This window comes from Martinezella lusitana, from assembly GCF_016901135.1.
Lineage (GTDB): Bacteria > Pseudomonadota > Alphaproteobacteria > Rhizobiales > Rhizobiaceae > Rhizobium > Rhizobium lusitanum_D.
Window position 1 is genome coordinate 57672 of the sequence record NZ_JAFEVL010000062.1, and the last position, 114582, is coordinate 172253.

The 114582-nt window shown below is 61.6% G+C and carries 103 protein-coding genes (2 of these 103 running past the window's edge); 48 read left to right on the forward strand and 55 right to left on the reverse strand.

Annotation, left to right across the window (positions count from 1 at the left end; translation table 11 throughout):
- From JTP94_RS26715 to JTP94_RS26735, 5 genes are all read right to left on the reverse strand, one after another.
- A protein-coding gene (locus tag JTP94_RS26715) for a Gfo/Idh/MocA family protein (protein WP_204853432.1) crosses the window boundary here: on the reverse strand, nt 1-436 show its start. Its footprint begins 635 nt before the window's first position; 436 of the gene's 1071 nt are visible here — the first part of the coding sequence; the start codon lies at nt 434-436; its stop codon lies beyond the left edge, outside the window.
- A gap of 7 nt (nt 437-443) precedes the next feature.
- A complete protein-coding gene (locus tag JTP94_RS26720; RefSeq protein ID WP_204853433.1) occupies nt 444-1469 on the reverse strand; it encodes a Gfo/Idh/MocA family protein in 1026 nt (341 codons plus the stop codon).
- A gap of 73 nt (nt 1470-1542) precedes the next feature.
- The gene (locus JTP94_RS26725; protein WP_409456636.1) at nt 1543-2427 is read right to left on the reverse strand and encodes a carbohydrate ABC transporter permease; all 885 of its coding nucleotides are present in this window, start codon (nt 2425-2427) and stop codon (nt 1543-1545) included.
- Nucleotides 2420-3331 (reverse strand): carbohydrate ABC transporter permease, encoded by a 912-nt coding sequence (locus tag JTP94_RS26730; RefSeq protein ID WP_210384295.1) that lies wholly within the window; start codon nt 3329-3331, stop codon nt 2420-2422. The genes JTP94_RS26725 and JTP94_RS26730 overlap by 8 nt, the downstream gene beginning before the upstream one ends.
- Nucleotides 3332-3392: 61 nt before the next feature.
- The gene (locus JTP94_RS26735; protein WP_204853435.1) at nt 3393-4676 is read right to left on the reverse strand and encodes an ABC transporter substrate-binding protein; all 1284 of its coding nucleotides are present in this window, start codon (nt 4674-4676) and stop codon (nt 3393-3395) included.
- Between the two features lie 181 nt (nt 4677-4857).
- Between JTP94_RS26735 and JTP94_RS26740 the strand changes: the two genes are divergently transcribed.
- The 4 genes from JTP94_RS26740 (at nt 4858) to JTP94_RS26755 (ending at nt 8849) form a co-directional block, all read left to right on the forward strand.
- The gene (locus JTP94_RS26740) at nt 4858-5553 is read left to right on the forward strand and encodes a TetR/AcrR family transcriptional regulator (RefSeq protein ID WP_204853436.1); all 696 of its coding nucleotides are present in this window, start codon (nt 4858-4860) and stop codon (nt 5551-5553) included.
- Nucleotides 5554-5719: 166 nt separating this feature from the next.
- Nucleotides 5720-5911, forward strand: coding sequence for a hypothetical protein (locus tag JTP94_RS26745; protein ID WP_204853437.1), 192 nt, complete (start codon nt 5720-5722; stop codon nt 5909-5911).
- Nucleotides 5908-7329, forward strand: a complete 1422-nt coding sequence (locus tag JTP94_RS26750; protein WP_204853438.1) for a mandelate racemase — start codon at nt 5908-5910, stop codon at nt 7327-7329. The genes JTP94_RS26745 and JTP94_RS26750 overlap by 4 nt, the downstream gene beginning before the upstream one ends.
- 257 nt (nt 7330-7586) lie before the next feature.
- Entirely contained in the window at nt 7587-8849 is a 1263-nt protein-coding gene (locus JTP94_RS26755; RefSeq protein ID WP_246755365.1) for a Gfo/Idh/MocA family protein, read from the forward strand.
- 79 nt (nt 8850-8928) lie between these two features.
- Here the strand turns inward: JTP94_RS26755 and JTP94_RS26760 are convergent, their stop codons facing one another.
- The 4 genes from JTP94_RS26760 to JTP94_RS26775 form a co-directional block, all read right to left on the reverse strand.
- Entirely contained in the window at nt 8929-9516 is a 588-nt protein-coding gene (locus JTP94_RS26760) for a transglycosylase SLT domain-containing protein (RefSeq protein WP_204853439.1), read from the reverse strand.
- 114 nt (nt 9517-9630) lie between these two features.
- Nucleotides 9631-10656 carry a hydroxyacid dehydrogenase gene (locus JTP94_RS26765; RefSeq protein WP_204853440.1) on the reverse strand — a complete coding sequence of 342 codons (1026 nt, stop codon included), beginning with the start codon at nt 10654-10656 and terminating at the stop codon, nt 9631-9633.
- Complete coding sequence (locus tag JTP94_RS26770; protein WP_204853441.1) at nt 10653-12509, reverse strand: DUF2264 domain-containing protein; 1857 nt, start codon at nt 12507-12509, stop codon at nt 10653-10655. Before JTP94_RS26770 ends, JTP94_RS26765 begins: the two co-directional genes overlap by 4 nt.
- Nucleotides 12510-12548: 39 nt before the next feature.
- On the reverse strand, nt 12549-13571 hold the full coding sequence (locus JTP94_RS26775) for a LacI family DNA-binding transcriptional regulator (protein WP_204853442.1): 1023 nt from the start codon (nt 13569-13571) through the stop codon (nt 12549-12551).
- A 150-nt stretch (nt 13572-13721) separates the two neighbouring features.
- On the opposite strand from JTP94_RS26775, the gene JTP94_RS26780 reads away from it, so the two are divergent.
- Nucleotides 13722-15017 (forward strand): ABC transporter substrate-binding protein, encoded by a 1296-nt coding sequence (locus JTP94_RS26780; RefSeq protein WP_204853443.1) that lies wholly within the window; start codon nt 13722-13724, stop codon nt 15015-15017.
- Nucleotides 15018-15356: 339 nt separating this feature from the next.
- Here the strand turns inward: JTP94_RS26780 and JTP94_RS26785 are convergent, their stop codons facing one another.
- On the reverse strand, nt 15357-15767 hold the full coding sequence (locus tag JTP94_RS26785) for a MerR family transcriptional regulator (protein ID WP_204853444.1): 411 nt from the start codon (nt 15765-15767) through the stop codon (nt 15357-15359).
- Between the two features lie 83 nt (nt 15768-15850).
- On the opposite strand from JTP94_RS26785, the gene JTP94_RS26790 reads away from it, so the two are divergent.
- Entirely contained in the window at nt 15851-17176 is a 1326-nt protein-coding gene (locus JTP94_RS26790) for an NADH:flavin oxidoreductase/NADH oxidase family protein (protein WP_204853445.1), read from the forward strand.
- A gap of 3 nt (nt 17177-17179) precedes the next feature.
- Here JTP94_RS26790 and JTP94_RS26795 read toward each other — a convergent pair whose 3' ends face one another.
- The 11 genes from JTP94_RS26795 to JTP94_RS26845 all read right to left on the reverse strand — a co-directional run bounded on the left by JTP94_RS26795 (nt 17180) and on the right by JTP94_RS26845 (nt 29429).
- A complete protein-coding gene (locus JTP94_RS26795) occupies nt 17180-18034 on the reverse strand; it encodes a 5'-nucleotidase, lipoprotein e(P4) family (RefSeq protein WP_204853446.1) in 855 nt (284 codons plus the stop codon).
- 298 nt (nt 18035-18332) lie between these two features.
- On the reverse strand, nt 18333-20063 hold the full coding sequence (locus JTP94_RS26800; protein WP_204853447.1) for an ABC transporter substrate-binding protein: 1731 nt from the start codon (nt 20061-20063) through the stop codon (nt 18333-18335).
- A gap of 69 nt (nt 20064-20132) precedes the next feature.
- Nucleotides 20133-20420 carry a DUF2160 domain-containing protein gene (locus JTP94_RS26805; protein WP_204853448.1) on the reverse strand — a complete coding sequence of 96 codons (288 nt, stop codon included), beginning with the start codon at nt 20418-20420 and terminating at the stop codon, nt 20133-20135.
- A gap of 12 nt (nt 20421-20432) precedes the next feature.
- Complete coding sequence (locus tag JTP94_RS26810; RefSeq protein ID WP_246755389.1) at nt 20433-21305, reverse strand: carbohydrate ABC transporter permease; 873 nt, start codon at nt 21303-21305, stop codon at nt 20433-20435.
- 47 nt (nt 21306-21352) lie between these two features.
- Nucleotides 21353-22225 (reverse strand): carbohydrate ABC transporter permease, encoded by an 873-nt coding sequence (locus JTP94_RS26815; protein ID WP_204853449.1) that lies wholly within the window; start codon nt 22223-22225, stop codon nt 21353-21355.
- 2 nt (nt 22226-22227) lie between these two features.
- On the reverse strand, nt 22228-23298 hold the full coding sequence (locus tag JTP94_RS26820) for an ABC transporter ATP-binding protein (RefSeq protein ID WP_204853450.1): 1071 nt from the start codon (nt 23296-23298) through the stop codon (nt 22228-22230).
- Nucleotides 23299-23313: 15 nt separating this feature from the next.
- Complete coding sequence (locus JTP94_RS26825; RefSeq protein ID WP_204853451.1) at nt 23314-24396, reverse strand: ABC transporter ATP-binding protein; 1083 nt, start codon at nt 24394-24396, stop codon at nt 23314-23316.
- A gap of 600 nt (nt 24397-24996) precedes the next feature.
- The gene (locus JTP94_RS26830) at nt 24997-26040 is read right to left on the reverse strand and encodes a zinc transporter ZntB (RefSeq protein WP_204853452.1); all 1044 of its coding nucleotides are present in this window, start codon (nt 26038-26040) and stop codon (nt 24997-24999) included.
- Nucleotides 26041-26419: 379 nt separating this feature from the next.
- Nucleotides 26420-27061, reverse strand: a complete 642-nt coding sequence (locus tag JTP94_RS26835) for a ThuA domain-containing protein (RefSeq protein ID WP_204853453.1) — start codon at nt 27059-27061, stop codon at nt 26420-26422.
- Nucleotides 27062-27085: 24 nt separating this feature from the next.
- Nucleotides 27086-28186, reverse strand: a complete 1101-nt coding sequence (locus JTP94_RS26840) for a Gfo/Idh/MocA family protein (protein WP_204853454.1) — start codon at nt 28184-28186, stop codon at nt 27086-27088.
- 40 nt (nt 28187-28226) lie between these two features.
- Entirely contained in the window at nt 28227-29429 is a 1203-nt protein-coding gene (locus tag JTP94_RS26845) for an ROK family transcriptional regulator (RefSeq protein ID WP_204853455.1), read from the reverse strand.
- Nucleotides 29430-29649: 220 nt separating this feature from the next.
- Between JTP94_RS26845 and JTP94_RS26850 the strand changes: the two genes are divergently transcribed.
- From JTP94_RS26850 to JTP94_RS26865, 4 genes are all read left to right on the forward strand, one after another.
- Entirely contained in the window at nt 29650-30951 is a 1302-nt protein-coding gene (locus tag JTP94_RS26850; RefSeq protein WP_204853456.1) for an ABC transporter substrate-binding protein, read from the forward strand.
- Between the two features lie 72 nt (nt 30952-31023).
- Nucleotides 31024-31962, forward strand: coding sequence for a carbohydrate ABC transporter permease (locus tag JTP94_RS26855; RefSeq protein ID WP_204853457.1), 939 nt, complete (start codon nt 31024-31026; stop codon nt 31960-31962).
- Complete coding sequence (locus JTP94_RS26860; protein ID WP_068390004.1) at nt 31955-32803, forward strand: carbohydrate ABC transporter permease; 849 nt, start codon at nt 31955-31957, stop codon at nt 32801-32803. Before JTP94_RS26855 ends, JTP94_RS26860 begins: the two co-directional genes overlap by 8 nt.
- A gap of 20 nt (nt 32804-32823) precedes the next feature.
- Nucleotides 32824-33894 carry an ABC transporter ATP-binding protein gene (locus JTP94_RS26865; protein WP_204853458.1) on the forward strand — a complete coding sequence of 357 codons (1071 nt, stop codon included), beginning with the start codon at nt 32824-32826 and terminating at the stop codon, nt 33892-33894.
- Here JTP94_RS26865 and JTP94_RS26870 read toward each other — a convergent pair.
- From JTP94_RS26870 to JTP94_RS26885, 4 genes are all read right to left on the reverse strand, one after another.
- Nucleotides 33891-34268 (reverse strand): DUF427 domain-containing protein, encoded by a 378-nt coding sequence (locus JTP94_RS26870; protein ID WP_204853459.1) that lies wholly within the window; start codon nt 34266-34268, stop codon nt 33891-33893. The two genes, JTP94_RS26865 and JTP94_RS26870, sit on opposite strands and share 4 nt — an antisense overlap.
- A 350-nt stretch (nt 34269-34618) precedes the next feature.
- Entirely contained in the window at nt 34619-36409 is a 1791-nt protein-coding gene (locus JTP94_RS26875) for a M23 family metallopeptidase (protein ID WP_246755371.1), read from the reverse strand.
- Between the two features lie 177 nt (nt 36410-36586).
- On the reverse strand, nt 36587-37945 hold the full coding sequence (locus tag JTP94_RS26880; RefSeq protein WP_204853461.1) for an Nramp family divalent metal transporter: 1359 nt from the start codon (nt 37943-37945) through the stop codon (nt 36587-36589).
- A gap of 351 nt (nt 37946-38296) precedes the next feature.
- Nucleotides 38297-39046, reverse strand: coding sequence for a tryptophan 2,3-dioxygenase family protein (locus tag JTP94_RS26885; protein ID WP_204853462.1), 750 nt, complete (start codon nt 39044-39046; stop codon nt 38297-38299).
- Nucleotides 39047-39196: 150 nt separating this feature from the next.
- On the opposite strand from JTP94_RS26885, the gene JTP94_RS26890 reads away from it, so the two are divergent.
- On the forward strand, nt 39197-39667 hold the full coding sequence (locus tag JTP94_RS26890; protein ID WP_034509262.1) for an Lrp/AsnC family transcriptional regulator: 471 nt from the start codon (nt 39197-39199) through the stop codon (nt 39665-39667).
- 9 nt (nt 39668-39676) lie between these two features.
- On the opposite strand, the gene JTP94_RS26895 is transcribed toward JTP94_RS26890, so the two are convergent.
- Nucleotides 39677-40291: a TetR family transcriptional regulator gene (locus tag JTP94_RS26895; RefSeq protein ID WP_204853463.1), complete on the reverse strand. Its 615-nt coding sequence runs from the start codon at nt 40289-40291 to the stop codon at nt 39677-39679.
- Nucleotides 40292-40493: 202 nt separating this feature from the next.
- Here JTP94_RS26895 and JTP94_RS26900 point away from each other — a divergent pair, with 202 nt between their 5' ends.
- Both JTP94_RS26900 and JTP94_RS26905 read left to right on the forward strand, forming a co-directional pair.
- Nucleotides 40494-41663: an efflux RND transporter periplasmic adaptor subunit gene (locus JTP94_RS26900; RefSeq protein ID WP_204853464.1), complete on the forward strand. Its 1170-nt coding sequence runs from the start codon at nt 40494-40496 to the stop codon at nt 41661-41663.
- Nucleotides 41663-44821: an efflux RND transporter permease subunit gene (locus JTP94_RS26905; RefSeq protein ID WP_204853465.1), complete on the forward strand. Its 3159-nt coding sequence runs from the start codon at nt 41663-41665 to the stop codon at nt 44819-44821. The genes JTP94_RS26900 and JTP94_RS26905 overlap by 1 nt, the downstream gene beginning before the upstream one ends.
- Before the next feature lie 17 nt (nt 44822-44838).
- Here JTP94_RS26905 and JTP94_RS26910 read toward each other — a convergent pair whose 3' ends face one another.
- The 3 genes from JTP94_RS26910 to JTP94_RS26920 form a co-directional block, all read right to left on the reverse strand.
- On the reverse strand, nt 44839-45246 hold the full coding sequence (locus tag JTP94_RS26910) for a type II toxin-antitoxin system VapC family toxin (protein ID WP_204853466.1): 408 nt from the start codon (nt 45244-45246) through the stop codon (nt 44839-44841).
- 1 nt (nt 45247) lies between these two features.
- On the reverse strand, nt 45248-45481 hold the full coding sequence (locus JTP94_RS26915; RefSeq protein ID WP_204853467.1) for an AbrB/MazE/SpoVT family DNA-binding domain-containing protein: 234 nt from the start codon (nt 45479-45481) through the stop codon (nt 45248-45250).
- 91 nt (nt 45482-45572) lie between these two features.
- On the reverse strand, nt 45573-46187 hold the full coding sequence (locus tag JTP94_RS26920) for a hypothetical protein (protein WP_204853468.1): 615 nt from the start codon (nt 46185-46187) through the stop codon (nt 45573-45575).
- A 315-nt stretch (nt 46188-46502) separates the two neighbouring features.
- Between JTP94_RS26920 and JTP94_RS26925 the strand changes: the two genes are divergently transcribed.
- Nucleotides 46503-46658 carry a hypothetical protein gene (locus JTP94_RS26925; RefSeq protein WP_167669529.1) on the forward strand — a complete coding sequence of 52 codons (156 nt, stop codon included), beginning with the start codon at nt 46503-46505 and terminating at the stop codon, nt 46656-46658.
- A 13-nt stretch (nt 46659-46671) separates the two neighbouring features.
- Here JTP94_RS26925 and hutC read toward each other — a convergent pair whose 3' ends face one another.
- Both hutC and JTP94_RS26935 read right to left on the reverse strand, forming a co-directional pair.
- Complete coding sequence (gene hutC / locus JTP94_RS26930) at nt 46672-47391, reverse strand: histidine utilization repressor (protein ID WP_037196184.1); 720 nt, start codon at nt 47389-47391, stop codon at nt 46672-46674.
- An 80-nt stretch (nt 47392-47471) separates the two neighbouring features.
- Entirely contained in the window at nt 47472-48815 is a 1344-nt protein-coding gene (locus tag JTP94_RS26935; protein WP_204853469.1) for a formimidoylglutamate deiminase, read from the reverse strand.
- Between the two features lie 101 nt (nt 48816-48916).
- On the opposite strand from JTP94_RS26935, the gene hutI reads away from it, so the two are divergent.
- The 7 genes from hutI to JTP94_RS26970 all read left to right on the forward strand — a co-directional run bounded on the left by hutI (nt 48917) and on the right by JTP94_RS26970 (nt 56753).
- A complete protein-coding gene (gene hutI / locus JTP94_RS26940) occupies nt 48917-50173 on the forward strand; it encodes an imidazolonepropionase (protein WP_204853470.1) in 1257 nt (418 codons plus the stop codon).
- Nucleotides 50170-51705, forward strand: coding sequence for a histidine ammonia-lyase (hutH, locus tag JTP94_RS26945; protein WP_204853471.1), 1536 nt, complete (start codon nt 50170-50172; stop codon nt 51703-51705). The genes hutI and hutH overlap by 4 nt, the downstream gene beginning before the upstream one ends.
- Nucleotide 51706: 1 nt before the next feature.
- Entirely contained in the window at nt 51707-53392 is a 1686-nt protein-coding gene (hutU, locus tag JTP94_RS26950; RefSeq protein WP_204853472.1) for a urocanate hydratase, read from the forward strand.
- A gap of 1 nt (nt 53393) precedes the next feature.
- On the forward strand, nt 53394-53957 hold the full coding sequence (locus JTP94_RS26955; protein ID WP_204853473.1) for a HutD family protein: 564 nt from the start codon (nt 53394-53396) through the stop codon (nt 53955-53957).
- A gap of 77 nt (nt 53958-54034) precedes the next feature.
- Nucleotides 54035-54697 carry a sulfite oxidase-like oxidoreductase gene (locus JTP94_RS26960; protein ID WP_204853474.1) on the forward strand — a complete coding sequence of 221 codons (663 nt, stop codon included), beginning with the start codon at nt 54035-54037 and terminating at the stop codon, nt 54695-54697.
- A gap of 207 nt (nt 54698-54904) precedes the next feature.
- Nucleotides 54905-56365, forward strand: a complete 1461-nt coding sequence (locus JTP94_RS26965; RefSeq protein WP_204853475.1) for an MFS transporter — start codon at nt 54905-54907, stop codon at nt 56363-56365.
- 82 nt (nt 56366-56447) lie between these two features.
- A complete protein-coding gene (locus tag JTP94_RS26970; protein WP_204853476.1) occupies nt 56448-56753 on the forward strand; it encodes a hypothetical protein in 306 nt (101 codons plus the stop codon).
- 22 nt (nt 56754-56775) lie between these two features.
- On the opposite strand, the gene JTP94_RS26975 is transcribed toward JTP94_RS26970, so the two are convergent.
- Nucleotides 56776-57171, reverse strand: coding sequence for a type II toxin-antitoxin system VapC family toxin (locus tag JTP94_RS26975; RefSeq protein ID WP_204853477.1), 396 nt, complete (start codon nt 57169-57171; stop codon nt 56776-56778).
- Nucleotides 57171-57398, reverse strand: a complete 228-nt coding sequence (locus tag JTP94_RS26980) for a type II toxin-antitoxin system VapB family antitoxin (RefSeq protein WP_204853478.1) — start codon at nt 57396-57398, stop codon at nt 57171-57173. Before JTP94_RS26980 ends, JTP94_RS26975 begins: the two co-directional genes overlap by 1 nt.
- Nucleotides 57399-57587: 189 nt before the next feature.
- Between JTP94_RS26980 and JTP94_RS26985 the strand changes: the two genes are divergently transcribed.
- Nucleotides 57588-58778 (forward strand): acetyl-CoA C-acyltransferase, encoded by a 1191-nt coding sequence (locus tag JTP94_RS26985; protein ID WP_204853479.1) that lies wholly within the window; start codon nt 57588-57590, stop codon nt 58776-58778.
- Nucleotides 58779-59002: 224 nt separating this feature from the next.
- Here JTP94_RS26985 and cueR read toward each other — a convergent pair whose 3' ends face one another.
- Nucleotides 59003-59389 carry a Cu(I)-responsive transcriptional regulator gene (gene cueR, locus JTP94_RS26990; protein ID WP_204853480.1) on the reverse strand — a complete coding sequence of 129 codons (387 nt, stop codon included), beginning with the start codon at nt 59387-59389 and terminating at the stop codon, nt 59003-59005.
- An 11-nt stretch (nt 59390-59400) separates the two neighbouring features.
- Nucleotides 59401-61905: a heavy metal translocating P-type ATPase gene (locus JTP94_RS26995; RefSeq protein WP_204853481.1), complete on the reverse strand. Its 2505-nt coding sequence runs from the start codon at nt 61903-61905 to the stop codon at nt 59401-59403.
- 172 nt (nt 61906-62077) lie between these two features.
- On the opposite strand from JTP94_RS26995, the gene JTP94_RS27000 reads away from it, so the two are divergent.
- The 4 genes from JTP94_RS27000 (at nt 62078) to JTP94_RS27015 (ending at nt 71081) form a co-directional block, all read left to right on the forward strand.
- Nucleotides 62078-63178, forward strand: coding sequence for an RHE_PE00001 family protein (locus JTP94_RS27000; protein WP_204853482.1), 1101 nt, complete (start codon nt 62078-62080; stop codon nt 63176-63178).
- 216 nt (nt 63179-63394) lie between these two features.
- The gene (locus JTP94_RS27005) at nt 63395-64861 is read left to right on the forward strand and encodes an efflux RND transporter periplasmic adaptor subunit (RefSeq protein ID WP_204853483.1); all 1467 of its coding nucleotides are present in this window, start codon (nt 63395-63397) and stop codon (nt 64859-64861) included.
- A complete protein-coding gene (locus JTP94_RS27010) occupies nt 64858-67977 on the forward strand; it encodes an efflux RND transporter permease subunit (RefSeq protein ID WP_204853484.1) in 3120 nt (1039 codons plus the stop codon). The genes JTP94_RS27005 and JTP94_RS27010 overlap by 4 nt, the downstream gene beginning before the upstream one ends.
- Nucleotides 67974-71081, forward strand: a complete 3108-nt coding sequence (locus tag JTP94_RS27015; RefSeq protein WP_204853485.1) for an efflux RND transporter permease subunit — start codon at nt 67974-67976, stop codon at nt 71079-71081. The genes JTP94_RS27010 and JTP94_RS27015 overlap by 4 nt, the downstream gene beginning before the upstream one ends.
- Nucleotides 71082-71102: 21 nt before the next feature.
- On the opposite strand, the gene JTP94_RS27020 is transcribed toward JTP94_RS27015, so the two are convergent.
- From JTP94_RS27020 to JTP94_RS27035, 4 genes are all read right to left on the reverse strand, one after another.
- Complete coding sequence (locus tag JTP94_RS27020; RefSeq protein WP_204853486.1) at nt 71103-71528, reverse strand: type II toxin-antitoxin system VapC family toxin; 426 nt, start codon at nt 71526-71528, stop codon at nt 71103-71105.
- Complete coding sequence (locus tag JTP94_RS27025) at nt 71525-71770, reverse strand: FitA-like ribbon-helix-helix domain-containing protein (RefSeq protein WP_015341549.1); 246 nt, start codon at nt 71768-71770, stop codon at nt 71525-71527. Before JTP94_RS27025 ends, JTP94_RS27020 begins: the two co-directional genes overlap by 4 nt.
- A gap of 132 nt (nt 71771-71902) precedes the next feature.
- Complete coding sequence (locus tag JTP94_RS27030) at nt 71903-75046, reverse strand: efflux RND transporter permease subunit (RefSeq protein ID WP_204853487.1); 3144 nt, start codon at nt 75044-75046, stop codon at nt 71903-71905.
- A gap of 9 nt (nt 75047-75055) precedes the next feature.
- Complete coding sequence (locus JTP94_RS27035) at nt 75056-76282, reverse strand: efflux RND transporter periplasmic adaptor subunit (RefSeq protein ID WP_204853680.1); 1227 nt, start codon at nt 76280-76282, stop codon at nt 75056-75058.
- A gap of 174 nt (nt 76283-76456) precedes the next feature.
- On the opposite strand from JTP94_RS27035, the gene JTP94_RS27040 reads away from it, so the two are divergent.
- On the forward strand, nt 76457-77140 hold the full coding sequence (locus tag JTP94_RS27040) for a TetR/AcrR family transcriptional regulator (RefSeq protein WP_204853488.1): 684 nt from the start codon (nt 76457-76459) through the stop codon (nt 77138-77140).
- 100 nt (nt 77141-77240) lie between these two features.
- Here JTP94_RS27040 and JTP94_RS27045 read toward each other — a convergent pair whose 3' ends face one another.
- The 4 genes from JTP94_RS27045 to JTP94_RS27060 all read right to left on the reverse strand — a co-directional run bounded on the left by JTP94_RS27045 (nt 77241) and on the right by JTP94_RS27060 (nt 80097).
- Nucleotides 77241-77483, reverse strand: a complete 243-nt coding sequence (locus tag JTP94_RS27045; RefSeq protein ID WP_034509204.1) for a hypothetical protein — start codon at nt 77481-77483, stop codon at nt 77241-77243.
- A 230-nt stretch (nt 77484-77713) separates the two neighbouring features.
- The gene (locus tag JTP94_RS27050) at nt 77714-78967 is read right to left on the reverse strand and encodes a YcaO-like family protein (RefSeq protein ID WP_204853489.1); all 1254 of its coding nucleotides are present in this window, start codon (nt 78965-78967) and stop codon (nt 77714-77716) included.
- 174 nt (nt 78968-79141) lie between these two features.
- Nucleotides 79142-79600, reverse strand: a complete 459-nt coding sequence (locus JTP94_RS27055; protein WP_204853490.1) for a helix-turn-helix transcriptional regulator — start codon at nt 79598-79600, stop codon at nt 79142-79144.
- Nucleotides 79601-79788: 188 nt separating this feature from the next.
- Nucleotides 79789-80097 (reverse strand): hypothetical protein, encoded by a 309-nt coding sequence (locus JTP94_RS27060; protein WP_204853491.1) that lies wholly within the window; start codon nt 80095-80097, stop codon nt 79789-79791.
- Nucleotides 80098-80372: 275 nt separating this feature from the next.
- Here JTP94_RS27060 and JTP94_RS27065 point away from each other — a divergent pair, with 275 nt between their 5' ends.
- The 4 genes from JTP94_RS27065 to JTP94_RS27080 all read left to right on the forward strand — a co-directional run bounded on the left by JTP94_RS27065 (nt 80373) and on the right by JTP94_RS27080 (nt 84435).
- Complete coding sequence (locus JTP94_RS27065) at nt 80373-81386, forward strand: ABC transporter substrate-binding protein (protein WP_204853492.1); 1014 nt, start codon at nt 80373-80375, stop codon at nt 81384-81386.
- Between the two features lie 229 nt (nt 81387-81615).
- Complete coding sequence (locus JTP94_RS27070; RefSeq protein ID WP_204853493.1) at nt 81616-82629, forward strand: ABC transporter substrate-binding protein; 1014 nt, start codon at nt 81616-81618, stop codon at nt 82627-82629.
- 91 nt (nt 82630-82720) lie between these two features.
- Entirely contained in the window at nt 82721-83539 is an 819-nt protein-coding gene (locus tag JTP94_RS27075; protein WP_034509194.1) for an ABC transporter ATP-binding protein, read from the forward strand.
- A 14-nt stretch (nt 83540-83553) separates the two neighbouring features.
- Nucleotides 83554-84435 carry an ABC transporter permease gene (locus JTP94_RS27080; protein ID WP_034509192.1) on the forward strand — a complete coding sequence of 294 codons (882 nt, stop codon included), beginning with the start codon at nt 83554-83556 and terminating at the stop codon, nt 84433-84435.
- A 317-nt stretch (nt 84436-84752) separates the two neighbouring features.
- Here JTP94_RS27080 and JTP94_RS27085 read toward each other — a convergent pair whose 3' ends face one another.
- The 4 genes from JTP94_RS27085 to JTP94_RS27100 form a co-directional block, all read right to left on the reverse strand.
- On the reverse strand, nt 84753-86168 hold the full coding sequence (locus tag JTP94_RS27085; protein WP_204853494.1) for a sensor histidine kinase: 1416 nt from the start codon (nt 86166-86168) through the stop codon (nt 84753-84755).
- On the reverse strand, nt 86158-86826 hold the full coding sequence (locus JTP94_RS27090; protein ID WP_204853495.1) for a response regulator: 669 nt from the start codon (nt 86824-86826) through the stop codon (nt 86158-86160). The genes JTP94_RS27085 and JTP94_RS27090 overlap by 11 nt, the downstream gene beginning before the upstream one ends.
- Before the next feature lie 63 nt (nt 86827-86889).
- Nucleotides 86890-88680, reverse strand: coding sequence for an alpha/beta fold hydrolase (locus JTP94_RS27095; RefSeq protein ID WP_204853496.1), 1791 nt, complete (start codon nt 88678-88680; stop codon nt 86890-86892).
- A gap of 10 nt (nt 88681-88690) precedes the next feature.
- Nucleotides 88691-90205: a lipopolysaccharide biosynthesis protein gene (locus tag JTP94_RS27100; protein ID WP_204853497.1), complete on the reverse strand. Its 1515-nt coding sequence runs from the start codon at nt 90203-90205 to the stop codon at nt 88691-88693.
- A 185-nt stretch (nt 90206-90390) separates the two neighbouring features.
- Here JTP94_RS27100 and JTP94_RS27105 point away from each other — a divergent pair, with 185 nt between their 5' ends.
- Entirely contained in the window at nt 90391-91245 is an 855-nt protein-coding gene (locus JTP94_RS27105; protein WP_204853498.1) for a glycosyltransferase family 2 protein, read from the forward strand.
- Here the strand turns inward: JTP94_RS27105 and JTP94_RS27110 are convergent.
- Both JTP94_RS27110 and JTP94_RS27115 read right to left on the reverse strand, forming a co-directional pair.
- A complete protein-coding gene (locus JTP94_RS27110; RefSeq protein ID WP_204853499.1) occupies nt 91212-92414 on the reverse strand; it encodes a glycosyltransferase family 4 protein in 1203 nt (400 codons plus the stop codon). The two genes, JTP94_RS27105 and JTP94_RS27110, sit on opposite strands and share 34 nt — an antisense overlap.
- Before the next feature lie 414 nt (nt 92415-92828).
- Nucleotides 92829-93065, reverse strand: a complete 237-nt coding sequence (locus tag JTP94_RS27115; RefSeq protein ID WP_204853500.1) for an Lrp/AsnC ligand binding domain-containing protein — start codon at nt 93063-93065, stop codon at nt 92829-92831.
- A 207-nt stretch (nt 93066-93272) separates the two neighbouring features.
- On the opposite strand from JTP94_RS27115, the gene JTP94_RS27120 reads away from it, so the two are divergent.
- From JTP94_RS27120 to JTP94_RS27130, 3 genes are all read left to right on the forward strand, one after another.
- Complete coding sequence (locus JTP94_RS27120; RefSeq protein ID WP_204853501.1) at nt 93273-94556, forward strand: FAD-binding oxidoreductase; 1284 nt, start codon at nt 93273-93275, stop codon at nt 94554-94556.
- Nucleotides 94557-94658: 102 nt separating this feature from the next.
- A complete protein-coding gene (locus tag JTP94_RS27125) occupies nt 94659-96194 on the forward strand; it encodes an aldehyde dehydrogenase family protein (protein WP_204853502.1) in 1536 nt (511 codons plus the stop codon).
- 82 nt (nt 96195-96276) lie between these two features.
- Entirely contained in the window at nt 96277-97266 is a 990-nt protein-coding gene (locus JTP94_RS27130) for an Ldh family oxidoreductase (protein WP_204853503.1), read from the forward strand.
- A gap of 159 nt (nt 97267-97425) precedes the next feature.
- Here JTP94_RS27130 and JTP94_RS27135 read toward each other — a convergent pair whose 3' ends face one another.
- From JTP94_RS27135 to JTP94_RS27150, 4 genes are all read right to left on the reverse strand, one after another.
- On the reverse strand, nt 97426-98751 hold the full coding sequence (locus JTP94_RS27135; protein ID WP_204853504.1) for a glucoamylase family protein: 1326 nt from the start codon (nt 98749-98751) through the stop codon (nt 97426-97428).
- A 223-nt stretch (nt 98752-98974) separates the two neighbouring features.
- Nucleotides 98975-99565, reverse strand: a complete 591-nt coding sequence (locus JTP94_RS27140) for a TetR/AcrR family transcriptional regulator (RefSeq protein ID WP_204853505.1) — start codon at nt 99563-99565, stop codon at nt 98975-98977.
- A gap of 1 nt (nt 99566) precedes the next feature.
- A complete protein-coding gene (locus JTP94_RS27145; protein WP_204853506.1) occupies nt 99567-100031 on the reverse strand; it encodes a nuclear transport factor 2 family protein in 465 nt (154 codons plus the stop codon).
- Nucleotides 100032-100118: 87 nt separating this feature from the next.
- Nucleotides 100119-100982: a DMT family transporter gene (locus tag JTP94_RS27150; RefSeq protein ID WP_204853507.1), complete on the reverse strand. Its 864-nt coding sequence runs from the start codon at nt 100980-100982 to the stop codon at nt 100119-100121.
- Between the two features lie 108 nt (nt 100983-101090).
- On the opposite strand from JTP94_RS27150, the gene JTP94_RS27155 reads away from it, so the two are divergent.
- On the forward strand, nt 101091-102563 hold the full coding sequence (locus JTP94_RS27155) for a PLP-dependent aminotransferase family protein (RefSeq protein WP_204853508.1): 1473 nt from the start codon (nt 101091-101093) through the stop codon (nt 102561-102563).
- A 45-nt stretch (nt 102564-102608) separates the two neighbouring features.
- Here the strand turns inward: JTP94_RS27155 and JTP94_RS27160 are convergent, their stop codons facing one another.
- Nucleotides 102609-103037 (reverse strand): VOC family protein, encoded by a 429-nt coding sequence (locus JTP94_RS27160; RefSeq protein WP_037196204.1) that lies wholly within the window; start codon nt 103035-103037, stop codon nt 102609-102611.
- Nucleotides 103038-103142: 105 nt separating this feature from the next.
- Between JTP94_RS27160 and JTP94_RS27165 the strand changes: the two genes are divergently transcribed.
- From JTP94_RS27165 to JTP94_RS27220, 12 genes are all read left to right on the forward strand, one after another.
- Nucleotides 103143-104000: a LysR family transcriptional regulator gene (locus JTP94_RS27165; RefSeq protein ID WP_204853509.1), complete on the forward strand. Its 858-nt coding sequence runs from the start codon at nt 103143-103145 to the stop codon at nt 103998-104000.
- 176 nt (nt 104001-104176) lie between these two features.
- Nucleotides 104177-104833 (forward strand): response regulator transcription factor, encoded by a 657-nt coding sequence (locus JTP94_RS27170; RefSeq protein WP_204853510.1) that lies wholly within the window; start codon nt 104177-104179, stop codon nt 104831-104833.
- Nucleotides 104830-106206, forward strand: coding sequence for a HAMP domain-containing sensor histidine kinase (locus JTP94_RS27175; RefSeq protein ID WP_204853511.1), 1377 nt, complete (start codon nt 104830-104832; stop codon nt 106204-106206). Before JTP94_RS27170 ends, JTP94_RS27175 begins: the two co-directional genes overlap by 4 nt.
- A 103-nt stretch (nt 106207-106309) precedes the next feature.
- On the forward strand, nt 106310-106993 hold the full coding sequence (locus JTP94_RS27180; RefSeq protein ID WP_204853512.1) for an MtnX-like HAD-IB family phosphatase: 684 nt from the start codon (nt 106310-106312) through the stop codon (nt 106991-106993).
- A gap of 20 nt (nt 106994-107013) precedes the next feature.
- A complete protein-coding gene (locus JTP94_RS27185; protein ID WP_204853513.1) occupies nt 107014-108435 on the forward strand; it encodes an aspartate aminotransferase family protein in 1422 nt (473 codons plus the stop codon).
- Between the two features lie 4 nt (nt 108436-108439).
- Complete coding sequence (locus JTP94_RS27190; protein ID WP_204853514.1) at nt 108440-109393, forward strand: arginase family protein; 954 nt, start codon at nt 108440-108442, stop codon at nt 109391-109393.
- Entirely contained in the window at nt 109390-109743 is a 354-nt protein-coding gene (locus tag JTP94_RS27195; RefSeq protein WP_204853515.1) for an EamA family transporter, read from the forward strand. The genes JTP94_RS27190 and JTP94_RS27195 overlap by 4 nt, the downstream gene beginning before the upstream one ends.
- Entirely contained in the window at nt 109740-110612 is an 873-nt protein-coding gene (locus JTP94_RS27200) for a fatty acid desaturase (protein WP_204853516.1), read from the forward strand. Before JTP94_RS27195 ends, JTP94_RS27200 begins: the two co-directional genes overlap by 4 nt.
- A complete protein-coding gene (locus JTP94_RS27205; RefSeq protein ID WP_204853517.1) occupies nt 110602-111417 on the forward strand; it encodes a carboxylesterase in 816 nt (271 codons plus the stop codon). The genes JTP94_RS27200 and JTP94_RS27205 overlap by 11 nt, the downstream gene beginning before the upstream one ends.
- Nucleotides 111398-112546 carry a GNAT family N-acetyltransferase gene (locus tag JTP94_RS27210; RefSeq protein WP_204853518.1) on the forward strand — a complete coding sequence of 383 codons (1149 nt, stop codon included), beginning with the start codon at nt 111398-111400 and terminating at the stop codon, nt 112544-112546. Before JTP94_RS27205 ends, JTP94_RS27210 begins: the two co-directional genes overlap by 20 nt.
- Entirely contained in the window at nt 112546-112971 is a 426-nt protein-coding gene (locus tag JTP94_RS27215; RefSeq protein ID WP_204853519.1) for an EamA family transporter, read from the forward strand. The genes JTP94_RS27210 and JTP94_RS27215 overlap by 1 nt, the downstream gene beginning before the upstream one ends.
- The gene (locus JTP94_RS27220) at nt 112971-114311 is read left to right on the forward strand and encodes a cyclopropane-fatty-acyl-phospholipid synthase family protein (protein ID WP_204853520.1); all 1341 of its coding nucleotides are present in this window, start codon (nt 112971-112973) and stop codon (nt 114309-114311) included. Before JTP94_RS27215 ends, JTP94_RS27220 begins: the two co-directional genes overlap by 1 nt.
- Here JTP94_RS27220 and JTP94_RS27225 read toward each other — a convergent pair.
- A protein-coding gene (locus tag JTP94_RS27225; RefSeq protein ID WP_246755373.1) for a MipA/OmpV family protein crosses the window boundary here: on the reverse strand, nt 114252-114582 show its 3' portion. The gene runs 467 nt beyond the window's last position; the window shows 331 of its 798 coding nt (coding positions 468-798); its start codon lies off the right edge, out of view; its stop codon occupies nt 114252-114254. The two genes, JTP94_RS27220 and JTP94_RS27225, sit on opposite strands and share 60 nt — an antisense overlap.

Below are 114582 nucleotides of genomic sequence, written 5' to 3' on the forward strand. Positions count from 1 at the left end.
CGGCAATGCCGGCGTCGACAACGCGCTTGGCCTTCTGGATGCCATCGCCGTAGCGATACTGGAAGATCGGCATCAGCTTGCCCCTGGCCGTCTTCTCTGCAGCAATGACGGCATCGACATCGGCGAGCGATCCCACAAGCGGCTTCTCGCAGACCACATGCTTTCCGGCCGCAAGCGCCTGCATGATGAGCTCGAAATGCGAGCCGGGCGGGGTGCAGATATCGATGATGTCGATATCGGGCATGTTCAAGACTTCGGAGAAATCCTTGACGCGCTTCTCGATGCCGAATTCGTCGCCGACGGCATTTAGGCGCTCCTCGTTGAGATCGCAGAGGATGGCAACTTCGAAGCGGTCGGAATGGGGCAGATAGCCTTCGACGATGTGGGAGCGGCCGATACCGAGACCGATGATCGCGACTTTCTTTACGTCGGACATATGCGGATTACCTTTGAATGCTGTTGAGCGATGTTGCCTCGGCAAGCGCCTGCGCCTTCAGCGCCAGCTCCATAGCCTTGAAGCAATGTTCCTGGCCCATCGCCGTTTCGGTGCGGTCACTTATGTCGGCGGCCAGTTGCCGGCCATAGGGCAGGTCGAGGCCGGTGCAGTCGATATGCTGCATGCCCTTTCGGTCGGTGAGGAAGAGATGATCGGCGCCGGGGCGGCCGGCGACATCGATATATTTGCGCAGCTCGATCGTGCCCTCAGTGCCGACGATGAAGAGGCGGCCGTCGCCCCAGGTGGAGAGACCGTCCGGCGTGAACCAGTCGACGCGGACATAGCCCGTTACGTCAGGCGTGCGCAGGTGGAAGTCGCCATAGTCCTGCAGCCCGGGCGTCTCGGGATTGGCGCGGTTGGACACGGTTGCCGATAGCACCTCTGCTTCGAGCGAGCCGGCGAAGAACAGGAACTGCTCGCATTGATGCGAGGCGATGTCGGTGATGATGCCGCCGTAGCGCTTGCGGTCGAAGAACCATTCCGGCCGGGTCGGTTTGCGCAGCCGGTGCGGGCCGAGGCCGGTCGTGTGGATGACCTTGCCGATGGCGCCGGCCTTGACCAATTCGCCGGCCTTGACGGTCGATGCCGTCTCGAAATGCTCGGAATAGAGAATGGAGACGATGCGCCTGGTCTCGGCCTGTACCTTACGCACGTCGGCGAGCTGATCCAGCGTCACCATGCCCGGCTTGTCGAGCATCACGTCCTTGCCGTGGCGCATGGTCTCGATGGCAAGGCCCGCCCGTTCGCTGGAGATGGCCGCGCTGACGATCAGCGCGATGGAGCGGTCCTCGAGGATTTCCCTTTTGTCGACAACGCGTTTCGCCTGCGGAAAGCGCTCAGTGAAGACGGCCGCAAGGTCGTCCTCTATGGCATGGAACGCGACCAGTTCCGCGCCGGCCCGCAGCATGACGTTGACCTGGCCGTAGATGTGATCGTGATTGAGGCCGATGGCGGCAAAGCGCAGCGCGCTCATACGACATTTCCTTTCAATGGGTTTCTCAGGATGCGGTCCCAAATCTTGGGTTTTCGGGACCGTACGGTTCGTATCAGCGTTTGAGGCCTGCCGTGGCAATGCCGTCGATCAGCAGCCTCTGGAAGAAGAGGAAGATCAGGAAGACCGGGATCAGCGACAGGCTCGACATGGCGAACAGGCTGCTCCAGTCGGAACTTCCCGTGGAATCCACGAAGGAGCGCAGGCCGAGCTGCACGGTGTAGGTATTGATATCGGAGAGATAGATCAGCGGTCCGAAGAAATCGTCCCAGGTCCAGATGAAGGAGAAGATGGCGGCGGTGGCGAGCACCGGCAGCGACAGTGGCAGCATGATGCGCCAATAGATGCGCCAGGGGCTGCAGCCGTCCATCATGGCAGCCTCGTCCAACTCGCGAGGGATGCCGCGGAAGAACTGCACCATCAGGAAGATGAAGAAGGCGTCGACCGCCAGGAACTTCGGCACGACCAGCGGCAGCATGGTCTTCACCCAGCCGAGCTTGAGGAAGAGGATATATTGCGGGATGAGCGTGACGTGATAGGGCAGCATCAGCGTGCCCAGCATCAGCGCGAACCAGAAATTCTTGCCCCAGAAATCCAGCCGCGCGAAGGCATAGGCCGCCAGCGAGCAGGAGATGACGTTGCCCATGACCGAAAGCACGGCGATAACAACCGAATTCCAGACGAAGGTGCCGAAGGTGACCTGACCGCCGAACCAGCCGCGGGCATAGGAGCTGAAGTCGAATTGCGACGGGATCAGCGACGCCGTGCCGAAGATCTCGTTCTGGTCCTTGATCGAGCCGGAGAGCATCCACAGCAGCGGATAGAGCATCACGATCGATGCGGCGATGAGAGCGGTGTGGACGAGGACGGAGACGAACCAGGGACGCTCGCGCGGCGCGTTCATATCCTCGGCAAAATGGGTGAGTTTCGCGTCAGTCATCGTAGTGAACCCAATAACGAGCGGAGAGGAAGGAGAAGGTGGTGAAGATCGCGATGATGATCACCAGGACCCAGGCGAGTGCGGCAGCATAGCCCATGCGGAAGTAGCCGAAGGCTTCCTGATAGAGGTAGAGCGTGTAGAACAGCGTCGAATCGATCGGGCCGCCGGTGCCGGAGGAAATCACATAGGCCGGCGTGAAGGCCTTGAAGGCGTCGATGGTCTGAACCACCGCATTGAAGAAGATCACAGGCGTCAGCAGCGGCAGGGTGATCTTGAAGAAGATCCGCCTCTTGGACGCGCCATCGAGGCTGGCGGCTTCATAGAGATCGGTCGGGATCTGTCTGAGGCCCGCCAGGAAGATGATCATCGGCGAGCCGAACTGCCAGATGGCCAAGATGACCAGGGTATAAAGCGAATAGTCCGGATTGGAGATCCAGCTCGGGCCGTTGATGCCGAAGACATACCAGAGCAGGGTATTGATGATGCCATCGGCATCGAAGATCTGCCGCCACAGCACGGCAATGGCGACGCTGGAGCCGAGCAGCGACGGCAGGTAGAAAATGGCGCGATAGACGGGAAGGCCGCGAATGCCGCGGTTGAGAAGCAGCGCCACCGAGAGTGCGAAGGCAAGCTTCAGCGGCACGGAACAGACCACATAGAACAGCGTCACCTTCATCGACGACAGGAATTTGTCGTCCGCCGTGGCGATGCGCACGTAATTGTCCCATCCGACCAGGTTCGGCGACTGGAGCAGATTGTAATCTGTGAAAGACAGGTAGAGCGACGCGATCGCCGGTCCGAGGGTCAGCCCGAAGAAGCCGATGAACCACGGCAGGAGAAAGAGATAGCCCGGCGCGTTGCGCGAGAACGCGCTCGGCGCCTTGTAGGTGGTCTCCACGCGCATTGGCGCGCGCGTACCGACGGCCAAGCCGCCGGCAACGCTCTTGCTGTTTGTACCCACGGTATCAGCCTCGCGTAACGTTTGCTGCTGCCTGTTCAGTGAACTTCGCCCCGGCGTCCTGCGCGCTGGTCTTGCCGAAGGCCACTTCCTCGGCGATCTTTTTCAGCAGGAATGCATTCTCGCCGGCGCCGTTCGGCGGAGACGGCGGCAGTGCTCCGACATGCGGCGTCAATCGGCCGATATAGTCGACGACCTGCTTGCTCGTCGCATCGAGATCCGGGGTCAGGAGATCGCGGATCTTCGGCGAAGGAGGAACGCCGCGCTCGACGCCGAGCGTCTTGGCGCCCTCCGGATCCTCCACCAGGTAATTGACGAAAGCGACGGCAGCGTCCTTGTTGGCAGAGGTCGCCGAAACCGACATCAGCATCGAGGGTTTCAGATATTGGCCGGGCTTGCTGTCGGCGCCGACCGGATAGGAAACGATATCGAGCTTTTCCTTCACGAGGCCCTGAATGGCGACGAACTGGTTGGAATGGGCGTAGCTGACAGCTGCCTTCTTGGTCACGAGCATGTCGGTTTCGAGGGTCTGTTGGTCGAGTGCCTGTGCATCGGCCGGAACGCAGGCGCCGATCTTGCGCATATGCCCCCAGAAGTCGAACCATTCGGTGGCATCCTTGGCTTCGAAGGCCAGCTTGCCGTCGGCGGTATAGAGCGCCTTGCCGCGCTGGCGCAGCCAGCATTCGAAGGCCGGCTCTCCGCCGCTCGCATCCGCCGTACCGTAGAAACCGCGGCGCTTCTTGGCAGTCGTCACCTTGGCGCAGGCGTCGCCGAGCTGCTCCCATGTCATGCCGTCATGCGGCGGCTCGACGCCGGCTTCGGCCCAGGCCGCCGCATTGACGACGACCATCGAGGAATTGACGCCGAGATTGACGCCGTAAATCTTGTTGTCGACCTTGCCGGAATCGATATTGGCCGGACCGAAATCCTCGATCGCGAGGCTCTTGCCGAGATAGGGCGTCATGTCGAGCAGCGCGCCGCGGCGGGCATACTCGAAGATGTAGCGATAGTCCATCTGGATGAGGTCGGGCGCATTGCCGCCGCCCGTCTGCGTGGCAAGACGCGTCCAGTAGCTGTCCCAGCCGAAGGATTCGCCGGCGATGGTGACATCGGCATTCTTGGCCTGATAGGCCTTGACGGCTGCGAATGTGCGGTCGCTTCGCTCCTTCGATCCCCACCAAAGAAGGCGCATCGCGGTTGCCGCATTGGCGCGGGAAAGTCCGATACTGCTGAAAGCTAGCGTAGCTGCCATGCCGGCAATCAGCTGCCGGCGGTCGATCGTCAAAGTCATCCTGGTCTCCTCCCCAGTAAACCGATGATTTACGAACTGCTTTGCATGATATAACTATTTGGTTACAAGTTGGATAGAAATGCGACCGCTGTCAAGCGTCAATCGTGTCACAATCAAAACGACGTCTGCGAGAGCCGGTGGCGCCCCTCGCGGGAAAGATCGATGCGGGAGGAGGTTCGTCATGACCGCCAGGGAGAGGCAACAGACTGAAAAGTCAGCGCAAGCCGATGTCGGCGAGGCTGTGCGAACACGGTCGGAAAAAGTGTCGCGCAATCCGCAACGGACCCATGCCGCGATCCTGGAAGCAGCGACGGAAGAGTTTGCCGCGCATGGCTTCGGCGGCGCCCGGGTGGATGCGATCGCGGCGCGGGCGCAGACCAACAAGCGGATGCTCTACCACTATTTCGGCGACAAGGAGGGGCTCTATCTCGCGGTGCTGGAGGCGACCTATGCGGCGATCCGCAACGCCGAAAAGCATCTCGATCTCGCCCGCCGCGACCCCGAAGAGGGAATGCGGGAGCTTGCGCTGTTCACCTGGCGGCATTTTCTCGCGCATCCGGAGTTTCTAAGCCTGCTCGTGACCGAAAATCTGCATCAGGCACACTATCTGCAGCGATCGGACAAGGTGCTGGAGATGCATTCGCATTTCATCGATGAGCTCTCAAATGTGTTGCGACGCGGTGAGGCGGCCGGCATGTTCCGGTCTGCCGTCGATCCCGTATCCGTCTATCTGACGATCGCGGCACTCGGTTTCTTCTACCTGTCCAACCGCCACACCTTGTCGACGATTTTTGCGCGCAAGTTGACCAGCCCGGACGCGCTCAATGCCTGGGGCGAACATATCGTGGAGGTGACCCTTGCTTCCATCCGGGCATAGCGTGCCCCGAGAGCCCGTGGCTCTGCAGGCTTCAGAGAAATTTTCAAAAGACGATTGACAAGGCCGGAGTGATCGCGCGATCTTGTAACCATATGGTTACATTGCTTAGGCGACCAAGCATTTGCTTTTCCTGATTCTGGAGGGAATCGGGCAGGGAGGAGACATCATGAAGGGTGTTGGCATTATTCCCGATATGATTTGCCACCGGCGCTACGTGCTCGATAATCTCTTCGGGCCGGCGCTCGGTGGCCCGATGCATTGCTGGACACGGCATCGGACCAACAGGTCGAAGCCTGTATGGAGCCCCGATCAGCTGCAGACGATCGATTTCTTCGAAGGAAGCACTCAACCATCATGACCGAATCATTGAAAATCAGGCTTGTCGAGGCCGAGGCATTCGAGCGCCCGGTCAAATTGCGGCTTCCCTTCCGTTTCGGGGCGGCGACCCTGCGGGAGGCGCGGCAGATTTTCCTGCGTGTGCGCATCGAGGATGCCAGCGGCCGTTCGGCTGGGGGGATGGCCGCCGAGCTGATGGTGCCGAAATGGTTCGACAAATCGCCCGAGCTTTCCAATGCCGACAATGAAAATCAGCTGCGCCGTTCGCTGGCGCTGGCTCTCGATGCTCTGCGAGGCGCAGGCCTTGGAACGGCGTTTGAGCTGCATGCCGCCGTCGAGGCAGCGCATCATGCGCGGGCGGCGGCTGAAAAGCTGAACGGCCTGGTCGCCTCCTTCGGTCTTGCGCTTGCCAACAGGGCTATCCTCGATGGCCTCTGCCGGCTGGAAGGGCTGACGGTTGCGCAGGCAATCAAGGCGAACCGCCCCGGTATCGATGCTTCCACGGCGCGCGATCTCTCTGGATTCGATCTTTCCGGCTTCCTGTCGACACTGGAACCTGCCGGAAGCCTCGCTGCCCGCCACACGGTCGGTCTGGTCGATGCGATCGTGCCTGACGATATTCCGGCGAACGAGCGTTTGGACGACGGTCTGCCAGAGAGCTTCGAGGAAGCGATCGACGCCTATGGCCTGACCTTCTTCAAGGTCAAAGTCTCGGGCGCTCCCGAGGCGGATATCGATCGCCTTTGCCGCATTGCCGCTGTGATCGACGCCAAAGTGCCTGCCTATTCCGTGACGCTTGATGGCAACGAGCAGTTCTCATCCGCCGAGGCGGTGGCCGATCTGCTCGCCCGCGTGAAAGAGGAGCCGAGGCTGGCGCGTTTCGCCGCTTCGATCCTGTTCGTCGAGCAGCCGATCGCCCGCGCCCACGCTTTCGAGAAGCCGGTAAAGGCGCTTGCCGCCTTCAAGCCGGTGGAGATCGATGAATCCGATGCCGATATCGATGCTTTCGTCACCGCCAGAGGGCTCGGCTATACCGGCATTTCCTCGAAGTCCTGCAAGGGTTTCTATCGCTCGCTATTGAACCGGGCGCGCGTCGCCAAGTGGAGCGCTGACGACGGCATAGCCTATTTCATGTCGGCGGAGGATCTGACGACGCAAGGCGGCCTTGCCGTGCAGCAGGACCTGGCGCTCGCTTCGCTGATCGGCATGACGCATATCGAGCGCAACGGCCATCACTATGTCGATGGCATGGCCGGCGCGCCGGAGGCCGAGCAAGCGGCTTTCGCGCAGGTTCATTCCGATCTCTATCGCGTGAGCAACGGGCGGACGCGGCTGCGGATTGAGGGCGGCCAGATCGCCATTGGTTCCGTCATCGGCGCTGTCGGTCTCGGTTCGTCGGTGGAGCCGGATTGGGGCGCGATGGAGGCATCGCTGAAATAGGACTCTGGTTAAGGTCAGGCTCGTTTTGTCTTTGGCGCACTGTCGTGCCTGGCCCCTCACCCTAGCCCTCTCCCCGCAATGCGGGGAGAGGGGACCAAGGAGCAAGCTAACCGGCCCAACCACTCGGACCGAGGCAGCATTGGGGGTAACCCCCTCGCCCCGCTTGCGGGGAGAGGGCTGGGGTGAGGGGCCACGCAACAAGGCGCGGCCAACGCGGACTAACCTGACCATCGCCATCACAGATTCTGGAGGAGCAGATGCAGTCATCGAAGAAACGCTACGTTCTGGTCGGTACGGGCAATCGCGGCGCGACCATGTGGGGCAAGGATCTGGTCGAGCGTTGGAGCAACGAGGTCGAACTCGTCGCGGTCTGTGACCTCAATCAGATGCGCGCCAAGCGGGCGCTCGACTATATCGGCGCATCCGTGCCTGTTTATACCGATTTCGATGAGCTGTTGCGGGTCGAGAAACCGGATCTCGTCATCGTCTGCACGCGCGATTCCAGCCATGACGATCTGATCGTCAAGGCCATGGAATCAGGCGCCAATGTCATCAGTGAAAAGCCGATGACGACGACGGTCGACAAGATCAAGCGCATTCTCAATGCCGAGGCACGCACCGGCAAGCGGCTGGACGTTTCCTTCAATTACCGCTTCGCGCCGACGGCGGCGAAGATCAAGGAGCTGATCAATTCCGGCGTCATCGGCGATGTCACGTCAGTCGATTTCCATTGGTATCTCGACACCAGCCACGGCGCCGACTATTTCCGCCGCTGGCATGCCTTCGTGGAAAATTCCGGCAGTCTCTTCGTCCACAAGGCGACGCACCATTTCGACCTCTTGAACTGGTATCTGGATTCCGATCCGGAAACCGTCGCAGCCTTTGCCGATCTCAAGCATTACGGCCGCAAGGGACCTTTTCGCGGCGAGCGCTGTCGTAACTGTCGGTACAAGGATGAGTGCGACTATTATCTCGACATCAGCGCGACACCACTGCTCGAAAGCCTCTACGAGGATCCGTCAACCGTCGATGGCTACGTGCGCGACGCCTGCGTCTTCCGCGAGGATATCGATATTCCGGACACGATGGTCGCCTCCATCCGCTATCGCAGCGGTGTCAAAGTTTCCTATTCCTTGAATACCTACATGCCGATCGAAGGGCATCACATCGCCTTCAACGGCCACAAGGGCCGCATCGAGCTGCGGCAGTACGAGAAGCAACACTGGACGACGCCACCGGCGGACGAGATCGTCGTCATGAAGAATTTCGGCGATGTCGAGCGCATATGGGTGCCGCACTCATCCGGCGGCCACTATGGCGGCGACGACCGGCTGCGCAACATGCTGCTGCGCTCCGGCCCGAATGACGAGCTCAAGCAGCGTGCCGGATCGCGCGCGGGCGCGATGTCGGTTCTCTGCGGCATCGCGGCGCTGAAGAGCAGCCGTACCGGCCAGCAGGTATCGATCGCCGATATCTGGGGTGAGGACGGCGGCTTGAACCTGCTGGAGCCGCGGCCTTAGGGCACTTCCAGGAGAAGTGAGCACCGGTTTTCCGCTGCGCACCTTTTCTAAGATAGCCGCCTGCGGCCTTGTCGCCAGATCAGCCGCAGCTCGGCAGCTGCTGCGCATAGATCCTGGTCATGCCGTTGAAGCGCTTGGCACCGGACAGTGCGGCGGAATTGCCGCGCCATGCCCCCTGCAGATAGCCCTTCGTGCCGGAATAATAGGCCAGATAGAGATCATAGGAATCGTTCAGGGGAATGCCGGTCTGCAGGTGCGTCTGGTAGTGATACCAGCCGACGAAATCGATGGCGTCGGCGAAGTTGGTGCGGCTCGCAGTCCAGTTGCCCGACTCGCGCTTGTACTTGTCCCAGGTGCCGTCGAGCGCCTGTGAGAAGCCGTAGGCGGTCGACGGGCGCTTCCAGGGGATGAAGCCGAGCAGGTATCTTCTGGGCGGACGGGCGCGCGGCCGGAAGCCGGATTCGGTATAGATCGTCGCCATGAGGATCGGCACGGGAACGCCGTATTTGCGTTCCGTGCGCTCGGCGGCTCGCTGCCAATTGTTGAACCAGCCGTCCCGCTGGTCGAAGATCGCGCAGATGTTGCGGGTGCGCGAGGGCGCGGTGGCGCAACCCGCCAGCACGCCCAGCAGCAATACGGCCAGAATGGAAAGGACGCGAGTACGCATAACTAGAACCTCTTCGATAAGAAGATTGCTAGCGCGGAATGATTAAAAACGAGTTGTTTGCCTGTGCCGAAATGGGGCGATTTCAGGGAGTTTTCATGGATTTGCTGCGTCGCGTCATGCCATGCGCGCCATGTCCTCGCGGCGGATCTCATGAAGCAGCGGCCTGCCCTCGATGAAACGAATGACTTCTTCGACCGCCATCTCGCCGAGGCGGGCCCGTTCGAGGCCGACGGCGCCTGCGATATGCGGCGTCAGGAAGACATTCGGCAGGTCGTAGAAGGCCGAACCCACCTCCGGGATTTCCGGATCGGTGACATCGATGATCGCGTCGATGCGGCCGGTTTTCAGCGTGGCGATCAACGCCGCTTCGTCAACCAAGGCACCGCGCGCGGTATTGATGAAGGTCGCTCCGTCTTTCATCACCGAGAGGCGACGGGCGTCGATCATGTGCCGTGTCGCCGGGAGGGAAGGCGCGTGCAGCGAGATGATGTCGGCTGATACCATCAAGGCGTCCAGCTCGCTCTTCTCGACGCCGAGGCGTGCGGCTTCGGCCTCGCCGACCATCGGATCGTAGAGCAGGATGCGGTAGTCGAAGGGCGCGAGCAATTCGATCACCCGCCTGCCGATGCGCGAGGCACCGATGATGCCGACCGTGCGGCCGTAATTGCCGATGGCTTCCGCCTGGATCGGCTGCGTCCGCTTGCGGTTGCGGTCGGCGACATAGAGATCGCGGAAGCGGAAAATCTTCTTGCCGGCAAAGATGATAGCGGCCAGTGTAAACTCGGCGACCGGCAGGGCGTTGGCCTGCGCCGCATGGCTGACCGATATGCCCCGGTCGAACAGGCTGTCTCCGAGCAGGCCCTTCACGGTACCGGCGGAATGAGCCACCAGCTTCAGATGCGGCGCCCGTGCCAGTGCGGCGACATCGATCACCGGCGAACCCCAGCCCGTGATCAGGATTTCGGTTTCGGCGAGCAGTTTCCCCGCGCGGTCGTCATCGAAGCGCTGCATCGGCGCTACGTCCAGCACGCGGCTCACCGTATCGAGGCGCTGGATCAGCGCTTCCGGCAGGACGTGCTGCGTGCGCGAGGGCTGCATGGCGAAGGCGATGGCGGGACGCGTGGAGACGAATTGCGTCATGGCAAGCGACCGGGCGCCTCGATGGCGCTGACCGTGATGCCCTTGTCGGCCACGAGGGCGCGCAGCGCATCGATATCGGGTCTGGCCGGCGGCTTCGTCCAGGTACCGCCGACGGAGGAGGGATCCTTTTCCGCAAGGATGGCGGAAACGAGAATGGTTTCGCCTGATGGAATCGTGGCGCGCAGCTGCGGCACCAGCGTCTTGGAAGCGATCAGGTTGGTGTTCGGCGGCGCTTTCTGCGCCAGCCCCTCGCGCTCGATCGTCGAGCCGAGATCGAGGATGCCGCTGAAATCCTCCTCGCCGATGACATAGGCCGCACCCGTTTCAGAGGAGAGCGTATCGGCCTCGAAATCGCGCCGGGCGATGGCAAAGCCGCCTTCCGCCGTCTGCAACGGCCGAGGCGTAGTGATCCTGTGCAGGCGGATGTGCCAGGGCGAAGCGGGGATGAGCCAGGTCTCCACCGATACATCAGGCCAGGGTGACCATTTGGCATAGAGTATGTCGCCGGCAAGCTTCGCCTCTTCATTGGTCTCGCGGACGCGGTAGTGCAGACCGTCATCGCTGAAGGCGAGCATGCTATCGAACGCGCCGCCATGAAAGATGCGGTCGTCGCTTTCGACGCTGAAGCCATAGCGGGCGGAATAGGCGAACTTCGCGTATTTTTCGGCGCCGAAGCGCATCTGCTGGTTTTCCTGGCCGCTGGAGAGCGCCACGACGTCAGCCTTGCTGCGCATCATCACCATGCCCGGGTGCTTGAGAGGGACGATAGCCGGCTCATTCTCCGGCGGTTTCTCCTCCGCTGTCCAGAAGGGATGCGTGTCCTTTAGCGCAAGAGGCAGGAAGGCCTTGAAGGCCCAATAGGGCGAGCCGGCGGAATTATAGTTTTCCGACATCAGCAGGTTGGGATAGGCATAGCCGATCGGCAGGGTGCCGTCGCGATTGGCAATGGGCTTGTCGGCCCACCAGCGCAGGTGCCGCAGGCACAGGCCCTTGATCTCGCCCCAGGGCAGCGCCTCGACATCGGCGAAGGCGAGCGCCGACCAGAAGCCGGCGCAGGCGAAGCGATAGGTGAGGCTGCGGCCGAAAGGGATCGTTGCGCCATCAGGCGCGAACCAGTGGCGGAAATCCCTAGCGAAGAGCACGGCGCGTTCGCGATAGCGCTCGGCCCGGTCGTCATTGACGAGCTTCGAATAGATCAGCCCGTAGAAGTGCATGGCGAAGGGGACGTAGTGGTCGATGCGCCTGATATCACCGTCGCGGTACCAGCCGTCGGCGATATAGAAGCCGTCCAACTCCCTCAGATAATCCTCCGTCAGGCTGCGGTCGAAGGAGGCGCCGAGCCGGTCGAGAGCGATATCCACGAAGATGCGGAAGAATTTCCAATTGTTATCAGCGTAGTCGAACGTGCGGGCGTGTTTGAGATAGGCGATCAGATTGTTCCGGGCGCGCGCATCGAGCGGTTCCCAGATCTTTTCGGGCACCAGGGCAAGGGCAAAGCCGAGCGCTGCAAGCTCGACCATGCGCTGATCGCGGCCGTTGACGGTGCCCCAATATTCCGGATGGTCGGGATCGACACCATTGGCGAGCCCCTCGGCATAGCGGTCCCAATGACCGAAATCGCCGCCGCCGGCGCCGAATGGCGCAAGGCCCCAGAGCGGGCGGGCGAAGCCTTCGAGATCGGCGGCCGCCCGGTCGAAATGGGCGCCTGCCGCATCGATGCGGACACGGGCATTGCCCTCGGAAAAATAGGGCAGGAGCGGATCGAACAGGTCGGTCAGCGCGTGCCGCATGTCGGTAAGGTTCTTCAATGGGTTGCCGGCAAGCGGATTGGTGCTGGCGGGGTCGTAGATCATCGGTAAGGCTCTCTCGATTGTTTCCGCTGCGGGGAAGGCTCAGGTTTCGGGTGGAAGGGTGCCGCCGGCGATCGGTTGAACGCCGTGGCAAACGTGGCGTGCCGGCGCATCGCGGTCGCGGAAGCGGGTGATCATCAGGCTTATGGCTTCCCGCCCCAGCGCTGCGCGGTCGACACGCATGGTCGCCAGCCTGGGATTGGTCATCAGGGCGCAGGGCAGGTCGTCGAAGCCGACGACGGCGAAATCCTCCGGCACGCGCAGGCCCGCTTCGATCACGGCGTCGAGCACGCCGACGGCGATGAAATCGTTCATGCAGAAGGCGGCGGTAAAGCCCTTATCCGCAGCGAGGATCGCGGCCGTTGTGTCATGGGCCTCCTGGCTGGAACTTCCCCGGAAGTTCATCGGCACGATACGGCCATGCGCTCCCTCGACGGAGGCGATCGCGGCCTCGAAGCCACGGATGCGCTCGCGGATCGTATGACGATGCGAACCGGTCAGGTGCAGGATGCGGCGGTGCCCGGCATCGAGCAGCCGGCGCGTCGCCGCATAGGCACCGAAGAAATTCGATGGCGAGACGCCGTCGAAACGCAGTTTCGGATCGGTGCCGTTGACGAGCACCACTGGCGTAGCGCTCGCATCAAGCCATCGGCATAGCTCCTCCGAGGGATCGATGCCGACAAGAAACAGGCCTTCGGCGCCGGCAGCCTGCATATATTCCTTCACCAGGTCCGGCTCGGTGCGGGCCTCGCGGATGAGGCGGATGTCGAAGCGCATGCCGCGCTCGGCGGCGCCGGCGCGCAGGCCTTCCAGAATGCCTTCGTAGAAAACGCTCAAGCCGCCTGTAACACTATCGCTGGCGATCAGCGCCAGGCCGCCGGCTTCCGCCTCCGCAGCCGTCTTCAGCGGGTAGCCGAGATCGCTCGCCACCTTGAAGATATGCTGGCGGATCACGTCGCTGATGCCGGGTTCATTGGTCAGCACGCGCGACACCGTCGAAACGGAGACGCCGGCCGCGGCAGCAATATCGGCTTGCCTGATACGTTTGGATCGAACATCGCTCATATCGCAATTGTTATGCAAAATTATGCAAATTTGCAATACAGAGTTTTTTATTGCATAGCGCAATGAAGTTGCATATCTTTGCTCGGAATTGTCCGCTGAAGGCGTCGGGGAGATCGCCGCGGATGACAACGCAAGAGAAGGAGGAATCTCATGCGCATGAATCGCCGTTCATTCATGATAGGAACCGCCGGAGCGGCTGCTGGTCTCGCGTTCGGAGGAGGGGCAATGCCCGCCTTTGCAGACGCCACGCAGCTGCGGGCGATGTGGTGGGGCTCGCCTGATCGCGGCAAGCGCACCGTCGCCGTTGCCGAACTGTTTCATAGCAAGAATCCTGATCTGTCCGTCATCGGCGAGAGCATTAGCGGTGACGGCTATTGGGCGAAGCTTGCGACCGGTATGGCCAGCCAGAACATCGCTGATGTCTTCCAGCTCGAGCCGAGCACGATTTCTGACTATTCCAAGCGCGGTGCCTGCATGCCGCTCGACCAGTTTGTACCCTCGACGCTGAATGTCGACAGTTTCGGCAAGGACGTGCTGAAGCTCACGACCGTCGACGGCAAGCTTTACGGCGTGGGCCTTGGGCTCAATTCTTTCGCGATGTTCTATGATGAGGACATGTTCAAGAAGACCGGTCTGACGCCGCCCGGCCCGACCACGACATGGGCCGAATATGCCGATCTCGCCGTTGAAATGACCAAGGCAGCCGGCAAGCGCGGCTATTGGGGCGGCCCTTATGGCGCGCGCTACAACTATGTCCTCGATGTCTGGCTGCGCCAGCGTGGCAAAAGCCTTTATACGGACGAGGGCGGGCTCGGCTTCGGCGTCGACGATGCCAAGGAATGGTACAGCTACTGGGAAGACCTGCGCAAGCGCGGCGGCACGGTCTCCGCCGATGTCCAGACGCTCGACCAGAACGTCATCGAGAGCAACTGCCTTGCGCTCGGCAAATCGGCCATCGGCATGGCTTATTCAAATCAGCTCGTCGGCTATCAGCTCGTGGTCAAGAGCAAGCTTGCCGTCACGATGCTGCCGCGCGAAAAGAAGGATGGCCCTTCCGGCCATTACTATCGCCCTGCGCTGATCTGGAGCGTGGGCGCCACCAGCAAGAACGGCGAAGCGGCGGCGAAATTCATCAATTTCTTCGTCAACGATGTCGAAGCCGGGAAGATCCTTGGCGTCGAACGCGGTGTGCCGATGTCGCCCGCGGTGCGCGCCGCCATCCTGCCGACGCTCAATCCGGTGGAGCAGCAGACGGTGCAATATGTCGAGCTGCTGAAGGATCAGGTCGGCACCTATCCTGTGCCGGCGCCACTCGGCTCCGGAGAATTCGACCAGAATGTCGCGCGCCCCGTCGCCGACCAGCTCGCCTTCGGCAAGATCACGGTCGCCGAGGCGGCGAAGAGGCTGGTGGAGGAAGGTGCGACGAAGCTGAAGCGGAAGAGTTGAGCGGAGCTTATCGTAGGCTTTGCGATATGCCGCACCGCTGATACCCCCCTCTGTCCCTTTCGGGACATCTCCCCCACAAGGGGGGAGATCGTTGGGAGTTTGCCGCTCGTCACTCGTGAGACAATAAACGACAATTTCAGCGGACTCGATATTCGCTTGAGGTAAAGAGGTGTCCGCGAGCTACCAATCTCCCCCCTTGTGGGGGAGATGTCACGACAGTGACAGAAGGGGGGTATCGCACCCTCCTCCCATTCTGCTGTTGACACCTACTTCCCATCCCGAGATTTCAGCGCATCCTACTTCATCAAACACGGCAGCGCAGCCGGAAGCCATTGGCCGCTATGACAGTGCGCGCTCGATCGGGCCGTGAATTCGTAGCTCTTCCGATACATTCTGGTTGTCGGCGCCGCGCTCGGACATCGTCGCGATCATCTGGACCAGCTCGTCGCGCACGTTGGTTGATTGCGCGATGTGTTGGTCGAGCTCGATCAGCTTCGCCTTGAGCCGTTCGACAATGTTGGCACAATCTAGCTGTTGGGAGCCGTTCTCCAGTAGGGCGCGCTCGATCTCCTTCAGGGTGAAGCCGACCGATTGCGCCCGCAGGATGATCTGCAGGGTCGTGAATACATCCTCACCATAGTCCCTATAGCCGTTCGCCAGCCGATCGGAACGCAGCACGCCACGCGCTTCCAGAAAGCGAATCTTCGAGGGGGCGACTCCGACGCGCCGAGCCAGTTCGCCGATTTTCATGCGTGGCCTCCTTTTGAGCTTGACCTTAAATATAGGTTGAAGGTGTAGGGCTTGTCCATCTGCCATCCGGAGTGTGACTGCCCATGTTCGATACCGTGCCCGTTTCGCCGCTCTTCGCGCCCCTGACCTTGCCCAATGGTGCCGTGCTGACCAATCGCCTGGCCAAGGCCGCCATGGAGGAGAACATGGCGGATCACGAGCATTTGCCGGGCAAGGCGCTTTGCCGGCTCTATGCCGCCTGGTCGAAGGGCGGGGTCGGGCTGATCCTTTCCGGCAATGTCATGATCGATCCGACCGCGCTCACCGGTCCGGGCGGCGTCGTGCTCGACGCGTCGCAACCACTGGAACCCTTCAGGGAATGGGCGCGGGCGGCCCGCAGCGGCGGCAACCATGCCTGGCTGCAGATCAGCCACCCCGGCCGGCAGGTCATGAAGGCGATGGGCCAGGGCGCGGTGGCGCCCTCGGCAATCGGCGTTCAGATCGAGGGCGCCTCGCATTACTTCCCGACACCGCGGGCACTGGAAGCGGAAGAGATCGCGACCGTTATCGAGCGCTTTGCCACCGCCGCCGCGATGGCCGAACAGGCCGGCTTCACAGGCGTCGAGATCCATGCCGCCCATGGCTACCTGATCAGCCAGTTCCTCTCGCCGCTGAGCAACCGGCGAACCGACGAATGGGGTGGCTCGCTGGCCAATCGGGCCCAGCTGCTGCTCGAAGTGGTCAAGGCGGTGCGGGCGCGCGTCTCGCCCGGCTTCTGCGTTGGCGTGAAGCTCAATTCGGCCGATTTCCAGAAGGGCGGCTTTGCGGCGGAGGATGCGGTGCAGGTCGTGCGCTGGCTCAATGATCTGCCTGTTGATCTGGTCGAATTGTCCGGTGGCAGCTACGAGAGCCCGGCCATGGCGGGGGCACCCAAGGACGGTGTCGTCAACCCGCGTGAAGCCTATTTCGTCGATTTCGCGCGGGAGATCGGTGCGGTCGCCCGCATGCCGATCATGGTAACCGGTGGCATCCACCGTCGCACAGTCGCCGAGCGGGCGCTGGAGCCCAAGGATGGGCGGCCCGGCGTCGCAGTGGTCGGCATCGCCACCGCCCTCGCATTCCAGCCGACACTGCCGATGAAATGGCGCGCGGGCGCCATGCCTGATGTCGCCATCCAGCAAGTTCGCTGGAAGAAGAAGGTCTTCGCCAGCCTGGCCGCAATGGCCGTGGTCAAGGTCCAGCTGCATCGGATCGGCGCCGGCCGGGCGCCGAAGCGCAATGTCTCGCCGCTCCTCGCCCTGATCGGCAGCCAGCTGGAGGCCGCCCGTCGGACCCGCCGCTACAAGGCATGGATTGCTCGTCGCGGGCCTGAAGCACCGGAAGGGGCGAAACCGTCCTCCCCATCCGATGAATGCAATAGGCCTTGGTAGCGCTTACTTCCCATCCCAGGGCTTCAGTGCGTCCTGCTTCAACTGGCGCTGCTTTTCAGGCGGCAGCTTGTAGTCGCCCTTGTAGGGGGCGCTCTCGAAGGAGCCGTAGGTCGGGTTGGCGATGGCGATCCAGTCGTGGCCGAAGTGGGCGGCGTTGGCTTCGAAGACCTTTTGGCGCTCCTCGACCGTGCCCTTGTAGTCGTCGGTGAAGTCGCCGAAATTGTCGCCGAACATCAGGAGGATGCGGTAGTTCTTGGCGATGAAGGTACGGCGGGTGCCCTTGGCGGAACCCCAGTCGGGCTGTTCCTTGGCGCTGAGGAAGGTGTCGACATTGTCGCCCATCGGAAAGCCGAAGCGCTTCATTTCCTCGACGGTCGGCTTTTCCTCATCGGCCGTGCGGTTGGTGACGTAGAAGACCTTGACGCCTTTCGAGGCTGCATATTGCGTGAAGTCGACAGCGCCCGGGATCGGCTTGTCCTGCTGGGCATTCACATATTGCGTCCAGCTATCCGGCGTGAAGCTGGTGCCCGCGGTGATATTGTGCGCCTGGTAGGGCGAGGTATTGAGCACGGTGTCATCGACATCGAGGATGATAGCCGGCGGGAAATCCTGGAAATTGCCTGTTTGCTCGACCGGTGCTGCGGTCCAGTTCTTGTCGGCAAGCGCTTCGTCAAGCCGGATGTGGGCGAGTGCATAGGCGCCAAGGGCATTGGCTTGGGCTTCGACGGAGGTCTGGTCCCAGAGAACGGCGTTGAGATTATCGTCAGGCATGGCGGCCGGCACATCCGCGGCAAAAGCCGGCACGGTTGCAGCGAGGCCGAACACGAATGCCAAGCGTCCAAAGTATCTATTTCTCACTCCGCTCTCCTTTATGAAATTCCGGAAAATCAACTGGTCGCATCAACGATTTCAAACAGGCGTTAAAGTCTTGATCCGGGTAAGGATAGTTTGCGCGTGGATGGAATGTGTCAAGTATATGACAGCTGGCTGCACCCCGATTCGGCTGATTTTGGTTGATGACTCCGCCCGAGCCCATCGCCGGGGTGTCCGTACGAAGGTCCCGTCGACGCGCGGCTGAAAAGTATTCGGGCTCGGAACAGCAAAATGCCGGGGCCTTTTCAGACCCCGGCAGCCGCATCTCCTCAATCGATCGGGTTTACTTGGCCGCGTCGGCCCAGCTCTTCACCAGTTCGTCGTAGTTGACGGTGACCGGCTTTTCCTTCTCGGTGGCGATCTTCAGCTGCGGAGCGAGATGGCCGTTCTTGACGGCATCGGCGTTCCAGTAGGCAAGATCGTGTTCCTCGGCGAGCTTCGGACCGATATCGCCCTGAACGCCGGCGCGTTCGATGCGCTGCATCACCTTTTCCTGATCGGCGCAGAGCGCATCCATGGCGCCTTGCGCGTCCTTGGCACCCGATGCGGCATCACCGATCGCCTGCCACCAAAGCTGTGCCAGCTTCGGATAATCAGGAACGTTGGTGCCGGTCGGCGACCATTGCACGCGTGCCGGCGAGCGGTAGAATTCGATCAGACCACCGAGTTCCGGCGCGCGCTTGGTGAAGCTCTTGTCGCGGATGGTGGATTCGCGGATGAAGGTGAGGCCGACATGGCTCTTCTTCACGTCCACCGTCTTCGAGGTCACGAACTGCGCATAGAGCCATGCGGCCTTGGCGCGGTCGACCGGGGTTGATTTCATCAGCGTCCAGGAACCGACGTCCTGATAGCCGAGCTTCATGCCGTCCTTCCAGTAGACGCCATGCGGAGACGGTGCCATGCGCCACTTCGGCTTGCCATCCGCGTTCATGACCGGCAGACCGGGCTTGACCATGTCGGCGGTGAAGGCCGTGTACCAGAAGATCTGCTGGGCGACGTTACCCTGCGCCGGAACCGGACCGGATTCCGAGAAGGTCATGCCCTGGGCTTCCGGCGGTGCATAGGCCTTTAGCCAATCGAGATATTTCTGGATGGAATAGACGGCAGCCGGGCCGTTGGTGTCGCCGCCGCGGGCGACGCAGGAGCCGACCGGACGGGAGTTGGCATCGACCTTGATGCCCCATTCGTCGACCGGCAGGCCGTTCGGCAGACCCTTATCGCCGTTACCGGCCATGGAAAGCCAGGCATCGGTGAAGCGCCAGCCGAGCGACGGATCCTTCTTGCCATAGTCCATATGGCCGAAGACCTTCTTGCCGTTGACGTCGCGGCCGGTGAAGAACTGGGCGATGTCCTCATAGGCCGACCAGTTGACCGGCACGCCGAGATCGTAGCCGTACTTGGCCTTGAAATCGGCCTTGTTCTTCTCGTCGTTGAACCAGTCGTAGCGGAACCAGTAAAGGTTGGCGAACTGCTGGTCGGGAAGCTGGTAGAGCTTCTTGTCCGGAGCGGTGGTGAAGCTGGTGCCGATGAAATCGGGGATGTCGATACCGGGATTGGTAACGTCCTTGCCTTCGCCGGCCATCCAGTCGGTCAGGTTGCGCACCTGCTTGTAGCGCCAATGGGTGCCGATCAGGTCGGAATCGTTGACCCAGCCGTCATAAAGGTTCTGGCCGGTCTGCATCTGTGTCTGGATCTTCTCGACGACGTCGCCTTCCTGGATGACGTCATGCGTGACCTTGATGCCGGTGATGGCGGTGAAGGCCGGTGCCAGAACCTGCGATTCGTACTGGTGGGTCGTCAGGGTTTCCGAGACGACCTTGATCTCCATGCCCTGGAAGGGCTTGGCCGCGTCGACGAACCACTGCATTTCCTTTTCCTGGTCGGCGCGCGAAAGCGTCGAGAGATCGCCGATCTCCTTGTCCAGGAATGTCTTGGCCTCGTTCATGCCGGCATGAGCCGTGCCGGCCAAGGCCAGCAGGGCGACTGCCGTTGTCGTTAAGAGATGTCTTCGCATAAATTCCTCCCTACAGGTTGCGAGTATATTCCCAGGCGGCCAGACCCCCGGCCTCCGTACCAGTTTGCTTCAGACCAGACGGAAGACGCCGACGGCGTAGACCACGGAAAGAGCAAGAGCCCACCACAGGCTGGGGCCTCCCAGGCCCAGCCAGGCGATGTGGATGAAGGCGGCGCCGAGCAGCGAGATGAACAGCCGGTCGCCGCGTGTCGTTTCGAAATGCAGGATGCCGACGCGCGGATTGCCGCCGGGCGAAACATATTCCCAGACTGCCATGCCGATCAGCAGCACCAGGATCGTCGTGAAGAACAGCGCTGTCGGCAGCGTCCAGGCCATCCAGGAAAAATCTGTGTTCATGGCGGTTTCCCTTCAGACGCGGCCGAGCGCGAAGCCCTTGGCGATGTAGTTGCGGACGAAATAGATGACGAGCGCGCCGGGGACCAAGGTCAGCACGCCGGCGGCGGCAAGCAGGCCCCAGTCCATGCCCGAGGCCGAGACCGTTCGCGTCATGATGGCGGCAATCGGCTTGGCGTCGGTCACCGTCAGCGTGCGGGCAATCAAAAGCTCGACCCAGGAAAACATGAAGCAGAAGAAGGCGGCGACGCCGATGCCGCTGGCAATCAGCGGAATGAAGATCTTGATGAAGAAGCGCGGGAACGAATAGCCGTCGATATAGGCCGTCTCGTCTATCTCCTTCGGCACGCCGGACATGAAGCCTTCGAGGATCCAGACCGCGAGCGGCACGTTGAACAGGCAATGCGCCAATGCCACCGCGATATGGGTGTCGATCAGGCCGAAGGCGGAATAGAGCTGGAAGAAAGGCAGCGCGAAGACCGCCGGCGGCGCCATGCGGTTCGTCAGCAGCCAGAAGAAGACGTGCTTGTCGCCGAGGAAGCGGTAGCGCGAGAAGGCGTAGGCCGCGGGAAGGGCGCAGGCAACCGAGATCACCATGTTCATGACGACATAGGTGATCGAGTTGATATAGCCCTTGTACCAGGACGGATCGGTGAAGATTATCGTGTAATTGCGCAGTGTCGGCGCATGCGGATAGAGCGTCAACCCGTTGACGATCTCCTCGTTGGTCTTGAAGCTCATGTTGACGAGCCAGTAGATCGGCAGGAGCAGGAAGACAATGTAGATCGCCGGCACCAGCCAGGACCACCGGCCCTTCTCGCTCTGCCTGCGGGCAACCTGCGCGCCGGCAGCGGCGACGTTGCTCGCGGTGGCGCCGGAGGCTGCCATCTTGTGCATCACGGCGCTGTCGGCGGTCGTGGATAGAGGTTTGCCGCTCATCGGCTTTCTCCCGCATCGTAATTGGTCATGACGGTGTAGAAGACCCAGGACAAAAGCAGCACGATGAGGAAGTAGACGAGCGACATGGCCGCCGCCGGGCCGAGGTCAAACTGGCCGAGCGCGATCTTCACAAGGTCGATCGACAGGAAGGTCGTCGAATTGCCGGGGCCGCCGCCGGTGACGACGAAGGGTTCGGTATAGATCATGAAACTGTCCATGAAGCGCAGCAGCACGGCGATCAGCAGCACCCGGTTCATCTTCGGCAGCTGGATGTAGCGGAAGACGGACCAGCGCGAGGCGCCATCGATCTTGGCGGCCTGGTAAAAGGCGTCGGGAATGGAGGCGAGACCGGCATAGCAGAGCAGCACGACGAGGCTCGTCCAGTGCCAGACATCCATGAGGATGATCGTCGCCCAGGCGTCGACCGGATCGGAGACGTAGTTATAGTCAATGCCGAGGCCGACCAGGGCATAGCCCAACAGCCCGATATCGCTGCGGCCGAAGACCTGCCAGATCGTGCCGACGACGTTCCAGGGGATCAGCAAAGGCAGGGCCATCAGCACGAGGCAGACCGGCACACCGACGCCCTTCTTCGGCATGTTGAGGGCGATGAAGATGCCGAGTGGCACTTCGATCGCCAGGATGACGAAGGAGAAGATCAGGTTGCGGAACATTGCGTCCCAGAAGCGGCCGGATTGCAGGATCTGCTCGAACCAGCTGGTGCCCGCCCAGAAGAAGACGTTGTTGCCGAAGGTATCCTGCACCGAATAGTTCACCACCGTCATCAAGGGAATCACGGCGGAAAAGCCGACGAGCAGCAGAACCGGAATGAGCATGAACCAGGCTTTGTTGTTCCAGGTCTTGTCCATCGTCAGGCTCCCATCTCGATGCGCCAGGAGTCGGTGTAGATATTGATGCCGGCCGGATCGAAGGCGATATGCGGCTCGGCCGGCACCGCCTGGTCCTCGCCGATGACGGCGACGATATCCTGACCATCAAGCTTCGCGCGGACCACCTTGCGGCGGCCGAGATCCTCGATCTTGGTGACGGTGGCGGGAATGCCCTCGCGGCCGATGCGGACGAATTCCGGACGGATGCCGAGTTCGGAGCGGCCCACGCGCTTTTCCAGCGGCGCGCCGGGCAGCATGATCGTGCGGTTGCCGATGCGGGCGTTGCGGCCTTCGATTTCGACCGGCATGACATTCATGCCCGGCGAGCCGATGAAATAGCCGACGAAGGTATGGCGCGGGCGCTCGAACAGGTCGTTCGGCGTGCCGATCTGCACCACCTCGCCATTGTACATGACCACCACCTTGTCGGCGAAGGTCAGCGCCTCCGTCTGGTCATGGGTGACGTAGACCATGGTGAAGCCGAAGCGGCGGTGGAGCTGTTTCAGCTGCGAGCGCAGCACCCATTTCATATGCGGGTCGATGACCGTCAGTGGCTCGTCGAACAGGATGGCGTTGACGTCGGAGCGCACGAGACCGCGACCGAGCGAAATCTTCTGCTTGGCATCGGCCGTCAGTCCGCGCGCCTTGCGGTGAGCGCTGTCGGAAAGGCCGATCATTTCGATGATCTCATCGACCTTGCGCTTCACATCGGCTTCCGGCACATGCCGGTTGCGCAAGGGAAAGGCGAGGTTGTCGTAGACCGTCATCGTGTCGTAGACGACCGGGAACTGGAAGACCTGGGCGATATTGCGCTCCTGGGTCGATAGCCGGGTCACATCCTTGCCGTCGAACAGGATGCGGCCCTCGGAGGGTTGCACCAGGCCCGAGACGATGTTGAGCAAAGTGGTCTTGCCGCAGCCGGACGGTCCGAGCAGCGCATAGGCGCTGCCGTCTTCCCAGCTATGGTTCACTTCTTTCAGCGCATAGTCCGCATCGGATTTGGGATGGTCGTTGTAGGCGTGCCTGATGTGATCAAGATCGATACGTGCCATTGGCGATGTCTCTCCTCAGGCGGCTTGTTGCAGGTCGGGAGCGACGGCGGCGCCATCGGTGTCGAAGACCATGATGTGGCGGGGGTCGATATAGACATCGATCGCAGCGTCGACATCGAGATGCTGGACGCCCTGGGTCAGCATCACCCAGCGCCGACCGGAAAAATCGAGATGAATGAAGCTTTCCGAGCCGGTGATCTCGCTGACGGTCACTTTCGCCGGCGCGGCGACGGCCTCCGGCGTCTGCGGCGCAAGGGCTAGATGATGCGGCTGGAAGGCGATCGTGTAGCGGCCGTCCGGCCGGCTCACGAGGCCTTGCGGCACGGGCAGGCGGATATTCTCGTCCAGCACGAACTCCCTGCCGCGCTTGTCCAGCATAATGGTGTTCAGCGGCGGGTCGGCGAAGGTGGTGGCGGTGACCAGGTCCTTCGGATTGCGGAAGACCTCGATCGTCGATCCGAACTGCGTAATGCGGCCCTGCGACAGGGTCGCGGTATTGCCGCCAAGGAGCAGCGCCTCGGATGGCTCGGTGGTGGCGTAGACGAAGATGGCGCCGGATTCGGCAAAGATCTTCGGCAGCTCGGCGCGCAACTCCTCGCGCAGCTTGTAGTCGAGATTGGCGAGCGGCTCGTCGAGCAGCACCAGGCCGGCATTCTTGACGATGGCGCGGGCAAGCGCCGTGCGCTGTTGCTGGCCGCCGGAGAGGCTGAGCGGCAGGCGATCGAGGAAGGGGCCGAGCCGCAGGATGTCGGCGGCCTTCTTCACTTCCCGGTCGATGGTCGCCGCATTCATGCGGCGGAGGCGCATGGGCGAGGCGATGTTGTCGTAGACGGTCATGGCGGGATAGTTGATGAACTGCTGGTAGACCATGGCGACGTTGCGGCGCTGCACCGGCAGGCCGGTGACGTCAGCACCGTCGACATGGATCGTGCCAGTGGTCGGCTTGTCGAGACCGGCCATCAGCCGCATCAGCGATGTCTTTCCCGAAAGTGTCGGCCCGAGCAGCACATTCAGCGTGCCGCGCTGCAGCGTCAGGTTCGTTTCCGCGATATGCGTCTCGCCGGTGACCGACTTCGAGACGCCTTTAAGTTCAAGCACGATAGATTCCCTCCATGCGTCGCAGGCCGATGCCGCCACGAGGATCTCAAGAAGACTGATCCGTCCGGATCGGGCTATGCCTTCACCGGGTGCCGTCTATTGCCGAGGCTATGGTCGTAGAAAGAATTGCATCGATCCGCCTGCGCAAACGTCGCGACAGCGAAAACCAAGGTGCGCGAGGTTGATGGCGGCGGTGCGGCTTGCTGTGCCGTATTTCGTGCCATTTCCGATGCGGATCTGATGTCTGGACAATGATACCTCCCCGTTTCGATTTGCACCCCTCACGCGAAAACCGAAACAAGAATGACGATAAATGAAGCTAAAGGAATGTCAAACGAAAACTTACCGCGTTTCAGTTTCGCTTCATAAATCTCGTTCGCGTCTTGTTTCAGTAACGAATAACGAAGTCGATAACCGATTGATCGGGATTGGAAATGCAAGGAATTCATATTTCAGACCCGAAAGGCGGGTGTATGGTTTCAAGCTGCTCAGGCACCTTTGATCGCATGACCAATGCTCGGCTCGTCGGCCGGGATTGCGTACTGCCTATTCGAAACGATGGCCTGTGCCATGGGCGTGGCCGAAACCGAGAGCCGGCCGCTAAAGCCAGTTGATGCGCTTCAGCACCCAGAGGGTGGCGATCGATGTGATCGTCACGAAGAGGACGATGACCACGAAGGCCCAGGTGTCGTTGACGCCGGGAATGCCGCCGACATTCATGCCGAACAGGCCGGCGACCACGCTTGGCGGCAGAAGCAGGGCCGCAAGGGCGGCGAGGCGGTTGGAGTTGCGGGCGATGCGCTCGCTGATGACGGTCGACAGGTCGTCATGCAGGATGCCAGTGCGGTCGCGGATGGCGTCGAGATATTCGATATAGCGCATCAGCTTGTCGATGACCTCGCGCAGGCGCAGCTTGTCGCGTTCGGCAAGCCAGGGCGCGTCGTCATGTTCGATGCGGTTCAGCGCATCGCGTTGCGGCGCAAGGTAACGGCGCAGCTGCACGGCGCGCCGGCGCAGCAGCTTCAGGCGTTCGCGCACCTGACCGGCCTCGCCGTGAAAGATCAGCTCGTCGAGCTCATCCACCTCTTCGTCCATGGCGTCGAGCACGGGTTCGAGATCGCGCACCAGCTTGTCGGCGATCAGGGCGAGCAGTTCACCGGAACGCTGCGGCCCTTTTTTCTTTTCCAGTGACAGGCGGATATCGCGGAGCGCCGTGATGTAGTGGCCGCTGTCGCGCAGGGAGACGACGCGATCGCCGTCGACCCAGAGATGCAGGGGCACGAGGTCGATATCGGCGGGCTTCTGCGTCGTGCCATCGGGCGATGTCGCGCAGACGCCGCGCAGGATGATCAGCAGTCCGTCGCCCACCGGTTCGACGCGCGGACGAGATTCTTCTTCCAGCAGCGCTTCGACCACGAAAGGATCAAGGCCGCTCCTGTTGGTGACCCAATCGGCGGTGGCGGGATGGTCGCGCTCGAGATGCAGCCAGGTGACGCCCTCTCCAGGCTTCCAGGAACAGGCCTGATCCATGGTCAGTTGCTTGCAGCCGCCCTGTCCGTCCAGCAGGGAGGCAAAACGCAATCCCGGTTCGGTGCCGTAGCTGACCGTCGAGCCGTTCGATGCTTCCATGGTGCCTTGATCCATCTCACCCCCACGGCAACAAAAAGCGCATGCAGCACAAGAGTTTGTGGCGTGCTGGCGGCATTTTATCAGTTCGGGTCAAGGTAGCAAGGTGAGGGCTAAGTGTTTGTCAGGTGACCGGCTTCTCTTGCCGGTACGAGGTATGGGGGCCACTAAAGTCCCTCAAGCCTCCAAGGCCCCTCATCCGGCCTATCGGCCACCTTCTCCCCGTCGGAACGGGGAGAAGGGGATGGGGCACCCGCAGCCTTCCTTCCAGCCTATCGCGAGACGAGGGACTGAGATCGTTCCCTCTCCCCGCGCGCGGGGAGAGGGTTAGGGTGCGCGGCAATTCTTGCTCGCATTAAACGAGGGGCAGTCCTTGCTCAGAAAGAGGCAGCCACCCTCAGCGCGCCGCCCAGTTGGCGCCGCGGCGGAAGATGGTCTTCATCTGCGGCACGTCGAATTCCTTGGCCTGGTGGCCGAGCGAGGAATAGAAGACGCGGCCCTTGCCGTATTTGCGCTTCCAGGCGACCGGCATGACGACGCCGTCGATCCAATAGGCGTGGTCGCCGGTGAAGGTCGTCGTCGCCAGCACCTCGTTCGACGGATCCACATGCATGTAATATTGCTCGGACGTGTAGGGGAAATCGGTGATCCCCTCCATGATCGGGTCGTCTGATCGGGTGATGTTGACGGTGTAGTCGATGATGTTGCCGGGATGGGCGACCCACTGGCCGCCGATGATGAACTGATACTCGACGCTTTCGCGGAACGAGTCGCCCGCGCCGCCGTGATAGCCGGCAATGCCGACGCCGCTCTCGATCGCGGCTGCGAGGTTCTTCACCTCCTCCTTCTCGATCTTCGACATGGTGACGATCGGCACGATCAGGCTGAGATCGTGGATCGAGGGGTCGGCGAAGGCTTCGGTGCTGTTTTCGAGATAGACCTTGAAACCGTCCTCTTCCAGCATGTCGCGGATGATATGGGCGCATTCCTGCGGCTCGTGGCCGCTCCAGCCGCCCCAGACGATAAGTGCTTCACGCATGATATTCCTCCTGAAATTGTGCGGTTAGCGGCCGATTTTTCCGTCCACGAGGGATTCGGACAGAGGGGCCGGACGTTCCGTTTGCGTTGTGATGGTGACCGTGCGCCCGCTATCGGACGCGGTCTGGAAGGCTTCCATGACCTCGAGCACGTGCAGCGCCAGGCTGCCATTGGCCCTGTGCGGTCGGTTCGAGCGGATGGCATGCGCCATATCGGCGACGCCGAGCGAGCGGTAATTGCCGTCGGCATAGGGAGCCGTGATTTCGCGCTCCGCGAACTCGCCGCCCTTCTTCAGGAACTCGACGGGGCCGCCGAAGCGATTGGGGTCGGGCACGATCAGCGTGCCCTCGGTGCCGTAGACTTCGAGCGGCACATGCTTATGGCCGGCGACATCAAAGCTCATGCCGATCTGGACGACCGCGCCGCTGGCGAAGGCCATGACGCCGGCGACATGGGTTGCGACATGTACGGGGATGTGCTCGCCGTTGCGCGGCTCGCTGGTGATGATGCGTTCCTGGCGCGGCGTCACGGCAAAGCCGGCAACCTGGGAGACAGGCCCGAGCAGATTGACGAGATCGGTAATGTAATAGGGACCCATGTCGAGCATCGGGCCGCCGCCGACTTCATAGTAGAAAGCCGGATTCGGATGCCAGCGTTCATGGCCGGGGCACATGAAGGTGGCGGTGCCGCCGACCGGAATGCCGATCGCGCCTTCGTCGATGATGGCGCGGGCCGTCTGGTGGCCGCCGCCGAGGAAGGTGTCGGGCGCTGCGCCGATGCGCAGACCCTTGACGGCTGCGGCGTCCGCAAGCTGCTTGCCCTCGGCGAAATTGATGCCGAGCGGCTTTTCCGAATAGGTGTGCTTGCCGGCATCCAGCGCCTGCAGGCCGACCGCGACATGCGCCTTCGGTATGGTCAGATTGACGATGATCTCGACCGAGGGGTCGGAGAGCAGGGTCGCGATCTCAACCGCCTTCAGGCCGAATTCGGCGGCTTTTGCCTCGGCAAGCTCGCGATTGAGGTCGGCGACGCCTTTGATGTCGAGAATGGGAAAGGATTTCATGGCGGTGAGATAGGCGCCGGAAATGTTTCCGCAGCCGATAATGCCGATGCCGACCGTGTTCATAGATTTCCTCCAGATGAATTGTCTGTGCTTGTCCCGCGGATCAGAGGGCCGGTGCCGGTCCTGTCGTTCCCCAGGGCGATTCGTAGAGTTCGCGCAGCGCGACGACAGCCGCGCCCTGCGCCCAGGTCTCGTCGGTCGACTGATCGAAAACGAGTTCGGTCACGCCCTTGATCGACGGTGGGATCGCCAGCGAATAGGCCTCCCGCAGACTGTCGAGGAAGGGCTGGCCGAGTGCCAGGCTCGATCCCACAAGAATGACGCGCGGCGGGGCAAACAGTGTGACGATATTGGCGAGCGCCGTGCCGCAGGCCTCGCCGGCGCGGATGGCTGCGCCAATCAGGGCGTTGTCTTCGGCCGCGATCAGTGTCTTTGCATGCGCCATGCCCTGGCCGAGGCGGATGGCCTCGGCGAAACGGCCGCTCGGTTGATCGCCGAGAATGGCGCTCTCGCCGGCAAGGCTCGCCAGTCTGACCATGCCCTGCGACCCGATGCCGAGAACCAGGTCGCCGAGATTATGGCTGAGGCCGCCGGCGCCGCGAAAGAGCTGGCCGCCGTGCAGGACGCCGAGCCCGAGTGTCTGTTCCAGCGACACCAGCACCATATCGTCGAGGTCCCTCGCCTTGCCGAACCAGTGATGGGCAAGCGTGATGGCGTGGGCATCGCTTTCGACGATCGTGGTCACACCCAGGCGCTCGGACATTTCCCTGGCGAAATCGACGCCGGTTTCGCGGAAGATCGGGCTAGTGCGCACATGGCCGGTGCGATGCTCGATGACGCCAGGCAGGCCGAGACAGACCGAATCGATCTCGTCGAGTGCAAGGTTGGCATCGACGACGCAGCGGCGCACACCGTCCTCGATCAAATCGGCGATGACGCCGATCGGCTGCCGGTCGACGCGGAGCGCCAGCGTCAGCGTGGAAAGAACCTCGCCGCGAAAATCGGTCACGACGAAGACCATGCGGTTGGCGGCGATCTTCGCGCCGACGACGCGGGCGGCATCCGGATTGAGTTCCAGCATGACGCGGGGCCGGCCGCGGGCGGCGGCCTCGCGCAGGTCGCCCTCCGTGCGTGCCAGGATCAGGCCATCATCCAGGAGCGACGCTGTTATCGCCGAGACCGTGGTGGTCGAAAGCTGGGTGCGTTCGCTGATTTCGATGCGTGCGATAGAACCGGCTCGCCGGATCGTATCCAGCACGTTGAAGCGGTTTATCGCCCGCATAAGTTCGGGATCTGCTGTTTTCATGAGAATGGTGCCGGATGACGGACCCGCTCGGCGGCGGCCTGGTATTTTTAACGGAATGCGTATTAAATAACCTATGCCCATTGCCCAATGTCAAGCCGTTTTACCGGCGATCTGCCGAAAATTTAGCAATGGTGGTTGACATTTCAGCAAAGCTCCGTTGAATTAATCCGTATAAGGGAAAAAATATTTGAGGCTCTTGTTCCCTTGGGAGGAGAAAATCATGATCCATCTACGTGGGGCTAAAGCCCTTCGCATGGCGGCTATTGTCGCCACCGCTGGACTGACGATGCTGGCGGGCGCGACGAGCGCTGCCGCCGACACCGTCGTCAAATGGCTGCATCTCGAGGCCAATCCGGCCTATGTCGCCATATGGCGCAAAATCGCCGACGGGTATGAAGCCAAGCATCCGGGCACGAAGATCGAGATGCAGTTCCTGGCCAATGAAGCCTTCAAAGCCAAATTGCCAACCCTGCTGCAATCCAAGGACGCTCCGGATTTGTTTTATAGCTGGGGCGGCGGCGTGCTGAAGCAGCAACAGCAGACCGGTACGCTGCTCGATCTGACCCAGGCGATGGATGCAAAGGACGGCGCCTGGAAGAAGAGCTATAATCAGGCTGCCATCAAGGGCCTGACCTTCGACGGCAAGATCAGCGCCGTGCCCTATCAGATGGGTACGGTTTCCTTCTTCTATAACAAGGCACTCTTCGCCAAGGCGGGCGTCGACGCCGACGCCATCAAGACCTGGGACGACTATCTTGCCGCGGTCAAGAAGATCAAGGCCGCCGGTATCGTGCCGATCGCGGGCGGCGGCGGTGAGAAATGGCCGATCCATTTCTACTGGAGCTACCTCGTCATGCGCGACGGCGGTCAGCAGGTTTTCAACGACGCCAAGAACGGCAAGGGCAACGGCTTCAACGACCCGGCTATCATCAAGGCCGGTGAGCAGCTTGCGGAACTTGGTAAGCTCGAACCGTTCCAGCCCGGCTATCTCGGCGCTACCTGGCCGCAAACGCTTGGCGTCTTCGGTGACGGCAAGGCGGCGATGATTCTTAGCTTCGAGACGACGGTCGCCACCCAACGCGTCAATTCCGGTGATGGCAAAGGCCTGGCTGACGACAATATCGGCCGCTTCGCCTTCCCGGCCGTGACCGGCGGTGCGGGCCTTCCGACCGATACGCTCGGCGGCCTGAACGGCTGGGCCGTCACGAAGAAAGCCCCGCCGGAGACGCTCGATTTCCTGGCCTATCTCACGAGTGCTGACAGCGAACGCACGATCGCGCAGGCCGGTTTGATTATTCCCGTCGCTATCGGCGCGGAGGACGGCATCAAATCTCCGCTGATGCGCGGCGCCGCCGACCAGTTGGCGCATTCGACCTGGCACCAGAACTTCTTCGACCAGGATCTCGGTCCGTCCGTCGGCCGCGTCGTCAATGACATTTCCGTCGGTATCGCATCCGGCCAGCTTTCGCCAAAGGATGGCGCGCAGCAGGTTCAGGACGCCTTCGAGCAGGATCAGCTCTAGCTGCATCCGGCGCCGGTGTTCCCTTGGCACCGGCGCCGATCTTTCTTGGAATTGAAATAGTCGAGACTGCCCATGACCGATGTCAGCGCCACGAACGCCATGCCATCCCTAGCAAGAGCGAAGCCTGCCGTGCGGCGAAAGTCGCCATCGGCGCGCGGCCGCATGCCTGTCATCCTGCTGTTCCTGCCGCCAGCACTTCTGCTTTTCACCATCTTCGTCATCCTGCCGATGGGGGAAGCGGCCTGGTACAGCCTCTATCGCTGGGACGGTTATGGGCCCCCGACGGAGTTCGTGGGCCTGCGCAATTTCCAGGTGTTGTTCAAGAACGGCGCGTTCCTGACGTCGCTCAAGAACAATGCGCTCATCATCGTGGTGTCGATCGCCATTCAGGTGCCGCTCGCCATCTGGCTTGCGACGATGCTCGCCAACCGCATCCGCGGCGTCGTGCTCTTCCGGCTGATCTTCTTCCTGCCCTATGTGCTGGCCGAGGTTGCCGCCGGCCTGATCTGGCGTTTCGTCTATGACGGCGATTACGGCCTCTTCGCCGCGATCGCGCATTTCCTCGGCACGCCCACGCCATACGTGCTCGCCGACAAGGATCTGGCGATGTACGCGGTGCTCGGCGTGATCGTGTGGAAATATTTCGGCTTCCACATGATGCTGTTCATCGCCGGCCTGCAATCCCTCGACAAGAGCGTGCTGGAAGCGGCCGAGATCGACGGCGCCACCGGCTGGCAGAAATTTCGTTACGTCACCCTGCCGCTGCTCGGCTCGACGCTGCGTCTCTCCGTGTTTTTCGCCGTGGTGGGTTCGCTGCAGCTCTTCGACATGATCATGCCGCTCACCGGCGGCGGACCGTTCAACTCGACGCAGACGATGGTGACCTTCCTCTACAATTTCGGCGTCACCCGCATGCAGGTCGGCCTCGGCAGCGCCGTCGGCGTCGTGCTGTTCGTGATCTGCGTCACCCTTGCCTTCGGCTACAAACGGATATTTATGCGCAATGACTGATATGGCCACATCCGTTCGACTGAGCACCGGCACGAAGATCTATCTCTACGTGTCGCTGACCATCATTGCCGCCATCGTGCTGATCCCGCTGCTGACGACCGCGCTCGGCGGCTTCAAGTCGCTCGGCGATCTCCGGACCAATCCCTTCGGCCTGCCGGCCGAGTGGCATTTCGAGAATTATACCGGCATCCTGTTCGGCGACCGCTACTGGCGGCAGATGATGAATTCTTTGATCATCGCCGTACTGACCGTGTTCCTGACGGTATCGGTCTCGGCGATGGCCGCCTTCGCCTTCGCGCATGTAAAATTCTTCGGCTCGAACTTCCTGCTCAACTATTTCCTGATCGGCCTTATGTTCCCGGCCGCGACCGCCATCCTGCCGCTGTTCATCCGCATCCGCGATCTCGGCCTGCTCAATACCTATTGGGGCGTGGTGCTGCCGCAGGTGGCCTTCGGTCTCGGCATGAGCATCCTGCTTTTCCGCAATTATTTCCGCAACCTTCCGGAAGAATTGTTCCAGGCGGCCTTTGTCGACGGTTGCGGCTATATTCGCTTCTTCTGGCATATCTCGCTGCCGCTCTCGCGGCCGATCATCGCCACCGTCAGCATCATCTCTTTCGTCGGCAGCTGGAACAGCTACATCCTGCCGCTGATCATGCTGAATTCGGACTCGATCTATCCCTGGCCGCTCGGCATGATGGTCTATAGCGGCGAATTCGGCACGGAATGGGAGCTGGTGCTCGCCTTCATCACGCTGACCATCCTGCCCACCATTATCGTCTTCTTCCTGGCGCAGAAGCATATCATCGCCGGCCTCACCGCCGGTGCGGTGAAATCCTGAGCCTCATCGGAGCAAAAAGCATGGCATCCGTCGAACTGCACAACATCCACAAGGCCTATGGGGCGCTCACGGTCATCCACGATATCTCGCTGGCGATCGATGACGGCGAGTTCATCGCCCTCGTCGGCCCCTCGGGCTGCGGGAAATCGACGCTGCTGCGCATGATCGCCGGCCTTGAGGAAATCACCGACGGCGACGTGTCGATCGGCGGACAGGTGGTCAACGGCATGACGCCGCGCGAGCGCAACATCGCCATGGTCTTCCAGTCCTATGCGCTTTATCCGCACATGACCGTCGCCGAGAACATGGGCTTCAACCTGAAGCTCTCGGGTCAGACCAAGCAGGTCATCGAACAGCGGGTCAACGAAGCGGCGCGCATGCTCGATCTCACCAAGCTGCTCGACCGCAAGCCGGCGCAGCTCTCCGGCGGCCAGCGCCAGCGCGTCGCCATGGGCCGCGCCGTCGTGCGCAATCCGGCCGTCTTCCTGTTCGACGAGCCGCTGTCCAACCTCGATGCGAAACTGCGCGTGCAGATGCGCTCGGAAATCAAGGCATTGCATCAGAAGGTGCAGACGACGTCGATCTACGTGACCCATGACCAGATCGAGGCCATGACGCTTGCCGACCGCATCGTTGTCCTGAACCAGGGCAAGATCGAGCAGCAGGGCACGCCGATCGAGCTTTACCGCAAGCCGGCCAATCTCTTCGTCGCCGGTTTCATCGGCTCGCCGGCGATGAATTTCCTCGACGGTGTGGTGGATGGGGTCGATGGCGCCCCGGCCGTGCGGCTGAAGGATAGCACGTCGGTGCGCATCGCTAGCGAGCGCAAGGTGAAGCCGGGCCAGAGCGTGAAGATCGGCCTGCGGCCCGAGCACCTCAGCCTTGCGACCGGCGGTTCGCCACTCAGCGGCCAGACGCTGCTTGTCGAGCCGACCGGCGCTCAGACGCATGTGCTGTTCGACCTCGCCGGCGAGCAGGTGACGGCCGTCGTCGATGGCGAGGCGCCGGTGCGCTATGGCCAGCAACTGAATGTTTCCGTCAGCCCGGACCTGGTCTACGTCTTCGATGCGTCGAGCGGGCTAGCCCTCTAGGTGATGATGTCGATTACGTCGACGCGATCAGGATAGAAAGCCATGTAGTCCTTGATCTGACCGACCGAAGGATAAGGATTCTCATAGGTCCAGATCGCGTTCACAGAGCGCTCGCCGCCGGCGGGGATGCTGTAGTAGGAGCACTCGCCCTTGTAGGGGCAGTAGGTTTCGTGGCTGGTTCTTTCCAGCAACGACAGGTCGACATCCTTGCGCGGGATATAGAGCACAGCCGGATAGGACGCCTCCTTGAGGGACAGCGCTTCGCGCGTGTCGGCGATCACCTTGCCGGCGACAGAAACGGCGACATGCGCATGCTTCTCTTCGATCGTGATGGGATGATCGGGACCGGGTATCTTGACTGGCTTTTGCGACATCACGGGCCTCCTGGGTTGAGCGATGGTCGGGTGTGTCCGCCGATGTGGCGGCCTTGTGCTTAGCCCCTCACCCCAACCCTCTTCCCGCATTGCGGGGAGAGGGGGCTCTACAATGCTCGACACCGAGCCTTTTAAATGGAGTGGCCGATTGCCTTGCTCTGTCATCCCATCGCCCCGCTTGCGGGGAGAGGGCTAGGGTGAGGGGCCAGGTACGAAGCCGCGGCAACGGCGGAGATGCCTGACAATTTGCGTTCGAAAAGGGATATAGGAAGCGCGCCGCCGATTATCAGGGCTCAGTCGCAAATGTGCGCAACTGGCTCTGCAATCAGCCGAGCGCGCGCGACGGAGGTTTAAGGTGCGCCGAAGTGGTTCGGCCCAGGCCCAGGCCCGCCAAACCCCGACCCTTGCTCAAAGCCCGGGAAGGGCGGTGGCGCATCGTCGCGCGCCGGCGGCACGTCGAGATAGCTCATGATGTTTTCAACGTGGCTGACCTGCGAGCGCAGGCTGTCGAGCGACTTGCCCGTGAGGTTCGTGCCCGCGGGCAATTGTGCTGTCAGCGGATTCTCATAGCGGCCGTTGACGCGCAGTTCATAGTAGAGATGCGGGCCGGTGGAGTAGCCGGTCGAGCCGACATAGGCGATGACCTGGCCCTGAGTGACGCGCTGGCCGATGCGCAAGTCCGATGGTGTTGCGGAAATATGGGCATAGGTGGTCTCATAGCCGCCGTCGTGACGGATGCGGACATATTTGCCGTAGCCCGTTTCCCAAGAGATCTTTTCGACGACGCCATCGCCGGCAGCCTGGATCGGGCTGCCCATCGGTGCGCGGAAATCGACGCCGTTATGGAACTTCTTCACGCCGAGGATGGGATGGATGCGCCAGGCGAAACCGTCGCCAAGCGTGCCGTTCGGCACGGGACGGTGCACAAGCGACTTGGCGATCGAATGGCCGCCTTCATCGTAGAATTCCGACGGCTCTTCGCCACTATTTTTGTGCAGATAGAAGCGGTGCGTGTCGCCGTCGGCATGGAACTCGATGAACATCAACTCGTTCTTGCCATCCTCCGCCCTGCGGAAGAGCAGATCGACGCTGTCGGGCGCATCTTCGATGCTCGTCAGCGAAATGCCCTTGGCCTTGGCAAGCTTGACGAGCTGCGAGGCGCACTCCCTGGTCAGGCCGGCCTTCTCGAGCTTGGCGCTGATTGTCGTCTCGTCGTTCCCGTCAACGTCCTTGAGATCGACGGCAGCTACCTCCGTCGAGGCAGGCAATTCGGCCTGGCTTTCGCTATAGAGCGTGGAAAACAGCTGGTCATTGGCCATCGGCACAAAGCTGTCGGCATCGTCGCGCGCGACGACGCGCTCGGGCGTCTTGTCGCCGCTGAGGCGGGCCATGATCAGCTTCGGGCGTGCATTCGGGCCCTTCTTCTCCAGCAGCAGCTCCAGGCTGTCGCCGGGGGAAACCGTGTCGGTCTCAAGCGCGCGTTGCAGCTCATCGCCAGCGTCGCTGCTGAGGCCCGCGGATGCGAGGATGTCCTGCAGATCCTGCTTGTCCTTCGGCATGGAGACGAGCTTGTGGAACTCGCGACCCGACTCGCCCGTGGTTGCCCTCGAAACGCTGACGTTCAGCGGAACGCCGCGAACGGGGAAGCGGGAGCGCCGAACAGCATCATAATGCGTGGTCTGCGGATAGATGCCATGGCGGATATCCGACAGCGACGGCGGCGAGAACGCCACCTCATCGGCACGTTCGCCGCCATAAGAGGCGTTGATGGCACCGAGATTGCCGTCGGAGCTTGCGGGTTCCGCCGATTTGAAAACCAACGTCGTGCGGTGATAAGTGAAAATGCGGGTTTCGCCGCTCGAGGTCTTCTCTGCCACCTGCGCGAAACGGGCACCATCGAAACGCTGCTTTGCGGCGGCGATGCGGGTGCTCTTGCGCAGCGCGGGCTGCGGGCGCGCAAGCTGGGTGGTGCGCATCGGCACGGCCTGCTCGATGGTATGATGCGCCAGCAATGGATAGAGCACGCTCGCGAGAAGGCCGAAGGAGGCGGTGCCGGCCAGGCTGATGGCGATCAGATGGCGAAGATGTGGGGAGCGAGGCAGAAATGGAATGTGAAATTCATGATGCGGCCGCGCCTGCATCGCAGCTTCTGCAGGAAATTGGACGCGCAATGGACTTTCGACCATGAAGTGAGGAACCCTGCAGACTGCGGTGGGCCCAAACTAGGGCAAATCATGGCGAAATCTAGGCAAATATTACGAGTCTGTTAATTGCCGTGATCGTCCACAGGTCCAGATTCGCGCGTTCCGGATGATTCGTCAACCGAAGATGGTGTCGTAGAGCAGCTTGAAGTTCAGCACCAGAATGATTGCCGCGACCAGCCAGGAGATAATGGCAACACTTCTCGACACGACGAAATTGCCCATTTTCTCGCGATTCGTGACGAATTGGACCAGCGGAATGACCGCAAAAGGCAGCTGCATGGACAGGACGACCTGGCTGAGCACGAGCAGATTGGCAGTACCTTTTTCACCATAAATAGCGGTCACGAACACAACCGGAATAATTGCGAGGCCGCGGGTCAAAAGTCGCCTTGCCCAGTGCGGAATCCGCAGGCGGAGGAAGCCTTCCATTACGATCTGACCCGCGAGCGTCGCCGTGACAGTCGAATTGAGGCCGGAGGCGAGCAGCGCGATGGCAAAGAGGGTGGAGGCGATGCCGAGGCCGAGCAGCGGCGACAGCAGTTCATATGCCTGGCCGATCTCGGCAACGTCGGCATGGCCGCTATCGTGGAAGGCGGCGGCGGCAACGATCAGGATCGCGGCATTGACGAAGAGCGCCAGCATCAGAGCGATGGTGCTGTCGAGGGTTGCCCATTTGATGGCGTCGCGGCGGCCTTCGTCATTGCGCTTATAGGCGCGGGTCTGCACGATCGAGGAATGCAGGTAGAGATTATGCGGCATGACGGTCGCGCCGATGATGCCCATGGCGATGTAGAGCATTGCAGGATTGGTGACGATCTCGGGCGAGGGGATGAAGCCGTGGAGGATGCCTGCGATCGGAGGCGCGGCAGCGACGATCTGCACGGCAAAACAGGTGGCGATGACGATCAGCAGCGCGATGACGAAGGCTTCGAGATAGCGGAAGCCCTTGTTCATCAGAAGCAGCAGCAGAAAGGCGTCGAGCGCGGTGATCAGCGCGCCGCCGATCAGCGGAATTCCGAAAAGCAGCTGCAGAGCGATCGCCGTGCCGATGACTTCGGCGAGGTCGCAGGCAATGATGGCCAGCTCACAGGCAAACCATAGGGCCAGGTTGACGGGCCGCGGATAGTGATCGCGACAGGCCTGCGCGAGATCACGGCCGGTAACGATGCCGAGCCGGGCCGACAAGGCCTGCAACAGGATCGCCATCAGGTTGGACAGCATGATGACGGCAAGCAGCGTGTAGCCGAATTGCGAGCCGCCCGCGATGTCCGTCGCCCAGTTGCCGGGGTCCATGTAACCGACGGAGATCATATAGCCCGGTCCAAGGAAGGCGATCATGCGCCGGACCCAGGTGCCGGTATGGGGAACATTGATCGTGGAATTGACTTCGGAAAGGCTTGGGCGGTCGTCCTCGTCGGCGCTCGCGAATTTCCATGCGCGGTCTTGCGCGGCGGCTTCCTGAATTTGCGTCATGCGGGCTCCGGGAGGATCGAATTTTGAAGTGACTAAATAAATATGCTGGATATCAACATTATGCAATAGGCTATATTTCATGGTTTTGGCATTTTATCGGGCGGCAAAATGCCCTTGCCTATGCCGTCGTCGGCGGAGTTGACGCCGCCGCTACTGCTGGGAGGAGAGGGGTTCCACGCTCGTGGAGGGAGGTCCGTCGCCGGAAAGATAGTCGTCGACTATCGGCGATAACGACGCGCCTTATGAGGAGGGGCACCTGTCGCGCCAACCCCACTGTCGCGCTTGTACGCGGGCATTGAAAACCTTCCGTCGCGTCATGCCGCGCGGCGGAAGGCTGCTTTCAGCTGTCGCCTAGCCGGCGGCGTCGTGCTTGGAAATGGAATCCCGGACCACGCCATATTGGCTGCCCCAACGATCGGTCATCTCAGCGCGGATATCCCAGAGATCGGGAAAGAAGCGATGGCGGGCGCCAGCCTGCAACAGGTCGACCGGCCGGCCTTTCAGGGATTTCGAACCGAGCCCGATGGAGCGCTGGATCAGATAGATGTGGTTGGCGCGGAATTTCTGGAACAGTTCGTCGAATTCCACCAGGGCTTCCGCGACCACGTAGCTGTCGCCGTGATCGTATTTGCCGTCATAGATATCCTCGATCGTCAGTCCGGCGGCATCGAGATAATGCGCCTTGAAGGCGTGCCAGAGGTCGGGCGGCATGCGCAGCAGGAACTTGAAGCCGGGCGATTCCTGGCCGCTGCCGTTGCCGAGCTGCAGGCGGATCTCCTGGTATTCCTTTGGCGACATGGTTTCCAGGAGGTCGAGCTGGGTCGTCATCATGCGCATGAGCCGATGCACGCGGCCCATGAGGGTTACGACGCGGTGCGTGTTGCGCTCTTCCATGAAGCCGATGACGTCGACCAGCGAGTAGGCGATGAGCTTCATCCAGAGCTCTTCCACCTGGTGAACGATCTGAAACTGCAGTTCGTCGCCGTTGACCATTCCGCTCAGCGGCTTTTGACAGGCAAGCAGCTTGTCGCATTGCAGGTAGACGCCGTAGTCGCGCATGTCGGGTGCTTCGATACGGGCGTAGTATTCTTCCTTTTGCATCTTCGTTCCCTTTTCATCCGGCCCGCGGCCGCCAAGCTGTTTGCTCTTCCGGAAGGATACGAAATTTCGGCTTGAACATTGTTCCAATTTGTCACTCAAAATCGGAAAATAGGAGTACGATCGATCATTTTTAGCGATATGGAAAGAACGATGAAATTGGACGCACTGGATCACAAGATCATTGCCGCGCTGGAGGCCGACGCCCGGATCTCGTTTGCGGCACTCGCCGAGCTGGTCGGCCTCAGCAAGACGCCGTGCTGGAAGCGGGTGAAGGCGCTTGAGGAGGCGGGCGTGATCAGGGGCTACAGGACGGCGCTCGATCCGGCCCGGCTGGGTTTCGGCCTGGAGGCTTTCGTGCAGGTCTCGATCGATGTCGAGCGTTTCGATGTCTTCGAAGCCGCCGTGCGACGCCATCCGTTGATCTGGCGCTGTCATGCGACGACCGGCGAGGCCGATTATCTCCTGCATATTCTGGCCACCGACATGGCGGCGCTCGACTGGCTGCTGCGGCAGGAGCTCAACAGGCTGCCCGGCGTGCGGCACACCGTGACATCGATGTCGACCCGGGAGATCAAGTCGGACATCTCGCTTGCCGAAGCCATGCGGCATGCCGGTGAATAACTATCGGTCTCAGCTGCGCCGCATCGAGCCGATCAGGCTGCGCACCAGCTTCTCGCCGACATCGACCACCGCAAACGACTTGCCCGATCGCAGCCATTCGGCAAAAAGACCGTTCATGGAGCATTGGAAGGCGCGGGCGGCGGTGTCGATGGTCCAGCCGCTCGCGAGCTTGCCTTGCTGGTCGGCCATGTCGATCAGCTTCTGCAGTTTTTCGTACATTTCGGCGTTGGCGGTGATGATACGCTGGGCAGTCTCGGAGGGGTCCTCGGTGAATTCGCAGCCGAGGATCATAATGGCAAAGACGCGCTGCTGTTGCTCGTCATTCGCCAGGATATGCACGACCTCGATCGAGGCCTGCTCGATCAGGCCCAGAGGATCGTCGTGGCCATGCTCCAGCGCATGATCGACGATCGCCTCCTGCGGCAGGCGGATTTCGCTATGCAGCGCCGTCAAAACCTCGGCCTTGTCCTTGAAATGCCAGTAGATCGCGCCGCGTGTTACGCCGGCACGCTGGGCGATCTTCTCCAGGCTCGAACCGCTTATGCCGTTTTCATAGAAAACCGCGGCGGCCGCGATCAGGACTTCCTCTCTGGTCTTGGCGGCATCTTCCTTGGTTCTGCGCATGCTCCTCCTCGAAGCTTCCTCGAGACGAAAGGGGTCATTTCGCCTCATTCCATGTATTTGATTTCATACGCTAATATCTGAGTGCCGTACGCGGCTCACGATATCGAGCAAAAAAGTCACGTCGATTTGATATTTACAATCATTCATGTATGTTTGTATATTGCGGCGCAACAAAAATGTCTGAGATCGCGGTGATTTTCCCATGACGACGCATATTTCCCTCCTCCTGCGCAGCAGTCTCGCCGCAGCCGGACTGCTCATTTTCGCCGTGTTTCCCTCCCTCGCGCAGCAGGCCGGACAAATGCCGCCGCCGCAGGTGACGGCAATCGAGGTCAAGCCCCAGACCGTATCGCTCTCCTACGAATATGCTGCGCGCATCTCTGCCTTTAGGCAAGTCGATGTGCGGGCTCGCGTGGGCGGTATCCTGTTGAAAAGAAACTTTGTCGAAGGCGCCGAGGTCAAGGCCGGCGACGTGCTCTTCCTCATCGATCCGGCGACCTTCCAGGCAGCGCTTGCCCAGTCCAAGGCGCAGCTTCAGCAGGCGCAGGCGCAGTTGACCCAGGCACAGCGGGAGGAAAAGCGCAATGTCACTCTCTTCGAGCAGAACGCCGTCACGCAGAAGGCGCGCGACGACGCCATTTCGACGCGGCAGCTGGCGGAAGCGGCGGTCGCCGCCGCGCAGGCACAGCTCCAGACGGCGCAGCTCAATCTCGACTATACCCAGGTGACGGCTCCGATCGGTGGCATCACCAGCCTCGAGCAGGTCTCCGAAGGAAGCCTGATCGGCACCACGGGCGATACCGGCCTGCTCACCAACATCACCCAGCTCGATCCGGTCTATGTCAATTTCTCCTTCTCGGATTCCGAGGCTGCCGAAGTGCGCCGGCTCATCGACATGAAGAAGGCCAAGGGCGAAGCGCCTAATCTCGGCGTCAAAATCTCCTTCGGCGACGGCACGAGCTATGATCATGACGGCGTCGTCGATTTCACCTCCTCCACGATCGATGTCTCGACCGGCACGCTGCAGGCCCGCGCCGTGGTCGACAATCCCGAGCGCCGGCTGCTGCCGGGCCAGTTCGTGCGCGCCAGGGTGACAGGCGTGTCGCTCGACAATGCCATCACGATCCCGGAAGTGGCATTGATGCAGAGCCCGCAGGGGCAATTCGTCTACACGATCGACCAGGACGGCAAGGCACACGTCAATCCGGTGACGCTCGGCCAGAAGGTCGGCAACAGCTGGCTGGTGCTTTCCGGCCTCAAGGCCGGCGACAAGCTGATCACCGAAGGCATCATCAAGGTCCGCCCGGGCGCAGCTGTGCAAGCGACGGTGGATGCAACGCCTAAAGACGCGAAGAAGGTGGTGCAGAACTGATGTTGGGCAACAGATTTTTTATCGATCGCCCCGTTTTCGCGGCGGTGATCTCGATCGTCATTCTGCTTGCGGGCGCTGTCTGCATCCGCATTCTGCCGATCGCGCAATATCCCGAACTGACGCCGCCGCAGGTTGTGGTCACCGCGACCTATCCCGGCGCCAGCGCCGAGACGGTGGCGCAGACCGTTGCCGCACCGTTGGAGCAGCAGATCAACGGCGTCGAAAACATGCTCTACATGCAGTCGACGAACTCCAACAGCGGCGCGATGCAGATCACGGTCACCTTCGCGCTCGGCACGGATCCGGACCAGGCGGCGATCAACGTCAACAACCGCGTGCAGCGTGCGGTCTCGACCCTGCCGCAGGACGTCACACGCCTCGGCGTCGTCGTCACCAAGCGTTCGACGTCCATCCTCGGCTTCGTCGCGATGTATTCCACCGACAGCCGCTACGACCGCACCTATGTCGGCAACTACGCGCTTCTGAACGTCATCGACGATCTCAAGCGCATTCCGGGCATAGGTGACGTCAACCTGCTCGGCGATGTCGACTATTCGATGCGTATCTGGCTGCGGCCGGACAAGCTGGCGCAGTACAATCTGACGCCGAGCGATGTCGCGACCGCGATCCAGGAGCAGAATTCGCAATTTGCCGCCGGCCGGTTCGGCGACCAGCCGAGCAAAAATCCGCAGGCCTTCACCTATACTGTCACGACGCAGGGGCGCCTGCCCGATGTCGACGCTTTCGGCGATATCATCCTGCGCTCGACGGCCAACGCCGCGACGCTGAGGCTGAAGGACGTGGCGCGCATCGAGCTCGGCACCAAGAGCTATTCGGTGCAGAGCAGCCTCAACGGCACGCCGGCGATCCCGATCGCCGTCTATCTGCAGCCGGGCGCCAATGCGTTGAACACGATGGCCGCGCTCAAGAGCCGTCTGGACGAGCTGCAAAAGTCGTTCCCGCAAGGGGTCGCCTATCAGATCCCCTACGACACGACGAAGTTCATCCAGGTGTCGATCGAGGAGGTGGTGCACACCTTCATCGAGGCGATCCTTCTCGTCATCGTCGTCGTCTTCGTCTTCCTGCAGAATTGGCGCGCGACGCTGATCCCTGTCATCGCCGTGCCCATCTCGATCATCGGCACCTTCGCCGGCATGTATCTGCTCGGCTTCTCGATCAACCTTCTGACGCTGTTCGGATTGGTGCTGGCGATCGGTATCGTTGTCGACGACGCCATCGTCGTGCTCGAAAACGTCGAGCGTCTGATGTCGACGGAGAAGCTGTCGCCGAAGAAGGCGGCCATCAAGGCGATGGGCGAAGTCACAGGTCCCGTCATCGCCATCGTGCTGGTGCTCTGCGCCGTGTTCATCCCGGTCTCCTTCATGGGCGGGCTGGCGGGCCAGATGTACAAGCAGTTCGCGGTCACCATCGCGATCTCGGTCACGCTATCAGGCATCGTGGCGCTGACGCTGACGCCGGCACTCTGCGCGCTGATCCTGAAGCCCGGGCATCATGAGCCGGTGCTGCCCTTCCGCATCTTCAACCGTGCTTTCGAGCGGCTGACGGAGGGTTATGCCGCCGGTGTCGCCTTCTTCCTGAAGCGTGTCATCGTCGGCTGCGTGCTCGTTGCCGGCCTGCTCGGCGTGACCGGCTATCTCTTCTATACGCTGCCGGGTTCGCTGGTGCCGGACGAGGACCAGGGCTCGCTGTTCCAGATCGCCATCCTGCCGCCGGCTGCCTCGCTCACGCGTACGCAGGCCGTTATGGATGAGGCACTCGTCAACACCGAGAAGCTTCCCGGCGTCGAGAATGTCTTTGCGGTCTCCGGCTTCGACCTGCTGTCGGGCGGCCTGAAGAGCAGCGCCGGCGTCGCCTTCGTGACGCTTAAGGACTGGAGCGAGCGCAAGACGCCCGAACTCGACGCCCGCAATCTCGCAGGCCCGCTGATCGGCGCCAACATGGGCATCAAGGATGCCATGGTGCTTGCCTTCAACCCGCCGCCGATCCAGGGCTTGTCGACGACAGGCGGTTTCGAGGTCTATGTGCAGGACCGTAGCGGCAAGGGCGTCGCGGGGCTTTCGGAGCAAGCGCAGAAGCTTGTCGCGGCCGCCTCCAAGCGGCCGGAGCTTGCAGCGGTTCGCACGACGCTCGACACCAACGTCCCGCAGTTCCGCGCCGATCTCGACCGCGAGAAGGCCAAGGCGCTCGGCGTGCCGATCAACTCCGTCTTCGACGCCATGCAGGCGACCTTCGGCAGCCTCTACGTGAACGATTTCACGCTCTACGGCCGCAATTATCAGGTCAACCTGCAGTCGGAAGCGCCCTTCCGCGAATCGCCTGACGATCTGCGCCAGGTCTTCGTGCGGTCCGACAGCGGCAAGATGATCCCGCTCGATGCGCTCATCAAGGTGACGCGCGTCATCGGACCGGACCAGCTCGAACGCTATAACGCCTTCAACGCCGCCAAGATCACCGGTAATCCGGCGCCTGGCTATACATCAGGCGATGCGATCAAGGCCATGCAGCAGGTGGCGGCCGAGACCTTGCCTGAGGGATTCCAGATCGCCTGGACGGGCTCTGCCTATCAGGAGCTGGAGACCAGCGGTGCCGGCACGCAGGCAATGGTCTTCGGCGTCATCATGGTGTTCCTGATCCTTGCCGCGCAGTATGAAAAATGGAGCCTTCCGCTTGCCGTCATCACAGCGATCCCCTTCGCGCTGTTCGGCGCGCTGCTCGCCACCTATCTGCGGGGACTCACCAACGACGTCTACTTCCAGATCGGCATGGTGACGCTGATCGGCCTGGCCGCGAAGAACGCCATCCTGATCGTCGAATTCGCCGTGCTGAAACGTAAGGAAGGGATGAGTGCGGCTGACGCGGCACTCGAGGCGGCGCGGCTGCGCTTCCGCCCGATCGTGATGACATCGCTCGCCTTCATCCTTGGCGTCGTGCCGCTCGCCATCAGCACCGGCGCCGGCTCGGCCAGCCGCCATGCGATCGGCACCGGCGTCATCGGTGGCATGCTGGCGGCAACCTTCATCGCCACCTTCTTCATCCCGATGTTCTACCGCCTGATCGCCTGGAAACAGCCGAAGCCGGAAGAGGATGACGAAGACGAGGCGATCGATCATCGGCCGCATGCACAGGCGGCGGAGTAGGATTTCCTGCTCCGCGCTCAGGCCGGTGGCGGGCTGTTGAGCGTGACGGACTTGAAATAGGTCTGGAAGCGCTTCGTGTCGCGGGTCAGCAAGGAAAGACCGCTAACGGCTGCATGAGCACCAATGAAGAAATCGGGCAGGACACCGCTGCGTGTCCCGCCCGATTTGCGATATCGAGTGAAAACCTTGGCGGCAAGGAAGAGCGCTGCCCGCGGGATGGGCAGGATGTCGAGGCCGGTTTCGGCGAGCATGGCTTCGAGATCTTCTATCCTGTCGTAACGAACCGAAATTTCGGCATAGACGACATCGTTGATGCATAGAGGCCCGAGAAGGCTTGCGCCATCGAGCTGCGCCAGCGACCAATCATACCATACCGGATCATTCGTGATGATATCCAGGAGGATATTGGAATCGACGAGGATCACGTCAGTCGTCGCCGCGCGTCAGTGCCATGATCTCGTCCGTGCTCATGCCCTTTCCGGCATGGCCGCGAAACTTGGCAAACCGGCTGACCTGCTTGCCTGCATCCACCGGAACGACGATGACATTGCCATTGGCCGTCCGGCGAAAATCGACCTGGCTTCCAGGCCCGATTCCAAGCATGTCGCGAACGGCCTTTGGAATCGTGACCTGTCCCTTTGCTGTAACGGTCGTACTCATTGCGTACCTCGGTAATGATCTCCAAAATAGAGGTATTACTTTTGGTGGCCGAGTTCAAGGCAACCGGCCTATGTGCCGGTCCGCCGGACGATCACATCGGCGGCACGGTGCCGTTGAGGCCGACGGCGACGCGGTCGGCGGAAACCGTGGTGTCGTTTGTCTGCTCTCCGGTGATGAAGACGCCGGCACCGGGCTTCAGATCGGCCTTCGTGGCCGCCGCCAGCGTTACGACGGGCGTGCCCTTGGGAATGTTGATCTTGCGCTGTCCGCCCTTGTAGGTGAGCGTCAATGTCGGGCCGTTTACCGAAGTCACGGCATTGGCGACCGTCGCATTGGTCATGGAGCTGTTCGGCTTCGAATCCCAAGGGCGGTCGCCCTCTCCCGTTCCCTTCATCGCGGCGGGAAAGATGACGACTTCTATGGCGCCGTTGATGCCGCTGTCGGTTGGTTGCGAGGCGATGCCGACGAAATCGCCAGGCTTGATGTCGCCGACCGCCGCCTGGACGACACCGCCGACGTTCAAGCCGGATTTCAGCACGACCGTCACGTCTTTGCCATCACGGGATTTGACTTTGAGCGTATCGCCATCGAGGCTTTCGACGGTGCCGCGCACCTTGACGCGCTCGGCGGCATCAACGCTTTGCAGCGCGGCGAACATTGCGACGGTGAGCGTCAGCGCACCCGTGATCAGGCGTTTGCGATGCATGGCAGTGTCTCCCTTGAAATAACGGCCATGCGGGCAGCCGGCCGTGTTTGATGCGTGGCTGAAGCCGGCCGGTGGCATTCCTTGCGCAGGCCGGCTGATATGACCATCGACGCAACGATCCTATGCGCCGGCTCTGTCGTTCGCCATTCAAACAAGCGTGAGATGAGGCTATGTTCCGCCCGAGAATTGATTGGAAAAAACCGGAATAAGTGCAGAAACATCAAACTTTGCTTAACGTTTGACGTTAAACTTGGGTGGTTGTCTCGAAATCCCTATCGCGCCATCGCGCTGGGTTGGGGAGGTTGGAGAACCGATATGACCGCGATTCGTCCACTTCTGATCGGTATCATTCTGATTCTGGCACTGGTCTTGATTGCGCTCAGCATCCTGCTGGTCGATCCTGCTCAGCCGCTGCGCCAATCCGATAGCCTCATACCCATGCAGACCGAGCCCACGCAGCAGCGGCCATAGCAGGCGGTGTCGGTCAGCTCGAAGGGGTAAAGCGCGCCACCAGGCTGTGACGATCGCCGGGATAGGTGAGACGGACATGGGTTATCGGGCCGGTGGAACTCCAGGTGCGCCGTTCGACGACAAGGCAGGCGGTCCCCTTGGGAACGTCAAGGCTCGCGGCGGCCTCGCCCTCGGCGGATATGGCACGGATTTGGTGTTCAGCGGTGCTCCAGGGCACCTGGTTCAGCAACCAGGGGCCTGGTGGCAAGGTCGCGAAGTCGGCCTTGGCCGCCTCCGGCACGGCATCGAGGTTGATGACGCGATCTTCCAGACAGAAGGGTCGCGGGCCGGCATAGTGAATGCAGCTGATTTCGAGCACCGGGACGGAGCCTGCAAACTGCAGCCGCCGCGCGTCCTCCGGCCGGTCGCGCCGCTCGGTGCGTTTCACGAGTTTGTGCGAATAGGGCAGGTTGAGCGACTGGACTTCCGACTTGATGTCGTGGATTTCCAGCACGGCCGATTGCGCCAGCGGATGGGTGACGAAACTGCCCGAGCGCTTTCGCCGCTCGATCAGGCCGGCACGGGCAAGCTGGGTCAGCGCCTTGTTCACGGTCATGCGCGAGCAGTCATATTGCTCCGCCAAGGCCAGCTCGAAGGGAATGCGATGACCCGGCGGCCAGGCGCCCGAGACGATCTGGCCCTCGATATCGCTCAGGATACGCTGATGCAGGGTCGCCTCTTTGCCCGTCGTCATGCCGCCTGCCATTTCCGTGTAAGACATGGGAATCCCCGTGAATTATTTAAGGACCAATCGGCGGGAGGAAAAGCGGTTTCTTAACCGATCAGTTCAGCCATCGCCTGGCGGAATCGCGCGGAGATTGTCTCCCTCCTGACGTGACGACCGCCTTCGACCTGCTTGCGGCCCAGGACCCAGACGCCGTCGACCGTGACGCCGCCGGCAAATGTCCAGTGATCGAGAACGCGGTTGCCGGAGAGATAGGGCACGGCGCTGGCATCGAGGGAAACCATGTCGGCGTAGTTGCCGACGGCAAGCCCAGCCGGCGCCTTCAGGGCCACGCCGCCGCCGGCAAGCGCGCCATCGAACAACATCCGGGCCGTCGAGCCGCCTGTGGAGGCGATGACGTTACGGGCACGCAAGGCCAGCCGCTGCGAATATTCCAGCTGCCGCAGTTCTTCGGGAACGGAGATCAGGATGTTGGAATCCGAGCCGATGCCATAACGGCCGCCTTCCTCCAGGAAGAGAGGGGCGGCAAAGGCGCCGTCGCCGAGATTGGCCTCGGTGATGGGGCAGAGGCCGGCGATCGCGCCGCTTTTCGCCATCCGCCGGGTTTCATCCTCGGTCATATGCGTCGCGTGGATCAGGCACCAACGGTCATTGACGGGAGCATTGTCGAGCAGCCACTGCACGGGGCGGGCGCCCGACCAGGCGATGCAATCCTCGACTTCTTTCACCTGCTCGGCGACGTGAATATGGATCGGCCCGTCGCCGGCCATGGGCACGAGCTTTGCCAGCTCCTGTGGCGTCACGGCCCGCAGGCTATGCGGCGCAAGGCCGAGTTCAGCGCCAGGCAAACGGCTGGCGACAGCGCGGCAGCCAGCCATAAGGGCCTCGAAGCGGTCGAGTGAATTGATGAAACGACGCTGGCCATCGATGGGGGCCGCGCCGCCGAAGCCGGAATGGGCGTAGAAGACGGGCAGGAGCGTCAAGGCTATGCCGGTTTCGGCGCTGGCCGCGCCGATGCGTTCCGCCAGCTCGGCGATATTGGCATAGGGGCTACCATCCTTGTCATGGTGCAGATAGTGGAATTCGCCGACGCGGGAGAAGCCCGCTTCCAGCATTTCCATATAGAGCTGCGCCGCGACGGCCTCGACATGGTCGGGGGTCATCGACAGCGCGAATTTATACATGACGGTGCGCCAGCTCCAGAAGCTGTCATTCGCCGGGCCGCGAACTTCCGCAAGGCCGGCCATGGCGCGCTGGAAGGCGTGGCTATGCAGGTTCGGCATCGCCGGCACGAGAATATCCTGCCTGGTGTCGCCGCCTTCGGGTGCGACACCGACGGCGATATCGGCAATGCGGCCGCCTTCGAGGGTCAGCCGCACATTCTCGTGCCATCCGTCGCCAAGCAGTGCCGAGCGTGCATGAAGTGTCGTCATGGTCTCACCCTTTCCTTTCGGACTTGGAGTCCAAAATCCCTCTTGTCAGCCTTTTTAATATGTATATACATTATGAACCAACGAGGAAAGGCGTAAAGCTGATGCGTGGGAACAATTTTTCCGAAGATAGCACGGGAAGCGACGGCGCAAGCCGCGTCTGGCGCAATGCCCGTCTGGCGACCTTGAAAGAGGGCGCGGCTCGGCTCGGCATTGTCGAGAAGGGCGCGATCCTGACGAAAGATGGCCGTATCGTTTTTGCCGGCAGCGAAGCGGACCTGCCCGATGTTGCGGATGCGGAGAGCATCGATCTCGAGGGACGCTGGGTCACGCCCGGCCTCGTGGATTGCCACACGCATATCGTCTATGGCGGCAACCGCGCGCGCGAATTCGAGATGCGGCTGGAGGGCGCGAGCTACGAAGAGGTAGCCCGCGCCGGCGGCGGCATCGTCTCCTCCGTCAACGCCACGCGTGCGCTGTCGGTGGATGAGCTTGTTACCGTCGCGCTGCCACGGCTCGACACGTTGCTGGCCGAAGGTGTCACCACCATCGAGGTGAAGTCCGGCTACGGTCTCAATATCCCATCCGAACTGAAGATGCTGCGGGCTGCCCGCAAGCTGGAGACAGTCCGTCCCGTCCGGGTCGTGACCTCCTATCTCGGCGCGCATGCGACGCCGGCGGAGTATAAAGGCCGCAACGGCGACTATATCGACGATGTCGTGCTGCCCGGATTGAAGCAGGCGCATGCCGAAGGCCTTGTCGATGCCGTCGACGGCTTCTGCGAAGGGATCGCCTTCTCGACGGCGGAAATCGCTCGGGTCTTCGATCTTGCAAAGTCGCTCGGCATTCCGGTGAAGCTGCATGCCGAACAGCTTTCCAATCTCGGCGGCGCCAAGCTTGCGGCCTCCTACCGAGCGCTTTCCGCCGATCATGTCGAATATCTCGACGAGGACGGCGTCAGGGCCATGGCGGCGGCGGGAACGGTTGCCGTACTCCTGCCGGGCGCCTTCTATGCCATCAACGAGAAGCAGAAGCCGCCGGTCAAGGCGCTGCGCGAGGCGGGCGTCTCGATCGCTATCGCCACGGACTCCAATCCAGGTACGTCGCCCCTGACGTCGCTGCTTCTGACCATGAACATGGCTGCCACACTTTTCCGCCTGACGGTCGAGGAATGCATTGCTGGCGCCACCCGCGAAGGCGCGCGTGCCCTTGGCCTGCTGTCCGAGACGGGGACGCTCGAAGCCGGCAAGTCGGCTGATTTTGCCATCTGGGATGTCGAAAGCCTTGCGGAGCTGGTCTATCGCATTGGCTTCAACCCACTCCGCACTCATGTCTTCAAGGGAAAAAGGTTCAACCGATGACTGTCGTTCTCCATCCCGGCTCCGTCTCGCTGCAGCAACTGGCGACGATCTATTGGACTGGTGAGCCGGCTAAGCTCGATGCCTCCTTCGATGCAGGTATCGCCAAGGCCGCCGCCCGTATCGCCGAGATTGCCGCCGGCAACGCGCCGGTCTATGGCATCAACACCGGCTTCGGCAAACTGGCATCCATCAAGATCGACAGCGCCGATGTCGCCACGCTTCAGCGCAATCTCATCCTGTCCCATTGCTGCGGCGTCGGCCAGCCGCTGCCTGACAATGTCGTCCGTCTCATCATGTCGCTGAAGCTGGTTTCGCTCGGGCGCGGTGCTTCGGGCGTGCGGCTCGAGCTGGTGCGGCTGATCGAGGGCATGCTTGAAAAGGGTGTCGTGCCCGTCATTCCCGAAAAGGGCTCGGTCGGCGCATCGGGTGATCTTGCTCCGCTCGCACATATGACCGCCGTCATGATGGGTCACGGCGAAGCCTTCTATGCTGGAGAGCGACTTTCGGGCGCGGCAGCGCTTGAAAAGGCCGGCCTGAAGCCGGTCGTACTGGCCGCCAAGGAAGGGCTGGCGCTCATCAACGGCACCCAGGTTTCGACGGCGCTGGCACTTGCCGGTCTTTTCCGCGCTCACCGCGCCGCCCAGGCAGCTCTCATCACCGGCGCCATGTCGACGGACGCGGCCATGGGCTCCTCGGCGCCGTTCCATCCTGATATCCATACGCTGCGCGGCCACAAGGGCCAGATCGATACCGCCGCCGCCCTTCGCGGCCTGCTTGCGGGCTCGGTGATCCGCGAGAGCCATATCGAGGGCGACGAGCGCGTGCAGGATCCCTATTGCATCCGCTGCCAGCCGCAGGTCGACGGCGCCTGCCTCGATCTCTTGCGCTCTGTGGGACGTACGCTTGAAATCGAAGCCAACGCGGTCACCGACAATCCGCTTGTCCTGTCGGATAATTCCGTCGTGTCCGGCGGCAACTTCCATGCCGAGCCGGTTGCTTTCGCCGCCGACCAGATCGCCCTTGCCGTTTGCGAGATCGGTGCTATCGCGCAACGCCGCATCGCGCTTCTGGTCGATCCCGCGCTGAGCTACGGTCTACCGGCCTTCCTCGCCAAGAAGCCGGGCCTGAATTCCGGCCTAATGATTGCCGAGGTGACGTCAGCGGCACTGATGTCTGAAAACAAGCAGATGTCGCACCCGGCCTCCGTCGATTCGACACCGACCTCCGCCAACCAGGAAGACCATGTGTCCATGGCCTGCCACGGCGCGCGCCGCCTGCTCGGCATGACCGACAATCTCTTCGGCATCATCGGCATCGAAGCGCTGACCGCCGCCCAGGGCGTCGAGCTGCGCGCGCCGCTGACGACCAGCCCGGAATTGACCCTTGCCATATCGGCGATCCGCGCCGTCGTCTCGTCGCTCGAAGAAGACCGCTACATGGCAAACGACCTTAAGGCCGCCAGCGACCTCATCGCATCAGGCGCGCTCAATGCCTCGATTTCACCCGACATCCTGCCCTCCTTGGAGATGTGATATGACCAACCCACGCCATAATATCCGCGAAATCCGCTCACCTCGCGGCCCGGAGCTCAACGCCAAGAGCTGGATGACCGAAGCGCCGCTGCGCATGCTGATGAACAATCTCGATCCGGACGTGGCTGAAAACCCGAACGAGCTGGTCGTTTACGGTGGCATCGGCCGTGCCGCCCGCACTTGGGACGATTTCGACCGCATCGCCGCGACATTGAAGACGCTGACCGAGGAAGAGACGCTGCTGGTGCAGTCCGGCAAGCCGGTCGGCGTGTTCCGCACCCACAAGGATGCGCCGCGCGTGCTGATCGCCAATTCCAATCTCGTGCCGCACTGGGCGACCTGGGATCACTTCAACGAGCTGGATAAGAAGGGCCTTGCCATGTACGGCCAGATGACGGCCGGCTCGTGGATCTATATCGGTACGCAGGGCATCGTTCAGGGCACCTACGAGACCTTCGTCGAGGCCGGCCGCCAGCATTACAACGGCAGCCTCAAGGGCAAGTGGATCCTGACCGGCGGCCTCGGCGGCATGGGCGGCGCACAGCCGCTGGCGGCCGTCATGGCCGGCGCCTGCTGCATCGCCGTCGAGAGCGACGAAACCCGCATCGATTTCCGCCTGCGCACCCGCTATGTCGACGAGAAGGCAAAGACGCTCGATGAAGCGCTTGCCATGATCGACAAGTGGACGAAGGCTGGCGAAGCGAAGTCTGTCGGCCTGCTCGGCAACGCTGCCGAGATCTTCCCGGAACTGGTGAAGCGCATGAAGGCCGGCGGTCCGCGCCCGGACATCGTCACCGACCAGACCTCGGCCCATGATCCGTTCAACGGCTACCTGCCGCTTGGCTGGACCGTGGCCGAAGCCAAGGCGAAGCGCGAGAGCGACCCGAAGGCCGTTGAAGCTGCCGCCCGCGCCTCGATGAAGGTGCATGTGGAAGCAATGGTCGCCTTCTGGGATGCCGGCGTGCCGACGCTCGACTACGGCAACAACATCCGCCAGGTCGCCAAGGACGAGGGCCTCGAAAACGCCTTCGCCTTCCCTGGCTTCGTGCCCGCCTATATCCGCCCGCTCTTTTGCCGCGGCATCGGTCCGTTCCGCTGGGCTGCCCTGTCCGGCGATCCGGAGGATATCTACAAGACCGACGCCAAGGTGAAGGAACTGACCCCCGGCAACACCCATCTGCACAACTGGCTGGACATGGCGCGCGAGCGCATCGCCTTCCAGGGCCTGCCCGCACGCATCTGCTGGGTCGGCCTCGGCGATCGCCATCGCCTCGGCCTCGCCTTCAATGAAATGGTCAGGAGCGGCGAGCTGAAGGCGCCCGTCGTCATCGGCCGTGACCACCTGGACTCCGGCTCGGTCGCTTCGCCGAACCGCGAGACAGAAGCGATGAAGGACGGCTCGGATGCCGTTTCCGACTGGCCGCTCTTGAATGCGCTGCTCAACACCGCCTCCGGCGCCACCTGGGTGTCGCTGCACCATGGCGGCGGCGTCGGCATGGGCTTCTCACAGCATTCCGGCATGGTCGTCTGCGCCGACGGCACGGATGATGCCGCCCGCCGTCTGGAGCGCGTTCTCTGGAACGACCCGGCAACCGGCGTCATGCGCCATGCCGATGCGGGTTACGACATCGCCATCGATTGCGCCAAGGAGCAGGGCCTGCGCATGCCGGCCATCCTGGGGAACTGAGATGAAGCTGCTGCGCGCCAGTGACCACAAGCGCATGCCCTGGAAAAACGGCGGCGGTGAAACGGTGGAGATCGCCGTTTCGCCAGACGGCGTCGGGCTTGCCGATTTCGACTGGCGCGTCAGCATGGCGACGGTTGCCACGGATGGGCCGTTCTCGGTCTTTCCGGGCATCGATCGCACACTATCCATCCTCGAGGGCGAGGGCATGACCCTCTTCATCGAGGGTCGCGAGCCCGAGCGCCTGACGCAGGAAAGCGACCCACTATCCTTTGCGGCAGATGCGCCGACATCAGCGACTTTGATCGACGGGACGATCACGGATCTCAACGTGATGACGCGGCGGGGACGCTTCACGCATTCGGTGCGGCGCGTTTCCGTTGATGGAAATAGCAAGGTTGAGCTTAAGAGCGAGACCGCATTGATTCTTTGCCATCGGGGAAGTGCCGAAATCAACGGTACGGTCCTGGCTGCAGGCGATTGCCTGGTCCTCTCGAACGAGACTTCCGCGCGGTACCCGATTTCGGGTTCGGCGCAATTGTTCCTCATCGAAATCGAGGCGCTATAGTTGGCTGTCAGCCGCTCTTGTGCTTGACACCTGCGCACCCCGGTTATCCTATCACCGCATAGCGAAGGGATGCCCCGATGAGCGACGATCAACCTCCCGCCGATAGCAAGCTCACAAACTCCAAGCGCCGCTGGGCGGCGGAGGGCAAGTTTCTGACCGGGCGGATCAGCCGGCCGGAGACCGAGCGGCTGCCGCCGGGGCAGCATCTCGTCAAGAACTGGCCGGTGCTCGATCTCGGGGAGCAGCCGCAGGTCTCGCTGTCGAGCTGGCGGCTCGATGTGTTCGGGTTTGTGGAAAGGCGGCTCAGCCTTGATTGGGCCACTTTCCAGGCGATCGAACAGAGCACCCGCATCAGCGACATTCATTGCGTGACGACCTGGTCGCGCTACGACAATCGCTGGGAGGGAGTGGCGACTCGCGATCTGCTGGATCTCGTCATGCCGACGAGCGAAGCGCATCATGTGCTGCTGACCAGCTATGACGGCTATACGACAAACCTGCCGCTTTCGGATTTTGCCGCCGAGGACGCGATCCTCGCCACCGCCTGGGAAGGCCAGCCGCTGACGCGCGAGCATGGCGGGCCAATGCGTCTGGTGGTGCCGCATCTCTATTTCTGGAAAAGCGCGAAGTGGCTGAGCCGTATCGAGCTTATCGGCGTCGACAGGGCCGGTTTCTGGGAGAAGAACGGCTATCACATCTACGGCGATCCCTGGCGTGAGCAGCGTTATTCCGACGATTGACGCCTGCACGATGTTGGAGGGTAGAGGGTGCCGCCGAAGCAAATCCGGCAGAGATCGCGATTTCTTATGTCACCGTGTCAATTTTTGATGGCCCCGACATCGGTTTGCGGCTTTGCAAGCCGCAATGATGGGCGTATTCAATGATCGTATGATTGCCGTCGGCGGAGCCCGACCACCCCTGAACCCCATTCTTTGAAATTCCATGCCATGACCGTTGTCCGGACCACAGAGCAGCCTTCCGAAACCAGTTTCGGCCGGCAATCCCGCATTATCGCCTTCGTCGTCGCCGTCGCCTTCTTCATGCAGATCCTCGACGGCACCATCGTCACGACGTCACTGCCGCAGATGGCGAGCACATTCGGCGTCGAGCCAGTGTCGATGAGCATCGGCATCACGGTCTATCTGCTCACCATGGCGGCTTTCGTTCCGCTTGCGGGCTGGGCGGGCGACCGCTATGGCGCGCGGCGGGTGTTTCTGGCGTCGATCACCATCTTCACCGTGGCATCGCTGTTTTGCGCCCTTTCCGGCAACCTCACCGAGTTCGTCATTGCCCGTGCCGTTCAGGGTATCGGCAGCGCGCTGATGACGCCTGTGGGACGCATCATCGTGCTCAGAAATGCGCGCAAATCCGATCTGGTGCATGCGATGTCGATGATCACCTGGCCGGCGCTAACGGCGCCCGTCATCGGCCCGGTGCTCGGCAGCTTCATCACTACCTATCTGAGCTGGCACTGGAACTTCCTGATCAACCTGCCGATCGGCATCATCGGCCTCGGCCTCGTCCTGCGCTTCGTGCCGGATCAGCGCGAGGAGAAGGTTGCGCCGCTCGATTTCGTCGGCTTCCTGCAGTCGGCGGCAGGGTTGACCTTCCTGCTCGCCGGTCTCGAATTCGTCGTCCAGGGCACGACCGCTCTCGTGGCAAGCGTCGGGCTGATCGCCGCCGGCGTGGTCTTTTCCGTCATCGCCACCCGGCATTTCATGCGGGTCGATGCACCCTTGCTCGATCTCTCCGCCTTCAAGGTCCAGACCTTCGCCATGTCGACGCTCTCTGCCGGCACGGCTAGCCGGGTGGCGATCAACGCCACGCCCTTCCTGCTGCCGCTGCTCTTCCAGGTGGGCTTCGGTCAGTCGGCGATTAATGCCGGCACTTATCTTCTGTTCTACTTTGCCGGCAATCTCGGCATGAAGGCGATCACGACGCAAATGCTGCGAGCCTTCGGCTTTCGCAATGTGCTCGTCGTCAATGGCCTGATCTCATCCTTATGCATCGGCGGTTTCGCATTTCTGTCGCCATCGACGTCGAACTGGCTGATCTATTGTCTGCTGCTGGCGGCCGGCCTGTCACGATCGATGAATTTCACCGCGCTGAATACGCTCGGTTTTGCCGATATCCATGCTTCCCAGCGCAGTTCCGCCTCGACGCTGTCAAGCATGCTGCAGCAGGTTTCGCTGCTGCTCGGCGTTGCAGTCGCTGCCGCCGTTCTCAATCTCTCGCGCACCATTCATGGCGGCGAAACGCTGTCTCTCATCGATTTTCACTGGGCTTTCCTCGTCGTCGCCGTGATCGGCGCCGTCTCCTCGCTGCGTTTCATCAGCCTGCCGCACGATGCCGGCGCGGAGGTGTCGCGGCACAAAATCAACACGTCGTCAAAACCTTCAAACTCTTAACGATATTGAGATACAAGCCGCTGTAAATCGGTTAACGAGTTCCCATATAAATGGAGCTTTAACCCCCACAGGAGGCAGTCTCATGCTGCTCAAAACTCTCGCTATTTCGGCTCTCGTCATTGGCATGTCCAGCGGCGCGATGGCGGAACAGGTGCATAAGCATCACCCCAAGACCCTCAAGGTCGAGACGCTTCAGACCGATGTCGGCGGTGTCGACCACTCGAAGGACGCTATCCTTCCCGACGGCACGATCAATACCGACCCGTCGGTGACCGGCCCGATCCGCGCTGGCGACACGATGTCCCGACTGCAATGCGCTGCCGCACCGAACTCGGTCGGCGCGCGCTCGAACACCTATTCCGCAGGCGCGGCCTCGCTTTGCCCTTGACGGCAGCATTGCATCGGGTGGCTCAGGCCAGTTCGATATCGGTTTGATTGAGCCGGTCGCTTTTCGACAATAGCGGCTGGCGATAATAGCGAGTGCAGGCATAGGTCATACAATCGTCATAGCTAAGGCCCGACGCATGGCTGCCTTGGCCGTTGCGTTCATATGCCTCGACCGCCAGAATGGCGGCACGTGGCGGAACGGCGAGAATCTGGATGTTCATGAGCTGAAGGAAAGCGCGCACCGCTTCCGCAGACTCGGTTGGCGAGAGACCCAGGATGGTGGAGATCTCGATTGCGGCCCGCGCTGCCGCAAGCGGCGAGGTCATCCGCACCGTCGCCGGCTGCATGCGGATGGCAAAGGCCCGCGCCTCCTCCTCGTCAGTCATCATTGCCGACAATACCGAAGCATCGATAAACATCAGGCTTCTCCCGTCGTATGATCGCCCTCGGCTTTGGCTGTCGCCTTTCGCTTGAGGTTGCGGCAGAAGGCGACGGCGACATCGGCAAGGACGGGTTTGGTCAGCTCCTCATCCAGCGCCTTCTGCAATGCGAGCCTCACGGCTTCGGTCTTGGTCGGCGCTTTCGTCAGCGCCTGGTACCGCCGAGCCAGCCGGTCGATTGTGTCGTCCTTGATGTAAAGTGGCATGAGATATCCAATTCAATATGTTGGGATATCCATAGGGTATGTCTCCGACGAGAGCAATCGCGCCGTTATGCCATCAGCGCCGAGGCGATTTTGGCGGCTGATATTCTCGCGATATTTAGATGACGAGCATCATCTAACGTGCTAGCAATAGGGCTAGAGGATATGGTTTACTGACTGTGAGGAGATGTCATGCCCGCTATTGATCCCGTTGTCATCGTTTCGGCCACGCGCACGCCGCTTGGTCGTTTTCAGGGAGAGTTGTCGTCCTTGCAGGCGCCCGAGCTTGGCGCGCATGTCATCCGCGCCGCGCTGGAGCGTGCGGGATTGTCGGCTGATAGGGTGGATGAAGTTCTGTTCGGCTGCGTGCTGCCGGCAGGGCAGGGGCAGGCTCCGGCCCGACAGGCGGCGCGCGGCGCCGGCTTGCCGGATGCGGTGGGCGCCACGACGATCAACAAGGTTTGCGGCTCCGGCATGAAGGCGACCATGCTGGCGCATGACCTGATCCTCGCCGGATCGGCCTCGATCGCGGTTGCCGGCGGCATGGAATCGATGTCGAACGCGCCCTATCTGCTTGCCAAGGCCCGCGGCGGCTACCGCATGGGTCATGACCGCATCTTCGATCACATGATGCTCGACGGGCTGGAGGATGCCTATGAGAAGGGCCGCTCCATGGGCGACTTCGGCGAGATGGCGGTCGAGGCCTATCAGTTCAGCCGCGACGATCAGGATGCCTACGCAGTCGAAACGCTGTCGCGCGCCCGCGCCGCGAGCGAGAACGGCGCCTTCGCGGCCGAGATCACCCCGGTTTCGGTAGCGGCCAAGGGCGGGCCGGTGACGATCGCCAAGGACGAACATCCGCAGAAGGTCTCTCCGGAAAAAATCCCGACCCTCAAGCCCGCCTTCCGCAAGGATGGCACCATCACGGCTGCCAGTGCCTCGGCCAATGCCGATGGCGCGGCCGCGCTGATCCTGACGCGCCGTTCGGTTGCCGAGCGCGAGGGATTGCCCATCCTCGCGGAGATCAAGGCGCATGCCACCCATAGCCAGGAGCCGGCCTGGTACACCACCGCGCCGATCCCGGCCATCCGCAAGGTGCTTGATAAAACCGGCTGGAAGGTCGGCGATGTCGATCTCTTCGAAATCAACGAGGCCTTCGCCGTCGTCGCCATGGCCGCCGCCAAGGATCTTGGCATCGCGCGCGATCGCCTCAACGTCAATGGCGGCGCCTGCGCCCTCGGCCACCCCATCGGCGCCACAGGCGCGCGGTTGATCGTGACCCTGCTGCATGCCCTCAAACGCCAGGGTTCAACGCGTGGCATCGCCGCACTCTGCATCGGCGGCGGCGAGGCGACGGCGATTGCGGTGGAAAGGGTTGGGTGAGTGGAATGATGTAGGGGGCAGGTCAGGCGTGCCTGCCAATGCCGCGCCTGCGGGCATGGCCCCTCATCCTAGCCTTCTCCCGGCAAGCGGGGAGAAGGGACGACCGCGTCAAACAGCGGGTTTGAGGAGAGGGTAGTAGCCAAGGCGGGGAGAGGGTTGGGGTGAGGGGCCAGGCACATCGTTCCGGCATCGACGCATTCGCCTGGCCTGCCGCCACAATAGTCTCACCCCTCCGACAACTCCTCCAAAATCGGGCAGTCCGGCCGCTCGTTGCCGTGGCAGGCATGGACCAGATGTTCCAGCGTGCGGCGCAGTTCCGTCAGTTCGCGGATCTTGCGGTCGATCTCGGTGAGCTTCGTGGTGGCGATGTCCTTGACGTCGGCGCTGGCGCGGCTCTTGTCTTCGTAGAGCGCCAGCAACTGCCGGCATTCCTCGACCGAAAAGCCGAGGCTGCGCGAGCGATGCAGGAAGCGCAGCTTGTGTACGTCGCCGGCGCGATAGTCGCGATAGCCGTTATCGCCGCGGTCGGGACGGATGAGGCCGATATCCTCATAGTATCGGATCGTCTTCGCCGGCAGGCCGGAGCGGCCGGATGCTTCGCCGATGTTCATATAAGTTCTCCTTATCTAGCCAGCCGCAGCCTAAGCGCATTGGCGATGACCGAGACCGAGGACAGGCTCATGGCGGCCGCCGCGATCATCGGCGATAGAAGCAGGCCGAAGATCGGATAGAGCACGCCGGCTGCCAGCGGCACGCCGAGCGCATTATAGCCGAAGGCAAAGGCAAGATTCTGCCTGATGTTGCGGATCGTCGCTTCCGACAGGTGCCGAGCCCGGACGATGCCGTTGAGGTCGCCCTTCACCAGTGTAATGCCGGCGCTTTCCATGGCGACGTCGGCGCCGGTGCCCATGGCGATGCCGACATCGGCGGCAGCGAGCGCCGGCGCATCGTTGACGCCGTCGCCGGCCATCGCAACGATGTGACCCTTGGCCTGCAGCTCGTCGATCAGCGCCTTCTTGCCTTCCGGCAGCATATCGGCGCGGACCTCGTCGATGCCGAGCTGCGTAGCGACGGCGGCGGCTGTCCGGCCGTTGTCGCCGGTTGCCATGACGATCTTCAGGCCGCTCTCATGCAGCGCCTTGATCGCGGCTGCCGTGGTCGGCTTGATGCGGTCGGCGACGGCGAGGAGACCCGCCAACTTGCCGTCGATAACGACGAACATCACGGTCTTTCCTTCGCCGCGCAGACGCTCGGTCTCGGCTTTCAATGCGTCGATCGAGACGGCCAAGTCGGCCATCATGGCGGCATTGCCGAGCGCAATCGCGGTATCGCCAGCACGGCCTTCGACGCCCTTGCCTGATGTTGCCGAAAAGCCGGTGATCTCGACAAAGCGGGCCCCACGTTCCTCGGCGCCGGCAACGATCGCTTCGGCGAGCGGATGCTCGGAGCCGCGCTCGAGGCTGGCGGCGAGCGACAGAAGGTGAGCTTGCTCGATGCCGTCAGCCGTGACGATGTCGGTCAGATTGGGCTTGCCTTCGGTCAGCGTGCCTGTTTTGTCGACGATCAGCGTGTCTACTTTGGCGAAGCGTTCCAGCGCTTCAGCGTCGCGCACCAGTACGCCTTCCTGCGCGCCGCGGCCGGTGGCGATCATGATGGACATCGGCGTTGCCAGTCCGAGCGCGCAGGGGCAGGCGATGATCAGCACCGCGACGGCGGCGAGCAGCGCATGCGCTAGCCATGGTTCCGGTCCGACAAAGGCCCAGACGGCAAAGGCGATAATGGCGGCCGCGACCACTGCGGGCACGAAGACGGCGGATACGCGGTCGACCATCGTCTGGATCGGCGCGCGCGAGCGCTGTGCCTTGGCGACGAGCTCGACGATGCGAGACAGCGTGGTATCGGCTCCGACCTTTTCGGCCAGGATGATCAGCGAGCCGTTCTTATTGATCGTGCCGCCGGTCAGGGCGTCTCCCGTGGCCTTCTCTACCGGCAGAGGCTCGCCCGTAATCATCGATTCATCGATGGTGGATTGTCCTTCGGTAACGGAGCCATCCACGGGCACGCGCTCGCCGGGACGAACGCGCAACCGGTCTCCAACCTCAATCTGGTCGACCGGCACATCCGTTTCGCTGCCGTCGGCGCCGATGCGGCGGGCCGTCTTGGGTGCCAGATCGAGCAGGGCGCGAATGGCTGAGCCCGTGCGCTCGCGCGCTTTCAGCTCCAGCACCTGGCCGACGAAGACCAGTGCGACAATGACGGAAGCTGCTTCGAAATAGACAGGTACGCTCTCGCCATGACCATGAAAGCTCATGGGAAACAGGCCGGGCGCGAGCGTGGCGACGAGGCTGTAGAGATAGGCGGTGCCGACGCCGAGGCCGATCAGCGTCCACATGTTCGGGCTGCGGTTGACGAGCGAATTCCAGGCGCGACGGAAGAAGGGCAAGGCCGCCCAGAGCACGACCGGCGTTGCCAGGGCGAGCTCGATCCATGTCGCGATGGGTTCGCCGATCCAGTCGCGTACGGGCAGGCCGAACATCGGACCCATGCTGATCACCAGCAGCGGCAGCGACAAGGCTGCGCTGATCCAGAGCCGGCGCGTGAAATCGACGAGTTCCGGGTTAGGTCCCTCATCGGCTGACGGCACGCCCATGGGTTCCAGCGCCATGCCGCATTTCGGGCAATCGCCGGCATGGTCGCTGACGATCTCGGGGTGCATCGGGCAGGTATAGAGCGTGCCTTTCGGCACCGGTTTCGGCGAGGGCTTGTGGCCGTCGAGATAGGCTGATGGATTGGCTTCGAACTTGCCCTTGCAGCCGGCGGAGCAGAAATAGAATTTCTCGCCTTCATGCTTCAGGAAATGACGCGCGGTGGCGCGGTCGACGGTCATGCCGCAGACCGGGTCCTTGGCGGAGATGTAGCTTTCCGGTGCGGCTTCGAACTTCTTGCGGCAGCCATCACAGCAGAAATAGAAGGTGCGGCCTTGATAATCGAGCGACGGCTTGCCAGCGGGATCAACGGTCATGCCGCAGACCGGATCGCGGGTAACCGTCTCCCGCGGCTGCCCGTCATGATGGTGATGATGACCGTGGCCATGATGGCTATGATCGTGTTCGTCGTGCAATGCCATATCAAGCTCCATTGCTCCGATGGGAGCGTCGGATAGCTTATGAACCTTCCTGTCACTGGAAGGTCAAGACAAAAAATAGGGATTGTCATCCACAGTTCACAGGGGTCTCTTCCTATCCCGCCGGATCCGGCGATGATAAGTTCCGTAAGAACGGTTCAATGACGTGATTCCAATGCGATATGATCTGACCACTCTCCCGCTGACGACACTCCTGCCTGCCATCATCAAGGCGGAAGACATGCTGGCGCGGCTGGATGAGCGCGTCCTGCGCCACGTTGTGGCGGACGGTTTTCGCGAGCGCGGGCATTTTTTCGACGCTGCGGGCGCGCTCTGGGTCGGCGGCGAGCTGGTGCATGTGGAGGATCTGGTCTTGCACGATGCGCGCATGGATGCACGCACGCCGACGCATGAGCTGACCATCGCCCACGCCGTGTTGCGGGTCAGGCGTCGTCTGTGGAGTGCGGAGCCCTCCTGGGGGCTGGAGGCGGCCGGACTTGCCGCCCTGCGGGGCGATATCGGCGAGGCCGAGGACGTCATCCAGCTGCGTCCCGCGCCGCTCGGCGAGCCTGATGACGGACAAGAGGATGAGGGGGATGATTTCGGCGTCGACTTCGCCGAGATCGACGCCATTCTTGCCCGATCCGACAAGATCCTGAACGGCGGCGTCCCAGATGCCAGGCCGGAGATGATCGACGATCCGCTCGCCCTGGTTCGCGACGAGGATTGGGATGAAGGCGAGCGGCTGGAGAGCTGGCGCGCCATGCTTCGCGAGGCCGATCTGCTGCCGCCGGTTCTTGGCGCCGCCGTGCTTTTCGATGCCTGGGAGCGGATCGAGCCGCTGCGGCGGCAGCATTGGCTCGGTGGCCTGCTGGTCAGCGCCTATCTGCGCAGCCGCGGCAAGGTCACCTCGCATCTCTTCTGCCTGAATGTCGGCCTGAAATCCGTCCGGCACGAGCGGCGGCGTGCGTCGGATCGCACCACACGACTGTTGGCCTTTCTGGACGCCATGGCGCTTTCGGCCGATTCGGGTCTCAAGGAACTCGATCGGCTTTCGCTCGCCAAGCTGCAGATGGAATTGCGGCTCAAGGACCGGCGATCGAACAGCAGCCTGCCTGACGTCATCGATATCGTGCTGTCGCGACCGATCGTTTCGGCGAAGATGATCGCCCGCCATGTCGGTGTTACCCCAAGAGGTGCGCTCAATCTGGTGGCTGAACTCGGCCTGCGCGAGATGACCGGTCGCGGGCGCTATCGCGGCTGGGGCGTGCTGTGATCCTAGGGGACAGCGTGCGCTTGCGCAGCCGCTGATCTTTTGCAACTACAACCCTAGTTTTTGTCCAATGTTACAGTTTGTTACGCTAAGTCGCGCTAAAATGGACAAAATTTAATGGCCATACCAAATTCCTAAGTGGCGCGATGCAAGCTAGAGTCGCGCCATGTGATGCTGGCGGATCGTGGACCGTCGAAGGCTTTGAAGGAAGGTATGTTGATGGCTCGGACCTTTCGGGTCGTAATGTCGCTGGCGGTGATCGGTGCAGTGGCCTATGGCGCCTATGCCACTCGTGATCTCTGGCTTGGCAGCGCCGAGCGGCTGCTCGGCTATCAGAATGCGTCAGCACCTGCCACCCAAGCCCAGGGCGAACGCCGTGCCGGCCAGGGACAAGGCGGCGGCGGTGGAAGACGGCGCAGCCTCTTGCAATTCAGCGGCCCTGTTCCGGTGCTTGTGGCCGAGGCGAAGACAGCCGATGTGCCTGTCTATATCGATGGCGTTGGTTCGGTGAAGGCCTTGAACACCGTAACGGTGCGCGCGCAGGTCAACGGAAAGATCGTGGAAATCGATTTCGACGAAGGCCAGGACATCAAGAAGGGCGACGTGATCGCCCGCATCGACGACGGCGTCTACAAGGCGCAGCGTGACCAGGCGGTCGCCAAGAAAGCGCAGGACGAAGCTCTGCTCGCCGGCGCCCAGCGCGACCTTAACCGCTATCAGCTCATGGTGAAGACCGCTTCGGGCACGCAGCAGCAGGTCGACACCCAGCTGTCGCTGGTGGCGCAATATACAGCGCAAATCCAGGTCGATGTGGCAGCCATAGAAAGCGCCCAGGCCACGCTCGACTATACGACGATCAAGGCGCCCATCGACGGGCGCACAGGCATCCGCAACGTCGATATCGGCAATCTCGTCAGCTCGTCCGACACGACTGGTATAGTGACGTTGTCGCAGATCCAGCCGATCTCCGTCCTCTTTTCCATTCCGCAGCAGCAGCTGGCACGCGTCAACGCAGCCAGCTTGGCCGGAACGCTCGCCGTCCAGGCGATGGGGAACGATGGCCAGACGGTGGTCGACAATGGCTCGCTGGCGGTGGTCGACAACCAGGTCGACCCCACGACAGGCACGATAAGGCTGAAGGCCAATTTCCCGAACGACAAGCTGGCGCTTTGGCCGGGTGCTTTCGTCAACGCGCGTCTTCTGGTCGAGACGCTGAAGGGCGCCACGACCATTCCGAGCGCCGCCGTGCAGCGCGGGCCGAACGGCACGTTCGTCTATATCGTCAACCAGGATGAGACCGTTGCCATGAAGACGGTGAAGGTGCGTCAGCAGGATGACACGCTGGCGGTCATCACCGACGGTGTGGCGCCGGGCGACAAGGTGGTGACGACTGGCTTCGCGCGGCTTCAGGATAAGTCGAAAGTCCAGATTTCAGCCAGTCCGGATCAGGCAACGCCGAATGCGCCGGCAGCGAATGATCAGGGGCAGCCGGTTGCGGAGAACGATCCGCAAAGCGGTCAAACCGACAACGCGAATGGTGGCGAGCGGCCGCATCGTCGGCACAACGGTCAGGGTGGCAATGGCGGCCATCGCGGCCAGCATGCCGCCGGCGCCGGCCAGGGTGCGGATGCCAGCGGCGGCACTGCCCCCGCCACGTCGCCCGCAACACCGACGCAGCAACAATGAACGTTTCGTCGCTCTTTATCTCCCGGCCTATCGCCACCTCGCTTCTCGGGGTCGCTGTTCTCTTGGGCGGCATTCTCGGCTTTCTCTTCCTGCCGGTCGCGCCGCTGCCGCAGGTGGATTTTCCGACGATACAGGTGACGACGCAGCTTCCCGGAGCTGATCCCGACACGATGGCTGCCCTGGTGACGGCGCCGTTGGAGCGACCGCTCGGCCAGATCCCCTCGCTGGCCTCCATGACCTCGTCGAGTGCCTTCGGCATCAGCCAGATCACCCTGCAATTCGATCTTGGCCGCAATATCGATGGCGCTGCGCAGGACGTGCAGGCGGCGATCAATGCCGCCGGCTCGACGCTGCCGCGCACCTTGCCCTATCCACCGACCTATTCGAAGGTGAACCCGGCCGATACGCCGATCGTGACGCTGGCATTGCGCTCCAACAGCTATTCGATCCGCGAACTCAGCGACTTCGCCGATACGATGATGGCGCAGCGGCTAAGCGAGGTTTCCGGCGTCGGCGACGTCAACATCCAGGGCGGCGTCAAGCCCGCCATCCGCATTCAGGTCGATCTGCCGCGTCTCGCCTCCTACGGCCTGGCTCTGGAGGACATACACACGGCGATCACCAATGCCAGCGTTGCCGGCGCCAAGGGCTCGCTTGACGGCACCCAGCAGAGTTTCACGCTTGCGGCCAACGACCAGATCGTCGATCCCAACGTCTATAAATCCGTCATCATCGCCTATCGCAACAATGCGCCGGTGCAATTGAAGGACGTGGCAACCGTCGTCGAAGGGCTAGAGAACAATCGCGTCGGCGCCTGGTATCAGGGACAGCCCGCCGTCATTCTCGATATCATGCGCCAGCCGGGCGCCAACGTCATTCAGACGGTCGAAAGTGTCCTGCAGCAGCTGCCGAAGCTGAAGCAGGCGCTGCCCGCCGGCATTTCGCTTGATATCGTCAACGATCGCACCGAGACGATCAGGGCTTCGATCCATGACGTGCAATGGACGCTGGTCATCAGCATCGGCCTCGTTATCCTCGTCGTCCTGCTCTTCCTGCGCACGGTGACGGCGACGTTCATCGCTGGCGTCGCCTTGCCGCTGTCGCTGATCGCGACCTTCGGTGTCATGTGGTTTGCCGGCTTCAGTCTCGACAATCTCTCGCTGATGGCGCTGACCATCGGCACCGGTTTCGTCGTCGACGATGCCATCGTGATGATCGAGAACATCGCCCGCCATATCGAGGAGGGTGAAAACCCGATGCAGGCGGCGCTGAAGGGCGCTGGCGAGATCGGCTTCACCATCATTTCGCTGACCGTCTCGCTGGTTGCCGTCTTCATACCCCTGCTGTTCATGACCGGGATCGTCGGGCGTATGTTCCGTGAGTTTGCGCTGACGCTCACCATTGCCGTGGTCGTGTCGGCAATCGTGTCCCTGACCCTGACACCGATGATGTGCGCCCGTATCCTGCGAAAGCCCAAAGAGCGCAAGGGTGGCATTCTGGCCGGAACCGACCGTTTCATGGAGCGGCTTGTCGAGGGCTACAGACGCAGTCTCGTCTGGGCCGTGGATCGCAGCGCCCTGATGCTGCTGGTAACGGTGGTGACGCTGGTGGCGACCGTCGCGCTCTATGTCGTCATTCCCAAGGGTTTCGTACCGGCGCAGGATACGGGGCTGATCACCGCCGTCATCGAAGCGGAGCCGACGACCTCCTTCGAATCCATGACGACGATACAGGCGACCGTTGCCGACCGCTTGCGCAAGGATCCCGACGTGAAGGGGGTGGTCTCCGTCATCGGCGCCAGCGCCAGCAATCTGACGCTGAACACGGGCAATCTCAGCCTTGTGCTGAAGCCGAGAAACCAGCGCGACGTTTCCGCCGATCAGATTATTGACCGGATGCGCGGTGAAGTCGACGGTCTGCCCGGTATCCATGTCACGTTCCAGAGCGTGCGCGGCATCTCGATCAGTACCCGGGCAAGCCGCGCACCCTATCAATACACTTTGACTGGGACGGATACGGCAACGGTGGTCGACTGGGCCGCAAAGCTCACGCAGCGGCTGCAGGAGAGCCCGAAGCTCATCGACGTCACTTCCGAGGTCGAAATGGGCGGCGGCCGCATCTTCGTCGATGTCGATCGCGAAACCGCCTCGCGGCTCGGCGTTTCGATGCAGGCCGTCAGCGATACGTTGAATGATGCGTTCGGCCAGCGTCAGATCGCTACGATCTATGGCCAGGCCAACCAGTATCGCGTTATCCTCGAGGCCGCGCCGCAATACCAGTCCGATCCGAAGTCGCTCGACAAGCTTTACGTTGCAGGGGCCAGCGACACGCAGGTTCCACTTAATGCGTTCACGACAGCGACATTCACGACGGCGCCCCTGGTCATCAGCCATGACGAGCAGTTTCCGGCCGTGACGATCAGCTTCGATCTCGCCAAGGGCGCTTCGCTGAGCGAGGCCGTGGCAGAGGTCCAGGCGGCCGAGCTGGACATTGACATGCCTGATACCATCCAGCGCAAATATTCGGGTGATGCCGAGGAATTCGCCTCTTCGCTCGCGGGCGAACCCTGGCTCATTCTCGCGGCCGTCGTAACGATCTACATCGTGCTCGGCTTGCTCTACGAGAGCGCCGTGCATCCGATTACCATCCTTTCGACGCTGCCTTCGGCCGGCGTCGGCGCGCTGCTCGCACTGATGCTGTTCGGGCAGGATCTGTCGATCATCGCCTTGATCGGCATCGTGCTACTGATGGGCATCGTGAAGAAGAATGCGATCATGATGATCGACTTCGCGCTGGAGGCGGAACGCAAGGAAGGTCTTCCGCCGCGCGAGGCCATTCTCAAGGCCTCGATCCTGCGTTTCCGCCCGATCATGATGACGACGCTGGCGGCACTCTTCGGCGCGCTGCCATTGGCCCTGGCGCAAGGCACGGGTGCCGAGCTGCGCATCCCGCTCGGTATTACCATCATCGGCGGTCTCGTGCTTTCTCAGCTTCTGACGCTCTATACGACGCCGGTGATCTATCTGGCCTTCGAGCGCCTGCGTGCCCGCATCGTCGGCCGCACGAGCGGAACGCCGAGCCCGGAGATGGACGAACTGGCGGGTGGTGAGACATGAACCTCTCCGAGCCGTTCATCAAGCGCCCTGTCGGGACGACGCTTCTGGCGATCGGGCTGATGATCCTCGGCATCGTCGCCTATCGTTTCCTGCCGGTGGCAAGCCTGCCGACCGTCGATCTGCCGACGATCGTCGTCTCCGCCGGCCGCCCGGGCGCCGATCCCGCCAGCATGGCGGCAAGCGTCGCGGCGCCGCTCGAGCGCCATCTCGGCACCATTGCCGGCATCACGCAGCTGACCTCGGTCAGCTCGCTCGGCTCGAGCACCATCATCGCGCAATTCGATCTCTCGCGCAGTGTCGATGGCGCGGCGCAGGATGTGCAGGCCGCTTTGAATGCGGCCGCGACCGACTTGCCGGGCGACCTGCCGACATTGCCGTCCTTCCGCAAGATCAATCCGGCTGCGGCTCCCGTCCTGATCCTGGCGCTGACGTCAGACAATGTCGCGCCGAGCGCCATATATGATGCGGCGGATACGGTGGTCGTGCAGCGTATCTCGCAGGTGGATGGTGTCGGCGGCGTGACGGTCAGCGGTGCCGATCAGCCGGCGGTGCGGGTCAGGCTGGATCCCGACCGTCTCTCGGCGATGGGCCTGTCGCTCGATGCCGTCCGCACGGCGATCGTCAACGCCAACGTGCTCGGTCCTTTCGGCTCTATCGACGGCGCCAGCGGCGCCTTCTCCATTGCAGTGAACAGTCAGTTGCGGACGCCGGAAGCCTATGGAAGGCTCATCGTGCAGAGTGGCGATGGCACGGCCGTCCGCCTGTCGGATATCGCGACCGTCGAGCCGGGCGTGCGCAACAGCCGCTCCGATGCGTGGTACGACGGCAAGCCCGCCGTGCTTCTCAACATCACCAAGCAGGCGGATGCGAACGTCATTGCCACCGTCGATGGTGTCAAGGAGCTGATCCCCGAGCTGCAGAGGCTCATCCCCGCCGGCGTCAAGATAGCAGTCCTTTCCGACCGCACCACGACGATCCATGCCAGCGTCAACGATATGCAGTGGACCCTGCTCGCTACCATCTGCCTGGTCATGGCCGTGGTCTTCGTCTTTCTGCGGCGTGCCACGCCGACAGTTGCAGCAGGCGTCACCGTGCCGCTCTCATTGGCCGGAACCTTTGCCGCGATGTGGCTGTTCGGACTGTCCATAGACAACCTTTCTCTCATGGCGCTCGCCGTCTCGGTGGGCTTCGTCGTCGATGATGCCATCGTCATGATCGAGAACATCTATGCCAATCTGGAAACCGGCATGAAGCCGATGCGGGCGGCGCTCGAAGGGGCAAGGCAGATCGGCTTCACGGTCGTTTCCATCAGCCTGTCACTACTCGCCGCCTTCATTCCCCTGTTCTTCATGGGCGGCATCGTCGGCCGTTTCTTCCAGACTTTCTCGCTGACGCTCGGATTTACTATTGTCGTTTCAACGCTGGTGTCGCTGACGCTCACGCCGATGATCTGCGGCCATCGCCTTCGCCAGCACGACATTGATGCCCGGCCCGGCCCGTTTGGCCGCATCGTCGAAGGCACACTGGGCGCTATTATCGGCTTTTATGGCCGCACCCTGAAAGCAGTGCTGCATCACCGCGTGCTATCAGTGCTTGTTATCATCGCCTGCGTCGTGATGTCGGCCTATCTCTACGTTAAGGTGCCGAAGGGTTTCATTCCTCAGGACGATACAGGCTTCATCCAGGGCGGGACGCAGGCTGCGACCGATATTTCCTATCCGGCCATGGTCAAATTGCAGCAGCAGGCGGCGGATATCGTCGCCCAGGACCCTGCGGTCTCGGGTCTTGGTTCTTCCGTGGGCGGCGGCGGCTTTTCCAGCTCCATCAATCGCGGGCAGCTCCTCATTTCGCTCAAGCCGGAAGGGGAGCGTGCGCCGACGGCTGATGTCATCGACCGGCTTCGCAAGCAACTCATGGCCGTTCCAGGGCTTAGCACCTTCCTGTTTTCGCCCGGCGACATCCGTGCCGGGGCTCGCCAGTCGCAGTCGCAATATCAGTTCACGCTCTGGGGCGCGAATTATGACGAGCTGGTGGATTGGGCGCCGAAGGTGCTGGAACGCATGCAAGCTCTTCCGGGGCTGACCGATGTCGCGACCGACAGGCAGCCCAACGGCCTGCAGGCGACCGTCAATATCGACCGGAGCCTCGCTTCCCAACTCGGGGTCAACATTCAGTCCATCGATGCCGCACTGAACAACGCCTTCGCTCAGCGGCAGATCTCGACGATCTATACGCAGCGCAATCAGTATCGTGTCGTGCTGGAGGCTAATCCGAACTACGCCCTCGATCCGCATGATATTTCCAAGCTCTATGTGCCGGCCTCCGGTGGCACGCAGGTCCCCCTCAGCGCCGTCGCATCGATCGACCGGACGCTTGCGCCGCTGGTGGTCAATCATCAGGGCCAATATCCGTCCGTCACCATTTCCTACAATCTGGCGCTCAACACACCGCTGCAGGTGGCGAACGACGCCATCCAGAAAGCGGTGCTCGACATGCACCTGCCCGACACACTGCATGCGGATTTCGCCGGCGATGCTGCAAGCGTCACACAGTCGTCCAGCAGCCAGCCGCTCCTGCTTCTGGCAGCGCTTCTGACGGTCTACATCGTTCTCGGCATTCTCTATGAAAGCCTGGCGCATCCGCTGACGATCATCTCGACGCTACCATCAGCCGGCCTGGGCGCCCTGCTGGCGCTCGTGATCAGCGGTACGGAACTGACGATCATCGCCTTCATCGGCATTATCCTGCTGATCGGCATCGTCAAGAAGAACGGGATCATGATGGTGGACTTCGCCCTGCAGGGTGAGCGCACGCTCGGCCTATCCTCGGAGGAAGCGATCTATCAAGCCTGCCTCAAGCGTTTCCGTCCGATCCTAATGACGACGCTGGCCGCGCTCATGGGGGCTATCCCGTTGATCATCGCGACCGGCCCAGGTTCGGAGCTTCGCCGTCCGCTGGGTATCACCATCGTCGGCGGCCTTGTCGTGTCGCAGGTGTTGACGCTCTACACGACGCCGATCATCTATCTGATGCTTGCCAAGCTGCATGCACGATGGTCGCCGAAGCAAGAGCCGGCACCGCCGATGTCTTCGCTGTCAACTTGAGTTAGCGGCATATGGATCGGATCAGTCCTGATAGTTCCACGGATTGACGATTGCTATTCCGGTGTCCAGGAAATCCGGCACGTTGCGTGTTGCAAGCGTTGCTCCTCGCGACGCTACAATTGCGGCGATCTGAGCATCGAACTGGTTGATTGGCTTGCCAGCCCGCCGCCGCGATGTTGCAATGAAGGAATAAGCTCCCGCAGCTTCGCTATCGAAGGGAAGAACTCTTCCGGCGAAATCCTCTTCGAATATCGGGAGAATGGCAGCTTCCAATTCGCTTCGGCGTCGGCCCTCGGGCAGTAGCCGGAGGCCGTAAAGGATTTCCGCCTGCGTCGTTGCCGTCGTAAAGATGGCGAGAGGAGGCTGGGCGGCGAGCCACGCTTCAACCATTGGCGATGGTGATGGCGCCAGTAGTTCCGAAATGACATTCGTGTCGAGAATGATCATGGATCGAGATCGACCGGGCGGATTGGTTCGCGTGGGGCAATATCCAGCACGACCCCACCGCTTGCAGCCATGCGACGACGAATTGTCTCGGCCAAATTGGGCTGACGCTTTTCCTCGGTCGATAAGGCCGCTCGCAGGATGTCTCGCGCCTCATCCTCCATCGATCGCCCGTGTGCGGCGGCGCGAATGCGCAGCCGGGTCTTTAGATGATCGTCGATGTTGCGGATCGTCATACTGGCCATAGAAATGTCCTGTCATCAATGATTGCATATTAATCATTGATGACAGATTTGGCAAATCAAGACGAAGCAGCCGATCCGTGATCGAGGTCTCAACCGCCCGCTCTCTTTTTCGCGAGAGCGAGTGGAGAGGCCTTAATGCGCCACGTCAGGGTTGGCGGCCTCCGGCGCTGCCGTCGACCGAACATTGCCCTTGAAGATGCGGCGGACCGAGACGAACAGCAGCGGGATGAAGAAGACGCCGAGCACGGTCGCCGAGATCATGCCGCCCATAACGCCGATACCGATCGAGTTCTGGCTGCCTGATCCCGCGCCATTGGCAATCGCCAACGGCATGACGCCGAGAATGAAGGCGAGCGAGGTCATCAGGATCGGTCGCAGGCGCTGGCGAGCTGCCTCCAGCGTCGCCTCGATCAGCCCCTTGCCCTGGTTCTGCTGCTCGATGGCAAATTCGACGATCAGGATGGCGTTCTTGGCCGCCAGACCGATTGTCGTCAGCAGGCCCACCTTGAAGTAGACGTCGTTTGACTGGCCGAACAGGGTTGCGCCCAGTAGCGCGCCGAAGATGCCGATCGGAACCGACAGCATGACGGCAAGCGGGATCGACCAGCTTTCATAGAGAGCAGCGAGCGCTAGGAACACGACCAGGATGGAGATCGCATAGAGCTGGGTCGCCTGGTTGCCCGAGAGCTTTTCCTGGGCCGACAGGCTGGTCCATTCATGGCTGAAGCCGGGCGGCAGGGTCGCCATGATCTTGTCGATCTCGTTCATGGCATCGCCCGACGAGACGCCCGGTGCTGCCGCGCCCTGGATTTCGACGGCAGACGAGCCGTTATAGCGTTCGAGCCGCGGCGAACCGTAGGTCCAGTCGCCGCTGGCGAAGGCCGAGAACGGCACCATGTCGCCGCCGGAGTTGCGGACGTACCAGCGGCCGAAATCCTCGGGCTGCATGCGGAAGTCCTTGTCGGCCTGTACGTAGACGGGCTTGACGCGGCCGCGGTCGATGAAGTCGTTGACGTAGGTGCCGCCCCAGGCGGTCGACAGCGTCGAGTCGATATCAGACAGGGTGATATTGAGCGCGCTCGCCTTTTCCTGATCGATGTTTACGGAGTATTGCGGCGTATCTTCCTGGCCGTTCGGGCGAGTGCCGAAGAGCTTCGGACTTTTGCCGGCTGCGCCGAGCAACTGGTTGCGGGCTGCGATGAGCGCGGCATGACCGGCGCCGTTGACGTCCTTGATGAAGAAGTCGAAACCGCTGGAACTGCCGAAGCCGGGGATCGCCGGCGGCGCAAGCGCGAAGACGCTGCCGTCCTTGATCTTCGAAAAAGCACCCATGGCGCGACCGGCGATCGCCTGCGCCTTCGATTGCGGTGTCGAACGCTTGTCGAAGTCCTTCAATCTGACGAAGACGATACCGACGTTCTGGCCCTGACCGCTGAAGCCGAAGCCCGCCACGGCGAATGCGCCGTCGACATAGTCCTTCTCGGTGTTGAGGTAATAGTCCTTCACCTGATTGAGCACAGCCCAGGTGCGGGAATCCGTGGCGCCGGGGGGGAGCTGAATGGCGGTCAGCAGGATGCCCTGGTCCTCATCCGGCAGGAACGAGCTGGGAAGGCGGTTGAACAGATAGGCGACGGCGCCGCCGATCAGGACGAATATCAGCAGGAAGACGGCGGTGTAACGAATCATGCCGTTAATGCTGCGCTGGTAGCGATGCGTCGCCCGCTCGAAGTTGCGGTTGAACCAGCCGAACAGGCCTCGTTCCTTGGCCCCGTGTTCGGGCTTTTTGAGTAGGGTAGCGCAAAGGGCCGGCGTTAGGATCAAGGCGACGATGACAGAGAGCACCATCGCCGAGACGATCGTTACCGAGAACTGTCGGTAGATGATGCCGACCGAGCCGGAGAAGAAAGCCATCGGGATGAACACGGCCGACAGCACCGTGGCGATGCCGATCAGCGCGCCGGTGATTTCCTGCATCGACTTGATCGTCGCCTCGCGCGGCGACAATCCCTCTTCCTCCATGACGCGCTCGACATTCTCGACGACGACGATGGCGTCGTCGACCAACAGACCGATGGCGAGCACCATGCCGAACATGGTGAGCGTATTGATCGAATAGCCGAACAGCGACAGCACGCCGAAGGTGCCGAGCAGGACGACGGGGACGGCGAGCGTCGGGATCAGAGTAGCGCGGATGTTCTGCAGGAAGACGAACATGACGATGAAGACGAGCACGATGGCTTCGAACAGCGTCTTGACCACGTCTTCGATCGACAGCTTGACGAACGGTGTCGTGTCGTAGGGATAGACGATCTCGACATTCGGCGGCAGGGTCTGGCTCAGATTGGTAATAGTCGATCTGACCGCCTCGGCCGTGCTGATGGCGTTGGCGCCGGAAGCGAGCATCACGGCAAGACCGGACGAGGGATGGCCGTTATAGGTGCTCGACGTCGTATAGGACGATGCCCCGAGCTCGACGGTGGCGACATCGTTCAAACGCACCAGCGAACCATTGGACAGGCTCTTCAGGATGATATTTTCGAACTGCTCCGGCGTCTGCAAGCGGCTCTTGGCCGTAACAGTCGCGTTGAGCTGCTGACCCTTGCGTTGCGGCAGCGCACCGAGCTGGCCGGCAGAAACCTGCGAGTTCTGCGCCTCGATCGCGCTGGTGACGTCGCTGACCATCAGCTGATATTTGGCGAGCTTGTCCGGATTGACCCAGATGCGCATGGCATAGCCGGCACCGAAGATCTGGGTGTTGCCGACACCGTCGATGCGCTTCAGCGTATCGTTGAGCGTGCTGGAAACATAGTCCGCCAGGTCGTTGGAGTTCAGCTTGTTGTCGGTCGAGACGAAGCCGACGACCATGAGGAAGTTCGACGTCGACTTTGAAACGGTTATGCCGGTCGATTGCACGGTCTGCGGCAGCTGTGCGGTGACGAGCTGCAGCTTGTTCTGCACCTGCATCTGCGCGACGTCCGGATCGGCCTTGTTGGTGAAGGTCACCGAGATCGAGGCCTGGCCCGTCGAGGTCGAGGTCGAGGTCATGTAATCGAGATTGTCGATACCCGTCATGCCTTGCTCGATGACCTTGGTCACCGAGTTTTCGACGGTTGCGGCATCGGCGCCGGGATAGGTGGCGCTGATGCTCACCGTGGTGGGCGCGATTTGCGGATATTGCGAGATCGACAGTGTGAGGATCGACAACGCGCCCGCGAGCATGATGACGATGGCGATAACCCAGGCAAAGATCGGCCGGTCAATGAAAAAACGAGACATCAAACCACCTCACTTCTGAGCGCCGGAGGCGGCCTTGATATCGGTCTTTTCCAATTCGGCCTGCTGCTGTGCGGGCTTGGCGTCGGCTGTTGCCTGCTTCACCTCGCCGGTCGCATCATCGATGGTCACGGGGGAGACAGTGACTTCCTGGCCGTCGCGGACACGCTGGCTGCCTTCGACGATCACGCGGTCGCCGTCCGTCATGCCCTCATTGACAAGCCAGCTGTTGCCGATGCTGCGCTGTACCTTCAATACGCGCTGCTGCACCTTGCCGTCGGCAGCCACGAACATGGCTGTAGGCTCGCCCTTGGTGTTGCGGAAAACGGCGCGCTGGGGCACGAGGAAGCTGTTTTCGGCAATGCCTTCCTGAATGGTGGCGCGCACATACATGCCGGGCAGCAGTATACGATCGGGGTTGGGGAAGACGGCGCGCACGGTGATGGTGCCGACGGTTTCGGCGACAGCGGCCTCAGCAAACTCGAGCTTGCCGGCTTCCTTATATTGGCTGCCGTCTTCCAGCGTCAGATGCACGGAGACGTTGTCGCCGCTGGTTTTCAATCGGCCCTCGGCGATGGCACGACGGAATTCAAGCAGGTTCGTGCTCGACTGCGTGACGTCGACATTGATCGGATCGAGTTGGCGGATGGTGGTCAGTGCGGTCGTCTGGTCCGCGGTGACGAGGGCGCCAACGGTGACTGCGGAAGCATCGACACGGCCGGCGATCGGCGCGCGCATCTTGGTGTAGTCGAGATTGATGCGTGCTGTTTCCAGGGCCGCTTTCGCAGATGCCACGTCGGCATTCGCCTGAGCCAAAGTGGACACTGCATCGTCCAGATTTTGCTTGCTGACCGCGTCCTGTGCCGTGAGGCTCTTATAACGATCCACCTTCGACTGAGCGCTCGGCAAGGCCCCTTCCGCCTTCTGCAAGGAAGCGACCGCGCTGTCATAGGATGCCTGGTAGGAGGCCGGATCGATCTCGTAGAGCACGTCGGCCGCCTTCACCTCGCTGCCTTCCTTGAAGTTACGGCTGCGAATGATGCCGCCGACCTGCGGTCGCACTTCGGCGACAAGATAGGCGCTGGTACGGCCGGGCAGCTCGGCGGTGATTGCCACCGATTGCGGGTGCAGCGCCATGGCGCTGACTTCGATCTTGACGGCCGGCATGCCGCTTTGAGCATTCTTCTGCTCATTGCAGCCGACAAGCAGCATCGTGGCAGCGATCCCTGCGACGATCATCGCGGTTCGGGTGGCCAGGAGGCCGGTGGATGCCGCGGGATATATGGATGCGGAGGTGAAAGAGGCACGCTTTCGCACGTTGCTATTTCCTGTTGCCTTATTTACAGTACGATGTCGTACGGAAAATATTTGTATTGCTCCAAATGTCAATCTCATTCGGCTGTTGAGGTCAAGATGGAAGTGCGGACGAAGGAACGGGGAGGCAACGCGGATCAGGCTGCGACACGCCGCCCGCGCGGTCGTCCGAAAACCGTGAACGACGATACGCGGCGCATGGAGATCGTCGGCGAGGCTCGCGCGACATTCTACGAGCTGGGATATGGCGGCACGACGATGGATCTGGTTGCCGCCCGGTGCAGGATTTCGAAGCAGACCCTCTATCGATTGTTTCCAAGCAAGACCGATCTCTTCATGGCGATCATCGCCGATCATCGCGCCTCGATGCTGGCCTTGCCGCGTGACGCGGATGAGAATCTACCGCTCGGCGAGGCGCTTGAGCAGATCTTCATGATCGATATCGATGAAACCAAGGAGCGAGAACGCGAGGCCTTCATTCATCTCGCCATCAGCGAATCGCAGCAATTTCCGGAGGTTGCAACGCTGATGCACACCTACGGCGCAAAGCAATCGCAGCAGATGCTTGCCGGCTGGCTCAGCCAGCAGCAGCAGCGCGGTCTTATCGAGATTGCCGATGTTGCAAGCGGCGCGCGCATGCTGATGAACATGATCTTCGGCGCCATGATCTCGAAGCCGAGTCATCCGAATGACTGGCCCGATCGGGAAACGCGCTTGCGACATTTGCGTCAATGTATTGCAATCTTCGTGGCAGGTGTGCAGCCCCGCACGAGTGGCCGCTAGGTCGCCTCGTTCTCAGCGCCTCAAAGAAAAATGCCGATATGGCTTACTTGACCATACCGGCATTTTTTCAGGCCCCCCGCCAGAACCCGAACCGGTGCGCTCAATGCGCAACGGCCATGTTTGCCCTGTCCGCGCCCTCTTCGAACAAAGGCGTCTGCAACCCGTTTGCATACATTTCCTGCAACACGGCCCCGAGCGCCAGATCCAGGCACCAGACCGGGAATTCCGCGTCGAGATTTTTGGCGCTTTGCCGCGCATAAGTGATGAGTCGTGCGATCGACGCCAGTTCCTTGAGCGAGTCCGGATCCTGGTTTGTCACTCCGATCGAAAGTACTGCTGTCATTTCATACCCTCTATTGCCCCCTGTTCCCGGTGGTGAATTGCATCCTGCCGAGAACATGAGCAGACATTAACGTATGTTCCGGGGGTTGGCGCGTGACATGCAGCGTGACACGAGGCGTGATTGTGCGACGATCTTATAAATGCAATTTCAGGACGTTAGAATGGCAAAATGCACCGGTCGGCGGCCGGAAACTTCAGGTCTCCAAGCTCGATTTCCGGGCATATGCGTCGTCACAGCAGATGCAGGGATTTCGAAAGAGCCCTGTGACCGTACCGGCGCTTGCGGTCGCCTGGCGGGTTTTCGAGCTCTGGTACCACGATTTTTGCAACCGAGAAGGGCAAGGAGGTATGAGCCAGAGGAAGCGCTATTGCGGAGGCGATGCCTGCGTGGCGCATGTGATCGACCGTCAGCTCCAACAAGGCCTCGGCGCCTTTCGGCAAGGGGGCATCGAGCCTGGCTGTGGGTTTTGGGGCAGCATCGAAGCAGCTTCGGATGCTATCAGGCAGTTCCCGGGCAAAACTTTCCGGTTCTATATCGTCGCGGCCGCCGCTGATGAAGGTGAGGCGCGACTGCGCGGCTTCCGTCACGGCGCGGATCACTGCCCGGACCGGCGATGGATGTGCTCCGCTGCCGACCGTGACACCGAGATAGCGCACGCGTCTCGCAGCGGCGATATCGCTGGGACCGAGCAGAGCGGTGACGGCCGGGATGCCGATATCGCTGGTGATGTCGAAGAGGCGCAATGTCAGCCCGGCGGAATCGATCCTGGCCGTCAACTCGTTCAGCACCGGATCGTGGAAGGAGGCAGGGTCGATGCAGGCGTCCATGCGCTGCTCTGATGTGGAGATGTCCCAGAGTACCACAGCGTCGCGCTCGATGCGCTCCAGCACGCCGTGCAGGATGGCCTCGGCGAAGGTGTTGCCGGAAGCCAGCCCGTCGGATGATTGCCAGAAGCGCTTAGCGCGAATGGTGCGATCGAGTGCTACGGCTTCGACGGGAATCCAGACGGCCTCTCCACTGATGAGATCGTGACCCTCGGCCCAGGCAATGTCCTCGTCATCGGCGATATCGGCCTGGCCGCTGGCAATGAGCTGCGGCAGCGCATCGGTGCGGCGTCCTTCGGCCACCAGCCGCTCGCGACTGGTGTTTACAGTTTCCAGGGCGGGTGCACTGGCCGTGGCCCGTTCCAGTGCCTCCATCGCGGCCGAGACCTTGGCATCGAGATCGGTGATGCCCTTGCCGTTGTGGACGACGATCGAGCGGGCGTTCGGGCTGATTGCCTGCCAAACGGGAATGCCGAGCCTGTCGAGCCCCGTCAGGCGCGCGAGACGGGTAACGCCGTGGACCAGGAGGCACGGCTCGATCCGCCGAAAGGTTTCCTCGGCTGAGCAGGCGCGATCCGAATAGGGAGATGCGGCAAGTGCGGATGCCTTCCGGCCCGAATGTCTGGCAAGAAATTCGGCAAGGGAAGGATCCACGGTCATCATTGCCGCCGAAGGGTTAGATCATTGATCGGCCGGGTTTCCCTGCTTGCCTATGCGGGCGTCAGCTTTCGATGGGAAACAGCGTCAGCACAAAGCGCAGCTGTAACTGTCGAGGCGACCAACAGCGTTTCTGTCGGTTCGCGCCTCGACCATGTTCGATGCGGCGCCTAAAGGTCAGTTGCGAAGGCCTATCGATGCGTCGGCTGCGTGCGGCACATGGCCCGCGAGCGATTCGGAGGCGTTTGACAATGACTTGATCAGCGTCAGCACGGACTGACGTATGCCGGGATCGTTGATCTTCATGAACGCCTTGTTGAGGCTCAGACCTTCCTTGGAGGTCAGAAACTCGGACAGATCCTCCAGGCCGTTGATCGCGCCCAGACCATCCGTGTTGAGCGGCTGCGTATTGTCTTGCTGGAAGAAAAAGGCCACCGGTACGGCCAGAACGTTGGCTATGGCCTGCAGTCGGCTGGCGCCGATGCGGTTGGTGCCCTTTTCATATTTCTGCACCTGTTGAAAGGTGACGCCGATCTGTTCGGCGAGCCGCTCCTGGCTCATGCCGAGCATGAGTCGACGCGTGCGAACGCGGGAGCCGACATAGGCGTCGATCGGATTCGGTACTTTTGCACTCACTGCGCAATCTCCTTTTCAAACAGGGGACCAAGCGGATGCCACCTTAGTTGTGACACTATAGGGGCAAGGAACCTTCGCCCAATCTGCCCGTACAATGTGTGTTAAATATGGGTAAAATTCAACCAAAAGTCTTTTTGTAAAGTTTTTGTGGCAGTGAAGGCCAAATAAACGCAGAAAGACGCGTCGCGTCAATGCGGATTAAAAACGGAAGATGATCTGCAATTATAGACCGGGCATTGCGGATTGTCTCTGGTCGGCACGGAGGTACGGGCCGCATAACCGCTCACGCCGCATTGCTCGCTATCGGAGACATAACGGTCATACAATGTGAGGCGGCCGTCTCTCGAGGGATAACGCAATATGACGGCGCGTTCGCCGGCAATGAGCTGCTGCACGGATGCGCAACTTCGGCTCATCGACTCGTAGCGAGAGATGGCCCAGGCCGGCCCGGCGGTTGCGATCGTCATTAGAATCAGCGCTGCAGCTACGCTTCTCATCCGTCATCCCCCGATGAACATACAGCTCTTAAATATATCGCTGTAGTAGAAATACCAAGATCAGAAGATGCTTACCGTTGCAAAGCTGGTCCGGCCGCAACGGTGTCTTGGCAATGGCGGCAACCGCCATTGTCCCTGTGTCGTTTTTTCAAGCGCGCCCCAAAAGCCCTTTCAGCTCATTGAAAGGTTGGATGTGCATGTCTCTCCCGCTTCAGGAGGAAGCGTATGCCGCGCGGTGACCAACCGGCACCGGCACATAAGAAGAGGAGAACTTCATGCGCCCATCCAGCATTCTCACATATTCAATGGCTCTTTCCCTTGCCATGACCGCCGCGTCTTTCACCGCAACGGCGGCGCTTGCCGCTGACAAGATCTCCATCATGGTGGGCGGCTACGAGAAGCAGATCTATCTGCCGGCCAAGCTTGCGGAGGCGCTCGGCTATTTCAAGGATGAAGGTCTCAATGTCGAGCTCCTCAACGAGCCTGCCGGTGTCGATGCGGAAAACGAGATGCTCGCCGGCGCGGTACAGGGTGTCGTCGGTTTCTACGATCATTGCATCGATCTCCAGGGCAAGGGCAAATTCGTCGAATCCGTCGTGCAGTTCAGCCAGGCGCCGGGCGAAGTGGAGCTGGTGTCGGCCAAGCATCCGGAGATCAAGTCGCCCGCCGATTTCAAGGGCAAGAGCCTCGGCGTCACCGGCCTCGGTTCCTCCACCAATTTCCTGACGCAATATCTTGCGGTCAAGAATGGCCTCAAGCTCAGTGACTTCACCTCGGTTCCGGTCGGCGCCGGACAGACTTTCATCGCCGCCTTGCAACAGGACGCCATCCAGGCCGGAATGACGACGGAGCCGACGATTTCGCACCTGTTGAAGACCGGCGAAGCCAAGGTCCTCATCGACATGCGTACCATGGCCGGAACGAAGGCGGTCCTCGGCGGCACCTATCCCGCCGCCTCGCTCTATATGCAGGCGTCCTGGATCAACGATCACAAGGAGGAGACGCAGAAGCTGGCAAATGCCTTCGTCAAGACGCTGCACTTCATCAACACTCACTCCGCTGCCGAGATCGCCGATAAGATGCCGAAGGACTTCTATGTCGGCGACAAGGAGGGTTATGTGAAGGCGCTCGAAAACGGCAAGGCGATGTTCACCCCGGACGGTGTGATGCCGGAAGACGGCCCGAAGACCGTTCTTGCCGTTCTTTCCGAGTTTTCCAAGAATGTGCAGGGCAAGACGATCGACCTGTCGAAGACCTACACGACGGAATTCGCCAAGAACGCCAAGTAAACCGCTGCCGATCTGAAGCTTCGTTTTCGTCTTGATGGCGAAGGCGCGCGCCGGCGGCTGTATTTGTGTTGCCGGCGCGAGTGAAATAAAATTGCAATGTCGCCTTTTGAGCTTTCGCACTGAAAGCTGACTGAAAGGTTGCCCGCGCTAGGTTCGTCGAGCTTCGTGGAGGAAGCAGATGTTCTGCGGCGTCGTGTGACGCAAGCACTAAAACAGGAGGAGACATTTTATGCGTTCATCGCGCGCCTTTTTTCATACCGTAGCCCTTTCCCTCGTCATATCAGCTGCTTCCCTTGCAGCCACGGCGGCACAGGCGGCCGACAAGATTTCCATCATGGTGGGCGGCTATGAAAAGCAGATCTATCTGCCGGCCAAGCTCGCCGAATCCCTCGGTTACTTCAAGGATGAAGGCCTCGAGGTCGAGCTTCTCAACGAATCGGCCGGCGTCGATGCCGAAAACCAGTTGCTGGCCGGTGCCGTCCAGGGTGTCGTCGGCTTCTACGACCATTGTGTCGACCTGCAGGCCAAGGGCAAGTTCATCAAGTCGGTGGTGCAGTTCAGCCAGGCGCCCGGCGAAGTCGAGCTGGTCTCGAGCAAGCATCCGGAAATCAAGTCCTTCGCGGATATGAAGGGCAAGAGCGTCGGCGTTACCGGCCTCGGTTCGTCCACCAACTTCCTGACGCTCTACATGGCGTCCAAGGCCGGCCTTTCGCCGGCTGACGTGACCCCGGTTCCGGTGGGTGCCGGCCAGACCTTCATCGCCGCCATGCAGCAGGACGCCATCCAGGCCGGCATGACCACCGAGCCGACGATCTCGCGTCTGCTGAAGACGGGCGAAGCCAAGGTTCTCGTCGATCTGCGTACGCTCAAGGGCACCGAGGAAGCTCTCGGCGGCACCTATCCGGCAGCATCCCTCTACATGGATGCCGCATGGGTCGATGCCCATAAGGAAGAAGTGCAGAAGCTCGCCAACGCCTTCGTCAAGACGCTGCGCTTCATCAACACCCATTCCGCCGCCGAGATTGCCGACAAGATGCCGAAGGATTTCTACGTCGGCGACAAGGATGGCTACATCAAGGCCCTGGACGCAGGCAAGGAAATGTTCACGCCGGATGGCGTGATGCCGGAAGATGGTCCGAAGACCGTTCTCGCCGTGCTCTCCGCGTTCTCCAAGAACGTCAAGGGCAAGACGATCGACCTGTCGAAGACCTACACGACGGAATTCGTCAAGAACGTCAAGTAAGCAGTCATAACGCCGCTTCCGGCTGGTGTTGGAAGCGGCAGTTCACCGGGCTTTGCGTGCATGCCCTAAGGCACGCGTGAGGATCAGCACCATGCAACAGGATGGACGCCGGACATCGGCGATCGAGCTCATCAATGTCAGCCGCCGTTTCGTTTCACCGACCGGCAAGTCGCTGACGGCACTTCGCGATTTCAACATGACCGTCGAACGCGGTGAATTCGTCGCCGTCGTCGGCCCGACGGGCTGCGGCAAGTCGACGACGCTCAACCTCGTCACCGGCCTTGCCAGGCCCAGCGCCGGCGAAGTCCGCCTGATGGGCGGCCCGGTCAACGGCATCGACCCGCGCGTCGGCTTCGTCTTCCAGACGGATGCGCTCTTCCCCTGGAAGAACGTTATCGACAATGTCATGTCCGGCCCGCTGTTCCGCGGCAAGTCCAAAGCAGAGGCCGAGAAGAGCGCCAAGGACTGGCTTGCCCGCGTCGGCCTCACGAAATTCCTGCATCACTATCCACATCAGCTCTCGGGCGGCATGCGCAAGCGCGTCTCGCTGGCGCAGACCTTCATCAACGAGCCGGAAATCCTGCTGATGGACGAGCCGTTCTCGGCTCTCGACGTGCAGACCCGCACGGTCATGCATGAAGAACTGCTGAAGCTCTGGGCCGAACGGCAGGCTTCCGTGGTGTTCGTCACGCACGATCTCGAAGAGGCTGTCGCACTGGCTGACAAGGTCTATGTGCTGACGGCGGGACCTGCGACGGTGAAGTCGGTCTACAAGATCGACCTGCCACGTCCGCGCGTCGTCTCGGAGATCCGCTACGAGCAGAACTTCATCGATTATTGCAAGACGATCTGGGACGACCTTCGCGAAGAGGTCGAAACCAGCTATCGCCGTGCCGCCCAAGCGGCATAAGGGGAGGATTGATCATGGCAAACACAGCCCTTGAGACAGGCAATGCGCCGATCTTCCGCGCCGGTACCTCGGATGCGGAAATCGAAGCAGCAGCGATGAAGGCAATGTCACGCCGCAAATATGTCGTGCTGTTCTGGCAGGTCGCGATCCTCGTGGCGATCCTTGGCCTCTGGCAGCTTGCTTCGGATCTGCACTGGATCGATCCGTTCTTCTATTCCAGCCCGACCGCCATCGGCTACAGGCTCTATGAATGGGTCACGGAGGGCACCGAAAACGGCTCGCTCTGGTATCATCTTGGCGTCACCATGGAAGAAGCGTTGATCGGCTTCGTCATCGGTTCGATCACCGGCGTTCTCGTCGGTGTCGCCCTTGGCCGCAACAGGCTGGCCTCCGATATTCTGTCGATCTACATCAAGGCGATCAATTCGATCCCGCGCGTCGTGCTGGCGCCGATCTTCGTGATGATCATGGGTCTCGGCCTGCCTTCCAAGGTGGCGCTCGCCTTCATCATGGTGTTCTTCGTCGTATTCGCCAATGCCTTCCAGGGCGTGCGCGAGGCCGACCGCAACATGATCGCCAATGCGCGCATCCTCGGCGCCTCGAACTGGCAGGTCACCCGCAACGTGATCCTGCCGTCGGCGATGAGCTGGATCTTCGCAAGCCTGCACGTCTCCTTCTCGTTTGCCATCATCGGCGCGATCGTCGGCGAATTCGTCGGCTCGCTGGCCGGCGTCGGCTACCTGATCTCGATCGCCAAGGGCACCTATGACGCTGCCGGCCTCTATGCCGCGATCATCCTGGTGATGCTGGTGACGCTCGGCGCCGAATATGTGATGACCCTGGTGGAAAACCGCATCACCCGCTGGCGTCCGCAACAGCATATGGACACGCAATAAGCCGCGACTTTTTTGGCGCCTCCCAAGGCCGGGGCCGGGCAAGATGCCCGGCCCCTTTTTTGTTGCGCTGGCGTGAGAGATCCCCTCTCCCCGCTTGCGGGGAGAGGGCTGGGGTGAGGGGCTGCGGAGTATCGACTTGATGGAGAGCCATGATTGGTTTCGCATGAGAGGAGCCGCAGACAAGGTGCTTCTATGGACTTCGCGAATAGCCCCTCACCCTAACCCTCTCCCCGCGGGCGGGGAGAGGGGACTATCCCGCAACTACCGCACTCCAGAACCAGGGATCGCGACGTAAATTCCCGACTTAACTTCGCCGTTCAAACCGCCGGCAGCCGCACGCTGACCAACAGCCCGCCGCCGGCCGCTTCGCCAAGCGCGACCGAGCCGTCGGCGCCGTCGACGACCTCGCGGACGATGGCAAGCCCGAGACCGCTACCTTCGGGTTCGGTGCCCATGATGCGATAGAAGCGCTCGAATACCTGGGCACGCTCGGTTTCCGGAATGCCCGGACCGTTATCCTCGACCCATAGGAGGGCCGTATCGCCTTCCCGTCCGATGCCGACCGTCACGCGCCCGCCTGGCTGCGTGTACCGCAAGGCATTGTCGACGAGGTTGACCAGCATCTCGCGCAGCATGGTGCCGTCGCCCTCGATGCGCACCGGCGTTTCGTCGGCTTCCAGCCCGAGGTCGATATTGTGCCGCAAGGCCTCTTCGGCAAGATTTTCCAGCACCCGCCTGGCGGTATCCGCGAGGTCGATCGTGTCGTCTCGTGGCCGGCGGCTGCCGGGTTCGGCGCGCGCGAGGGTGAGAAGCTGGCTCGCAAGCCGGGTGACCTGCCGCGTGCTCGAACGCAGCGCCAGCAAGGCCTCATCGCGCCTGGCGCTATCCGTCTCGCGTGCGGCAACGCTTGCCTGCGTCGAAATCAGCGCGAGCGGCGTGCGCAACTGATGGGCGGCATTCGAGACGAAGCGGCGCTGCGCCGCCATCTGGTTCTGTACCCGCTCCATGTGATCATTGAGGGCATGGACGAGCGGCCGCAGCTCGTTCTGCACCATGTCGGGCTCCAGCGGATCCAGGCGCTGACGCCCGCGCTCGCGCACGGCGTCGCGCAGCCTCAGTACCGGCGTGAGGCCGCGTTGCAGGCCGATGATGGTCACCAGGCCGGCAAGCAGGACAAGAACGAGCTGCTTGGTGAAATCCGACAGCCACAGCCTGCGGCGCATGGCATATTGGCTGTTGTGGGTGACGGCGACGGTGACGGAAATCGTGCCGTCCTGATCGAGGCCGACCACCGGATGGCTCAGCATCAGGGCCCGTATCCCGTCGACCCGAAAGGTCGTGTCCTCGCCGACCTGCTCCCGTTTCGGATGGGGCAGATCGGGATAGCCGGCGATGAGGTTTCCCCATGCCGTCACCACTTGGTAGAAGACGCGGTCGCCATAGCCGGTATCGAACATTTCAAGCGCCGCCGGCGGGATATCGATCTGCACGGTGCCGCTGCCATCGACATGCACGGCTTCGGCGATGACACGGGCCGATGAGAGCAACGTGCGATCGGTGACGAGATCGGCCGTGGCGTCGGCCGAGCGGAAGCTGAGATAGAGGTTGATGCAGATCGCCCCGATCAGCGTCAGGACCACCCAGGCAAACAGCTGCGCCCGCAGGCTGTTCCTCAGCGCGTTTACGGCGCGGCCCAGGCGTTGTTTCGGCGGGGGAGCGTCCTCATTGTGCATGGCGAAGGAGATAGCCCAGGCCGCGCAGCGTCGCGATCTGCACGGTGCTGCCTTCGAGTTTCTTGCGGACGCGATGCACATAGATTTCGATGGCGCTGGTATCGGCGAGATCGTCGAAGCCGAAGACGCTTTCCGACAGCGTGGTCTTGGTCACGGTCGTGCCGGCCTTCATGACCAGGTGTTCGAGCACGGCATGTTCGCGCGGCGTCAGCGCCAGGGCCTCGCCGGCGAGATAGAATTGTCGCGTCCCGCCATCGAACAAAAGGTCGCCGACGGCGATCTCCGGCGCGGCGTGATCGTGGCCACGGCGGACGGCGGCGCGGATGCGGGCCTCCAGTTCGGCGATCTCGAAAGGCTTGGCGAGGTAGTCGTCGGCGCCGCTGTCGAGGCCGGCAACCCGGCCGTCGAGGCTGGCATTGGCCGTGAGGATGATGACCGGCACCTTGTTGCCGTTCTGGCGCACGCGCTTCAACAGGGTCAACCCATCCATTTTCGGCAGCGACAGATCCAGGATGACAGCGGCATAGGCTGCGACCCTCAGCATGTGCTCGGCGTCCTCGCCGTCATAGGCGATGTCGACGGCATATTGCGCCTGACGCAGCGCCTTGCCGAGCCAGGACGCCAGTTCGCGGTTGTCTTCGACGATCAGCAGCCTCATGCCACGACTATACAACAAGTGCCGGATATGGCGAGTATTTCCGGCTAACGCTGCGGCGCGATTTCATCGCCTGCCGAGCCTCAATCCCATCTCCCTGACCTCCCGCAGATACACTTTTCGCGCGTAGGGCGGGGTGAGATTGTGGTCTGCCTCGGGGATGATGGTGAGGCGGATATCCGGAAAATGTTTCAGGCCGGCGGCGTTTTCGCCGAACTGCTCATGGAGGTGATCGAGGCCGATATCATGGGCGCTGTAGATCAGGGAGATGTCGACCCGGCGCTTGGCGAGCGCGTGGAAGCCGCTGATGACGGGTTCGTGCGCACCGGCGAGGAAGGGAAAGAGACTGAACAGCGGACGGCACAATCGCACCGCGCGCCGGCCCAGTACCGTCGCCATGTTGCGCATCGCGCTTCCCGCATCGATCTGGCCGCCGTAGAGCCGCTTCAGCGTTTCCAGCTGCAGGAATTTCCGCCCGTAGGTTTCGAGCGACCGTGGCGCGAAGCGCAGGGCTTCGTCGACCGATTGGGTCTCGTCCCAGAAGAAACTGTAAGGGTTGACGGTGATCAGGCCGTTGCACCTGATATCACGCAAGGCGGCCTGGAAGGCGAGATAGCCGCCGCTGCAACGGCCGACGACAAACGCCGGCAGCAGGTTTCGCGCCTCCAGCAGGTCGAGCGCGTCGGCGACATCCCGTTGCTGGTCGCGGGAATACAGCACCTGCTCCGGAGCATCGGGAAGCGGCGGGCTGTCGCCGACGTTGGCTGTGTCGAAGCGCAAGGAAGCGATGCCGTCGTGGGCAAGCGCGCGTGCCATGGCAACCGACATCCGGCCCCAGCCGGCATGGCGGTCGTAGGCGGTGGTCAGGAGCAGTGCCGTCGCACCGGTCCGGGCGCCTATGGGTTCGCAGAGCACACCGTAAATGCGCTCGCCGGCGCCGAAACGCACCGGTGTCTCGCGAAAGCCGTCACCGACGAGCGGTTCGGCATCGGGCCTCATGAGATTGATAGAAACCGCCGCTGTGGGCTTTACGACAATCGACTTCACCCATTCGAGGACCCTGTGCCCCGCCACCATCGGCATGACGGCGACGGTGGGGTTCGACACCAGGTCGTCGTAACCCTCATAGGTAGCCTGCTCGACATGCGGGACGAGCGTCTCGAGGTGGCGGGAAAAGTCCGCGTCTCCCGGGCGGCCAGGTCGCATCAGCACGAGGCCGTTCGGCGCGCCGAGCGCCGAGAGCGTCATCAGATTGAGCTTCTTGACGGCATCAGCGATGCTGTCCGGCATGCGCAGGCTGGCGACGGTGACACCTTCGGTCTGACGCTGGGCCTCCGGAAGTCCCATGCCCTCGTCAATCATCTTCGACCAGACGGTCAATTCACGCAGATAGGCACGGCCGGAAACGACCGGCGCGAGAAAGGCGATCCCATCTACATCGGACAGACGCTCGGCGAGCGTCGTGGCTATGCTGCCGCCAAGACCCTGGCTGATGAGAATCAGCCTTTCGAAGCCGGAGAGCGACTTCAACGTGGAGACGGCGGCGAGCGCAGTTTCTTCCCACAAGACCAGGCCCCGACCGTCATCGGCGACGTCAAGCGCATCGCCGGTGCCGGCATAGTCGAAACGCAGGCTGGATATGCCGATATCGGCAAGACCCTCCGCCAGGATGCGCCAGAACTTGCGGACGCACATTTCCTCGAAGCCCCAGGGGCTGAGGAACAGCACGGCAGTTGCGCTTGGAGGCACAGCAGCGGGCGTGAACAGGCCGACGGTGCCGGCGAAGGTCACCGGCACGGCTGCCGCCTTCATGCGCTTCGATTTATCGTGCTGTTCGGCGGCTCCCCAACCAGCCATGACGGTCTCCTTACATTCGGCGGGGCGCCAGTAACGCCAGAGCTTGAACGGCAATCGGATTGATGCGGGCGGGCAATCGCGCCGCGATTTTCTGCAGGACGTCGACGTCCTCCGCCGGCACGGCTTTCAGCAGCCTGAGAGCGATGCCATAGGCCAGAGCGCCGGCGATGACGGCGCCCACGAGGCCTGCGACGCCGGGCAGGGCTTGAACGAAGCCATAGGCGGCGGCGGCACACAGAATGGCCGCAGCCGTCACCTTGGCGAGGTTGACGAGCATGCCCCGCGTCGAGCCCTCGAATTCCATGCGACGGACCATCAGGAGGCACATGACAGTGAAGGCCAGCAGCCGAACCAGCGCGGCGCCTTCGCCGCCGTAGAAGGGCACCGCGATCAGGCAACCGACGACCATGACGACGCTGGCGATCCCACCGATGATGGTGCGTTCGCGCGCACGATCGAGGGAATAGAGATATTGCGTGCAGATCTGCATGAAGACATAGGGCACCGCGGTCAGCGACAGCAGCGCCACCATGCCGCCGCTCGGAGCGAACGGCTCGCCGAAAATCGTCACCACCAGCTCAGGCGCGATGGCCGCAAGGCCGAAGCTCATCGGCAGAGTGATGTAGGCTATGCTGCGCGCCACGCCCGCGAAGACGTGAACCGGCAGCTTGTCGGATGCCCGCGCATGCATCTGTTCGGAATAATAGGGCAGCAAGCTGCCGCTCAGCTGCACCGGCAGCTGCAGCGCCAGATTGGCGAGCGACAGGCCGACGGCATAAAAGCCGACCGCTTCGATGCCCCAGTAATGCTGCAGGAACAGCAACTCGATGCGGTTGAGGAAGATCGAGCTGTTGATGAGTTCGATCGAGAGAACGAGGGATGAACTGATGAGAGCGGAAAGGCCGACGCCGCAGCTGTTTTTCCGCGCAATGGCGATCCTGAGGGTTGCGATGAACATCGGCAACTGGCCGATCGCATAGCCGGCAAGCGCGCCGCTGACGCCGAAGAAGATGGCGCCGGCGAGCACGGTGGCGAGCTGCAGCACCGAACTTGTCACGGTGATGCGCAGGAACGTGCCGAGCTGTTGTTCGCCGATCAGGTAGTTCTTGCTATAGGCGCCGAATGACTGAAGAACGAAAAACACGCCGGTGATGGCGATGACGGCGGACGCGTCGCCGGCCCAATGCAACCGCTCCGCATCCCAGTAGTAGGCAGCATAGCCGGCGAGCAGGATCAGGGTCGCGAGGATGGTCGGCTGCAGGAGATAGGCGGCAAAGCCCAGTCGTTCCTCGGCCGAATAGCCCCGTCCCTTCAATTGCGGCAGGATACGCAGCAGCGTAACGCCGGCGCCGAGCTCGGCGATGAGCGCTCCCGTCGTGGTCAGCCACAGCGAAAAGGCGATGATGCCGTTGGCTTCCGGGCCAAGCAGGCGTGCCGCAATGATCGAACAGGCAAAGCCGGTCGCGAGCAGGGTCAATCCCGCCGCCGCGTTCAAAACCGAATTCGCCATGATGCTCTTCGTCATGAAGACAGACCGTTCCTCAATTCGCCGAAACCAACGCACATATCGGCTCTTCGTGGAGATAACGTCTGCTCTATTTCATATGCCTTAATATTTAGCGTTTAATGCTGCTGTAAGTTGATTTTTTACTTCGGCTAATATTCGTTCCTTCTGATGTTGGCCGTCTGGGGCTTGTCCGGAGGGTTTCATTGTTCAGCCTCATCGTTTGCACGATCGATCGTTTTGACCAGCTGGAGCGGTTGTTCCGGTCGCTGGCCGAACAGCATCACAAGGATTTCGAGGTCGTTCTCGTCGATCAGAACGCCGATGATCGACTATCCGGGCTCATCGACCGCTTTTCGCCTCTCTTCCCGATCCGGCATATCCGTTCGCCCAAGGGGCTTTCGCGGGCGCGCAACAACGGCCTGGCGGCGGCCACGGGTGACTATATCTGCTTTCCCGACGATGATTGCTGGTACGAAGCCGATACGCTCGCCGCTGCCGGGACGCTGTTTGCCGCGCACCCCGAACTTGCGATCGTCACGGGCCGTACCCTCGACGCCGAGGGGCTCGCCTCCGTCAGCCCGACCGGCGAGACGCGGCGTGCCCTCACGCGCTGGAACTATCTGAGATGCGGCAACTCAAACGGCATCTTCGTGCGCCGCGCGGCGCTTGCCGATATCGGCGGCTTCGATGAAAACCTCGGCGTCGGCTCGGAATCACCCTTCCAGAGCGGCGAGGAGGCGGATTTCCTGCTGCGCGCGCTCGCTGTCGGCAAGCGGGCGATGTTCTTCCCGGAGCTGATCGTCCATCACGATCAGGTCACCAGCGAATATGGTCCGCGGCAGGTGGAGCGGGCGCGCAAATATGGCCGCGGCTTCGGCGCCCTGATGCGCAAGCAGGCTTTCCCGCTGCCCTATGTCGTCTATCGGCTGTTCCGGCCCGTTGCCGGCTGGCTGGCGGCCCTTGCCAGATTCAATCCCGATGCGGCGCGCTACAAGCGCGCTTGGCTTCTGGGCATTCTGGAAGGTTATGCGACCTGGCCGCGCTGGCGCAGGAGCTGAGGCGATTTGCCCTTGGGCGTGATGGTTTCGGCGTAGACATCCATGTAGCGCTGCGCGACCTCATCCCATGCATAGGCGCGGGCGTCGCTGAGCAGCTCCTGCCTCAAGCTCAGGTCATCTGCCTCAAGGCGCTCGAAAGCCGCGGTGAGGGTATCGGCAGCCGTTTCCGGATCGGAGAAATCCGAAAGCATCAGCGCCGGGTGGGTCTCGGCCAGGGCCTTGTAGGCGTCGTTGGCATTCAGCACCGGCAGCAGGCCGGCGCTCATGGCCTCGATCGCCACCAGGCCGAAACCTTCGTATTCGGAGGCCGAAGCGAAGAGCGAAGCGCGGGCGATGATGTTGCGGATCGAGCCGTCGTCGATCGCCACATGCAGGGAGACGTTTCGTTCGAGGCCGCGTGCGGCAATTTCCTTCTCCAATGTCGGCTGATCGAGATCCGACACGGCGCCGATGATGTCGAGATGCCAGTCGTCATGGCGCGCCGCGAGCGCCTTCATCACGTCGAGCATGCGGTCGAGCCGTTTGTTGACCGAGAAGCGGCCGATGGTGACGATGCGGCGGCGGGCTTCCAATGCGGCGCAGTTGGCGAACTTGCTGACATCGGCGCCGTTTTCGATCAGGCGGACACGAGTTTTTGCGATATTGGAAAATAGCCGCGCGTCGGACTGGCTGCAGCAAATGAGATAGTTGTAGCCGAGCGCCGATAGCCGTGTTGCCGTATTGAACCAGACTTTTTTGATGGCGGCATATTTCGGCGTGTGGAAGAAGCCGCCGTGCGTGGTTGCGACCATGGGGCGCCGATGCATCAGCTTGCCCCAGGCAAGCGCATCGAAGAAGAAATCGACGGCGTGGACATGCACGAGATCAGCGTCGGCAACATGACGGAACACCTGCGGCGCCAGCGGATAACGGCTGGAGCCGGACCAGGGGATACGCACGACCTCGATGCCATCGATCGTTTCGGTCGGCGCCAGCTGGCGGCCCGGGTCGGAAAACAGGCTGTCGCAGGTGACGACGCGCACGTGATAGCCGCGGGAGATCAACTGCCGGCAGAGATTGGCAACGACGTCTTCCAGGCCGCCCTTGTTCGGCAGGAACTGGCGTACGACATGCACGATCAGCGGCCCGGCCTGCTTGTTTGCCTGATTGTCAGCAATAGCCGATGTCATCGATCCACCTTAAACCCCTATGCCGCGCCAAGCGACAGCAATCCGGCGCTGCAGCGCGCCGCCCGTTGATCAGTCGGCAAAGCAGATCATCCGGTCGGTTAAAAAAGGCTTAATCGCCGGTCGAAAGCCAAGCGGCTTTAGGCAAGAGGGTTAATATCGGAGCGTTGCATAAGGGGATTGTGCTTGTCAGGTGAGTGTGTTGATGCCGGATTATAGCGTGTGGCCCCTCACCCCAACCCTCTCCCCGCAATGCGGGGAGAGGGGACTGTTCCGGTATTTGCCGTACGATCGCGCCCGGGCACAAAACTCAGTGAACTCCCTCTCCCGGTCAGAACGGGGAGAGGGTTGGGGTGAGGGGCAATCCTGCGAACGCAGCTTTAACCGTGGCGCATGCTGATCCGAAGTCTGGATCTCTCAAAACGCTCGGAACGTCAGCGTCGTCAGCGAGCGGACGATGCCTGGGATATGGGCGATGTTATCGTTGATGAACTTGCCGATATCCTGCTCTTCCTTGATGTAGACCTTCAGCAGCAGGTCGTATTCGCCGCTGGTGGAATACAGCTCCGAGACCAGCTCCGTCTGGTAGATTGCGTCGGCGACCTCGTAGGTCTTGCCGGGAGCGCATTGGAGCTGAACGAAAATGGGCTTCATGAGACTGTCCTGCTTCTGTCCGCGACCGCGATGGCGGTGTGCTTTTGCCTGCGACCGCGATGGCGGTCGGTGCTTTCTCTATAATGCTCGAAAGCGCCATGGCCATGCAAGTTTTTCTCTGTCCACCGGATGTCGCTCTTGCCGCTTCCGCAAGTTCGAACGTGGCGCTAGATTAGCCGGATTGCCTTCATCGATTGGACCGATCTCATGCTGAATGACCCACGTTCCCACGGTCTTTGGGAAAAGACCGCCCCGCCACCGCCGGTGACGAAGCCGCTTGCCGGCGATGTCCACGCCGATGTCGTGGTGGTCGGCGGCGGTTATACCGGATTGTCGGCGGCGCTGCATCTTGCCGAGGCGGGCAGCAGTGTCGTGCTGCTGGAGGCCAATGAAATCGGCTTCGGCGGCGCCGGGCGCAATGTCGGCCTCATCAATGCCGGCATGTGGGTGATGCCGGATGATCTGCCGGGCGAGCTCGGCCCCGTTCACGGCGAGCGGCTTCTCGACCTACTCGGCAATGCGCCGAAGCTTGTCATGGAGCTGATCGACAAGCACGGCATCGCCTGCGAACTCGAGCGCAACGGCACGCTGCATTGCGCTGTCGGCCCCGAGGGCTTGAAGGAGATCGAGGAGCGGGCGCGGCAATGGAGCAAGCGCGGTGCGCCGGTAACGGTTCTCGACGCGAACGAGACAGAGCGGCGCATCGGCAGCTCCGCCTATGCCGGGGCCTTGCTCGACATGCGCGCCGGCACTCTGCAGCCGCTCGCCTATGCGCGAGGTCTGGCGCATGCCGTGGTCAAGGCGGGTGTTGCGGTTCATACCGGCAGCCGCGTGACGGCGACGGAAAGGAGCGGCGCGAAATGGGTGGTTTCGACCGCTGACGGCAAGGTCACTGCCGATTGGATCATCGTCGCGACGGACGCCTACAGCACCGGCCCGTGGGAGCAGGTGCGAAACGAGCAGGTGCATCTTCCCTATTTCAATTTTGCCACCGTGCCGCTCGGCGACAACTTGCGCAAATCCGTCCTACCCGGCCGGGAGGGGGCATGGGACACCAAGGAAGTCCTCTCGTCTTTCCGCATGGATCAAGCCGGCCGGCTCGTTTTCGGCAGCGTCGGGGCGTTGCGCAATACCGGCCTTGCCGTGCACAAGAACTGGGCCCGGCGTTCCCTCAGAAAGCTCTTCCCGCAACTCGAGGATATCTCGTTCGAATGCGAATGGTATGGCAAGATCGGCATGACCGACAATGCGTTGCCGCGCTTTCACAAGCTTGCGCCCAACGTCGTCGGCTTTTCCGGCTATAATGGTCGCGGCATCGCGCCCGGCACCGTGTTCGGAAAAGTGCTTGCGAGCCACATCCTCGGCCAGATCTCCGAGGCCGACCTGCCGCTGCCGGTGACGGATATCGTGGAACCCGGCTTCAGGGCCGTCAAGGAAGTGTGGTACGAGGCCGGCGCCCAGGCTGCACATTTTGTCGGCGCAAGGGTTTAAGGCAATTCCAGGAAAAGTGCGCAGCGGTTTTCCGTCCGGAATTGCGGAAAAGCAGAGAGATAGAACAACAACCGAACCATCATTACAGGAAGAGGAAACGAGATGACCGCGACACTCGATCTTGCCGCCGAGACCAAGGCGATATTGACGGAACTCGGTGTTGCAGCCGATCGCTATACGGGCGGCACGCTCGCCGTCACCTCTCCGGTGACCGGCGCCGAAATCGGCCGGCTCAAGGAGCATTCGGCCGCCGAGGCGAAGGCTGCAATCGAGAAGGCGCATGAGGCGTTTCTGGCATGGCGCGACGTGCCGGCCCCGAAGCGTGGCGAGCTGGTCCGCCTGCTCGGCGAAGAGCTGCGCGCCGGCAAGGCGGCGCTGGGCCGCCTGGTTTCCGTCGAGGTCGGCAAGATCACCTCCGAGGGCCTCGGCGAAGTCCAGGAAATGATCGACATCTGCGACTTCGCCGTCGGTCTCTCGCGCCAGCTCTACGGTCTGACCATTGCCACCGAGCGCTCTGAACACCGGATGATGGAAAGCTGGCATCCGCTTGGGCCGATCGGCATCATCTCCGCCTTCAATTTCCCGGTCGCCGTCTGGTCGTGGAATGCGGCGCTTGCCATGGTCTGCGGCAATTCGACGATCTGGAAGCCTTCGGAAAAGACGCCGCTGACGGCGCTTGCCGTGCAGGCTCTGTTCGAAAAGGCGCTGAAGCGTTATGTCGCCGAGGGCGGCGAGGCGCCGGCCAATCTCTCGACGCTGCTGATCGGCGGTCGTGATCTCGGCGAATTGCTGGTCGATCACCCGAAGGTTCCCCTGGTTTCGGCGACCGGATCGACAGCCATGGGCCGTGCCGTCGGTCCGCGCCTTGCCGGCCGCTTCGCCCGCGCCATCCTCGAGCTTGGCGGCAACAATGCCGCCCTCGTCTGCCCGTCGGCGGATCTCGATTTGACGTTGCGCGGTGTCGCTTTCTCGGCCATGGGCACAGCAGGCCAGCGCTGCACGTCGCTACGTCGTCTCTTCGTCCATGAAAGCGTCTATGATCAGCTCGTGCCGCGCCTGCAGAAGGCCTATGGCTCGGTGACAATAGGCAATCCGCTGGAGGCGGGGACGCTTGTCGGCCCGCTGATCGACAAGCACGCCTTCGACAGGATGCAGGTGGCGCTTGCGGAAGCCAAGGCGGCCGGCGGCACGATCACCGGCGGTGAGCGTGTAGAGAACGGATCGGCTGATGCCTTCTATGTTCGCCCGGCCCTGGTCGAGATGCCCGCGCAGACCGGCCCGGTCGAGCAGGAGACCTTCGCGCCGATCCTCTACGTGATGAAGTACGGCGATTTCGACAGCGCCTTGACGCTGCATAATGCCGTGCCGCAGGGCCTGTCGTCGTCGATCTTCACCAACGACATGCGCGAGGCCGAGACTTTCGTTTCTTCGCGCGGTTCGGATTGCGGCATCGCCAATGTCAATCTTGGCCCCTCCGGTGCCGAAATCGGCGGCGCTTTCGGTGGCGAGAAGGAAACGGGCGGCGGCCGCGAATCCGGGTCGGATGCCTGGAAAGCCTATATGCGCCGGGCGACCAACACCATCAATTACGGCCGCACCCTGCCGCTGGCGCAGGGCGTCAAGTTCGACGTGGAATAGCCGGAGTTTGTTGCATTGCGATGGGGAGGGCGAAGGCGTAGAAAGTCTTCATCCTCCTCATTTGTTCTCAAGGTCTCGTCTCATGTATCTGTCGCTTGCCGAAGCTGAAACGCTTGTCGTGGAGGCACTGCAGCGAAGCAGGGTGAGCGCTGACAACGCCCGCTCCGTGGCCGTCGCACTCGTTGCGGCGGAGGCCGCCGGGCAGAGTGGTCACGGCCTGCGGCGCGTCCTCGCCTATGCCGGGCATGCAAAGGCGGGCAAGACCGATGGTTTCGCCGTGCCGCAGATGAGCCGGCCCTTTCCCGCCGTTCTGCGCATCGATGCCGGTTATGGCTACGCTTATCCCGCCCTCGATCTTGCCGTCGGCGAGCTTCCAACCATCGCCCGCGAGCAGGGGATCGCCCTTGCTGCCATCAGCCGCTCGCATCATGCCGGCGTGATGGGCCTGACGGTGGAGCGTTTCGCCGATCAGGGACTGGTGGCGCTGATGGTCGCCAATGCGCCGGCGTCCATGGCGCCCTGGGGCGGCAAGACGCCGGTCTTCGGCACCAATCCCATTGCATTTGCCGCGCCGCTTCCTGACGACGACCCGATCGTGATCGATCTGGCGCTATCGAAAGTGGCGCGCGGCAAGGTGATGGCCGCGCGACAGAAGGGTTCGCCCATCCCGGCCGATTGGGCTTTCGACCGCGAGGGCAAGCCGACCACCAATGCCGAGGAGGCGCTTGCCGGCACGATGATCCCTGCCGGCGATTCGAAGGGAGCGGCGCTGGCGCTGATGGTGGAAATCCTCGCCGCCGGTCTCACCGGCGCCAACTACGCCTTCGAGGCGTCTTCGCTCTTCGACGACAAGGGCGCGCCGCCGGGGCTCGGCCACACGATCATCGCCATCAATCCGGCGGCGATGAGTGCTGCCGACACCGCGCAGCGGCTTGCATTGCTCGCAAGCGAGATCACCCAAGATCCCAACGTCCGCCTGCCCGGGCGGCGCGGGCAGAGCTCGAGGCGTGAGGCAATCGCCAATGGGATTCTGGTTGAGGACGAGGTGATCGAGGCGATCAAGGGGCTTTGAAGCGCTGAAGATGATGGTCAGGTGAATGTGTTTCTGCCGTGCTCTCACGCTAAGATGAATTGGTGCAAGGAGGCAGCTCCTTCTCCCCTCGGGGAGAAGGAGCTGCGCAGCAACGTTGCTATGTCGACAAGGATGCCTGACGACTACCGGCGATCAAAATCAGGCGATGGCGGGCGTTGCCTGTTTTTCGTCGAGCCAGCCGCCGGTGAAGCCCGCGCGTTCCAAGCCATGGCGAAGGATCGGCGATTGCCGCATGAGGTTCCAGATCAAGCCGGTGCGGGCATTTTCGATCATCATGACCAGCAGGCCCTGGTCGATGGCGACCGAGCGGTCATCCACCCAGCCTTCCGGGCCTGGCCCCTTGACGCTCGGATTGAAGCCGCCGGGAAAGCGGCCGCCGAGCAGCAGGTTGGGATAGGTCGAAAGCAGCGCCTTCGTGCCGTCGAGCGCAGCCTGACGGTCGAAAGGCAGGCACGACAGCGGTCCCCAGGGGGCGATCGTGCCGTCGTCGGGGCCGAGTGGCGCCCCGCGCGCGGCATAGCCGAAAACTTTCTGGCCATGTCGCCGGCTATGTTTCGTTCCGGTCGGATTGGGGCCATCGCAGGCCGAGAGGCCCCAGATATCCTTCCCATAGCCAACGAAATGGCCGGGATTGCGGTCCGTATAGTCGCGCTGAACGGCGATTGCCGTCTGCGTATTGCGAAAATAGTCGATTTCCTTGTCGGCCACGTGCTTGTCGCGGATGTCGCGAAAATCGATCCAGGCATGCGAAAACAGATGGATGAACAGCGGCCCCGCATAGAGATAGGGCTTATCCTTGACCATCATCCAGGTGTAGGTCGAGGCGAAGGCGTCGTAGCTCGACGAGGGGATGGGATGTGTGGGCGAGCCGAGCGCCATGACGTAGAGGAAGATCGCTTCGTCATAGCCCTGATAGCGCCAGCGCAGGAAACCGCTCGCCGGCTTCCAGCCCATGCTGATCGTCGGTCCCTTGTTCAGGGCCCAATGCCAATCGCAGCGCTCGTAGAGAAAGGTTGCCTGTTTGCGGATGTCCTGTTCGGTCTGGCTAGGGCCATCGAAGTAGGCGGCGGCCGTCAATACGCCGAGCAGCATCAAGCCGGTGTCGATCGTCGAAAGCTCGCTGTTCCAGGCGCGCTTGCCGGTCTCCATGTAGAGGAAGTGGTAGTAGAAGCCGCGATGGCCGGTGGCGCCGCGTTCCGTGCCCTGCTGGCTGTCGGCGAAGAAATCGAGCACGGTCAGCACCCGTTTCGCCGCATCGGCGCGGTCGATCCAGCCGCGCTCGACGGCGACCGGATAGCTCGACAGCGCAAAGCCGACGGCGGCAATGCTGCTGTGGCTCGTCTTGATTGACGTATCTGCCACCAGCCCATTTTCCGGATTGGTGTGAAGCATGAAATAATCGAATGCGGAACGTTGCAATCGATCGATCAGCGCGTCGTCGGTGTCGTTTACCTGCTGCAGCATCTTCTACCCATCTCCTCGATGCTCCTGTTACCTGCTGAGCATAGGAGCTTGGATAGTTGCAAATCAAACATGATTAACGCTGCCACGCTTTTATGGAGGATTGTTTAAGATCAGGGCGTTGGCGCGCACATCATCGTCAATATTGATGGCGGAAAGCACCATCTCCCGGCCATCGGGCAATAAGATGTGAACCCCGCGCCAGGGATCAAGGCGCTGCTGTCAGTTAAATGATTCGCGCCGGCGGGACGCTTTCTTCGATTGCCGCTCCCAGCCGCTCCTTCAGCCGCGCCAAGGTTCGGCCGAAAATCGCATCGTCCCCAAGCGCCCTTGCCAGCGTCAATGCACCCTGGATGCCGACCACTACTTCTTCGGCAAGCATTCTTGCTTCCGCAGCAGCCAGGCCGGCTCTCGTCAAAGCACCGGCGAGTGCTTCGATCCAGCGCTGGAAATAGTTCTGAATGGCGCTCGAGAAGCGATCGCGCGTTTCGTCCAGCGCGAAGGCTCCGATGAGGCAGACACGGCGGCCGGAGCGGAAATAGGTATCCGTCGTCTCCCACATGCGGGCAATGGCGGCGCGAGGATCGCCCTCTTCGAGCGGCCTGAACATTTCCGTGACGAACCAGGCGTCGATATGGGCCATGATCTCGGCCGCCATCTGTTCCTTACCACCGGGAAAGAAATGATAGAGGCTGCCCTTCGACAGTTTGGTGCGCGCCGTGATGCTGCTCATCGACGCACCCTCGTAGCCGAGTTCGCGGAAGACCTCGGCCACAAGGGCAACGGCATCGGGCTTTTCGAAGACGATGCGCGTCATTTCAAAGGCTGAGATCCGACAGGCCGGGGTGGTCGTCGGGGCGCCGGCCAAGCGGCCAGTGGAACTTCCGCTCATTTTCCTTGATCGGCATGTCGTTGATGGAGGCAAAACGGCGCTGCATCAGTCCATCAGCGTCGAATTCCCAATTCTCGTTGCCGTAGGAGCGGAACCAGTGGCCGCTATCGTCGTGCCATTCATAGGCGAAACGCACCGCGATGCGATTGCCCTCGAAGGCCCAGAGCTCCTTGATCAGCCGGTAGTCCAGCTCCCTTGCCCATTTGCGCGTGAGGAACTCAACGATCTCCTTGCGGCCGCGCGGGAATTCGGCGCGGTTCCGCCATTGGCTGTCTTCCGTATAGACCTTGGAGACGCGCTCGGGATCGCGGCTGTTCCAGCCGTCTTCGGCCATTCGGACCTTGGCGATCGCGGTTTCGCGGGTGAAGGGTGGGACAAGCGGGTTCGGCATGATGTACTCCTTCTAAACCGATTGGTATTTTATAGACCGATCGGTTTAGAAGATCAAGCCGGCACGAGCCCATCTGGTGCGAGCGCCCTAGCGCGCGAATTTCCTGGCGCCGGCGACGCAGGCGACGACGCCGATCGTGACAGCAAGCATGGACCAGCTGACGCTTTCCTTGAGCAATGCTGCTGCAAGCGCGAAACCGAAGAAGGGCTGCAGGAATTGCAACTGGCCGACGGCTGCGATGCCGCCTTGCACCAAGCCGCGATACCAGAAGACGAAGCCGATCAGCATGCTGAAGAGCGAGACATAGCTGAGGCCGATCCAGGCCGGTTCGCCGATGCCGTCGATGGTGTGCGGCATGGTGGCGATGCAGAGCGCGCCGGTGACCGGCAGGGACAGAACCAGCGCCCAGCAGATGACCTGCCAGCCGCCGAGCCGGCGCGACAGCACCGCACCTTCGGCATAACCGAGTCCGCAGACGAGAATGGCTGCGAGCATCAGCAGATCGCCGACCGGCGAGGCCGATACGCCCTGTGCAAGGGCATAGCCGCTGACGAGGGCGCTGCCGATGGCCGAGAATATCCAGAAGGTCGGGCGTGGCCGTTCGCCGCCGCGCAGCACGCCGAAGATGGCGGTCGCGACCGGCAGCAACCCGATGAAGACGATCGAATGGGCTGATGTGACATGCTTGAGCGCCAGCGCCGTCAGCAGGGGAAAACCGACGACGCAGCCGAGCGCGACGATCGCCAGTGACACGACATCACCGCGGGCGGGGCGTTTTTCGCGAAAGGCGAGCAACAGGCATAGGCCCAATAGGCCGGCGATGACGGCGCGAGCGACGGTCAGGAACAGCGGATCGAAATCCATGACGGCCACCCGCGTCGCCGGCAGCGATCCGCTGAAGATCACCACCCCTATCAACCCGTAGATCCATCCTATCGTTGCCTTGTCCATTGCGCATGCTCCTTCTTGATACCAGCGGTATCGGTGAAGTCGACTGGCTATTCCAGAGACAGTACAGTACAGTTGATGAGAACTGTTATGGCATAAGGGACAGTACGGATGGACGATGCATTGGCGGTAAGCGCGGTCGGCGGCACGCGTATCGAAGGTGTGATGGCAGCGATTTCCGATCGCATCGCGGCCCGCAGCCTGATGCCAGGCGCGCGGCTTCCCTCCGTTCGCAGCTTTGCCAAGACGATGCAGGTATCGGTCTCCACCGTGGTCGAGGCCTATGAGCGGCTTGCCGCCGAAGGCGTGATCCGTTCGCGGCCGGGCTCCGGATTCTATGTGTGCGGACCGCTGCCGCCGCTTTCATTGTCCGAGGTTGGAGCGAGATCGGACCGCAATGTCGATCCGCTTTGGATCTCGCGGCAATCGCTCGAGATGGGCGATGATGTCTTGAAGCCCGGCTGCGGCTGGCTTCCGGCATCCTGGCTGCCGCAGGCGGCGCTGCGCCGCGCGATGAGGACGCTTGCTCGCGGAGACCTCGGAACGCTCGCCAATTACGGAACGCCGCTCGGCTTGCCGCCGTTGCGGCAGTTGCTCGCCAGGCGGCTGGGCGAGCACGGCATCACCGTGCCTCCGGACCAGATCATGCTAACGGAGTCCGGCACGCAGGCGATTGATCTGCTCTGCCGTTTCCTGCTTGAGCCCGGCGACACTGTGCTGGTGGACGATCCCTGCTATTTCAATTTCCATGCGCTGCTGCGTGCGCACCGCGTCAATGTCGTCGCCGTGCCCTACACGCCGACGGGGCCGGATGTCGAGCTGTTCGGTCAAGCACTCGAACGGCACAAGCCCCGGCTCTACATCACCAATTCCGCTATCCACAATCCGACGGGTGCCGTGCTGTCGCCCGTGACGGCGCATCGCCTGCTGAAGCTGGCTGATGCGTCTGGCCTGGTTATCATCGAGGACGATATCTTTTCCGATTTCGAGAATGTCCCGGCACCGCGGCTTGCCGCTTATGACGGGCTCGACCGGGTGATCCATATAGGCAGCTTTTCGAAGACGCTCTCGGCCTCGGTGCGGTGCGGCTTCATCGCCGCGCGGCCGGACTGGATCGACGGGCTCGTCGATCTCAAGGTCGCCAGCAGCTTCAGTTGCGGACAATTGTCAGCGGAGCTCGTCTATCTGGCGCTGAAGGACGGCAGCTATCGCAAGCATGTCGAGGCGTTGCGCGTCCGGCTTGCCAGGACCATGAGTGAGGTAACAGCGCAGCTGGAGGCCATCGGCATCACGCCCTGGCTCAAGCCGCAGGCGGGCATGCTCCTCTGGTGCCGGTTGCCGGAGGGCCTGGATGCGGCCGATGTCGCCCGCGCCTGCCTTGCTGAAGGCATTATCCTGGCTCCCGGCAATGCCTTCAGCGTAGCGGATAATGCCGGCAGCTTCATGCGCTTCAATGTCGCGCAATCGACCGACGCCCGGATCTTCGACGTGCTGGAGAGATCCATGCGGAGGCTGAGGACGGATCGTCCGACTGTCGTCGGAGCTCGCGGTTCTTCGAGGACGCAGGAAAACCCCGCGATGTGAACGTTCCGCCCATTCGCGGGCGCTCACATCGCGGGGTCTTATGCCTTACTTGGCAAACAGGCTGTTGATGTCGGCGAAGGCCTTCATCTCGATGGCGTTTCCGCTCGGATCCTTGAAGAACATGGTTGCCTGTTCCCCTGGCTCGCCCCGGAAGCGGATATAGGGCTTGATAACGAAGTCTATGTTGGCTTTGGTCAGTTTCTCGGCCGCCGCCTCCCATTCCTCCATCGACAGAACGACGCCGAAATGGCGCACGGGAACGCCGTGACCATCGACGGCATTCGCCGCCACTTCACCGGTTTCTCCTGGAGCCAGGTGGGCGACGACCTGATGGCCATAGAAATTGAAATCTATCCAGTCGGGAGAGCTCCGGCCCTCAGGGCAGCCAAGAAGGCCGCCGTAGAACGTGCGGGCGGCAGCGAGATCGTTGACGGGAAATGCGAGATGGAAGGGGTGAAGAGGTGCTGCACTCATGATCGTCTCCAGATGTGCGAACTCAATGCAGCGATCAATAAGGTACATTTTTTCCTATGAAAAACTGTATATTGTGAGACTGAGAAAAAGGAAAAATTATGAATCATGATACCCGAACTGAAAACGCTTGTTGCCGTCGCTCGCTTTGGGACATTTGCCGCCGCGGGTGACCGGATCGGACTGACGCAAGCGGCCGTCAGCGGCCAGATGAAGCGTCTCGAGGAAAGGCTCGGCGTTCAACTGTTCGAGCGAACGGGCCGTTCCGCCACGTTGAATGCCGCGGGATTGCGAACGCTGGAACGCGCCAAGGGCATCATAGCGATGTTCGAGCGCATCGCCGATCCGGCCGACGAGGTTTCGGGCGGCCAACTGCGCATCGGCGCCATTGCCTCCGTCCAGTCGACGGTGCTTGCGCGTGCGCTCGTGCCGTTCCGGCAGCGGTTTGCGAACCATCATGTTCATATCGTTCCGGGTGTCTCCCTTCACTTGCTCGATCTGCTTGATGCCGGCGAGCTTGATCTAGCCGTGCTCATCGAGCCTCCTTTCGGCATGCCCAAGGATCTTGTGTGGCAGCCCCTGCTGCGCGAGCCGTATGTGCTGGCGGTTCCCGAGCGGCTGGAGGGCGATGACTGGCAGACATTACTCCGGGAGCAGCCATTCATCCGCTATGATCGCAGCTCGTTTGGCGGCCGGCAGGTCGATCGGTTCCTGCGGTCCCATGCGATAGCGCCCAACGAATCCGTGGAGATCGATGACATAGCCGCGTTGCTGGCTCTGGTCGGGCAAGGGCTCGGGGTGGCGCTTCTGCCGATCGTCGATGGCAGCCCGCCCCTTATGCCGTCCGTGCGTGCGGTGTCGCTCGCCGCGTCGACATTCTATCGCGAGATCGGAATATTGCGGTCGCGCGACGGCAACCCTGCGAGCGCGTACCTTGCCGACTGCCTGATCGGGGTGCGGCTCTGAGATTGCTTGACGGGGTAATTTCATCCCTCCGAACTGGCGGCATGGCCCTCGGGACGGCGATGTCCTTTTCTTCGGCTCTTGCCAGGCGGAAATGATCCGTCATAGCTTTGCCACAAGGTCGCTCCAATTGCGGCTCACATCGGCTATGAAATTTTCTCGGCTAAGTGAGGTCGATCGTGCGTGTTCTGCTTGTTGAAGACGACAATATTCTCGGCTCATCGCTCAAGAAGGCCCTGGAAAAACATGCCTACGGCGTCGACTGGATGCGGGACGGCGAATCCGGCCTCGAGGCTGCGCAGCATTCCCACTTTGCGGCGATCGTTCTTGATATCAATCTGCCGCAGCTCGGCGGCATGGAGGTTCTGCGGCGCATCCGGCAGCGTGGCAACGCGGTGCCCGTGCTGCTGTTGACGGCGCTCGATTCCGTGCGTCAGAAGGTTGAGGGGCTGGATGAGGGCGCCGATGACTATCTGGTCAAGCCGTTCGATCTCGACGAGTTGCTTGCCCGGCTGCGCGCGCTGATCCGCCGGCGCGACGGCCGCACCGAAAGCGTCATTCGATGCGGCGATGTGGAGGTCGATCCTTCTGCCATGGTCGCTCGAAAGGACAATGTGCAGGTGCATACCACGGCGAAGGAGTTCCATCTGCTGAAGCTTCTCATGGAGCGCAGCGGCCGCTATGTGACGAAGAACGATATCGAGTATGCGCTTTATGACGCCGAAAACACCGTCGAGAGCAATACGATCGAAGTCACTATCTACAATCTGCGCAAGAAGCTCGGCACCGACTTCATCAAGTCGATCCGCGGTGTCGGCTACATGATCGAGCGATGAACAACTCCACGCTTACCCGCAAGCTGTTTCTCCGGATCGCGCCGGTCGTCGTAGTGACGATCGTCGTGATTGCCGCCTTTGCCTTCAACAGCGCGACCCGCGAGATCAACAATATCTACGATGCCCAGCTGATCGATGATGCGAATGTGATCTGGAGCCTGCTGCGCCGTCCCCTTGAAAGGGCGCCCGACCACGCGGCAAAGCAGATCGACGACATCGACTTCAACATGGACAATCAGCTGGCCTTCAACGAGGACGCCGACGATTATGCCGACGCGCACATGTTTCGCGCCTGGGTCGATGGCAATATCCGCTTCTACAGCAGCACGGCCTTTCTTTCCGATGTGCCGCAACAGAAGGTGGGGTTCACGACCCTGGCATATGGTGGAGAGGAGTGGCGCGTCTATTCGCTGCCGATCCCGAATTCGACCATCGTCATAGAGCTTGGCGAGAAGATCGCGCTTCGTGAAACGCTCGTCTCCAACATTCTGCTCAATCTCTTCTTCCCGCTGCTGATGCTCGTGCCGGTCATCGGCTTCCTCATCTGGCTCGGCATCAACAGCGGCCTGCGTACGATTCACGGGCTGGTGCGGCAGATCCGCACCCGATCGCCGGAGGATCTCTCGGCCATTCCCGTCGAAAGCTTGCCGCGAGATCTCCTGCCGCTCGGCCGGTCGATCAACCAGCTGCTGGAGAAGCTCGGCCAGTCGCTGACGCTTGAGCGGCGCTTTTCCGATCTTGCCGCGCATCAGTTGCGCACGCCCCAGGCCAGCGTGAAACTGTTGCTGCAGATGCTTGGAAACAGCGACAGCGAGAATGAACGGCAGGCGATCGTTGCCGATCTCGTTGCCAGCAACAACCGCGCCATTCATCTGATTGAGCAGCTGCTGCGACTGGCGAGGGTCAGTCATCATCCGCTCAATCCGACGTCGGTGACGCTCTATCATCTGGTGGCGTCGGTGCTTGCCGAATTCGGCAATATCATCACCAGCCGCGAGCTCGACGTGGTGCTGCAGGGAGATGAAACACTGCAGGTCCAGACCGACGAATCGCTGATCCACATGATGATCAGCAACCTCCTGGACAATGCCATCAAATACACGCCCGTCGGCGGCGAGATCAAGGTTTCGATCACGTCGGAAGACGGTTTCGGCCGGATTTCGATCAGTGACAGCGGGCCTGGTATTCCGCCCCAGGAAAGGGAAGCGGTGTTCCAGCGGTTCTATCGGCTGAATACGCTTCACACGGAAGGCGCCGGCCTCGGGCTCGCCATCGTCGCGGATACGGCAGACCGGCTCTCGGCGACAGTCGAGCTTTCAACGCCGCGTCGGGGCAAGGGTCTCCAGGTCGACCTGAGATTGCTCGCAAGCTAAAAATCAACTTCACATCGCTTTTCATTTTCGCATCATTTTCAGCTCATACCCGGCTCATCTGAGGTTGTTAGACGCAACTAGGGATAAGGCGAAAGGGTATTTCATGCAGGTGTTTTGCGATTTTGATGGAACCATATCCATCGAAGACGCGACGGATATGGTGTTGTCCCGTTTCGCCGGTTCCGAGTGGGAAGACATAGAGCAGCTGTGGAAGCAGGGGCTGATCGGCTCCGGCGAGTGCATGCGTCGGCAGATCGCTCTCATTCAGGCAAGCAGGGCGGAACTGGATCGGCTTCTCGACACTGTGTCGATCGACCCGGGTTTCGAAGGCTTCCTGTCGTATTGCCGCGGCGGCGAGATGCCGGTGACCATCGTCAGCGACGGTGTCGATTACTTCATCCGCCGCATTCTGGCGCGTCATGGCATCGACGGCCTGCCGATCGTTGCCAACGTGCTCACCTGTAGCTTCGCCCAGGACCGCGAGTCCTATTCACTGTTCCCGCCGTTCTCGGCAGCCGGCTGCTTATCCGGTTCAGGCGTCTGCAAATGCCGCGTTGTCGATAGCGTCGAGCTGCAGGTCTACATCGGCGATGGGCGAAGCGATTTTTGCGTTTCCGACAAGGTCGACCTCGTTTTCGCAAAGGCCAAGCTTGCCGAGTACTGCGATGAAAACGGCATTCCCTATGTCGCTTTCGAAGATTTTTCCGATCTGCTTCCGAAGATGGAAGCAGTTCTACCCAGCGTCGTACGGCGCCCCCGTGTGCTGCCGCATTCCAAGACAGCATGAATCTGACTGAGAGGCATTGAATGAAAACGAATGTAGCCGAAGCCTTCAGTGGCGACACGCAAGCGCCCGTCCGTTCCGAGGAGGAGTTGCGTGTCCTCGAAGAGACCTACTGCTCGCACGGCGATACGGTCCACTACACGGACAAGCCAAAATTCTTTGAAGAATGCGAAGGCTCCTTTGTCTACGACCGCACAGGAACACCGTTTCTGGATCTGCAGATGTGGTATTCCGCCGTCAATTTCGGCTATCGCAACGAGCGCCTGAACAACGCTGCGCATCGCCAGCTCGACCGGCTGCCGCAGGTCGCATCGCAATATCTGCATCGTGAAAAGGTGGAGCTTGCGGCGATGATCGCCCAGGATGCCGAACTCAAGTTCGGGCACAAGGGCCGCGTTCACTTCAACGTCGGCGGTTCGCAGGCCGTCGAGGATTCGCTGAAGCTGGTGCGCAATTACACCGGCGGCAAGAGCCTGATGTTCGCCTTCGAAGGCGGCTATCACGGCCGCACGCTTGGCGCTTCGGCGATCACCTCGAGCTATCGCTATCGCCGCCGCTACGGTCATTTCGGGGATCGGGCGCAGTTCGTCGAATTTCCCTATCACTTCCGCGGCCCGAAAGGCATGTCGAAGGAAGAATACGGGCACTACTGCGTCCAGAAATTCGCCCGTCTGTTCGAGAGCGAATACAACGGCGTCTGGGATCCGAAGGCCGGCAAGTCGGAATATGCCGCTTTCTATATCGAGCCGATCCAGGGTACGGGCGGCTACGTCATTCCGCCGATGAACTTCTTCGTCGAGCTGAAGAAGGTGCTGGACGAACACGGCATCCTGCTCGTCGTCGACGAAATCCAGATGGGCGTCTACCGCACCGGCAAGCTCTGGTCGATCGAGCATTTCGGTGTCTCGCCCGATATCCTGGTTTTCGGCAAGGCCATCACCAACGGGCTCAATCCGCTTTCCGGCGTATGGGCAAGGGAAGAGATGATCAACCCGACCATCTTCCCGCCCGGCTCGACGCATTCGACATTCGCCAGCAACCCGATGGGGACCGCCGTGGCACTCGAAACGATGAAGATGTTGGAGGAGGAGGATTTCGGCGCGGCCATCATGGCCAAGGGCGCCTATTTCCTCGATGGGCTGAAACAATTGCAGAAGCGCCATGCCATCGTCGGCGAAGTCGACGGGCTGGGCCTCGCCCTGCGGATGGAAATCTGCAAGGACGACAGCTACACGCCCGACAAGGCGACGATGGACTGGCTCTGCGACGAAGGCATGAAGGCCGACCTGCAGGTCGGCGCAAAGATGTACGGCCTCGTGCTTGACGTCGGCGGCTACCACAAGAACGTCATCACCTTCGCGCCCAACCTGCTGATCACCCGCGAAGAGATCGATCTGGCTCTCGCCCTGCTCGATCAGCTTCTAACCCGCGCCGCCCGGAGATAAGACGGTGCAACTCCTGCTTCTTCATCTCGATGATGCGTTGGAGTTGCAGCCTGATTTCGTGCGCGCCTGCAAGTTCGCGGGCGCGTACCAGTATTTCGACAAGAATGCGGGCCGAGAGATTAGGCTCTGGGGCAAGCAGAAAGCACTTGCCGAACTCGGCCGTGAAATCGTCAAGAATACACCCGCGACGGGCAAGGATCCGCAGCTCTGTTTCATGGGATCCGGCGATTTCCATCACATCACGGCGATGCTGCTCGAAGGCGCGTTGGAGCGGCAATCCGGCGCGGCGACGTTGATCCATTTCGACAATCATCCGGATTGGGTGACTTTCGACGGCGGCATGCATTGCGGCTCCTGGGTCAATACCGCCCTTGCCAATCCCCGCATCCAGAAGGTCATCACGATAGGCGTCTGCAGCCACGATCTTCGCAGCCCGGAACGCAAAGGGGCGAACCTGCACTGGCTCGGCGAAGGCAAGCTCGAGCTCTATCCTTACGAACATCCGCCGAGCCGCGTGCTGGCCGACTATGGCAGTGGCGCCAGCTATCGACAGGAAAAAGGCGCATTGCACTGGAAATCGATCTCGGAGATCGGCGAGGAGAATTTCATCGACCGCATGCTCAGCCGTATTCGCACCGAGGCTGTCTATGTGACGATCGACAAGGATGTCCTTGCCGCGGACGACGCCGTCACGAACTGGGATCAGGGCCGCATGCGGCTGCCCTATCTGCTGGCACTGATCAGCGAAATCGGCAGCCGTCATCGCATCATCGGCGCTGACGTCATCGGTGACTATTCCGCTCCGAGCTACGCCGGTAGCCTTAGGACCCAGCTGATGAAGCGAGCCGAGATCTTCATCGATCAGCCGCGCGTCCGGCAGGGAGCTGAAACGACCAGAAACATCAACAGTGCGGCCAATCACGCGCTGCTGGAAGTGCTGGCGGAGTACATGCAATGAGTGGCATCCTGACCCTTCCCATGCTTGGGCTCATACTCTTCTGCGTGCTGGCGGAGACGGCCCGCGAGGTTTGCTTCAAGCAATCGGCCAGCGAGCATACGCTGCTTTCGGCAATGGCGAAGCCGGTTACCTGGCTCGGTATCGTGTTCTGGGCCGTGGAGCTTTTTGCATGGACGGCTGTTCTCGAGCACGTTCCGCTCACCATCGCCTTTCCCCTTATGGCGTTGAGCTATGTCGTCATCGTGTTCGCCGGCGCCGTGATCTTCAAAGAAAATATCAACCTACGCCATGCAACGGGCGTGTTCCTCGTGACCGCCGGCGTGGCCTGTGTGGGAGTTACCGGACTATGAAAATCTTTGCGCACACCAGATGGGATGTGGCGCCGGTTCTGGCTGCCGTCGCGCATCTTGCTTTCGATGTCTATCTGATCGTCGGCTTCGAAAGCCGTCCCCTGTGGCTCTCGGCGGTTCTTGGCTGCCTGTATGCCGTGTCGATCTCCTGGAACATCAACAGCATATCCCACAATTTCATCCATACGCCCTATTTCAAGCCGCGCTGGATGAACTATGCCTTCAGCCTGCTGGAGTCGGTCGCGATCGGCTTCTCGCAGACCTATTATCACTGGGTGCATATGCGCCATCATTCCGGCAACAGCGACCGGCCGGACGAAAAGGGCGATACCATCGATCTGCTGTCGATCTATCGCCACGGCCGTGACGGTCAGCCCGAGAATGTGTGGTCCTACACATTTATGAGCTTCTTCCGCGACAGTCTCGGCGATATCCACAAGGCTATCTCCCGCAACCGCCCGTTCGATGCGGCCTGGGGTCGGTTCGAGCTCTTTTTCTTCCTCGGTCTTGCAGCTGTCGCGCTGCTTTATGACTGGAAGGCGGTGCTGTTCTTCGTGCCGTTCTATTATCTCGGCAATTGCCTGTCGTCCTTGAACGGCTACTACGAACATCTGAACGGCGACCCGGACGAGCCGATCGCCTGGGGCGTTTCCAGCCACAAGTCGTTCTACAACTGGCTGTGGTTCGGCAACGGCTATCATGCCGAACATCATTACCGGCCGCGTACCCACTGGACGAAACTGCCGACGCTACACGAGCAGATCAAGGAAGAGCAGGAAAAAGCCGGTACGCATGTCATCAGCACATGCCACGCACTCGGCTTCATGGCCAAGGAGAACCGGCAGTCGGAGCTCTCTCATGAAAGCTGATGGGTTGAGCTTCTTCATGGAGGGCTCAAATGGAAAAGGCGTGCTTCTTGTACACGGACTGACGGGCGCACCGGCTGAAATGAAGCTGATCGCCCGCCAACTCAATCGCAAGGGTTACAGCATCTATGCACCGTTGCTGGCCGGTCACGGCGTCGATGTCGGCACGCTGCGGCGCACCCGCTGGGAAGATTGGCTCGATAGCGTCGTCGAGGCCTCGGCGTTGCTCGCCACGCGAACGCAGGAGGTTTTTGCCGCCGGCATCTGCGTCGGCGGAAAGCTGGCGCTGCTGGCCGCCGAACAGCAGCCGAAGGCGATCGACGCGGTGGCTATCTATTCGCCCTGCTTTCACTATGACGGCTGGGATGTTCCCTTCTACTATCCGCTATTGTCGTCGCAGATCGGCTGGCTGTCCCGCATTCCCTTCCTCGATCGCCTGAGCTTCAAGGAGACGGCCTCCCTCGGGATCAAGGACCAGCGGATGCGCCGGCTGATCGAAGGCATGGCAGGTGAAGGCATTCTGGAGAAATTCCCCGGCAAGGGGCTGGTCGAGATGCATCGGCTGGGCAAGACCCTCCGCGGCATGCTGCCGGGGATCCAGACACCGACGCTGATCCTCCACGCCGAGGACGACGACCTCAGCAGTCCGAAACACGCACGCTACATCTCCGATCACATCGGCGGCCCGCATGAGCTGAAATGGATCAAGGACAGCTATCACATGATCCATGTGGACCGACAGCATCGGCAGGTAGCGGATTTTACCGCAGATTTCTTCGAGGCGCGCCATGTCGCAGCCGCTGCTTAAAACCGTGCCCAGACCAACGGGCAATCCGGTGGCCGAGGTTCACTTCAGCATCCGTGCGATCGGCCGCGATGCCTGGAACGCTTGTTTTCAGGGGAAGGTCGAGGATTATGATTGCCTGCTTGCCATCGAGGAAGCCGGCATCGAAGGTTTCGAGTGGCGCTATATTACCGTCGTCGAGGACGGGCGCGTGAGCGCCGCCATGCCGGCTTTTCTGTGCCTCTACGCCCTGGACACGACGCTGGAAGAGGGCTTCCTGCGCAGGTCCGTCCGCCGCGTGCAGCGCTATTTCCCGAATTTTCTGAAGCTGCGCCTCGCCTGCCTGGGATCACCCTGCACCGAGACGGGCGCGATCGGCTTTCACCCCGACGTGCCGGACGAGCGCCGTGGCATGCTGTTTGCGGAGATGCTGTCTTTCTTCGAGCAGTTTGCCGTGACGGAAGATTGTGCGCTCGTCGGCCTCAAGGATATTCCGGAACAGGTTTCCGCCGAGCTTGGCGAGCCGCTTTCCGCACATGGCTATGCCTCGATCGGTGGTCTGCCGACGGCCTGGCTCGACATCGATTTCAAGACGATCGACGACTATCTCGCCAAGCTTTCCTCCGGCACCCGCAAGGACATGCGGCGCAAGCTGAAGTCCTTCGAACAGGTCAGGGTCGAGATCCGGACGGATTTCGGCGCGTTCCTGCCCGAGGTGATGGCGCTCTATCACGACACGCGAAACCGCAGCGACTGGCAGTTCGAGGAGCTCACCCCCGAATATTTCGAGGGAGTTCTCACCCGCATGGCCGGCCGTTCCTACTGCGCCTTCTACTTCATCGAGGACAAGCTGCTCGCCGCCAATCTGATCGTGCATGGTGAACATGTCGCCATCGACAAGTTCTTCTGCATGGATGGCGAAAAGGGCCGGCCGTACAATCTCTATTTCCTGAGCTGGTTCACGAACCTGCGCTATTGCCTGGATCATGGCATAAGCCGCTATCAAAGCGGCCAGGCCTATTATGAGAACAAGATCAGGCTCGGCAGCAAGCTGACGCCCAACGCCATGTTCTTTCGCCATCGCAATCCCTTCCTTCAGAGACTGCTGCGGCTGGTGTCGCCGCTGTTCTCGACAGATGAGGCAGGTGCGTGATGCCGATGCGTTTTTCCTGGCTTGCCGTGCCGGTGCTCAACACGCTGTTCCAGTTCTTCATCAAGCATGGGGCGGAGCAATTGGGCGATGGCGGCGCAGAGGCGTGGCTGTGGCAGGCGCTCTCCTCCTACTGGATATTGGCGGCGATCGCGGTCGAAATCGCCTGCTTCTTCATCTGGATGAATGTGCTTGCCGAACTCGATCTCAGCCGGGCCTTTCCGCTTTCGGGCATCAGCTACGTGCTGATCATCGCGACCGGCTGGTTCGTCTTCGGCGAGCGGATCGTCGCCCTGCAGGTGATCGGCAGCGGCTTGATCCTGACGGGTGTCTGGCTGATCGCGAGCGCCAACGTGGAAGCCGAGGATGATGGCGACTGGAACGCGAAGCGCGCCGCACCGCGCACCGTTGCCGGCAAGGATAGATGATGTCCAACCTGCAAGCTGAAAATCGCCCCAAAGGCAAGGGGTTTGCCGTTTTCTCCAGCCTTGCGGACTGGTGCCTGAAACGCGCTCTTTCATCCATCGTCACGCGCGGTGCGCTGACCGTGACGACCGCAAGCGGCCGTGTCTTCACATTCGGCGATGGCACCGGCGAAGCGGTGCATGTCCGTTTCACCGATAACCGGGCGCAATGGGCACTCCTGATCGATGCCGATAAGAGGCTTGGCGAGCTCTACATGGACGGCCGGTTTATCGTCGAGCAGGGCTCCCTCTACGACTTCGTCGCCATGATGCTGCGGGAGGCGCAGAACAGCACCCACCCGGTGATCGCGCGCGTCATCGATCATGCCCGAACCAAGCTGCGAATATTCCGTCATCGCAACCTTCCGGGTCGTTCAAGGGCGAATGTCGCGCATCACTACGATCTCGACGGCCGGCTCTACGAACTCTTCCTCGACCCGGACCGGCAGTATTCCTGCGCTTATTTCGAGCATGCCGACCAGTCTCTCGAAGAGGCGCAGATCGCCAAGAAAAGGCATCTGGCCGCCAAGCTTGTGATCGAGCCGGACAACAGCATTCTCGATATCGGCTGCGGCTGGGGCGGCCTTGCGCTGCACCTGGCCGAACATGCGCCTGGAGGTTACGTGCTCGGTGTGACGCTGTCCGAAGAGCAGCACGCCTACGCCTCCAAGCGCGTGGCCGACACGGCTGGCGGAACGCCGGCGGAAGTTCAATTCGCGCTGAGAGACTATCGCAGCCTGACCGGCCGCTTCGACAGGATCGTCTCGGTCGGCATGTTCGAGCATGTCGGTCTCGCGTCCTACCGCACCTTCTTCCGCAAGTGTGCAGAATTGCTTGAGGATGACGGCATCATGGTGCTTCACACCATCGGCTGCTCGGCGACGCCCGGCTTCACCACGCCGTGGCTCGACAAATACATCTTCCCTGGCGGCTATATTCCGGCACTTTCGGAAATCGTGCCGGAAATTGAGGCGGCCGGGCTTGCGATCACCGATGTCGAGGTGTTGCGCCTGCACTATGCGAAGACGCTCGAAAGCTGGCGGGCGCGTTTCTTGGCGCGCTGGCCCGAGGCCGCGCAGCTTTACGACGAGCGCTTCTGCCGCATGTGGGAATATTATCTTTCGACGGCGGAGGCTGCCTTCCGCTATGAAGATCTCGTCGTCTTCCAGATCCAGATGGCCAAGCGCAACGACGTCATTCCGCTCACGCGAAACTACATCGCTGATCACGAAGTGCGCAGCGCCTCAAAAATCGATGTTGAAGGTTCTGTTGAGGGTAAAGCCGATAATATTCTGATCGGGTGAGCCGAACTGCGAGGTGATCGGGCTGTCGGCAGCATCGCCCACCAGACGGTTATATTTCTCGTAGACCTGCACGCTCCACGCGGGCGAGACCGTATAGGTAGCAGCCACCGTGAAACCGACAGATTTCAGGCCGGCACCGGCGTCGAAGGCGCTGACATGACCGTTCCTCGCGGCTTGACCCGCTGAGATGCCAAAGTTGCTGCGCATGTAGATGGAGTTTGCCAGTGATAGGCGAGGCCCGGCGGACAGGAGCCATTTGTCGCCAACGGGC

Bases quoted from the DNA above. Each gene is read 5' to 3' on its own strand.
- JTP94_RS26720 (WP_204853433.1), bottom strand. From the start codon at position 1,469: ATGAGCGCGCTGCGCTTTGCCGCCATCGGCCTCAATCACGATCACATC.
- JTP94_RS26725 (WP_409456636.1), bottom strand. From the start codon at position 2,427: ATGACTGACGCGAAACTCACCCATTTTGCCGAGGATATGAACGCGCCG.
- JTP94_RS26730 (WP_210384295.1), bottom strand. From the start codon at position 3,331: ATGCGCGTGGAGACCACCTACAAGGCGCCGAGCGCGTTCTCGCGCAAC.
- JTP94_RS26735 (WP_204853435.1), bottom strand. From the start codon at position 4,676: ATGACTTTGACGATCGACCGCCGGCAGCTGATTGCCGGCATGGCAGCT.
- JTP94_RS26740 (WP_204853436.1), top strand. From the start codon at position 4,858: ATGACCGCCAGGGAGAGGCAACAGACTGAAAAGTCAGCGCAAGCCGAT.
- JTP94_RS26745 (WP_204853437.1), top strand. From the start codon at position 5,720: ATGAAGGGTGTTGGCATTATTCCCGATATGATTTGCCACCGGCGCTAC.
- JTP94_RS26750 (WP_204853438.1), top strand. From the start codon at position 5,908: ATGACCGAATCATTGAAAATCAGGCTTGTCGAGGCCGAGGCATTCGAG.
- JTP94_RS26755 (WP_246755365.1), top strand. From the start codon at position 7,587: ATGCAGTCATCGAAGAAACGCTACGTTCTGGTCGGTACGGGCAATCGC.
- JTP94_RS26760 (WP_204853439.1), bottom strand. From the start codon at position 9,516: ATGCGTACTCGCGTCCTTTCCATTCTGGCCGTATTGCTGCTGGGCGTG.
- JTP94_RS26765 (WP_204853440.1), bottom strand. From the start codon at position 10,656: ATGACGCAATTCGTCTCCACGCGTCCCGCCATCGCCTTCGCCATGCAG.
- JTP94_RS26770 (WP_204853441.1), bottom strand. From the start codon at position 12,509: ATGATCTACGACCCCGCCAGCACCAATCCGCTTGCCGGCAACCCATTG.
- JTP94_RS26775 (WP_204853442.1), bottom strand. From the start codon at position 13,571: ATGAGCGATGTTCGATCCAAACGTATCAGGCAAGCCGATATTGCTGCC.
- JTP94_RS26780 (WP_204853443.1), top strand. From the start codon at position 13,722: ATGCGCATGAATCGCCGTTCATTCATGATAGGAACCGCCGGAGCGGCT.
- JTP94_RS26785 (WP_204853444.1), bottom strand. From the start codon at position 15,767: ATGAAAATCGGCGAACTGGCTCGGCGCGTCGGAGTCGCCCCCTCGAAG.
- JTP94_RS26790 (WP_204853445.1), top strand. From the start codon at position 15,851: ATGTTCGATACCGTGCCCGTTTCGCCGCTCTTCGCGCCCCTGACCTTG.
- JTP94_RS26800 (WP_204853447.1), bottom strand. From the start codon at position 20,063: ATGCGAAGACATCTCTTAACGACAACGGCAGTCGCCCTGCTGGCCTTG.
- JTP94_RS26805 (WP_204853448.1), bottom strand. From the start codon at position 20,420: ATGAACACAGATTTTTCCTGGATGGCCTGGACGCTGCCGACAGCGCTG.
- JTP94_RS26810 (WP_246755389.1), bottom strand. From the start codon at position 21,305: ATGGCAGCCTCCGGCGCCACCGCGAGCAACGTCGCCGCTGCCGGCGCG.
- JTP94_RS26815 (WP_204853449.1), bottom strand. From the start codon at position 22,225: ATGGACAAGACCTGGAACAACAAAGCCTGGTTCATGCTCATTCCGGTT.
- JTP94_RS26820 (WP_204853450.1), bottom strand. From the start codon at position 23,298: ATGGCACGTATCGATCTTGATCACATCAGGCACGCCTACAACGACCAT.
- JTP94_RS26830 (WP_204853452.1), bottom strand. From the start codon at position 26,040: ATGGATCAAGGCACCATGGAAGCATCGAACGGCTCGACGGTCAGCTAC.
- JTP94_RS26835 (WP_204853453.1), bottom strand. From the start codon at position 27,061: ATGCGTGAAGCACTTATCGTCTGGGGCGGCTGGAGCGGCCACGAGCCG.
- JTP94_RS26840 (WP_204853454.1), bottom strand. From the start codon at position 28,186: ATGAACACGGTCGGCATCGGCATTATCGGCTGCGGAAACATTTCCGGC.
- JTP94_RS26845 (WP_204853455.1), bottom strand. From the start codon at position 29,429: ATGAAAACAGCAGATCCCGAACTTATGCGGGCGATAAACCGCTTCAAC.
- JTP94_RS26850 (WP_204853456.1), top strand. From the start codon at position 29,650: ATGATCCATCTACGTGGGGCTAAAGCCCTTCGCATGGCGGCTATTGTC.
- JTP94_RS26855 (WP_204853457.1), top strand. From the start codon at position 31,024: ATGACCGATGTCAGCGCCACGAACGCCATGCCATCCCTAGCAAGAGCG.
- JTP94_RS26860 (WP_068390004.1), top strand. From the start codon at position 31,955: ATGACTGATATGGCCACATCCGTTCGACTGAGCACCGGCACGAAGATC.
- JTP94_RS26865 (WP_204853458.1), top strand. From the start codon at position 32,824: ATGGCATCCGTCGAACTGCACAACATCCACAAGGCCTATGGGGCGCTC.
- JTP94_RS26870 (WP_204853459.1), bottom strand. From the start codon at position 34,268: ATGTCGCAAAAGCCAGTCAAGATACCCGGTCCCGATCATCCCATCACG.
- JTP94_RS26875 (WP_246755371.1), bottom strand. From the start codon at position 36,409: ATGCAGGCGCGGCCGCATCATGAATTTCACATTCCATTTCTGCCTCGC.
- JTP94_RS26880 (WP_204853461.1), bottom strand. From the start codon at position 37,945: ATGACGCAAATTCAGGAAGCCGCCGCGCAAGACCGCGCATGGAAATTC.
- JTP94_RS26885 (WP_204853462.1), bottom strand. From the start codon at position 39,046: ATGCAAAAGGAAGAATACTACGCCCGTATCGAAGCACCCGACATGCGC.
- JTP94_RS26890 (WP_034509262.1), top strand. From the start codon at position 39,197: ATGAAATTGGACGCACTGGATCACAAGATCATTGCCGCGCTGGAGGCC.
- JTP94_RS26895 (WP_204853463.1), bottom strand. From the start codon at position 40,291: ATGCGCAGAACCAAGGAAGATGCCGCCAAGACCAGAGAGGAAGTCCTG.
- JTP94_RS26900 (WP_204853464.1), top strand. From the start codon at position 40,494: ATGACGACGCATATTTCCCTCCTCCTGCGCAGCAGTCTCGCCGCAGCC.
- JTP94_RS26905 (WP_204853465.1), top strand. From the start codon at position 41,663: ATGTTGGGCAACAGATTTTTTATCGATCGCCCCGTTTTCGCGGCGGTG.
- JTP94_RS26915 (WP_204853467.1), bottom strand. From the start codon at position 45,481: ATGAGTACGACCGTTACAGCAAAGGGACAGGTCACGATTCCAAAGGCC.
- JTP94_RS26920 (WP_204853468.1), bottom strand. From the start codon at position 46,187: ATGCATCGCAAACGCCTGATCACGGGTGCGCTGACGCTCACCGTCGCA.
- JTP94_RS26925 (WP_167669529.1), top strand. From the start codon at position 46,503: ATGACCGCGATTCGTCCACTTCTGATCGGTATCATTCTGATTCTGGCA.
- hutC (WP_037196184.1), bottom strand. From the start codon at position 47,391: ATGACGACGGGCAAAGAGGCGACCCTGCATCAGCGTATCCTGAGCGAT.
- JTP94_RS26935 (WP_204853469.1), bottom strand. From the start codon at position 48,815: ATGACGACACTTCATGCACGCTCGGCACTGCTTGGCGACGGATGGCAC.
- hutI (WP_204853470.1), top strand. From the start codon at position 48,917: ATGCGTGGGAACAATTTTTCCGAAGATAGCACGGGAAGCGACGGCGCA.
- hutH (WP_204853471.1), top strand. From the start codon at position 50,170: ATGACTGTCGTTCTCCATCCCGGCTCCGTCTCGCTGCAGCAACTGGCG.
- hutU (WP_204853472.1), top strand. From the start codon at position 51,707: ATGACCAACCCACGCCATAATATCCGCGAAATCCGCTCACCTCGCGGC.
- JTP94_RS26955 (WP_204853473.1), top strand. From the start codon at position 53,394: ATGAAGCTGCTGCGCGCCAGTGACCACAAGCGCATGCCCTGGAAAAAC.
- JTP94_RS26960 (WP_204853474.1), top strand. From the start codon at position 54,035: ATGAGCGACGATCAACCTCCCGCCGATAGCAAGCTCACAAACTCCAAG.
- JTP94_RS26965 (WP_204853475.1), top strand. From the start codon at position 54,905: ATGACCGTTGTCCGGACCACAGAGCAGCCTTCCGAAACCAGTTTCGGC.
- JTP94_RS26970 (WP_204853476.1), top strand. From the start codon at position 56,448: ATGCTGCTCAAAACTCTCGCTATTTCGGCTCTCGTCATTGGCATGTCC.
- JTP94_RS26975 (WP_204853477.1), bottom strand. From the start codon at position 57,171: ATGTTTATCGATGCTTCGGTATTGTCGGCAATGATGACTGACGAGGAG.
- JTP94_RS26980 (WP_204853478.1), bottom strand. From the start codon at position 57,398: ATGCCACTTTACATCAAGGACGACACAATCGACCGGCTGGCTCGGCGG.
- JTP94_RS26985 (WP_204853479.1), top strand. From the start codon at position 57,588: ATGCCCGCTATTGATCCCGTTGTCATCGTTTCGGCCACGCGCACGCCG.
- cueR (WP_204853480.1), bottom strand. From the start codon at position 59,389: ATGAACATCGGCGAAGCATCCGGCCGCTCCGGCCTGCCGGCGAAGACG.
- JTP94_RS26995 (WP_204853481.1), bottom strand. From the start codon at position 61,905: ATGGCATTGCACGACGAACACGATCATAGCCATCATGGCCACGGTCAT.
- JTP94_RS27000 (WP_204853482.1), top strand. From the start codon at position 62,078: ATGCGATATGATCTGACCACTCTCCCGCTGACGACACTCCTGCCTGCC.
- JTP94_RS27005 (WP_204853483.1), top strand. From the start codon at position 63,395: ATGGCTCGGACCTTTCGGGTCGTAATGTCGCTGGCGGTGATCGGTGCA.
- JTP94_RS27010 (WP_204853484.1), top strand. From the start codon at position 64,858: ATGAACGTTTCGTCGCTCTTTATCTCCCGGCCTATCGCCACCTCGCTT.
- JTP94_RS27015 (WP_204853485.1), top strand. From the start codon at position 67,974: ATGAACCTCTCCGAGCCGTTCATCAAGCGCCCTGTCGGGACGACGCTT.
- JTP94_RS27020 (WP_204853486.1), bottom strand. From the start codon at position 71,528: ATGATCATTCTCGACACGAATGTCATTTCGGAACTACTGGCGCCATCA.
- JTP94_RS27025 (WP_015341549.1), bottom strand. From the start codon at position 71,770: ATGGCCAGTATGACGATCCGCAACATCGACGATCATCTAAAGACCCGG.
- JTP94_RS27030 (WP_204853487.1), bottom strand. From the start codon at position 75,046: ATGTCTCGTTTTTTCATTGACCGGCCGATCTTTGCCTGGGTTATCGCC.
- JTP94_RS27035 (WP_204853680.1), bottom strand. From the start codon at position 76,282: ATGATCGTCGCAGGGATCGCTGCCACGATGCTGCTTGTCGGCTGCAAT.
- JTP94_RS27040 (WP_204853488.1), top strand. From the start codon at position 76,457: ATGGAAGTGCGGACGAAGGAACGGGGAGGCAACGCGGATCAGGCTGCG.
- JTP94_RS27045 (WP_034509204.1), bottom strand. From the start codon at position 77,483: ATGACAGCAGTACTTTCGATCGGAGTGACAAACCAGGATCCGGACTCG.
- JTP94_RS27050 (WP_204853489.1), bottom strand. From the start codon at position 78,967: ATGACCGTGGATCCTTCCCTTGCCGAATTTCTTGCCAGACATTCGGGC.
- JTP94_RS27060 (WP_204853491.1), bottom strand. From the start codon at position 80,097: ATGAGAAGCGTAGCTGCAGCGCTGATTCTAATGACGATCGCAACCGCC.
- JTP94_RS27065 (WP_204853492.1), top strand. From the start codon at position 80,373: ATGCGCCCATCCAGCATTCTCACATATTCAATGGCTCTTTCCCTTGCC.
- JTP94_RS27070 (WP_204853493.1), top strand. From the start codon at position 81,616: ATGCGTTCATCGCGCGCCTTTTTTCATACCGTAGCCCTTTCCCTCGTC.
- JTP94_RS27075 (WP_034509194.1), top strand. From the start codon at position 82,721: ATGCAACAGGATGGACGCCGGACATCGGCGATCGAGCTCATCAATGTC.
- JTP94_RS27080 (WP_034509192.1), top strand. From the start codon at position 83,554: ATGGCAAACACAGCCCTTGAGACAGGCAATGCGCCGATCTTCCGCGCC.
- JTP94_RS27085 (WP_204853494.1), bottom strand. From the start codon at position 86,168: ATGCACAATGAGGACGCTCCCCCGCCGAAACAACGCCTGGGCCGCGCC.
- JTP94_RS27090 (WP_204853495.1), bottom strand. From the start codon at position 86,826: ATGAGGCTGCTGATCGTCGAAGACAACCGCGAACTGGCGTCCTGGCTC.
- JTP94_RS27095 (WP_204853496.1), bottom strand. From the start codon at position 88,680: ATGGCTGGTTGGGGAGCCGCCGAACAGCACGATAAATCGAAGCGCATG.
- JTP94_RS27100 (WP_204853497.1), bottom strand. From the start codon at position 90,205: ATGACGAAGAGCATCATGGCGAATTCGGTTTTGAACGCGGCGGCGGGA.
- JTP94_RS27110 (WP_204853499.1), bottom strand. From the start codon at position 92,414: ATGACATCGGCTATTGCTGACAATCAGGCAAACAAGCAGGCCGGGCCG.
- JTP94_RS27115 (WP_204853500.1), bottom strand. From the start codon at position 93,065: ATGAAGCCCATTTTCGTTCAGCTCCAATGCGCTCCCGGCAAGACCTAC.
- JTP94_RS27120 (WP_204853501.1), top strand. From the start codon at position 93,273: ATGCTGAATGACCCACGTTCCCACGGTCTTTGGGAAAAGACCGCCCCG.
- JTP94_RS27125 (WP_204853502.1), top strand. From the start codon at position 94,659: ATGACCGCGACACTCGATCTTGCCGCCGAGACCAAGGCGATATTGACG.
- JTP94_RS27130 (WP_204853503.1), top strand. From the start codon at position 96,277: ATGTATCTGTCGCTTGCCGAAGCTGAAACGCTTGTCGTGGAGGCACTG.
- JTP94_RS27135 (WP_204853504.1), bottom strand. From the start codon at position 98,751: ATGCTGCAGCAGGTAAACGACACCGACGACGCGCTGATCGATCGATTG.
- JTP94_RS27140 (WP_204853505.1), bottom strand. From the start codon at position 99,565: ATGACGCGCATCGTCTTCGAAAAGCCCGATGCCGTTGCCCTTGTGGCC.
- JTP94_RS27145 (WP_204853506.1), bottom strand. From the start codon at position 100,031: ATGCCGAACCCGCTTGTCCCACCCTTCACCCGCGAAACCGCGATCGCC.
- JTP94_RS27150 (WP_204853507.1), bottom strand. From the start codon at position 100,982: ATGGACAAGGCAACGATAGGATGGATCTACGGGTTGATAGGGGTGGTG.
- JTP94_RS27155 (WP_204853508.1), top strand. From the start codon at position 101,091: ATGGACGATGCATTGGCGGTAAGCGCGGTCGGCGGCACGCGTATCGAA.
- JTP94_RS27160 (WP_037196204.1), bottom strand. From the start codon at position 103,037: ATGAGTGCAGCACCTCTTCACCCCTTCCATCTCGCATTTCCCGTCAAC.
- JTP94_RS27165 (WP_204853509.1), top strand. From the start codon at position 103,143: ATGATACCCGAACTGAAAACGCTTGTTGCCGTCGCTCGCTTTGGGACA.
- JTP94_RS27175 (WP_204853511.1), top strand. From the start codon at position 104,830: ATGAACAACTCCACGCTTACCCGCAAGCTGTTTCTCCGGATCGCGCCG.
- JTP94_RS27180 (WP_204853512.1), top strand. From the start codon at position 106,310: ATGCAGGTGTTTTGCGATTTTGATGGAACCATATCCATCGAAGACGCG.
- JTP94_RS27185 (WP_204853513.1), top strand. From the start codon at position 107,014: ATGAAAACGAATGTAGCCGAAGCCTTCAGTGGCGACACGCAAGCGCCC.
- JTP94_RS27195 (WP_204853515.1), top strand. From the start codon at position 109,390: ATGAGTGGCATCCTGACCCTTCCCATGCTTGGGCTCATACTCTTCTGC.
- JTP94_RS27200 (WP_204853516.1), top strand. From the start codon at position 109,740: ATGAAAATCTTTGCGCACACCAGATGGGATGTGGCGCCGGTTCTGGCT.
- JTP94_RS27205 (WP_204853517.1), top strand. From the start codon at position 110,602: ATGAAAGCTGATGGGTTGAGCTTCTTCATGGAGGGCTCAAATGGAAAA.
- JTP94_RS27210 (WP_204853518.1), top strand. From the start codon at position 111,398: ATGTCGCAGCCGCTGCTTAAAACCGTGCCCAGACCAACGGGCAATCCG.
- JTP94_RS27215 (WP_204853519.1), top strand. From the start codon at position 112,546: ATGCCGATGCGTTTTTCCTGGCTTGCCGTGCCGGTGCTCAACACGCTG.
- JTP94_RS27220 (WP_204853520.1), top strand. From the start codon at position 112,971: ATGTCCAACCTGCAAGCTGAAAATCGCCCCAAAGGCAAGGGGTTTGCC.